The organism is Methylobacterium sp. HJ2 (assembly GCF_056431005.1).
This window is the reverse complement of sequence record NZ_JBWJYM010000001.1, coordinates 341747-452104: the sequence shown is the minus strand read 5'-3', so window position 1 is coordinate 452104 and position 110358 is coordinate 341747. Positions and strand designations below refer to the sequence as shown.

Below are 110358 nucleotides of genomic sequence, written 5' to 3'. Positions count from 1 at the left end.
GCCGCGGCCAGGATCGCCTCGATCTCGTGGTCGTTGAGCGCGGGGATCACCGGCGCCACGATCACCATCACGGGAATCCCGGCCTCGGCGAGGGCGCGGATCGCCGCGAGCCGCTTGGCCGGGTGCGGGGCCCGGGGCTCCATCCGGCGGGCGAGGACCGGATCGAGGGTGGCGAGCGAGATCGCGACCTTGACGAGCCGACGGGCCGCCATCGGCGCCAGAAGGTCGAGATCGCGCGTGACGAGATCGGATTTCGTGACGATCCCGACGGGATGGCCGAAGCGCGCCAGCACCGCGAGCACGTCGCGGGTGATGCGGTGCTGGCGCTCGATCGGCTGGTAGGGATCGGTCGCGGTGCCGAGGGCGATGGTGCTGGGCCGGTAGCCCGGTGCCGAGAGTTCACGCGTCAGGAGATTCGCCGCATCGGGCTTGGCGAACAGGCGCGTCTCGAAATCGAGGCCGGGCGAAAGGCCCACATAGGCATGGTTCGGCCGCGCGAAGCAGTAGACGCAGCCGTGCTCGCAGCCGCGATACGGATTGATCGAGCGGTCGAAGGGGATATCCGGCGAGCTGTTGCGGCTGATGATCCGGGCCGCGCGCTCGGTCGTCACCTCGGTTCGGAGCCGACCGGGCTGCTCCGCCTCCCAACCATCGTCGAAGGCGGCCCGCGCGGCCGGCTCGAACCGGCCCGTGGGGTTGGCCGTGGCGCCGCGTCCGCGCCGCGCCTCGGGCGGCGGCGTCGCGCCCGCGAGCCTTCGCGCGGGCTCGGCCGCCTCATTGCCGGTCGTCATGATCGGATTCTCGGGCCGCTTCCTACGGACCCGGAACATAAAGCGAACAATGGGGATGCCAACGCCTCAATATCGGGCAATCCGTCATCTTTCGGCGGATCGGAACCGGGCTCATACGGGATCGGCCCCCGCGGCAGGTTCCCTGGCTGTCAAAATCGGTTATCGGCGCGCATGCTCTCCGCGCTCACCTTCATCGCGCGCCCGACCGAACCGGACGCGATCGACCAGCTGGCCGACACGCTCAGCGCCCTCGTGGCGGGCGTCGCCGGCGGGCTCGTGGGCGATGCCGTCATCGTCACCGGCACGGCGAACGAGGCGGTGGCGGCCGTGGCCGAGGCGACCGGGGCGGCCCTGCTCGTGCGCCCGCGCGGGGCGAGCGCGTGGGCGGCGGGCGCGCGCCTCGCGCGGCGGGATTGGGTCCTCTGCCTGGAGGCCGGCGACGTGCCGGCGGAGGGCTGGATCCGCACCCTCGACCGCTTCGTCGGCACCGCGCGCCCGGATGTTGCCCTGGCCCGCCTGCGGCGCCCGCATGACGGGCTCCCGGCGCGGATCGCGGCACGGGGCGAGCGGGTGATCGGCGTCGCGCGGCCTCGGGCCGGCGACCTCGTGCGCCGGGACAAGCTGCTCGCGGGCCCGACCTTCTCGCCGCGCCTGAAGGTGCGCCCCCTGATCGCGCGGATCGACCGGGCCTGACGCGGACGCGCGGCTCGGGCGTGCGCGCTAGACGGCGACCGACGCGCCGCGGCGCAGGTGCTCGTCCAGCCGCGGCATGATCTCCACGAAGTTGCAGGGCCGGTGGCGATAGTCGAGCTGCTGGGCCAGGATCCCGTCCCAGGCATCGCGGCACGCGCCGGGGGAGCCCGGCAGCACGAAGATGTAGGTCGCCCGCGCGACGCCCGCGGTCGCGCGCGATTGCAGGGTCGAGGTGCCGATCTTGTCGTAGGAGATCCGGTGGAAGATCGCCGAGAATCCGTCCATGCGCTTCTCGAACAGCGGCTCCAGGGCTTCCGGCGTCACGTCGCGCCCGGTGAAGCCGGTCCCGCCGGTGGTGATCACCACGTCGATGGCCGGGTCGCGCGTCCAGGCCTCGACGCGCTGGCGGATCGCCGCGACCTCGTCGGGCACGATCGCGCGGTCGGCGAGGCGGTGCCCCGCGGCCGTGAGGCGCTCGCTCAGGGTGTCGCCCGATCGGTCGTCCTCCGGGCGGCGGGTATCCGAGACGGTGAGCACCGCGATGCTCAGGGGAATGAAGCGGCGGTCTGCGGCGTCGGCCATGCGTGCGGTTCCGGTCTCACGGGCTCCCGATATGGGCAAGGGCGCGCCCGCCGTCACGCCCCCCCTGCGACCGCGCCGCGGCGGAGCCGGGATCAGCGCGGGCCGAACAGCTCCGGCCGGCGCAGGCGGAGAGCGTAGATCAGCAGCAGGGTCTTCATGTCGGAGATCGTGCCGCGCTCGCTCATCGCCGCCACGGCATCGAGGGGCATCTCGTGCACGGTGATCGCCTCATGCTCGTCGGCGAGACCGCCGCCGGGACCCTCCCGATCGGCCTCGCGATAGGGCGCGAGATAGAGATCCATCCGCTCGGTCGACACGCCCGGCATGCTCCAGGCGCTCGCCACCGGCTCCAGCGCGCCGAGGCGCAGGCCGGTCTCCTCGTAGGCCTCGCGGCGGGCGCCGTCGGCGGGATCGCCCTCGTCGAGGATCCCGGCCGGCACCTCGATCATCTCGGGAGGCCCTTCGGCGAACAGGACGGGCGCGCGGAATTGCGAGATCAGCACGGCGACGCGGCGCTCGGGATCGTAGGGCAGCACCGCCACCGCACGGCCGTGATCCTCGATCTCGCGCTTGACGCGGGTTCCGTCCGCCATCGTCACCTCGGCGACGAGGAAGCGCGCCCAGCCGTCGTGGATGAGGCGGGTCCCGCCGATCAGGGGTGCCATTCGGATGCCTTCCGCCCGTGGATGCCGCGTGGGGGTTCGGCACGCCGGATGGATCAGGAATGCGGCGTCATCGCGAAGGCGGTGCGGCCGGGAGGGGGCCGCGGCGGATCCGGAAGCGGATCGCACTCTCCCGGCGCTCGATCTCCTCGAGCCGGTGGCCGTCCTCGCGGACCATGTTGGGGATGTCGATGGCCGCCATCGGATCGGTGCAGGTGATGGACAGGCAGAGATCGGGCGCCAGCGCGCGCAAAGCCTTGCGGGCACGCAGCACCGGGAGCGGGCATTTGAGGCCGCTCAGGTCGAGCTCGATCGGATCCGCCGATGCCGTCACGCGAGAACCCCGCCGGCGCGGTCGTCGCGCCGACGGGGTGTCTAGGGTCTCGAGAGGCTGCTGTCAGCCTTACCAGCCGTAGCCCGGGTAACCGTAGCCGTAGCCGTAGCCATAGCCCGCCGGGGCGTAGCCGTAGGCCGGGGCGCTGTAGCCGTAGGCCGGGTAGCCGGCGCCGTAATAGCCGCCGTCGTAGTAGCCGTAGCGGGGCGCCGCGCTGGCGGCGATCGCGCCGCCGATCAGGCCGAGCGCCGCGCCGGCCGCCAGGGCGCCGCCGACGCCGCCGCGGCGGTAGCCGTAGCCGCGATAGCCGTAGCCGCGCCCGTAGCCGCCGTAATAGCCGCCGCGCCGCCAACCGACGTGATCGACCGTGGCGTTGGCGCCGCCGACCTGCACGCCGCTGAGGGCGGGGAGCGGCGCGGCCTCGGCCGTCGTCATCGTGCCGGTCGAGAGCCCGAGGGCGGTGGTGCCCGCGAAGGCGAGGGTCATGATGCGCGACATGATCGCAATCTCCCGCATGTGAAAACTGCGTCTGAAACGGTCCTGCCCGGCTTCCGTTCCGCGCAAGCACCCGGCCGGTCCGTCGATACTGCGCGGGAAGGTGCGGCGGCGCACGTGGACGGCATTCCGGGGCGGCACCCGAAGATCTCGCGATCCCCGACGATCAAAACAACTTTCAGTGGGAGGTATTTCCGGTGATCGCCTAGAAGATGCACTCCCGGAACGCCGGCTCGATCGAGCGCTGCCAGGAGCCCTCGTAATCGGCCAAGCGGTCCTCGGCACGGGAGCGGCCGGCCGCCACGATCGCCTCCAGGGGCTGCAAGTAGTGCGTCTCGTCGAGGCCGGCCCCGTCGCGGCGCGCGCGGGCCTGGAGGCCGGAGCGGGCGATGGCCACGGCCTCGGCCGCGACCGCTCCGAGGCTGCGTCCGCCGGCGGGGGTCGCCAGGCCGAGGCGCGGCACCGTGGCGCGGATCGCCTCGCGGGTCGTGGCGCTCCAGCCCTTGGCGAGGTCGAGGGCCGCGTCGAGGGCAGCCTCGTCGTAGAGCAATCCGACCCAGAACGCGGCCTGGGCGGCGATCATGGCGGCGTCGCCGACATCCGAGCCGCGCATCTCCAGGAAGCGCTTCAGGCGCACTTCGGGGAAGGCCGTCGAGGCGTGGTTCGCCCAGTCGGAGACGGTGGCGTACTCGCCCGGCAACTGCGGCAGGCGACCCGCCATCAGGTCGCGGAACGAGGCGCCCGAGACGTCGTGGTAGGTATCCCCGCGCTTGACGAAATACATCGGCATGTCGAGCAGCCAGTCGACGTAGCCCTCGTAGCCGAAGCCCGGGTCGAAGGCGAAGCCCAGCATGCCGGTGCGGGCGGCGTCGGTGTCGCGCCAGATCTCGGAGCGCCGCGACAGGAAGCCGTTCGGCCGGCCGTCGGTGAACGGCGAGTTCGCGAAGAGCGCGGTTGCCACGGGCTGGAGGGCGAGCGAGGCGCGCAGCTTCCGGACCATGTCCGGCTCCGAGGCGAAATCGACGTTCACCTGCACGGTCGCGGTGCGCAGCATCATGTCGAGGCCGAGGCTGCCGACCTTCGGCATGTAGCCGGCCATGATGCGGTAGCGGCTCTTGGGCATCACCGGCGTCTCCTCGCGACGCCATTTCGGGCTCATGCCGAGGTCGAGGAAACCGATTCCGAGGGCATCGGCCACCCGCTTCGTCGCGGACAGATGCGCGTCGAGTTCCCGCGCCGTGGCGTGGACGTCGGGGACCGCGGCGCCCGAGAGCTCGAACTGTCCGCCCGGTTCGATCGAGATCGCCCCGCCCTGGTCGGAGGCGAGGCCGATGATGTTGCCCAGATCGGTGATCGGCTCCCAGCCCGTCTCGCCGGCGAGCCCTTCGAGCAGCGCCCGGATCCCGGTCTCGCCCGCATAGGGCACCGGCTCGTTCGTCTCGCGATAGAACGGGATCTTCTCGTGCTCCGTGCCGATGGCGAAGCTCGCGCGCGGCTTCTCGCCGTCAGCGAACCACGCGATCAGCTCGGCGCGCGTGGTGAGCGGGGTGGTGTCTGAAGAATCGCGCGCCATGCGCCGCCTGCCCGTGAGATCTGATGCGGTGGATGGATGCGCGCCGGCCAAGCCGGCGAGTCCAGGGTCTCGAGTCGAAGGTTGTGCCGCCCCCTAGGACGGGATGTCGTGCGCCGAGTCCAGCCGGCAAGGCTGGGCCCTGCCCCGCGTGGGGCCGCAGGCGGGGCAAATGCCCAATCCCGCTCCCGCGTCACGTGCGTCGGCGCACATCGGGGGTCTCGGGCGGTGGCCCGACGCGCTCAGCGCCCGTCGCCGAGCACCGCCTGGACGAGGGCCAGGACGGCGACGGCAGCGGTGTCGGCCCGGAGGATGCGCGGCCCGAGCGAGAGCGCGACGGTGTTGGGGCGCTCCCCGATCAGGGCGCGCTCGTCCTCGGAGAAGCCGCCCTCCGGGCCGACGAGGACGGCGAGCGGCGGCGGCGCGGCGGGATCGGCCGCGCCGCGGAGCGCCGCCACCGGGTCGGAGACCGGCGCGTCCTCGTCGCAGAACACGAGGAGGCGCCCGGGCGCGAGCGCGGCGAGGGCGTCGGGCAGGCGCGCGGGCTCCGGGAAATCGGGGATCGCCAGGATGCCGCATTGCTCGGCCGCCTCGATGGCGTTGGCGCGCAGGCGCTCGGGCTTGATCCGGTCCCCTTGGGTGTAGCGGGTGAAGACCGGGCGGATCGTGCCCGCGCCCATCTCGACGGCCTTCTGCGCCACGTAGTCGAGCCGCGCGCTCTTCAGGGGCGCGAACAGGTAGTGCAGGTCGGGCCGCGCGCCCTGCGCGCGCGTCCGCTCCATCACCACGAGATCGGCGCTCTTGCGGCCCGACGGGTCGAGGCGCGCGCGCCATTCGCCATCGCGGCCGTTGAACAGCAGCACCGGATCCTCGGGCTTCCGCCGCAGGACGTTGAGCAGGTAATTCGCCTGCGCCCGGTCGAGGGGCAGGCGTGCGCCCGCGCCGAGATCCGCCTCGACATGCAGACGCGGCGCGGTGAAATCGTAGGCCGCCATGCGTGTCTGGTCGCGCGGGCGGGAGCGGCTGTCAACGCCCGCGGCGCCCTGGCTCGACCGGTCGCGACGCGCCGTGTTGCGGATATGTAACGGCGCCGGATTTTCAAGGGATTTCCGCCCTCCCCCGGTCTTGCCGGCGCGTCCCCGGGCGGCGATCCGCCCAGGACCGCTGGATTGACGCCACATTCCTGTGGCGAAGCGGGGGGACGCGAGAGACACAGCCGGCAGCCGCCGCGTATCCGGTCGCAGCGCCCGACGCGCCGCGGAGCCGGCGCGGGGCTCGGGCGACGGAGGCAGGGAGTCGAGACGATGGCATTCAGGATCTGGGCACTGGCCGGCGCGGCGCTTGCCGGCAGCACGCTGACGAGCGTCGCGGCGCTCGCGCAGGCGGCGCCCGAATGCGGCGCGATCCAGCAGACGCTGATGGAGCGCAAGGAGCTCGTCGGCCGGGCCAACGCCGCCTCGACGTCGAAGAAGAAGATGACCCCGCAGGAGGCCTGCGCCCTGTTCGGCAAGCTACAGGCCAATGGCCTCAAGGGCGTGAAGTGGATCGAGGCCAACAAGGAGTGGTGCCAGATCCCCGACTCCTTCGCCGAGGGCTTCAAGGCCGATCACGTCAAGGTCTCGGGTATCCGCACCAAGATCTGCGGCGTCGCCGCCCAGGCCTCGAAGATGGAGGCCCAGGCCAAGGCCCAGGCCGCCAACGGCGGCGGTGGCGGCGGCCTTCTCGGCGGCCCGGGTCTCACCGGCTCGTTCAAGCTGCCCCAGGGCGCGCTCTGATCCCGGCCGGATCCGGCCGCGACCTCTCAGACCGGCGGGCCGTGACCGACGGGCGCGTCGCCGATGCGGTGGCCGGCCACTGGGTCGACCGCTTGGCGCCGCGCCGCGCGCGGCCCTACCTGCGCCTCGCCCGGATCGATCGGCCGATCGGGTGGTGGCTCCTGCTGCTGCCGTGCTGGTGGTCGGCGGCGCTGGCCGCGACCCGGGCCGGTCTGCCCGCTCCGGATCCGCGGCACCTCGCGCTGTTCCTCGTCGGCGCGGTGGCGATGCGGGGCGCCGGCTCGACCTACAACGACATCGCCGACCGCGACCTCGACGCCCAGGTCGAGCGCACCCGCTCGCGTCCCCTCCCCTCGGGCCAGGTGCGCGCGCGCGACGCCGCCCTGTTCCTGGTGGCGCAGGCGCTCGTCGGCCTCCTGGTCCTGCTGCAGTTCAACGGCGCGGCGATCCTGGTCGGCCTGGGCTCGCTCCTGCCGGTGGCGATCTACCCGTTCATGAAGCGCGTGATGTCGATGCCCCAGCTGGTGCTCGGCCTCGCCTTCGCGTGGGGCGGGTTGATGGGCTGGGTCGCGGTGTTCGGCCGGATCGATCCGGCGGCGCTCTTCCTCTACGCCGGCAGCATCGCCTGGGTGATCGGCTACGACACGATCTACGCGGTGCAGGACATCGAGGACGACGAGATCGCCGGGATCCGCTCCTCGGCGCGCCTGTTCGGGCGCCATCTCAAGGCGGCGGTCGGGCTCTGCTACGGGCTGGCCGTGCTGCTGATCGGGCTGGCGGCCTGGAACGCGGGTGCCGGGGCGCCGTCGTATCTCGGGATCGCGGCCTTCGCCGCGCATCTGGGCTGGCAGGTCCTGAACCTGCGGGAGCGCGACGGGCGCGGGGCGCTCGCCCTGTTCCGGGCCAACCGCACGGCCGGCCTGCTCCTGTTCGCCGGGCTCGCGGCGGATAGCGTCCTGCGGGGCGCCCTCGCCTGAGCGGGTCTAGCTGCGGGCGATGATCTCCTTCTCGCCGCGGTGGATCAGGGGGCGCGCCGGCAGGCGGCCGGTCTTGCGGCGGACGAGGAAGCGCGGACGGCGGTCGCAGAGCGAGCCGTGGCGGCGGCGGATCCGAACCCGGCCGAGCGCGAGGCGGCCGATCTGCTGCGAGACGGCGCTGATCACGCCGTCCTCCCGCACGATCATCCGGGGCAGGCCGCTCCTGGCCGCCATGTCGCGCCAGATCGCCACGACATCGTCCTCGCCGAACGGCCCGAACTGCGAGAACGCCGCGCCCGCGCCGTCGACGAGGGCGAGCATGAAGCAATCCTCGCCGCTGGCCTCGCTGGCTTCGTTGGCGTAGGCGAGCGCGATGCCGGCCGGCTTAGCCGCCTGCGCGGTGACGCCCGTGACCCGGCCGAACACCGGGAGGCTCCGAAGGGGGAGCACCGTACCGGCCGGCGCGGCGCCCTCGCGGCGCGGGTGTTCGAGGCTCACATCCATGGTCTGGTAAGTGTTCATCGTCTCGATGCCCTGTCGCAAGTGGCGGTCTCTGTCGGACCGTCCGTTATGCAGAGCAGATTGCCGCGCAGGCGCCCTCAAACGGCTTAAGAGCCAAAGTTAAGCGTTTCTGGACAGCGGGTTTGTCGATGGAATGCTCAATGCTTCCTTGCCCGGATCGTCCGTATGCGCCGCATCGCGCGGGGGGCGCGGCGCGGTTTCGCGGGTCTGCCAGCCGCCCCGTGCGGCTTCGCAATCCTTGTGGCCTGCCGCAGCGCACCTTAGAACGGAGACGGGAACCGGGACCGATCCGGCTCCCGCCCCACTCCGTCCCTCGCGTCTCCGGTCGGGCCCCTCGGGGAACGACCGTACCGCCCTGGGCTGCCACGCACCCGATCCGGAGCACGGATGACAGACCCGATCTCCGCCGATGCCGTCACTGCCCTGATGCCGGCCCTGCGCAACGTGATCCGCGAGGCGGCCGGCCTCGCGCTGCCGTTCTTCAACGCGGGCGGCCACACCTCGGCGCGCGTCTGGTCGAAGGCCGGCGGCTCGCCGGTGACCGAGGCCGACGTCACCGTCGACACCTTCCTGAAGATCCGGCTGAGCGAGATGATGCCGCGCGCCGCCTGGCTCTCGGAGGAGACCGCCGACGATCCCGCACGGATCGGCCGCGATCTGGTCTGGATCGTCGATCCGATCGACGGGACGCGGGCGTTCCTGTCGGGTCATCCCGACTGGTCGATCGCCGTGGCGCTCCTCTCCGGGGGAGAGCCGATTCTCGGCTTCGTCCACGCGCCCGCGGGGGGCAAGGCCTACGAAGCGGTGCGCGGACAGGGGGCGACCTGCAACGGCGTGCCGATCCGCGTGTCGGAGCGCGGCCGCTTGCCGGGCGCGCGCGTGACCGGCCCGAAGCCGATGTTCGAGCGGGTCGAGCGCGGCCTCGCGCAACAGGGAGAGACGGCGGATTTCCTGCGGATCGACCGCATCCCGTCGCTGGCTTTGCGCCTGGTGCGGGTGGCGGACGGGTCCGTCGACCTCGGGCTCGTCACCGCCAATGCCCGCGACTGGGATCTGGCGGCGGCCGATCTCATCCTGCGGGAGGCCGGCGGCGCGGTCTGCGATGTGGAGGGACGAGCGCCGGTCTACAACCGGCCGGATCCCGTCCATGGCGAACTGGTCGCTGTGACGGGAGGCCTTCGGACCGAGGCGCTCGCCGCATGGGCGGGAGGCTGAACCGATCCGGGTTTGAAACGTGCATGAGGCGGCGGGGTCTCCGCCGCCCGTGGGGGGCCTCAGGCGTCGGCGCGCTCGCGCAGCGCGAGCGTGGCGGGCGCGAGACCCAGGCGCTCGGCCAGATGCCAGCGCAGCTCGCGCTGCGAATGATAGCCGTAGCTGCCGTCGATCAGGTGGCTGAGGTCGGCCTTGCGGCCCGTCGATGAAGCCTCGCTGAGGCTCTTGACCTTGAAGGTCGGCGCGTCCGTGACGGGCGACCGGGCGCCGTGACGGCGCGTGAACTCGAACATCATGTTTCTTGTTATCGTTTTCTCAGGTGTCGCGCAGGTGATAAGCGGCCGGTGCATACCAGGCCGGACCCTGCGGCGTTGGTTATGGTTGATTCGTGTTAAGATTTGATGCCGTCCGGCGCCACCGGCCGGAAGGCCGAGGCGTCGGATGGTTTCGGCCATGGCTGTGGCCGCGTGGCGGGTGATCTATGCGAGACCCGCGGGTGGCGCGTCAGGCCGCCTGGAGGTTGCCCGCAGCGTCCTTGCCGCTGCGCTTGTCGGTGAGGATCTCGTAGGAGATCTTCTGGCCCTCGACGAGGTTACGCATCCCAGCGCGTTCGACGGCGGAGATGTGGACGAAGACGTCCTTGCCGCCGTCGTCGGGCTGGATGAAGCCGTAGCCCTTGGTCTCGTTGAACCACTTCACGGTGCCGGTATTCACGTATAGTACCTCGTATCGTCCATTAGACGCAGGCACGCACGAACAGAGGCGCGCGGCTCTCACGTCTTCAGAAAGTCTTGCAGAGCAGGCGGGGCACGAGACGCTTGACCTTCAAAAGCGCCGGTCTCGATGCGTGGCCCCCCGACAACCTATTTAGGATGTCCTTGCGGCTGCAACAAGGCGAATGCGGCCTCCAATTTGCCCGGCGGCCGGTCGTTTCGCCGCGCCGCCCCCCCGAAGGCCCTGTGATTCCCCGACCGCGGGGTGCATATAAGAATACGCGATCAGACAGTTAGGCGACCATGGCAGGAATCTCGGTATCGTTGGAGGGCGCGAACATCCAGCTCTCGTTCCAGAAGGACGATCAGGCCACGGCCGTGGTGATGGACGCGCGCGCCGCGCGGGCTCTCGTAAGGGCGGTCGGCCAGCTGCTCACGGCCATCGACGAGCCGGAGGACGGCGACATGTCCGATGAGATGAACGAGGAGGACATCGCCATGCTCGACGTCACGTCCTCGGCGATCGAGGTCGGCACCGACGAGCAGGGCCAGGCCGTCGTCGCGTTGCAGGCCGGCGCCCTGCCGCCGTTCCAGCTGCGGCTGACGGACGAGGAGGCCCGCCACGTCGCGACGAGCCTGTCCGAGATCCTGAACGCCCCGCGCGACGTGCGCGCCTCGCACGGGGGCCATTGAGGCCCCTGTCGTCCATGAGGATGCCCGCAGCGAGCCGGCGCCCGCCGCGGGCTGTTCTTCCTACATCCGGACGCCGGGATCGGTCGGGCTGCCGGGGAAGACGTCGGGCTCCGAGCCCGGACCGCCGGGCTCGCCGATGCCGGGGTCGTTGACCGGGTAGGGGCTGCGCGGACCCGTCGGACCGATATCCGGCAGATCGTCGGGCTGGGGCGGCAGCGGCAGGTCGCCGGGTGTGGGATCGGGGGTCGGGACGCCGGGATTGGCCATGCGATCTCTCCATGCTGTCGGGGGTCGAGAATCCAACAGACGGCTTCCATGCGGGGTTCCGTTCCCGGCCGCGGACGGCTCCGGCGCGGGCCAGACCGGAGTGCAGGAAAGGCCCTCCCCGCGCAGCCCTGACGTGCTGGTAAGGAGCGGAACGTCCGTTCGGCGATCCCGTTGCCCGTCCACGAAGACGCCCCAACACGGAGACGCCCCATGCCCGACATCGCCCAGGCCAAGGTCCTGATCCTCGCCACCGACGGCTTCGAGGAGACCGAACTCACCGTCCCGCTGACCAAGCTGCGCCAAGCGGGCGCCACCGTGCACGTGGCCGCGCCGCGCAGCCGCGACGCCAAGGAATCGATCCGCGCCTGGGACAAGACCGACTGGGGCAAGAACGTCGCGGTCGATCACGATGTCGAGGCGATCGATCCGGCCGCCTACGACGTGCTCGTCCTGCCGGGCGGCCAGATCAACCCCGACAAGCTCCGGACCGAGGCCCGCGCGCTCGAGACGATCCGCAGCTTTCTGACCGCCGGCAAGGTCGTGGCCGCGATCTGCCATGCGCCGTGGCTGCTGATCGAGGTCGGCGCCGTCAAGGGCCGCAACGTCACCTCGTTCCAGTCGATCCGGACCGACGTGGTCAATGCGGGCGGTCAGTGGCACGACGAGGCGGTCGTGACCGATCAGGGCATCATCACCAGCCGCAATCCCGGCGATCTCGATGCCTTCTGCGCAAAGATCATCGAGGAGGTGAAGGAAGGCCTGCACCAGGGCCGCCAGCTCGCGGCCTGAGCGCCTCACGCGCCGGTCCGCCCAGGCGGACCGGCGTTCCCTTCAGGGGCTTGGCTTCTGCGCGGCGACGAGATCGAGATCGACGCCGACCGCCAGGGCTACCCACTGCCCCGAGGCCCAGGGGCCCTGGCCCACGCCGAACTCCGTCCGCACCAGGTCGAGATGGCCCAAAGCCCGGGCCTGTCCGCCGTCGAGGGTGAGCCGGAAGGGGAGCGTCACGGGGCGCGTGACGCCCCGAATGGTCAGGGTTCCGATCGCCTCGTAGCGATCCCCGCCCTTGGCCACGAAGCGCGTCGCCTCGAAACGGGCCTTCGACTCCGCCTTGACGTCGAACCAGTCCTTCTGCGGCAGCGCCTCGTCGCGCTGGACGTCGCCCGTGCGCGCGCTCGCGAGATCCACGAGGACCGTGGCGCGCCCGGATTCGGGGGCGTTCGGGTCGAAGCTCAGCGCGACCGTGAAGCGCTCGAATCGGCCGGAGAAGGGCGCGCCGACCTGTACCCCCGAGAAGCCCAGGCTGCTCCGGGCCGGATCGACCTGCCACTCGGCCGCTCGGGCCGGAACCACGGCAGGCGTGAGGAGCGCGAGGAGGATCGGCAGGGCGCGGGTCATCGGTTCGGCCTTGGCAGGGGTGACTCGGCCGTTGCGCGGCCAGGCAGCATCCGGCGCAACACATCGTCGCGCAGGATCCAGTGATGGCGCAGGGCCGCCGCGACGTGCAGCGTCAACAGCGCGGCGAGTCCCCAGGCCCCGTAGGCGTGCAGCCGCTTGAGCCAGGCCTCGCCGAGCGCCGGGTCGGGCAGGATCGCCGCCAGCGGCAGGTGCGGCCAGGGGATCGCCCCGTAGAGCACGGTCGGGATGTTGAAGGGCGAGAGCGAGACCACGCCCCAGCCCGCGAGCGGGAGCCCGATCAGCAGGCCGTAGAGGGCGAGGTGGGCGAACGAGGCCGCCCGCCGCTCGCGCGCCGGCATCGCGGCGGGATGGGGCGGCGGCCGGTGGCCGAGCCGCCATCCCAGGCGCAGGATTGTCAGCAGCAGGACCGTGATCCCGACCGACTTGTGCCATTGGTAGAGCTGGAACCGCCCCATCGGCGCGAGATCCGCGTGGACCATCGCGAGGCCCATGCCGATCAGGGCGAGCACGCAGAGCGCGCTCGCCCAGTGCAGCAGGATCGCCACGCGCGTGTAGCGCCGCGCCGCCATCGCCATGGGCGGTCTCCCCGATCGCCGTCGGTCAGTCCTGGCGCTCGAAGGCGCCCGCGATGGTGAGGTGCAGGGCGTCGCCGATCAGCGGCACGTAGGTCTTCACGCCGAACTCCGAGCGCTGCAGCGTGCCCGTCGCCTCGAAGCCGACCGTCACCTTCTTGCTCAGCGGGTTCACGCCCGCGCCGACCAGCGTCACCGCGAGGGTGACGGGCTTGGTCACGCCGTGGAGCGTCAGGTCGCCGGTCACCTTCGCCCGGTCCTTGCCCTCGGGCACGACCTTGGTCGAGACGAACTTCATCTCGGGGAACTTGCCCGCGTCGAGCCACTGGTCGCCCTTGAGCTCGCCCGTGAGCTTGTCGCTCGTGGTGGTGACGGAGGAGACCGGGATCGTCACCGAGAGCTTCGACTGAGCGGGGCTCTTCGGATCGAGCACGAGGCTGCCCGAGACGTTCGAGAACCCGCCCGCGTAGTTCGAGAAGCCCATATGCGAGACGCGCCATCCGACCTGGGTATGGCCCGGATCGACGACGTAGGTCCCGGCCTGGATCTGGGCCGGATCGCGGGTTGCCGGCGACTGGGCCAGGGCCGGGGCCGCCAGGGTGAGGGCGAAGGCGGCGACGAGGATGGGCTTCACGGCTGAACTCCGGTGATGAGCGCGCGGCGGATTCCTGCGGGTGCCCCGTCGGCGCGCGGTGAGGCTTGATAGGCCGATCGGGCGGGCCGGTTAAGCCGGCGATCCGGCACTGCAGAGTTTCCGATCCGGAAACCTCAGCCGGGGCCGTGGGCGGCGCGGAACGCGAAAGGCCCGCTCCCTCGGCGGAGGGGGCGGGCCTTCGTGATCACGACCGGACGGGGCGAGGGTCGGTCAGTTGTTCTCCTCGTCGCCCGGCTCGAAGGTCTGCGGCATCGTCGATTCCGCGCTCGCCACGGGGGTCGGCGCGCTGATCGTCGAGGGCACGTTCACGCCGTCGCGCTTGTAGATGTCGTCGCGGAACTGGACCAAGCCGTCCGGCGTCGCCCAGGCGGTGATGTAGGTCCAGTACACCGGCACGGGCTGGGTCAGCGTCGCGTCGATCCGCTTGCCGCTCTCGATCGCCTCCTCGACCTGCTCGCGGCCCCAGCCGGGCGTGTCCTTGAGGAGCCACGTGATGTACTCGCGCACGTTCTGCACACGCACGCAGCCCGAGGAGATGAAGCGGAAGTCGTCGCCGAACACGCCCTTGGTGTTCGTGTCGTGCATGAACACGCCGTAGGGATTCGGGATGTTGATGCGCACGATGCCCATCGAGTTGAAGTCGGCGCCTGAATCCTGCCGATAGGTGTAGCGCGTCCCCTCGTCGGAGAACCAGTTCACGGCCTTGGGGGAGATCTCGCTGCCGCCCGAGAGGATGCGGATCTTGTTGTCCGTGAGGTAGTTCGGATCCTTCTGCATCTTCGGGATGAGGTCCTTCTTCACGATGGAAGCCGGGACCGTCCAGGTCGGGTTGAAATTGATCTGCGTCGCCTTGGTGTTCATGATCGGCGACTGGCGGTCGATCTTGCCGACACCCGCGGCGTGCAGCGTGACGACCTGGCCGTTCTCCACCGTCTGCACGAGGGCGGCCGGGATGTTGGTGATGACGAAGCGGTTGCCGAGGTTGCCCGAATAGGAGCGCAGGCGCACCGCGTTGATCTCGAGCTGGCGCAGGCGCACGTCGGCGGGCACGTTCATCGCCTGCTGCGTGGCGAGGCTCATGACGCCGGTCTGGCTGAGGCCGTGGCGGGCCTGGAAGCGCTTCACGCCGGCCGAGACGTAGGAATCGTACACGCCGGAGGTGCCCGCCACCGGATCGAGGTCGCCCGTGACGACCAGGCGCTCGCGCACCGCGGCCACCGCCGGGCCGCGCGCGCCGACGCGCAGCCGGTCGGCGCCGGAAACCTGGCGCCAGCCGCCGCGACCGACGATGTCCTTGTAGCGCTCGATCATCTGCTCGGTCGCCGCCACGGTCTGGGGCGAGAGGATCGGCGTCGAGGAGCGCTGCACCTGCATGGCGGCGGGCGAGGCGTAGTCCTGGGCCCATTCGGCCTGGGCGAAGCCGGCCGGCTCGCGGGCGAGCGCGCCGGTGGCGAGGGCGGTGCCGAAGGTCAGGCCGGCGAGCAGCGCGACGCCGGTGGAGACCCGAGTATGTGCCTGTGTGAGCATCGGTCGGTGGCTCTGGTCCTGAAAGGCGAAACGGGATCGGCGGCCCTGTGTCGGACCACCCATCCCCGTGAGCGCCAGGGTGTCTGGGTGCGGTTAAGAACCCATGTGGACCGGGCCAGATTGTGGCGCGGCTGTGCGGCGGCGCACGCGGAGGCGCGGTGCGGCCCCGGCGCTACAGCCGAGGCAGCGTGGCCGTGGCAGATATGGCGCAGTTCCCTGGCGCACCCGCGCGCGATGGGCTAACGGCACCGGCATGACAGCGGGACGCGCCACGGCACGCGGAGATTCGAGAGGGCTGCGCACGCTCGTCGCCGTGCTCGCCCTCTACGCCTTCGTGCTGCAGGGCTTCCTCGGCGGCCTGATGCCGGCGGCGGCGGGCCCTGACGGCATCCACTGCGCCCCGATCTCGGCGACGGACGACGCCCCGGCCAAGGCCCCGCACGCCCATCTCGATTGCTGCATCGCGGCCCACCTCGCCGCCGGGGCGCTGCCCGCGCGCGATCCCGTCGCCGCCACAATCCGGCCGCCGCGCGAGGCCGCGGCCGTCGCCTGGCTCCCGGCTCCGTCCTATCGCCCGCGTGGGCCGCCGGACGTCGCCGCCCATCCGCGAGGTCCGCCCACGCTCTGAGACGATCGCCCATCGGATCCCTCAGACAACGGACCTCGTCCCATGACATCACCGTTCCGCACCCGCACGACCGCCGTCGCGGCGCTCTCGCTCGTGGCTCTCCTGGGCCCGGCCACCCTCACCGCCTCGGCCCACGCCGTCCTCGAGCGCAAGGAGGCGAGCCCCGGCGCCGGCTATCGCGGCGTCCTGCAGATCATGCACGGCTGCGACGGCAAGCCGACCACCCGCGTCAGCGTCACGATCCCCGAGGGGATGATCGGCGCCAAGCCGATGCCGAAGCCCGGCTGGGTGGTGAGCACCGCCCGCGGCGCCTACGAGCGGCCCTATCAGTCCTTCCACGGCACGGTCTCGGAGGGGGTGAAGACGATCACCTGGAGCGGCGGCGAGCTTCCCGACGACGAGTTCGACGAGTTCACCTTCGTGGTGCGCGTCTCGGACGCCTTCGCGCCGGGCGGCACCGCCTACTTCCCGGTGGAGCAGGATTGCCGGGAGGGCAGCTACCGCTGGAGCCAGATCCCGGCGGAGGGCGAGGCCGCGGGCGCGCTGACGGCGCCCGCGCCCGCCGTGCGGATCGTCGCCGCCGCGCAGAAGGGCGCCGCGGCGCCGGCCGCGTCCGGCACGGTCTCAGCCGGCGCACTCCGCATCGAGACGCCGTGGCTGCGCGCGACGCCGGCGGGCGCCAAGGTCGCGGGCGGCTACGTCCGGATCACCAATACGGGCAGCGAACCCGACACGCTGACCGCCGCCTCGATCCCGCTCGCGGGCCGCGGCGACGTCCACGCGATGTCGATGGAGGGCGGCGTGATGAAGATGTCGGCCCTCGAGAACGGCCTCGTCATCAAGCCCGGCGAGACGGTGGAGCTGAAGCCCGGCGGCCTGCACCTGATGTTCGAGGACCTGAGGAGCGGTCCCGTCGTCGGCGATCCGGTTCAGGGGACGCTGACCTTCGCGCGCGCCGGTACGGTCCCGGTGACCTTTTCGGTGGCGCCGATCGGGGCGCAAGCCCCGTCCGCGGCCGGCGCGCATCAGCACCACTGAGGCGCCGCGGCGCGATCGGGACGTGCGATCGGACCCGGCCCGCGCGGGGCGTGAGAGCCCCGCGCGGCGCCCCGACCGGCTCGAGAGCGGCCCCGACGCCGGCGAACGCCTCCCTCATGCGCCCTGTCGGAGCGCCTGCCCGGCCCGACCGCGTCGTCCGAAGACGCGGTCCGGGCCCGCGTGATCACGCGCGCGGAGATCCGCGCCTTTCCCATTCCCGATCGGGACGCGCCGCCCGCCCGCAGGCCGGGGGCCGTCCGGAGTCCGTCCGATGCAGACCCTCCTGGGGCGAAGCGCCCTCGCTCTCGCCCTCCTCCCCTCCCTCGTCCTGACCGTCACGGCCCGCGCCGCGCCCGACGCGGCCGTGGTCGAGCTCTCCGAACTCTCGGTGACCGGCGCCGCGCAGGGCTCGGCCACCGTGCCGAGCGTCGCCGAGCAGCGCGCGGCCGTGAACGCCACGGTCGGCTCCGTCGCCTTCGTGGACGCCGCGGGCATCCAGAACCGCTACGCCAACACCCTGCGCGACGTGCTGAAGGACGTACCGGGCGTCTTCGTGCAGAGCCGCTACGGCCAGGAATTGCGGCTCTCGATCCGCGGCTCCGGCGTCAGCCGCAACTTCCACCTGCGCGGACTCGAGGTTCTTCAGGACGGGATCCCGGTGAATCTCGCCGACGGCAGCGGCGATTTCTACCAGATCGATCCCCTGGCCCTGCGCTCGGCCGAGGTGTTCAAGGGCGGCAACGCCCTCACCTTCGGGGCAACGACGCTCGGCGGCGCCGTCAATTTCGTGACGCCGACGGCCTACACCGCCTTCGCGCCCAACATCCTGCGCATCGACGGCGGCAGCTTCAACACGATCCGGGAGAACTTCCAGGCCTCGCGGATCTCCGGGCCGGTGGACGTGCTGATCAACGGCACGCTGACGAACTCGGACAGCTACCGCAGCCACGAAGCCCAGCGCACGCAGAACTTCAACGCCAATCTCGGCTACAGGCTGGCGCCCGGCGTGGAGACGCGGTTCTACGCGGGCCTCTACCTCACCGACCAGAAGCTGCCCGGCACGCTGAGCCTGTCCGACGCGCTCAACAACCCGACGCGCGCCAACCCCGCCGCGCTCGCCATGAACCAATCGCGCAAGGTCGAGACCGAGCGCATCGCCAACCGCACCTCCTTCGTGCTCGACGTGGGCAAGCTCGACGTCGACACCTGGGCGATCCACAAGTCCCTGTACCATCCGATCTTCCAGGTGATCGACCAGGACGGCTGGACCTACGGGATCAGCCCGCACTGGGCGGGCAGCTTCGACGTCGCGGGCTACCGCAACGACACGATCCTGGGCCTGCGCGCCTCTGCGGGCCAGAACGCCGCGCTGCAGTTCAACAACCTCGCGGGCCAGCGCAACGGGCAGACGCTGAACGCCCTGCAGAGCGCCTCCAATCTCGAGGCCTACGGCGAGAACCGGTTCTGGTTCCTGCCGGACGTGGCGCTGATGACGGGGGCCAAGCTGTTCTCGTCGAACCGCACCTACAGCAACAAGGGCGGCCTGCCCGCGAGCCCGGGCGTGCAATTCGCCGACATCACCTACGAGGGCGTCAACCCGAAGATCGGGCTGCTGTGGCAGCCCCTCCCCGAGGTCCAGGTCTTCGGCGACGTCACCCGCTCGCGCGACGTGCCGGACTTCTCCGACCTCGTGCAGACCAACACGCTGCGCACCACCTTCGTGCCGCTCGAGGCCCAGCGCGCCTGGACCTACGAGGCGGGCGCACGCGGCACGATCGACCGGCTGACCTGGGACGTGACGCTCTACCGGGCCGAGATCCGCAACGAGCTGATCAACTTCAACACGGCGGCCGGCGCCGCCATCGGCGTGCCGGCCGCGACCTTCAACGCCCCCCGCACGGTGCACCAGGGCGTCGAGGCCGCGATCTCCCTCGTGGCGGCGCGCGACCTCACGGGCGTCGGCGACACGCTCACCCTCACCCAGATCTGGACGCACAACGACTTCCGCTTCGTGCGCGACCCGACTTACGGCGGCAACCGCATCGCCGGCATCCCGCAGGACGTCCTGCGCAGCGTGCTCGGCTACGCGCATCCGAGCGGGTTCTACCTGAGCCCCTCCGTCGACTGGGTGCCGCAGGGGGCCTTCGCCGACCACGCCAACACCCTGAAGGTGCCGGGCTACGCGCTCCTCAACCTCCAGACGGGAATCGACTTCGCCAACGGGGTCTCGCTCTTCATCGACGCCCGCAACCTCCTCGACGCCCGCTACGTCTCGGACGTCTCGGTGCTCGCCAACGCCGCGGCCTCCGCGGCGGCGCCGGCAGCCTTCTACCCGGGCGCCGGCCGGTCGGTGTTCGGCGGGGTGCGCGCCGCGTTCTGAGCGATTCTTCGGCGGGCGGCGGCGCCCGCCCTGGAGTCGAAACGGGCCGCCGCCGCGGCGGCGGCCGCGTTGACGCGATCAGTGGGTGATGTCGCCCATGCCGGTAAGCCGCAGGGTGCCCTTCCCGGGAAGCTCGACACGCAGTTCCAGGGTGCCGCCGGCGGCCTCCACGAAGCGGCGCAGGGTGGACAGGTAGAGATCGGCCTGCCGCTCCATCTTCAGGACGGACGGCTGCTTGACGCCGAGCACCCGGGCGATCTCCTCCTGGCTGCGATCGGCCAGCTCGCGCAGGGCCCTCAGGCCCTCCACCTCGCCGGCGAGTTCGGCCGCGCGGGCCTCGATCCTCGCCCGGCGCGCTTCGGGAAGTGCGGCCATGATCTCTTCGCGCGTGCGGCCCATCTCAACCCTCCTTCATCGCCTTCAGGTGCTGCGCGAACCGGCGGTCCGCCTTGGCGACCAGCCTTCGGTAGAAGCGCCCCTGGGCCACGCCCGCCTTGTCGCCGGCGAGGAGGACGATCGCCTGCCGCTCCGGATCGAACGCGAACGCAACCCGCCACACGCCGTCCGATGCCTTGAAGCGCAGCTCCTTCATGTTGGTGTGCCTCGACCCGGCAAGGGTGTCGGCGTGCGGCCGACCGAGGGCCGGGCCGTAGATCTCGAGCAGCGCCATCATCGCCAGGAGCGCGTCCTGCACCTCGACGGCCAGGACGTCGAATTCCGGATCGAAGTCGTCATGGGTGCGAACGATCCATGGCATGGCCCGATATAGCCCCGCCGCTAACGGCGGTCCATAGGCCTTGGGCTATATCGCCTCGTCTTCGGCCGGGCTCCCTCGGGAGACAGGTTTCCGCCATCCCCCTCTCTGCAGAGCTGCCGCGACAGGCCCGGTCCGCCCTGTCGCACGACGCGGAGCGGGATTGTCCCGATCCGGCACAGGCGAGCCCGCGGGACGCAGCGCCGTAGGGACAACGCCGTCCCGGTCTCGCCTGTCCCGCAGCACCTTCGCCTCCTCAGAGGGCCGGGGATGCCGCTCCGGCGCCAGCTCCCATTAAGGTTAAGCAAGAGTTGATGGCCCGGACCGCCCCGTCCGGCGTTAGGATTGCGGCCGTGGCCCCGATATCGGCGCGTTGATCCCGCATCGGGACAGGCCGACCCGATCCGCGCTGCAGGAGGCAACATGACTGGCTTCGACGTGACCTTCCGCGACGAGCAGGACTGGATCGATTTCGGCCGGACCTATGTCGGGTCGGAGGCCTTCCGGGCGCTGTTTCGCGACGGCATGGCCCTGGTCGAGGAGACCGCGGCCTATCTCGACGGCGAGGGGCGCGACGAGTCGCGCCTGATCTCCCGCGACGCGACGCTCGGCTACGCCGCCGAGAGCATGCGCCTGACGACGCTCCTGATGCAGATCGCCTCCTGGCTCCTGGTCCAGCGCGCGGTGGCGGAGGGCGAGTTGACGCCGGACCAGGCGCTGCAGGAGAAGAATCGCGTCCGCCTCGCGGCGTCCGAGCCGCCGAAGGCCGAGAGCTTCGGGCTGCTGCCGGTGCGCCTGCAGAACCTCGTGCTGCGGACCCGCCGCCTGCACGCGCGCATCCTCCATCTCGACACGCTGATCTCGGACGACCGTCCCGCCCCCAAGCCCCTCGACAGCCCGGTCGCCGCTCAGCAGGGCCTGCTGCGCTCGGCCTTCGGCGGCCGCGGCTGACCCGCGCTTCGGACGGGCGCAAACGAAAGGGGCGGCCCTCTGCGAGGACCGCCCCTGTTCGATTCCGCAGAGTTCCGGCGCCGCGGCGCCGGACCGGCTCAGCGGCGGCCGACGAGGTTGCCGAAGCGCGAGTTGAAGCGCGAGACGCGCCCGCCGCGGTCGAGCATCTTCTGCTCGCCGCCGGTCCAGGCCGGGTGGGTGAGCGGGTCGATGTCGAGGTTCAGCTTGTCGCCGTCCTTGCCGTAGGTCGAGCGGGTCTTGTACTCGGTCCCGTCCGTCATCACGACGGTGATGAAGTGGTAATCGGGGTGCTCGGTCCCCTTGGCCTTCGCGGCCGCATCCTTCGCCATGACCTTTTGTCCCTGACAGTGCCGCCCGGGAGCCCCGGCCATGCCGGACTCGCGGGATACGAACGGGTAACTTGGAATTGTTGCAATGAACCCCGGGTTCATGGCAACGGCTCGTGCAACGCCGACCGGCCCGTCTCAGAGGCCCGCGGCCATTCAACACGCGCAATCGGATGAAGGCGCGCGTATACCGCAGGCTCCGTCCGCGAACAAGCGTGCGAAGCGGGATGGGGACGATATCGGACCGCCATGGCTCGTAGACAGAAACGCGGCGGCGCGGAAGCCGCCGCCGGGCGCGGCAAGGCCCCGCTCAGTGCGCTCCGCCCCCTGGTCCCGTTCGCGACGCGCTATCGCGGTCGCATCCTCGCCGCCTTCGTCTCCCTGCTCGGTGCCTCGGCCGCGACGCTGGTGGTGCCGATCGCCATGCGGCGGGTGATCGACCACGGCTTCGCCGCGGAGGGAGCGGGCGTGATCGACGCCTATTTCCTGGCGCTGCTCGGGGTCGTGGCGGTGCTGGCGCTGTCGTCCGCGGCGCGCACCTACACGGTGGTGACGCTGGGCGAGCGCGTGGTGGCGGATCTGCGCGCGGCCGTGTTCCGCCGGCTCACCGTGCTCGACCCGGCCTTCTTCGACCGCACGCAATCGGGCGAGATCGTCTCGCGGCTCACCGCGGACGCCACGCAGGTCAAGGCGGTGTTCGGCGTCTCGATCTCGATCCTGCTGCGCAACCTGTTCCTGTTCGTCGGCGCCATCGTCATGATGGTGATCACCAGCCCGAAGCTCTCGGTGATGGTGCTGGCCGCCATTCCCCTCATCGTCTTCCCGCTGATCGTCTCGGGGCGCGGCGTGCGCCGTCGCTCGCGCGCCGCCCAGGACCGGCTCGCCGACGCCTCGGCCTACGCGGCCGAGGCGGTGGGCGCGGTGCGCACCATGCAGGCCTTCGGGCGGGCCGAAGCCACTGCCGCGCGCTTCGCCGCAGCCTCCGAGGAGGCTTACGGGGCGGCCCGCGCCTCGGTGCAGGGGCGCGCGCTCCTCACGGGCGTCGCGATCTTCCTGATCTCCGCCAGCGTCGTCGGGGTGATGTGGTACGGCGCCCAAGGGGTGCTCGCCCACGCCATGAGCGCGGGCCAGCTCTCGCAGTTCGTGCTCTACGCCGTGTTCGGCGCGGGTGCCCTCGGGCAGCTCTCCGAGGTCTACGGCGAGATGGCGCAATCGGCCGGCGCCGCCGAGCGCCTCGGCGAAATCCTGGCCGCCGAGCCGGCGATCGGCGCACCGGCCGAGCCGCTGGCAATGCCGGAGCCGGCGCAGGGCGCCGTCACCTTCGACGCCGTGACCTTCTCCTACCCGACCCGGGCCGGCCACGCCGCCCTCGACCACCTGAGCTTCGAGGCCGCCTCGGGCGAGCGCATCGCCCTCGTCGGGCCCTCCGGGGCCGGCAAGACCACCGTGCTGCAGCTGCTGCTGCGCTTCTACGATCCGCAGGGCGGCCGCATCCTCGTCGACGGCATCGACATCCGGCGCGTCGATCCGGAGGCTTTGCGCGCCCGCATGGCGCTGGTGCCCCAGGATCCGACGGTGTTCTCGGGCTCGGTCCTGGAGAACATCCGCTACGGCCGCAGCGCGGCGAGCGAGGCCGAGGTGCGGCGCGCGGCCGAGCTCGCCAACGCCGACGGCTTCATCCGCGCCCTGCCCCAGGGCTACGACACCCAGGTCGGCGAGCGCGGCGTCACGCTGTCGGGCGGCCAGCGCCAGCGCGTCGCCATCGCGCGCGCCATCCTCAAGGATGCGCCGATCCTGCTCCTCGACGAGGCCACCTCGGCGCTCGATGCCGAGAGCGAGCGAGCCGTGCAGCAGGCCCTCGACACCCTGATGCGCGGGCGCACCACCCTGGTCATCGCCCACCGGCTGGCCACGATCCGGGCAGCCGACCGCATCCTCGTCCTCGACGACGGCCGTATCGTCGAGGAGGGCACCCACGAGAGCCTGCTCGCCCAGGGCGCGCTCTACGCCCAGCTCGCCGCGCTGCAATTCACCGACGCGCTGGACGAGACCGCGCGGGGCAAGGGCCCGCGGGTGCGGCTCGAGCGTCTCCCCGTCGCCGAATAGGCGGCCCGCCGTTGACAGGCCGGCGCGGAGGCCCCCTCCTTCCGGCATGGCCGACCTCGACCTCGCCTGCTTCCCCCGTCTCGCGCTGCTCGGCCTGCCGACCCCGATCGAGCCGCTCGCCGGCCTGAGCCGCCATCTCGGGGACGCGCTGAAGGGCGTGCGCCTCTACGTGAAGCGCGACGATCTCGCGGGCTTCGGCCTCGGCGGCAACAAGCTGCGCAAACTCGAATTCCTCCTCGGCGCCGCCCGCGCCGAGGGCGCCGACACCGTGATCACGGTCGGGGCCCTGCAATCGAACCACGCCCGGCTCACCGCTGCGGCAGCCGCGCGCTCGGGCCTCGCCTGCGAGCTGTTCCTGACCCGCTCCGTGCCGCGCGAGGATCCCGATTACACCCGCAACGGCAACCGCTTCCTCGACGACCTATTCGGCGCCCGCGTCCACGAGCTGCCGGGCGACGCGGACAATTTCGCGGCGGCGCAAGACCGGGCGGCGGCCCTGCGCGCCGAGGGGCGGCGCGTCTACGTCTTCCCCGCGGGCGGGTCGAGCCCGATCGGCTGTCTCGGCTATGCGGCCTGCGCCGCCGAGATCCTGGCCCAGACCGAGGCCATGGGCCTGCCCCTGGCGCAGATCCTGGTGCCGAACGGCAGCGCGGGGACCCATGCGGGGCTGGCGGCGGGGCTGGCGGCGCTCGGACGCGCGCCCACGCTCGCGAAATCCTACGCCGTTCTGGCTCCCGAGGAGCGGGCCGCGGCCGAGGTGCTGGAGAAGGCCGAGGCCACCCTCGCCCTGCTGGAACCGGGCGGCCGGCTCACGGCGGCCGACATCGTCGTGGACGGGCGCCATCGCGGGCCCGGCTACGGCATCCCCACCGAGGCCATGCGGGAGGCCGTGCGCCTGATGGCCCGCACCGAGGGGATGCTGCTCGATCCGGTCTATAGCGGCAAGGCCTTCGCGGGCCTCCTGCACGACCTGCGCTCCGGCCGCTACGCCCCGGGCGAGGCGGTGCTGTTCGTGATGACCGGCGGCACGCCCGGCCTGTTCGCCTACCCGTCCGCCTTCAGCGCCGAGCCGGAATGAGGGCCGCCAGCGCCGCGACGAGCCAGCCCGCCATCAGCCCGGTGCCGCCGATGGGGGCCGCCATCGGGAACAGGGGTTGAGCCGCGAGGGCGCGGAGCGCGAGATCGCCGCTGAACAGCGCGACGCCCGCGAGGAGGAGCCCGGCGGCGATCCGGGCGAGGCCGCCGTGAACCGGGCCGCCGCGCCCGAGGGCGACGAGCGCCAGGATCGCGGGAGCGTGGAACAGCAGGAACTGCGCGGCTGTCTTCAGCGTCTCGCCGCCGGTCCCGTGCGCGGCGGCGGCGCTCGCCGCGACGCCCAGCCCGCCGGCCAGGGCCGCGAGGGCGAGGAGGAGGCGGTCGCCCAGCATCAGGCGCCGCGCTCGGAGAGCAGCCGGGCGACGGCCGCGCGCAGCTCCGGCACGCCGCGATCGTCGCGGCTCGAGGTCAGCAGGATCTGCGGGAAGGCCGCCGGGCGCCGGGCCAGAGCCGCCTGGATCCCCGACAGCCGCGCCTCGACCTCGGATTTCTTGAGGGCGTCGCCCTTGGTCAGGACGATCTGATAGCTCACCGCCGCCTTGTCGAGACCGTCGAGGATGTCGGTGTCGAGGCTCTTCAGGCCGTGGCGCGCGTCGATCAGCACGAAGACGCGGGCGAGGTTGGCGCGGCCCTTGAGGTAGGCGTGAATCAGGTCCGTCCAGGCCTCGACCTTGGCCTTCTCGACCGCGGCGTAGCCGTAGCCCGGCATGTCGACGAGGCTCAGCCGCTCGCCCACCTTGAAGAAGTTGAGCTGCTGCGTCCGGCCCGGGGTGTGCGAGGTGCGCGCGAGGGTGTTGCGGCCGGTCAGCGCGTTGATCAGGCTCGACTTGCCCACGTTCGAGCGGCCCGCGAAGGCGATCTCGACGCCCTCCATCGGCGGCAGACGGTCCAGCGTCTGGGCGGCGGCGTAGAAATCGGCCGCGCCGGCAAACAGCAGGCGCCCGGCCTCGACGAGGGCGGCGTCCGCGTCGGTGTCGGGTGGTGTGGTCACGCGTCTTCCGATCCTGGCGAAGGGGCTCCGGGACTCACACGTCCCGGAGCCCTACCCGCGGGATCTCCCCTCCCCCGTGGGGCAGGGAAGATCCCGCGGCCCGTTCGACTCTTTTCGTCAGCTGTTGGTCGTCAGCTCTTGGCGGCGGCGCCCCGGGCCGCCCCGCCGCGGCGGAACGTGTTCCGGAGGTTGTCCCACAACTCCACCTTCACGCCGTTGCGGCGCATGATGACGTATTGCTGCGTCACCGAGAGGGTGTTGTTCCAGGCCCAGTAGATCACCAGACCCGCCGGGAACGAGCCCAGCATGAAGGTGAAGATGATCGGCATGAAGGTGAAGATCTGCGCCTGGACCGGGTCCGGCGGCGCGGGGTTCATCTTCATCTGCACGAACATCGTGATGCCCATGATGATCGGCCAGATCCCGAGATGCACGAAATCGGGGGCCGGGAAGGGCAGCAGGCCGAACAGGTTGACGATGCTCGTCGGATCGGGCGCAGCCAGATCCTGGATCCAGCCGAAGAACGGCGCGTGCCGCATCTCGATGGTGATGAACAGCACCTTGTAGAGCGCGAAGAAGACCGGGATCTGGATCAGCACCGGCCAGCAGCCGGCGACCGGGTTGATCTTCTCCTTCTTGTACAGCTCCATCATCGCCTGTTGCTGCTTCATCTTGTCGTCTTTGTACCGCTCGCGGATGGAAGCCATCTCGGGCTGCACGGCCTTCATCTTGGCCATGGAGACGTAGGAGCGGTTGGCGATCGGCAGGAAGAGCAGCTTCAGGCAGAAGGTCACGATCAGGATCGAGACGCCGAAATTGCCGAGCAGGTGGTAGAAGAAGTCCAGCGCCCGGAACATCGGCTTCGTGATGAAGTGGAACCAGCCCCAGTCGATCATCAGATCGAACTGCTTGATGCCGAGCTGCTTCTCGTAGCCGTTGATGGCGTTGACCTCCTTGGCCCCCGCGAACAGGTGCTGGGTGGCCGAGACGGTGGCGCCCGGCTCGACGCTGCGGGCCTCGGCGCGCACGCTGGCTTGGTAGACCTGGACCTTGCCGTCGGTGCGCTCGGTGAAGGCGCCCGTGTAGGGGGCGTCCTGGGCCGGGATCGCGGCGGCAGCCCAGTACTTGTCGGTGATGCCGACGAAGCCGCCGGTCACGTTCGTCCAGGCCTTGCCCTTGGTGTTGGCGCCGCCGTAGGCCGGCTCCTTGGCGAGGTGGTCGTAGGTGTATTCCTGCAGGCCGTCGCCGCCGAGCACGCCGATCATGCCCTCGTGCAGGACGTAGTAGCCCTGGGTGTGCGGCTTCCCCCAGCGCGAGACGAGGCTGTAGGGGAACAGCGTCACCGCGCCCGAGCTCTTATTCTCGACCTCGTCGCGGATGGTGAACATGTACTTGTCGTCGACCGCGAGGATGCGGCGGAAGATCAGGCCCGCGCCGTTGTCCCAGGTCAGCGTCACCGGCATGCTTGGCGCGAGCGTCTGGCCGCTCGCCGTCCAGACCGTGTCGGGGCCGGGCAGCGGGCCCGCATTCTGACCGACCCAGCCGAACTCGGCGTAGTACGGGGTCTCGGTGCCGGCGGGCGAGAGCAGCACGATCTCCGGGCTCTTGTCGCTCACGGTCTCGTGGTAGTTCTTCAGCGACACGTCGTCGATCCGCGCGCCCTTGAGGGCGATCGACCCCGTCAGCGCGGGCGTCTCGATCCGGATGCGCGGCGAGCGCGCGATCACGGCCTGGCGCGGCTCGGGCGCGGCCTGGGTCGCGGTTCCCGGCACGGGCGCGGCGGGGCCGCCCTCCTTCGGGGCGGGCGAGGGCACGCCGTCCGGGGTCACCCCCGGGCTCTGCTGGGCCGCCTGGTTCTGCAGGGCGGCCTGCCGCTGCTGCTCGACGCGCGGCGCGGCGACGAAGTAGTTCCAGCCGAGCAGCACGACGAGCGACAGGGCGATCGCCACGAACATGTTCGTCTTGTCATTGCCCATCGGGGACACCGCCGCACGCGTTCGGGAGAGAGGATGGCGCTGCGGGCGGGCCCGCGTCGCGATGAGAAGGTGTGGGTTGGTCCGGGCGCCCGCCAGGGGTGCCCGGCTCGGACCGGCGGGCGGCCTCGTCCCCGGGACGCGCCGCGACAGGGGGAGCACCGCCCCCGCCAGAATCCTTGCCGCGCCCCTTGCCCGCGTTCCTGCCCCCGCCCGTGCCGCGGCGCGGCCCGGAATCCGGCCCGCGCGGACGCGCCACGGCGCCGGCGGCGCGGCGCAGATCGTCCTTGAGCGTGTCGAAGGAGGCGTCGATGGCCGGACGGCGGGCGATCAGCACGATGTCGGCCGGAAGCACGGGCAGCTCGGCCGAGACGGCCGCGACGGCTGCCCGAAGGCGCCGCCGGATCCGGTTGCGCTCGGTGGCATGGCCGACCCGCTTCGTGATGGTGAAGCCGATGCGCAGGCCCGGTGCCGCGGGCACGGCGCCCGCGTCGCGCAGCCGGCCCTGGCCCGTCAGGCGTTCGGTGTGGAAGCGGCGCCCCTCGGCCGCCGCCAGGAAGTCGGGCCGGCGCCTGAGCCGCTCGATCGTCGACATCGCCGATCCGACTCCGATGGCCTCACGGGCCGGTGGCGCTCCGCGCAGGGCGGGCGCCACGGAAAACACTTACGCCGACAGGCGCTTGCGGCCGTGCGCGCGGCGCCGCGCGATGACCTTGCGACCGCCGGCCGTGGCCATGCGGGCACGGAAGCCGTGACGGCGCTTACGGACGAGCTTGCTCGGCTGATAGGTTCTCTTCATGGCTCCGAAGCCTTCAAAGGTCGAGGCGCGTTCGCGGACGGCTCGTGCCGTGCCCGACCTTCACGCGTCCTGGAGGTGTGTCTGCAAACGCGAAGGGCGCCCGAACGGGGCGCATCGACGCGACTGGCGGGCTTATGGCGGATGGGTCCGCCCAAGTCAACGTTTTCGCGCCGGCCCGCGCGGGCTCAATGGCCCTCGAACTCCATCAGCGTCCGAACCGGAACACCGAGGTCGCGCAGGCGCTGGGCGCCCCCGATCTCCGGCAGGTCGATGACGAAGCAGGCGGCCACGATCTCCGCGCCGCTCTGCCGCAGCAGGTTCACGGCCGCCGTGGCGGTGCCGCCGGTGGCGATCAGGTCGTCCACGAGCAGCACCCGGTCGCCGGGCTTCACCGCGTCCACGTGAATCTCGATCTCGTCGGTGCCGTACTCGAGCGCGTAGGCGATCGAGACGGTCTTGTGCGGGAGCTTGCCCTTCTTGCGGATCGGCACGAAGCCCGAGGAGAGCTGATGCGCCACCGCGCCGCCCAGGATGAAGCCGCGCGCCTCGATCCCCGCGACCTGATCGATCCGTCCGCCCGCGAAGGGATGGACCAGCGAATCGACCGCGCGGCGGAAGGCGCGCGGGTCGCTCAGGAGGGTGGTGATGTCCCGGAACACGATGCCGGGCTTCGGGTAGTCGGGAATCGAGCGGATCGACTCCTTGAGCGCGACGTGGCGGCGAGATTCCATGGGGTCAGCCTCCCGGTGCTGGCCCGAGCGGGCCCCGCGGCGGCTTAGAGCAGATGGATCGACCTTGCCACTGCCAATCGCCGCACCGATCGCGCGGCACTCACATCGAAAGCCGGAGGTCCAGGGTGGACGCTGGGGTCGTGGGCACGCGCCGCACCCGGATTTTCGATGCGCCGAACCCTGTCGCGCTCACCGCATCGGCCAAGGCCTGTGCCGCCCCCCGATCACCGTCCGTACCGGACCTCGTTATAGCCCGCAGCCGATCGGGTCCGCTGCCCGCGTCCGCTCCCGGCTTTCCATCCGCCGGCTTCGAGGCCGGCATTCGGAACTGCGATTCTCAAGGCTCGGATGGACCTTGAATAGCGATTGGAAGACCGCGACCGGCGTCACGCCCCCCCGGTCACGCCGACGAAGCCCATTCGACCGATGCCGATGCGTCCCCTGATCGATGCGTCCGAAGGTTCTGAAGTCCGGGCTGCGCCTCGAAAAGGGGGAGAACCCGCGCGAGAGGCCCGGGCGGCGACATCTGATCGACAGAGGCCACCTGACCGGGATCGACCGCTGCGCCGGCCTCAGCCCTGCGCCTTTCGGAGGATTGCCAGCAAGGCGCGCTGCAACTCCTCGTTGCCGCTGCAGACCGAGCGGGAGGCGAGCGGCTCGGCCGCGCCGTCGGCGGCCGTGACGAAGCCGCCCGCCTCGCGCACCAGGATGACGCCCGCGGCGAAGTCGTAGGTCTGGAGATCGCGCTCCCAGTAGGCGTCGAGGCGCCCGCAGGCGACGTAGGCGAGATCGAGGGCCGCCGAGCCCATGCGGCGGGTGCCGCCCGAGACCGCCATCACGGCCGCGACCTCGCGCAGGAGGCGCGGGTGGTTGCCGCGCCCGAGATAGGGCGTGCCGTAGCCGACCAGCGCGTCGGCCATGTCGCTGCGGCCGGAGACGCGCAGACGCCGGTTGTTCAGGTAGGCGCCCTTGCCGCGCTCGGCCACGAACAGCTCGTCCTTGACCGGGTCGTAGATCACCCCGGCCACGATCTGGCCCTCCCGCTCGAGCCCGACCGAGATCGCGAAATGCGGGATGCCGTGCAGGAAGTTGGCCGTGCCGTCGAGCGGGTCGACGTGCCAGGTGTGGCTCTTGTCCTGGCCCTCGATGACGCCGTTCTCCTCCAGCACGAGGCCGTAGCCGGGCCGGGCCTTCATCAGCGCGTCGCGCAGCACTTCCTCGGCCTTGCGGTCGGCGGCCGAGACGAAATCGCCCGGTCCCTTGCGCGAGACCTGCAGATTCTCGACCTCGCCGAAATCCCGGCGCAGGCCGCGCGAGGCCTTGCGCACGGCATCGACCATCACGGTCATGAGGGGTGAGGAGATCATCGCGACGTTCCGATTGTAGGCGTGTGTTGCCGCCGCGTTAAACGCTCCGCGAGGCGGAAGCGAGCCCTTCCGCCGAATGGGTGCCGCGCGACGGGGCGAGGGGCCGCCGGCGCTTCCGGGCGGGCACAGGGTAAATGCGTCCTTAACCGAACCGCCGGCACAATTCAGGGCGGCAACCGGCCGATCCGGCACAGTCTCGATTGCCGGAGCGCGACCATGCCGTTCGACCGGTTGACCCTACGGACCACCCTCGCCTCCGCCTTCGGCCTGCTGCTCGCCGTCATCGCCGCCGTGTCGGCGGCGGGTTGCCTCGGGGCCGCGCGGATGAACGGCCGGCTCGCCGAGGTGCAGAGCGGCCTGCCGGGGTTGCGCGAAGCGGGCGAACTCGACGCGCTGACCGGGCGCTACACCACGAGCGTGCTGCGCCACATTCTCACCACCGCGCCGAAGCTGTCGGCGGCGATCGACGCGGACCTGATCACGGAGAGGCGCCGGCTCGCGCAGGCCCGCGACGCGTACCAGCCCCTCATCGGCTCGGCCGAGGCGCGCGCGCAGTCCGATGCGTTCGGCCAGGCCTGGGGCGCGTTCTCGACGACGGTCGACGGGATCCTCACCCTGTCGCGCGCCGGCCGGAAGGCCGAAGCGCTGGCGCTCTACGAATCGCGCGGGGCCGGCCTGCGCCGCGCCGCCTTGGTCGCCCTCGAGCGGATCGGGCGCCTCGACCGGGCGGAAGCGGAGCGGGCGAGTGCCGAAGTCTACGCGCAGGTCCGCGCGCAGCTCGTCGGCGCCGGGTTCGCGGCCGGGCTCGTCTGCTTGCTGCTGGCGGGCCTGGTGATCCGGGGCATCGGGCGCGCCATCGCGTCTGTCACGCGGCCGATGACGGCGCTCGCCGCCGGGGACCTCGCCCTGGAGATCCCGGATCGGGGCCGCCGCACCGAGATCGGTACGATCGCCGCGGCCATGCGCGCCGTCCAGGAGAGGCTCGTCCGCCTGACGGCGCTGGAGGCTGAGAGGGCGCGCGCGCCCGCCGAGGCGGAGGCCCGGCGCAAGGCCGGCCTCCGCGAGATGGCCGATGGCCTGGAGCACGCGGTCGGCTCCGGCGCCGTCGCGGTGACCGGGGCGGCAGCCGCGTTGCAGGCCGCGGCCGGCCGCATGACCGGGACCGCGCGGGAGACCATCACCTGCTCGAGCGCCGTCGCGGGCTCGACCGAGGAGGCCGCCCGGACCGTCGGCGCCGTGGCGGCGGCGGTGGAGGGACTCGGCGCGTCCGTCCGCGAGATCGGCCGGCAGGTGGCGGGCTCGGCCGGCCTCGCGCAGGCGGCCGTGAGCGACGCGGACCGCACGATGGGGCTGGTGCAGGATCTCAGCCGGGCGGCCTCGCGCATCGGCGACGTGGTCAGCCTGATCTCCTCGATCGCCCGGCAGACCAACCTGCTGGCGCTGAACGCCACCATCGAGGCCGCGCGCGCGGGCGAGGCCGGCCGCGGCTTCGCCGTGGTGGCCGCGGAGGTGAAGGCCCTCGCGAGCCAGACCGCGAGCGCCACCGAAGCGATCTCGGCCCAGATCGGCGCGATCCAGAGTGTGACCGGGGACGCGGTCACCGCGATCGGCGGGATCTCCGGCCGCATCCGCGAGATCGACGGCGTCGCCGCCTCGATCGCGGCAGCGGTGGAGGAGCAGGGCGCGGCGACCCGGGAGATCGGGCGCGCCGTCGCCGAGGCGACGAGCGGAACGGGCGCGGTCACCGGCACGGTCGCGGGCGTGGCGGCGGCAGCGTCGGAGGCGGACGCCGCCGCCGCGCAGGTGCTCGCCTCGGCCGCCGAACTCTCGCACCGATCCGGCGAACTCAACGCCGCGGTCGGGCGCTTCCTGGCAGGGGCGAGAGCGGCGTAAGGCCCCGGACGGGAAAGGGGCCGGCGGATCGCTCCGCCGGCCCCCTCCAATCGAGTCCTCGTTCCGCGGCTCGGCCGCGATCAGGCGCCCATCGCCGCCTTCAGGTTCTGGTCGACCTTGTCGAGGAAGCCGGTGGTGGAGAGCCACTTCTGGTCCGGCCCGACGAGGAGCGCGAGGTCCTTGGTCATGAAGCCCGACTCGACGGTGTCGACGCAGACCTTCTCCAGGGTGTTGGCGAAGGTGGCGAGCTCGGCGTTGTCGTCGAGCTTGGCCCGGTGGGCGAGGCCGCGCGACCACGCGAAGATCGAGGCGATCGAGTTGGTCGAGGTCTCCTTGCCCTTCTGGTGCTCGCGGTAGTGGCGCGTCACCGTGCCGTGGGCGGCCTCGGCCTCGACGGTGCGGCCATCGGGGGTGAGCAGCACCGAGGTCATCAGCCCGAGCGAGCCGAAGCCCTGCGCCACGGTGTCCGACTGCACGTCGCCGTCGTAGTTCTTGCAGGCCCAGACGTAGCCGCCGGACCACTTCAGGGCCGAGGCCACCATGTCGTCGATCAGGCGGTGCTCGTAGGTGATGCCCGCGGCCTGGAAGCGCGACTTGAACTCGTTCTGGTAGATCTCCTCGAACAGGTCCTTGAAGCGCCCGTCATAGGCCTTGAGGATGGTGTTCTTGGTCGAGAGGTAGACGGGGTACTTGCGGTTGAGGCCGTAATTCATCGAGGCGCGGGCGAAGTCGCGGATCGAGTCGTCGAGGTTGTACATCGCCTGCGCGACGCCCGCGTCGGGGAACTTGAAGACCTCCTTCTCGATGACGGTGCCGTCGTCGCCCTCGAACTTGATGGTCAGCCGGCCCTTGCCCGGCACCTTGAAGTCGGTGGCCTTGTACTGGTCGCCGTAGGCGTGGCGGCCGACGACGATCGGCTGCGTCCAGCCGGGAACGAGGCGGGGCACGTTGCGGCAGATGATCGGCTCGCGGAAGATCACGCCGCCGAGGATGTTGCGGATCGTGCCGTTGGGCGACTTCCACATCTGCTTGAGCTTGAACTCCTCGACGCGGGCCTCGTCGGGGGTGATCGTGGCGCATTTGACGCCGACGCCGTGGCGCTTGATCGCCTCGGCCGCGTCGACCGTGACCTTGTCGTCGGTGGCGTCGCGGTGCTCGACGCCGAGGTCGTAATACTCGAGGTCGACGTCGAGGTAGGGGTGGATCAGCTTGTTCTTGATCTCGGCCCAGATGATCCGGGTCATCTCGTCGCCGTCGAGCTCGACGACGGGGTTCGCTACCTTGATCTTCGCCATGATCCGCGCGCCTTCCTCAAGCCCTTGGGCGTCCGCCGGCCTCCAGGCAAGCCGGATGCCGCAACCGGGGCCGTCCATAGCTTGCGTCGCACAACGGCGAAAGGTCCGGAGCCGCCGGGGCGCGGTGACAGGCCGCCCAGTCTGTCAGAGCCCTCGCGGCGGGCCTTGATCGCGGGCGCCCCGCCTATCGGGGAAGGCGCAGCAGGCGCGGACGCCAGATGCCGAGCACCACGTTGGCCGTCGAGACGGCGAGGAGCAGCCACAGCGTGTTGCGCTCCGGCCCGAGCGTCGCGGCGAGCGTGGCGGGATCGACCCGGCCCGCGAGCGCCCGGGCGCTCTGCTCGGCTTCCTGCCGCATCGGCCCCTGCACGTAGACGAGCACCCCTTCGAACATCAGCACGCCGGTGGCGAGCTTGAGCCAGGCCCAGCCGGCATTCAGGAACGGCCGGGTTATGGCGATCGCCAGCAGGCCGGAGACCAAGGTCAGCGCGAGGCTCGGCAGGACGATCCAGGTGGCGACGGCGCCCATGGCGCCGCGCGACGCGGCATAGCCCACCAATGCGCTCGGCGGCGGCGCGACGGCCAGCATCGCGATCAGCGCCGCCATCGCTCCCATCAGGCCGGTCGCCCCCATCGTGTGGAGGAATTTCATCAGGCGTCGCAGCATGCAGAGCTGATTAAGCCTCCGAAGCGGTCGCCGGACAACCCGACCGATCGCCGCTCCGGAGAGGCCGCACGCCTCACTCCGCCTCGGCCTGGACCCGCCGGTATTCCCGGCCATGGGCGCAGTAGCCCTCGACGATGCGGGCCATCAGGGCGCGCTTCTCCGCGTCGAGGGGCGCCAGGATTCGGGCGGGCCGTCCGCCCCAGAGATGACCGCCCTCCAGGAGCTGGCCCGGATCGGTGGTGGCGCCGGCCGCCAGCATCACCTCGTCGGCGATGACGGTGCCGGGCGCGATCTGGGCGCCGATCCCGATCAGCGCGCGGGCTCCGATGCGGCAATCGCCGATCCGCACGTTGTGGCCGATCGTGGTGTCGCGCCCGATGACGACGCCCTCCCCGCGGGTGCGGATCACGCTGTTGTCCTGGATGTTGGTGTCGGCGCCGACCACGATCGGCCCGACCTCGGCATGGAGGTCGCAGGAGAACAGCACGCTCGATCCGGCCCCGAGGCTGACGCGGCCGCGCAGCCGAGCCGTGCGGGCGACGAAGACGCTGTCCTCGACCTCGGGCGGCTCGGGCGGCGGCAGGGCGGCGGAATCGCCCATGCGCTCGCGCAGACGCTCGGCCCGCTCGGCCACGCCGGCGCGGTCGATCGGCCGACGCGGCTTGGCGGGGCTGCCGCCATAGACGAAGCCCGCCCCGAGCGTGGCGCGCGGGAACACCGTGGCGCCGGCCTCGATCACCACGCCGTCCTCGACGGTCGCCCCGTCGAGGATCACCACGTCGTCCTCGATCACCACGTCCGAGCCCACGGTGCAGGCATGCACCACGCTGTTGCGGCCGACCGTGACGCGGTCGCCGCAGGTTGTGCCGTGGGCGAAGGTGGCGATGTGCACGGTGGAGCGGTGCCCGAGCCAGAAGCGCTCGCCCAGCACCACCGGCTGGCCGTCGGCGCGGATCACCCCGTCGTCGCCGATCCAGGCCTGGGCGCCGATCCGGGCGGCGCCGATCACCGTGCTGCCCCGCCCGCACCAGACGGGGCGGCTCGCGAAATCCGGTCGGACGCCCTCGTGGGGCAGGGTCAGGTCGGGGCTCACCGGCTCGTCCTCGTGCGGTTTCGCGGCGGATCGTCCGGCACGCGGGGCGCGTGGGTCCGGCACGCGGGGCGCGCGTGAGTCCGGCCTGCACCGCCGCACCCGGCGTGCCATATAGACGCCGCCGGGCCGGGTGTCAGTCGCGACGCGTCCCGGCCATTCCCGCCTGCCCACCGATCCGGACCCATCATGCCGTCAGAGCCCGTCAGCATCCAGGCCGAGCCCTTCGACGTCGCCGCGGAGATCGCGCGGGTCTCGGCCGATCTCGCGGGCGGCGCGGGCGCCGTCGTCACCTTCACGGGCCTATGCCGCGACGAGGGCGGGCGCCTGCGCGGGTTGGAGCTGGAGCATTATCCCGGCATGGCCGAGGCCGAGATCGGACGGGTGGTCGAGGCGGCGCGGGCGCGCTGGCCGTTGCTCGCCGTCCGGGTGGTGCACCGCCACGGTCTGGTGGCGCCGGGCGACGGCATCGTGCTGGTCGTGGCGGCGTCGAGCCACCGGATCGCGGCCTTCGAGGCGGCGAGCTTCCTGATGGATTACCTGAAGACGCGCGCGCCGTTCTGGAAGCGTGAGCACCTGGCGGACGGGACGACCGGCGGCTGGGTCGAGGCGACCGAGGCCGACGACGCGGCGGCCGGGCGCTGGGCTTGACCCACCGCCCCCGAACGGGTTCGTGGGCGCGCAATCGAGGGCGGACGGGTAACGGCATGGCGGACGAGACCAGCGCAGCCCTGCGGGGACCGGTCGGGCCCTGGCGGGGGGCGGCCCCGCTCGCGCTCTCGGGCATCGGCGTCGTCTGCTTCGTCGTCGTGCTGACGCTCGCCTGGATGGCGGTCGACACCCTGATGCTGATCTTCGCCGGCATGCTGCTCGGCGTCTTCCTCGACGGGCTGACACGGGCGCTCGGCTACGTGCTGCCCCTGCCCCGCGGCATCCGGCTCCTCATCGTCTGCCTCGTCGTCGCGGCCGGGATGGCCGGGTTCGTCGGGCTGGGCGGCGCCACCGTGGCGCAGCAGGGCCGCGATCTCGGGAAGACGGTCGCCGGGCAGGCCGACACGGTGAAGAACTGGCTCTCCGAGCGCGGCATCACGGTGCCGTTCCCGACCGGGCAGCCGGGCAAGGCCGATGCGGGCCAGAAACCCGGGGCCCAGAAACCCGGGGCCCAGGAACCCGCGGCCCAGGAATCCGGGAGCCAGAAGCCCGGGGCCCCGGAATCCGGCGGTCAGCAATCGGGCGGTCAGGAAGCGGGTCGCAAAGCCTCCGGGGATCAGAAGCCGGCGGGCCTCGAAGGGCTCGCCTCGGGCATGCTGAAGAGCCCCGGCTCCCTCCTGTCGGATGCCGGCAACGTGCTCGGCCCCGCGGCGACCGTGGTGCTCGGGCTGTTTAACGCGCTCGGCAACATCGCGGTGATCCTGTTCCTCGGCGTCGCCTTCGCGGCCGATCCGGGCAGCTACCGGAACGGGGTGCTGCGCTTCGTGCCCCCGCGGCACCGCCCGCGCGGCGCCTCCGTGCTCGACGGCGCGGGGGAGACCCTGCGGCACTGGCTGTTCGGCCAGCTCATCACCATGACGGTCATCTTCCTGTGCACCTGGGGCGGACTCGCCTTCCTGGGCATCGGCGGCGCGCTGATCCTCGGCCTGCAGGCGGGTCTGCTCGCCTTCGTGCCGACGATCGGGCCGCTGGTGGCGGGCGCGGTGATCCTGCTCGCCAGCCTCGCCTCCGGCCTGAAGGGGCTGCTCGGCGCCCTCGGCGTCTATCTCGCCGTGCAGTGCCTGGAGAGCTACGGCCTCACGCCCTTCATCCAGAAGCGGGCGCTCGACATCCCGTCCGCCACGATCTTCGCCGGGCAGCTGCTGCTCGGGGTGATCTTCGGCCTCTGGGGCATCGCGCTGGCCCTGCCCCTGATGGCGGTGATCAAGGTGTTGCTGGAGCAGCTCTACGTGGAGGACACGCTCGGCGAGGCGCCGAGCGCCTGAGGCGCGGACCTTCGCGGCGGAAGGCGCCTGAGGCGCATACCGTCCTTGACAATGTTCCTGTTTTGTGCTCAATGTCTCGCACCTGCTGCCCGGCGGGCCGGCGCGAGCCGGACCGCCTCGGGGGCCGGCCCCGGAGACCGACCGGGGCCGGTCCGGGCGGCGGGGCGGTGCCCGCGTCCCCGGCTTCGGTCGTCGGGGCCCCGGGCGGCGCTGCCGACGCAGGCCCGTCTCGGGCCGGGCGCGCGACCCGCGAGGAAATGCGCGGGGAGCCGAACCCGGATCTGGGTGGTGCCTCAGGGACACTGGCCCGCCCACTAGGAGGCGGGCTTTGCGCCGGGATAGGCGTCCGTCAGCTAATCGGGGGCACAGGCGACCCGAAGTGCGGCGGTGTGGAGTCGGGCAGCGCTGGAGACACCGCGACGCCAAGACGGCAGGCGCTTCGGGGACCACGCCCGAGCCTCTGCCGCGGGACGCCGGGGAGCCGGCTTTGCAGCAACGTTGCGTCAGGGCTTCGCGGCGTCCCGCGTCACCCCGATCGGCGGATTTCGGCCATGCTCCCGGCGGGGCCCCGCGCGGGCGCGCCGCCGCATGTCCGGAGCGCCCGCAGCGTTGACGAAGGCTTTACGGAATCGCGCGCATTCTCCGGGCCATGTGGCGTAGCGTAATGGCGTTCTCAGCCCTGGCCCTCGCGGGTGCAGGGCTCACCGGGTGCGCGATCAACAAGTTCGAGCGGCGCGACCCGTGGCGGGATCAGGCGGAGCAGATCTGCCTGTCCAAGAAGCTCGTCACCGCGACCGAATTCATCACGCCGGTGAAGGAGATCGACGGGCCCGGCCCCTGCGGCATGCAGCAGCCCTTCCGGGTGACGCGCCTCGGCAACGGCAGCGTGGCCCTGAAGCAGCGGATGACGCTGGCCTGCCCGGCGCTCTCGGAGGCCGAGGCCTGGCTCGCCGACACGATCCAGCCCGCCGCCGAGCTGTATTTCGGCCAGCCGGTCGCCGAGATCAACGCCGGCTCCTATTCCTGCCGCGGGCGCAACAACCAGCCGGGCGCCAAGCTCTCGGAGCACGGCTTCGGCAACGCCGTCGACATCATGTCCTTCAAGCTCGCCGACGGCTACGTCATCACCGTGAAGGGCGGCTGGCGCGGCACCGAGGCCGAGCAGGGCTTCCTCCGCGAGGTCTTCATCGGCGCCTGCCAGCGCTTCAGCACGGTGCTGGCGCCGGGCTCGAACGTGTTCCACTACGACCACATCCACGTCGATCTCGCCCGGCACGACCCGCGCGGCCTGCGCCGGATCTGCCAGCCCCTGATCAAGTTCACCCCGCGCCTGGGCAGCGACGCGCCCTCGCGCCCCCTGCCGCCGCCCCGCCAGCCCGCGCCGCCCCAGGCCCCCGTCGATATCGAGGAGGACGATCCCTACGGCGTCGCCCCGATGTCCCAGGCGCATGCGCCGACGCAGGTGGCCCGCACCCCGGCTCGGCCGCAGGCACCCGCCGCCTACGCCTCGGTGCCGCCCAGCCGGCCTCCGGCGCTGCGGATCGCGACGGCCCAGCCGCGCCAGACGATCGACGCGGAGGCGGACGGCGCCGACATGCCGCTCTCGCTGAGCCCCCCGATGCCCGGGCCGGGGCCGCTGTACTGAGGCCGCCCCGGGCGCCGGCCGGGGTGTCACCCCCCTGCCGCACCGGCTCAGGAAAGGCGCCGCCGCGACGGCCGAAGCTTGACTCGGCGCCCCCTCGGGCCATCGTCACCGGATGCGTGTGATCCACCGGACGAGCCGACCCATGTCAGCCCAGACATCGTCTGTCTCCAAGCCCCTCCGCACGGCGCTCGCCGCCGGGCTTACGCTGCTCGCCGCGCTCCAGCCCGCGCTGGCGCGCTCGGCCCGCGAGGATATCGAGCCCGCCGAGGAGCGCATCTTCCCGTTCGACGCGAATATCCCGGGCTGCCAGGACGAGGAGGTCCTCGCGAAGGTCTCGAACCAGTTCGCCGAGAAGGAGGCGAAGTTCTGGAACTCGTCGCTGACGATCGTCGCCTACGACACGATCCAGCGCACGGCGTGGCGGCCCTACGGCCTCGATTTCTATCCCCGGCGCTTCTGCTCGGCCACCGCCACGACCTCGGACGGCGTCCGCCGCAAGGTCGATTACTCGGTGACCGAGAGCACCGGGATCATCGGCTCGACCTGGGGCGTCGATTTCTGCGTCCACGGGCTCGACCGCAACCTCGCCTACGCCTACGCCACGGCCTGCCGGATGGCCCGGCCCTGAATCGGCCGGACCGGTCTTGAACCGGTCCCGTGACGGGTAGCGGCTACGACCTTCGGGGGAACGGTCATGAGGCGCGGCAGGATGGGCGGACGGATGGCGCGCTGCGGGCTGGCGCTCGCGGCTTTCCTTGCGGCGCCGGCGGCGCAGGCGCAGGATTACGGCGGGTTCGGCCGCGGCGACCGGCCCGGCAGCTTCGACTTCTACGTCCTCTCCCTGTCCTGGTCGCCGACCTATTGCGAGACCGCGGGCAACCGCCGCGACGACCGGCAATGCGCGCCGGGCCGCGGCCTCGGCTTCGTGGTCCACGGTCTTTGGCCGCAATACGACCGCGGCTTCCCGCAGAATTGCTCGGCCGTGGAGCGGGCGCCGACCCGGCAGGCGATGGAGATCGCGGGCGAGGTCTATCCGAGCGAGGGCCTCGCACGCTACGAATGGCGCAAGCACGGCACCTGCTCGGGCCTCGATCCGGTCTCGTATTTCCGCGCCGCCAAGGAGGCGCGAGCGGCCGTGACGATCCCGGATTCACTCCAGGGCGGCGGCGCCGGGCAGCGTCTCGCGCCGATCGAGATCGCCCGCGCCTTCGTGGCGGCGAACCGCGGCCTGCGCCCCGACATGATGCAGGTGGCCTGCTCCCGCGGACAGTTGCAGGAAGTCCGCCTCTGCTTCGCGAAGGACCTGCGCGGCTTCACCGCCTGCCCCGAACTGGCGCGCCAGAATTGCCGCGCCCAGGAGATCGCGGTCGGCGCCGGCCCCTAGCTCTGCTAAGGGGCCGGCATGAACTACCGGCACGCCTTCCACGCGGGCAATTTCTGCGACGTCCTCAAGCACCTCGTCCTCGTGCGGGTGCTGGAACACCTGCGCCTCAAGCCGACGGCGTTCCGAGCGATCGACACCCATGCGGGCCTCGGCTTCTACGATCTCGACGCCGACGAGGCCGCGCGGACCGGGGAATGGCGCGACGGCTGGGCCCGGCTCGATGCCCCCTTCCCGGAGGCGGTCGAGGCGCTGCTCGGGCCTTACCGGGCGATGGTCGCCGCCGTGCGCGCGCGCCACGGCGCCACGGTCTATCCGGGCTCGCCGGCTCTGATCCGCGAGGCGCTGCGGCCGGGCGACAAGGGGGTCTTCGTCGAGCTGCATCCGGTGGATGCCGAGACGCTGCGCGAGCGCTACAACCGCGACAGCCGCACCAAGGTGCTCCATCTCGACGGCTGGACCGCGCTGAACGCGATGATCCCGCCACCCGAACGGCGCGGCCTCGTCCTGATCGACCCGCCCTACGAGATCCCCGGGGAGATCGACCGGCTCGGGGCCCATCTGGCCCGGGCCATCGTCAAATGGCCGACCGGGATCTTCCTGGCCTGGTACCCGATCAAGGATGCGGGCGCCGTCGACCGCATGGTGGCGCGCCTCGACGCGGAGCTGAAGCGGCCGGGCCTCCGGCTCGACCTGATGATCGCGGCCCCCGACCCCACGCGCCTGACCGGCACCGGCCTGATCGTGCTGAACCCGCCCTGGCGGCTCGCCGAGGAGGCAGCCCTGTTCCTGCCCGCGTTGGCCGAGCGCCTCGCCCGCAGCGATTACGGCGCGTTCCGCTGCGACGCGCTCGGCCCCTCGGCCTGATCCCTGCCGGACGCGCCTCTGCAATGCCACGGGAGGGCAGGAGGCGGGGGCCACCTTGCGCAGACCGGGCTGCGCCATACCTGCGGTGAGCGGTCCGGGTCCCGATCGAGGTCCCGGATATCGGCCGAAGGCGCGCTCCCATGCTGTCCTCAGATTCCGACATCCTGGCCGCCGCCGAGGCGTGGCGGCGCGACGGTCGCGGCGTGGCCCTCGCCACCGTGATCGAGACCTGGGGCTCGGCCCCGCGCCCGGTGGGCAGCCATCTCGTCATCGACGCCGACGGACACTTTCTCGGTTCGGTCTCGGGCGGCTGCGTCGAAGGCGCGGTGATCACCGAGGGGATCGAGGCCATCGCGGACGGGCGCCCGCGGGTGCTCGAATTCGGCGTCGCCGACGAGACGGCGTGGCGGGTCGGCCTGTCGTGCGGCGGACGCATCCGCGTCTTCGTCGAGCGGGTCGATTGATGCGCGCCGAGATCCTGACCGCCCTGAACGCCGAGCGCGCCGCGCGCCGCCCGACCGTTCTCGTCACCGACATCGCGGACGGCGGCCAGCGCCTCGTGGAGGCGACCGCGATCTCGGCGGACCCGCTGGCGTCCGAGCTCGGCCGGGCCCTCGCCTCGGGCCGCAGCGGCCTGATCGAGGCCGAGGGCCGCCAGCTGTTCCTCACCGTACAGGTGCCGCCGGTCCGGGTCGTGATCGTGGGCGCCGTCCACATCGCACAGGCCCTCGCCCCGATGGCGGCCGCGCTCGATTTCGCCGTGACGGTGATCGATCCCCGCACGGCGTTCGCCAGCCCGGAGCGCTTTCCGGGCATCGCCCTCGTGCCGGAATGGCCCGACGACGCCTTCGCCGGGCCGGTGCAGCCCCTCGACCGCTACTGCGCCCTCGCCGCCCTCACGCACGATCCGAAGATCGACGATCCGGCCCTGCAGGCGGCCCTGCGTGCGGGCTGCTTCTATGTCGGCGCGCTCGGATCGCGGAAGACGCACGGCGCGCGGGTCGTGCGGCTGAGCCAAGCCGGCTTCTCCGAGGGCGAGATCGGTCGGATCCGCGCGCCGATCGGCCTCGATATCGGCGCCGCGAGCCCGGCCGAGATCGCGGTGTCGGTGATGGCCGAAATCGTGCGGGCGCTTCGCCGCCCGGAGACGGAGGCGGGCCGGTGAGATTCGGACCGGTGCCGGTCGCGGAATCCGTCGGGCTGATCACGGCGCACACGCTGCGGACCGGCGATGCGATCTTGCGCAAGGGCCACCGGATCTCACCCGAGATGGTGCGGGCCTTGACCGAGGCCGGGCAGCGCGATCTCGTCGCCGTCCGGCTGGAGCCGGGCGATGTCGGCGAGGACGAGGCCGCCGCCCGTCTGGCTGCCCTGATCGCGGATGGGAGCCTGCGGGTCGAGGCCCCCTTCACCGGGCGCTGCAATCTCTACGCCGCCCATCCGGGCGTCCTCGTCGTCGACCGCGCCGCGATCGATACGCTGAACGGCATCGACGAGGCCGTCACCCTGGCGACCCTGCCGCCCTATAAGCCGGTCGTCGCGGGCGAGATGGTGGCGACCGTGAAGATCGTCCCCTACGCCGTGGCGGGCGAGGTTCTCGAGCGGGCGAGCGCGGCCATCCCAGCCCCGGCGCTTCGGGTGGCACCCTATGCGCGGAGCCGGGTCGGGGTGATCTCGACGCAGCTTCCCAGCCTGAAACCGGCCACGATCGAGAAGACACTCGCCGTTCTCGCCGATCGTCTCGCCCCGACGGGAGCCCGGATCGTCGCCGAGCGGCGTGTCGATCACACGCCGTCGGCCGTCGGCGAGACCTTGCGCGCGATGCGGGACGGAACGGACCTGATCGTCGTCTTCGGCGCCTCCGCGATTGCGGATCGCCGGGACGTGATCCCGGCCGGGATCGAGGCGGCGGGCGGCCGGGTCGAGCATCTGGGCATGCCCGTCGATCCGGGCAACCTGCTGCTCATCGGGTCTTTCGGTCCCGTGCCGGTGATCGGCGCGCCGGGCTGTGCGCGCTCGCCGAAGGAAAACGGCTTCGACTGGGTGCTTCATCGGCTGCTCGCCGGCCTCGCGGTGACGCGCGCCGACATCGTCGGCCTTGGCGTCGGCGGCCTGCTGATGGAGATCGTGTCCCGGCCGCAGCCGCGGGCCGGCGGCGCATCGGAGGACGGCGATGCCTGAGATCGGCATCGTCCTGCTCGCGGCCGGACGCGGCACGCGCTTCGGTCCGCAGCCGAAGCTTCTGGCCGACCTCGACGGTCGGCCGCTGGTGCGGCACGCGGCCGAGACCGCCCGCGCCGCGGCGCTCGGGCCGGTCGTGGCGGTCGTCGGCGCCCATGCGGACCGGATACGCGCGGCCCTGGACGGGCTCGACCTGCACATCGTGGAGAACCCGGGCTTCGCCGCCGGTCTCTCGACATCGCTCCGCGCCGGGCTCGCGGCTCTGGATCCGCGTTGCAGGGGAGCGGTGGTGATGCTGGGCGACATGCCGCGGGTGACGCCAGCCCTGCTCGGACGTCTCGCCGAGGCCTATGCGCGGCACCGGCCGGCGGCCGTGATCCCGGTCTGGGACGGCCGTCGCGGCAATCCCGTGCTCCTCGATCGTCGGCGTCTCGCGGACGACCTTGCCGGCCTGGAAGGCGATTGCGGCGCGGGACGGCTGCTCGCTGGCCGAAGCGACGTTCTGGAGATCCAGGGCGATGCCGGCACGCGCCTCGACATCGACACGCCGCATGCGCTGCACACGCTCTGATCGCAGCCGGGCCGTTGCGCCGGATCCAGCACGGACGCGCTCCAGGTGAGCGCCGTCGGCTTCGCGATGAGCCGCGAAGCCGCGAGACCCGCGTGCTAGACTTGGATCGGGAGACCGGCTGTCCTTCGTTCGAACAGGGAATTCACGACCCCGATTGTTTAGGGTCGCGTCGTCTCTCGTCCCGGCATCGGTCCGAGCAGTAGCGGACCTCGTCCCAGACCCGCTCCCATTTCTTACGCCACGCGAACGGCCGCCCGCATTGCGCACAGATCTTCTCCGGAAGGTCGCCCTTGCGGCGCATCTTCGGCACGGATCAGCGCCCGATCCGGCCGGCGTCGGCGAGGGGAACCGGAGACCATTGGGTGATCTGTACGAAGCCGTCCCGCGCCGCGATCACCAGATGGCGGCGATGGCGGTGCACCACCGTCCCGGGCGCGTAAGGGTGGGCCTCCTGCCAGCCGCTGGCCCGGGCGACGAAGATGCGGCCCTCGTCGATCCGCGCGATCGTCTCGATCGTTCCGAAGGCCCGGATCCGACGCAGCACCGCATCGACGCTGCCGCGGAAATCGAGGGTCCGATCGGCATCGGTCGCCCGCGGCCAGTAGGAGCCGTCGCCCTGCGGCTCGGGCCGGCGCCAGCGCTGCGGCAGATCTCGGGCGATCGGGCCGAGGGCGAGACGCCGGCCCGCCATCTGGCATTTGGCGAGCAGCGTCTCGTGGCTCTCCGCGCCGGACAGAGGGAACAGGTCCTGCGCGAGGATGTCGCCCGTGTCGAAGCCCTCCTCCGCGAGCACATGCGCGGTGACGCCCCAGGATTCGTAGGCCTTCTCGATCGCACCGAAGAGCGGGTACGGCCCGCGCCCGGTCGGTAGGGGCGAGGGATGGATGTTGAGGCCGTAGGCGCAGAAGGGCCGCCAGCCGGTGATGAGCCACGGGTAACCCGCGACGACGAGCGCCCAGTCGCGGCCATGCGCCGCCTTGAGCGCCTCGAGGTCGGGGACGCGGATGCGCGAGAGCTGGATCGGAATCCGGTGCTGGCGCGCGCGCGCCACCACGGCCTCGTTGTGGTCGTAGAGTCCGTCGCAGGGCCGGGTGAACAGCTTGATCGGGGTCCATCCTGCCTCGATCAGGCCCTCGAACACGCCACCGAGGAAATCGATGCCGGCAAAGGCGAATTTCATGGTCTCTCCGGCCGCTGCGACGTCGTGGTCGGGGATGGCTCGGGTCCCTCGCCTCCCCGCATGGACGGCATGCCTTACCTTGAACGGCGTCACAACAGCGGCAAGGGGTGGAAGCGATGGCCCGGGTCCTCATCTACGGCGGCACGGGCGGGATCGGCGGCGCCACCGCCCGCTTCCTGCGAGCGCGCGGTTACCCGCTGCACATCGCCGGGCGCGAGGCCGGGCGGCTGGAAGCGATGGCGGCGGAACTCGGCGAGACGACGATCAGCGCGGGCGACGCTGCGGATCCGGACTTCTTCGCAACCGCCACCCAAGCGGCCGGTCCCGAACTCGCCGGTCTCGTCTACGCTGTCGGCACCATCAATCTCCGACCGCTGGCGCGGCTCACCCGCGCCGATGTCGAGGCCGATTTCCGGCTGAACGCGCTCGGCGCCTTCTCGGCGATTCAGGCGGCTGCGGGCGCGCTCAAAGCCGGGGCCGGCGCGGCAGGAGCGGGTGTCGTGCTGTTCTCCACGGTCGCGGTGGCACAGGGCTTCGCCGCCCATGCGTCCGTGGCGATGGCCAAGGGCGCGGTGGAAGGGCTCGCCCTGTCGCTCGCCGCCGAATTGAGTCCGCAGATCCGCATCAACGTGGTGGCGCCCTCGCTGACCCGCACGCCGCTCTCCGCCGCGATCACCGGCAATGCCACGCTGGCCCAGGGGATCGCCGGAATGCACGCGCTGCAGCGCCTGGGCGAGCCTGACGATGTGGGGCGGCTCGCGGCGTTTCTCGTCTCCGACGAGGCTGCGTGGATCACCGGACAGATCATCGGTGTCGATGGCGGGCGCTCGATGCTGCGCACGAAGGGTTGAGGCGTTGGCGCGAAGAGCTGACCGGCCTCGGACGGCCGAACGCGTCCTGCGCTTCGTCCTCGGCGACCAACTGACCCGCTCGATCGCCGGCCTGAGCGATCTCGATCCGGAGCGCGACGTGGTGCTGATGGTCGAGGTCGCGGCTGAGGCGACCTATGTCCGCCATCACAAGCAGAAGATCGCGTTTCTGTTCTCGGCGATGCGCCATTTCGCGGCCGAACTCGCGGCGGACCAGATCGCGGTCGACTACGTGCGCCTGGACGATCCCGAGAATTCAGGCCACTTCGGCGGCGAGATGGCTCGGGCGATCGCCCGCCACCGGCCCGACCGGGTGGTGCTGACGGAACCCGGCGAGTGGCGGGTGCTCGCCATGATGGAGGCGTGGCGGGACGAATTCGGGCTTCCTGTCGAGATCCGGCCCGACAACCGCTTTCTCTGCCCGCGGGACGATTTCGCGCGCTGGGCCGGAGACCGGCACAGCCTGCGGATGGAAACCTTCTACCGCGGCATGCGCCGGCGCACCGGCTTGCTGATGGAGCGAGGCGAGCCCGTCGGTGGACGCTGGAACTTCGATCACGACAATCGCAGGCGTCTGCCGAAGGGACAGCGCCCGCCCGAACGCCGCGGCTTCGCCCCCGACGCGATCACGCGCAGCGTGCTCGCCCTGGTCGCGGCCTCGTTCCCCGATCATTTCGGCGATCTCGACGCCTTTGCCTGGCCGGTGACGCGCGCGCAGGCGCTCGAGGCCTTCGCGCACTTCCTCGAACACGCCCTGCCGCGATTTGGCGACTACCAGGACGCGATGAAGGCGGGTGAGCCGTTCCTCTACCATGCGATGATCGCCCCGGCCCTCAATGCCGGCCTGCTGCTGCCCGAAGAGGTCTGCCGGGCCGCCGAGCGCGCCTACCGAGAGGGTCGAGTGCCCCTCAATTGCGCCGAGGGCTTCATCCGCCAGATCCTCGGATGGCGCGAATACGTCCGCGGTCTCTACTGGGCGCGGATGCCGGACTACGCGGCGACCAATGCGCTCGGGGCGACGCGCGACTTGCCCTGGTTCTACTGGACAGGCCGGACCACGATGCGCTGCATCGCCGAAGTGGTGGCGCAGACGCGAAGCCATGCCTATGCCCACCACATCCAGCGCCTGATGGTGACGGGCAATTTCGCGCTGCTCGCCGGGATCGCGCCGGCACAGGTGGAGGCGTGGTATCTCGCGGTGTTCGCCGACGCCTTCGAGTGGGTGGAGCTTCCCAACGTCCACGGCATGGTTCTGTGGGCCGACGGCGGCACGATGGGCTCGAAGCCCTACGCTGCATCAGGGGCGTATATCGATCGGATGTCGGATTATTGCAGCGGCTGCCGCTACGCGGTCGCGCGCAAGACCGGCCCCGGAGCCTGCCCGTTCAACTACCTGTACTGGTACTTCCTGATCCGAAACGCGGACAGTCTCCGCGGCAATCCACGCCTCGCCATGCCCTACAGGACGCTGGATGGGATGGATCCGGGCCGCCGTCGCGCCATCGTCGCCGACGCGCGCCGCTTCCTCGACGCGCTCGGTACGGAGGCCGACCCGGAGGCCAGTCTGGAACTCGCGCTCTGATCCAGGAGCGGCCTGCCGTGCAGCCGTCACAACGACGTCCAGAGAACCACGGACAGGTAGGGTCCCGGAGAACGGCCGAGTTCCAGCTGCAGGCCGGCCGAGACGCGGAAGTTGAAGGTCCCGATCGCGAAATCCGTGGCATGCAGGCCGACGTTCCATTTCCGATATCCGGTGCGGTCCGCGTAAAGGCTGAGTTCCGGTCCCAGATACGTGTCCCAGACCTGCCAGCCCCATCCGAGGCGTGCCCACAGGCTATCCCGGGCGAATCCGAGGATCGCCGTACCCTGCAGCAGCGTCGCCGTGGTAGGTCGTGCCCAGATCTCGCCCTGAAGGCGAACACCCCAGCGCCCCGGAAGCAATGCGGTCCCGTCCAGTCCGGACAGCGCCTCGATCGCGCCCTCCGGCCCAGCGAACAAAGCCGTCACACCCCAATCCGAGACCCACTGGTAACCCGCGACGGCTGCGCCCAGCATCGTGGTCCGTGTGCGCGTGACGAGCGCGCGTGTGCAGCCGCACACACTGCGCTCCTCGCGCCGTCCGGAACCGCCGCTGACCATGAAGACGAGGCCGTCTGCGTTGAGACCGGTCGGAGCAGTTTTCGCACCCATCGTCAGGAAGGTCGCGGCGCCGGCATCAAGGCTTCCGAAGAGAACCGTGTCCCAGTCTCCAGCCATAACCGGGCGAATGTTCCCCGCCATCGCCAATGCAATCGCGCTTGGCAACCACAGGTTTTTATGTCTGCACCAATATTCTCGCAAAAGACGAAATCCACACCGGAAATTGTGCTAGGTTTCAGCCGCAACAACTACGGTACAGCCCATGATCGTCATGATAAGCCTAGATCTTATTCTGTAAACAAAGAAGAACCCCGAACGAAAACGGCGCCGCGTTCGTAAACCTGAGATCAACAAATGCGCCGCATGAGACATCCTCAGGTGTGCCTGACGACGTGACGAATCGCTTTGCCGACCGTGCCATGCCGGCGCTCGCAAGGGTGCCGTGATCGCCACGATGCTTGGCTGCCGACCGGAACTCGGCTAGAGCCGCGCCGGGACAGCGAAGAGCGGTCGACCCTTGTATTCCGGTGCACGAACGTCCGAGGTGCTCACGGTCCTGGCCAATCAGGACAGCGAGAGACTGACCGTCGGCGATATCGTCGCGGTGTTGCGCGACCGAGCTTTCGCGCTCCTGGTCGTCCTGCTCGGCTTGCCGAATTGCCTGCCCATGCCGCCGCCCATACCGCTGGTGTGCGGTCTGCTGCTGCTGCTGGTCGCCGCCCAGATCGCAGCCGGCATGTCGGCGCCGTGGCTCCCACGCCGACTCCTGGGACGCTCGATCGCACGGCAGGACGTCCAGAGAGCGGTAAAGCGCGCCGTGCCAGTTCTTCAGCGCCTTGAGCGGTGGTCCCGCCCGCGCGTCGGCGTCTTCGAGAGTGCGCTGGGCATGCGGGGCATGGGACTCGTTCTGCTGACCCTGGCAGTCGCCCTCATCGTTGCGGCGCCGATCATCGGCCAGATCCCGCTCGGGTTGGCCGTCTGCCTCGTCGGGCTCGGCCTGGTCGAGCGTGATGGCATCGTCGTGATGGCTGGCTTGGCGATCGGTACGATCGGCGTCGCCCTGAACGCCGGTTTCGTCTACGCGATCTTCTCCGGGATCCGAAGCCTGCTCAACCTGTAGGGACCGGCCCGCGACTGCGGGCGCGGTACAGCAGGACTGCTACTTGCGCAGGATCTTCGTCACGAGCCGACCAAGCGGTGTGCTCGAGCTGGCGTTGCGGTCGTCGCGGATGACTGTCCGGTCTTCGTTGCCAAGAAGCTTGGTGACGATGCGTCCGATCAGGCTCATGGAACTCTCCTCTCGCGCAGGGGTGGGACTATGGCGCAGCTTGTCCTCATCAACGAGTGAAGCCCAGCGCCGTTCCGACCAAGCCGGCCACAGGCCCTCGCCGTTCGCGCCCAAAATCCCCGATGCGCCTTGCGCCGCGCATGCGCCACGGGTACAGCACCCCGACTTCAGTCCGAACACGTCCGCGCGGCCATTCCCATGTGCTGCGCCGGTCCGGTACCGAGGTCTGGAGGGGTGGCCGAGTGGTTGAAGGCGCACGCCTGGAAAGTGTGTATACCGGAAACGGTATCGCGGGTTCGAATCCCGCTCCCTCCGCCAGAGCATAAATCCAACACGTTAAATCGTTCAGCGTGGCAGCAGCGATCGACGACGGTGTCGCCGAAACGTGTGGTGCAAGTTGGGGGGCCTCCCGAGGGCACGGCGGGCCGCCTAGACCATTGGCCTTGAGTCCGCGGCGACGGCGCAATGGTTCGGCCGGGTGCGACACGGACGATCACGAGGGTCAGCGCGGCGAAAGGCGGGCCAGTTCTGGGACGGAGCGCGCAATCGCACTCGTCATCGCCGACCCGCCAGGCCAGTTGAGGAGGGCGGACAGAACGCTCGTGACCGGCAGCGGGATCGCGCCTTCGCCACCCGCGGATGGGGTCGGTCGAGGCATCTCCGCGCCGGCCGATATCCGCGATGCAGTGGCCGATGTCACACAGGCCGATTTGGACGGCGATCCAAGCGGCATCGGTGGAGCCCCTCGCCGCGGACGCTCGCGAGAATGCGCTCTCACCGGACCGACGCCTCGGTCAACGCCCGGAAGAGCTTCGTGATCTCGCAATCCCTGACTGAAACGTTGTGATCAACACCCTACGTGCGCTCGCAGACACCAATTGCGCGGCGCGATGGACAACATCACGCGCCCACAATTTGGTCGAAGTCGGATCGATCGCTTGGGGAGGCAGCGCCGGTGGTGTCGGATCGGGCCGCCCCGCGCCGACCGCCGCGAGGCTTGGGCGGCTTGCCCCCCCCCGGAGATGAAAGTGCGAGCTTTGCCTTTCGGTCGGCGTCGGGTCCATGTGGTAGGCCATGATCCGATTGATCCTAAGCCTGCCCGCTCTTTATGTCGTCGCGCGGATCGTCTGGCCCCTGCCGTGGCCGCTGGCGCTTAAGCTGAGCCTTGCCGCCGTCCTTCTGAGTGCCTCCCAATACCACCTGTGGAGCCGACTCTCGTCAGGGTCGGTCTTCGCGCCCGAATTTCCCCGTCCATTGGTGATTCTGTTCAACGGGGTGTTCGGCGCAATAGCGCTGGCCGCGGCCATGCTCCTCGTGCTCGACGTGGCATCGCTCGCGATCCTGGTGCTGCCCGGGGCGGGCTGGACCATCCCCATCGGCTGGCGCTACGCGGCAGCAATCGCGGCCACGCTCCTAGCAGCCGTCGCCGTCAAGCAGGCCGTGCGGGTGCCGCCGCTGAAGGACGTCACCATCGCGATCACGGACCTGCCCTCCGGGTTCGACGGCTACACGATCCTGCACCTGACCGATCTGCACATCAGCCGCCTGTTCCCGGCCGCGTGGGCACGAACCGTCGTCTCTCGGGCCAACGCGCTGGGCGCCAGCCTGATCGTCGTGACGGGCGATTTCATCGACGGTTCGCTCGCGGCTCGACGGATCGACGTCGAGCCCCTGGGCGCCTTGCGCGCGCGGGACGGCGTCTGGGCCGTGCCTGGCAACCACGAGTACTTCTTCGACCATGATGCCTGGATGCGCCATCTGGCGGGGCTCGGGTTTCGCGTTCTGGCCAATGCCCATACGATCCTGCGGCGCGACGGCGCTGCCCTGGTGCTGGCGGGGGTGACCGATCGTTCCGCGCCCGCCACCGGCCACCCGGGGCCCGACCTCGACGCCGCCCTGGCGGGTGCGCCGGCGGGCGCACCGGTTGTGCTGCTAGACCATCAGCCGGCGAATGCCGCGCGGGCAGCCGCGCGCGGCGTGAGATTACAGCTCTCGGGGCATACGCATGGCGGCATGATCTGGGGCCTGGACCGGCTGGTGGCGCGCGCCAACACCGGCTTCGTCTCCGGTGCCTACCGGGTCGGGGCCATGCACCTCTATGTCAGCAACGGCACCGCCCTGTGGCCCGGCTTCGCCCTTCGACTCGGGCGCCCGTCCGAGTTGACGCGGCTCACCTTGCGGACCGCGTCATGATCCCGGGCTCCGGATCGGACGGTCGGGACAGAGCGCTGTCGGATCGCATGTGGCTTGTATCGGCATCAACGTCCGCAGAAGCCCCCAGAGACAGGGACGCGAGATCGATGGTCGAACGAGAGCGGGCGGCGGCGATTGTCCGTCCGAGTCCTGCTGAAGCCCAACCGTCGCACGCCTTCGATCGGCGAGATCTCATCACCGTGTGACCGGCGTCCAATTGCAGCGTCGTCCAGTCCTCCAGAGCCGACCCCGAGGACGAGGTCCAGGACCTCTCGGCCCAAGGATGCGGGCTTGGGCCGATCCCAAACGATGCATCCACCCGAGCCACGACCTGCCCGGCGAGAGGCGCCCGTTCGCCACTGCGAGCCGGCACCTCGAATACCAAGCCTCGATGGGCCTGCCTCATCCCGGTCTGCCCGCAAAACAGAGGAGCGGTGGTCTTCCGCCGAACTTCATGAGGCATGACCTATCGGACGCGGTCCACGCTCCCGCTCTCGACGATCCGGCAGCTGGATCCGGCCTCGCGCGATCGCCGGATCGCGGTGGTTGTGAACAGGCCGCCGGTTCCGAAGGCAGGATCGGCCAGACACCTAGGGGTCCTCGAAGCATCAACCCACATTGCCGTCGCAGCGCTCCCCGGCATCGACGCGATGAGGGTGGGTTCGGCGGTCGGTATCAGACGTCAGGCTTTCCCGACCGCCAGGAGGGCGAAGGCGTAGATTAGAGCGACCTCCTCGAGGCGGTCGAAGCGGCCGGCGGCGCCGCCATGTCCAGCCTCCATGTTGATCCGCAGCATCACAGGCCCGCCCCCGGTCATGGTCGCGCGCAGGCGCGCCACCCACTTGGCCGGCTCCCAGTAGGTGACCCGCGGATCTGTGAGACCCCCAAGCGCCAGGATCGCCGGATAGGCCCGCGCGACCACGTTCTCGTAGGGCGAGTAGGCAAGAATGCTCTCGAAGGCTTCCACGCTCTCTGCCGGATTGCCCCATTCGGGCCATTCGGGCGGCGTGAGCGGCAGGTCGCCGTCGAGCATCGTGTTGAGCACGTCGACGAAGGGGACGTCGGCGACGATGCCCGCGAAGAGATCGGGCGCGAGGTTGGCCACCGCCCCCATCAGCATCCCGCCCGCACTGCCACCGTGGGCAACGATGTGGCCCGCGGCGGTGTAGCGGGCCTCGATGAGGGCGTGCGCGCAGGCCACGAAGTCCGTGAAGGTGTTGGGCTTCTTCTCGCGCTTGCCGTCGAGGTACCAGCGCCAGCCCTTCTCGGTCCCGCCACGAACATGCGCGATGGCATAGACGAAGCCACGGTCGACGAGGGAGAGCAGATTGGTGCGGAAGGCGGCCGGCATCAGCGTCCCGTAGGAGCCGTAGCCGTAAAGCAGCAGGGGCGCCGTGCCGTCGAGCGGGAGGTCACGCCGATGGAGGAGCGAGATCGGTACGCTCTCGCCATCGGGCGCGGTCGCGAATAGGCGGCGTGTGACGTAGGCCGCCGGGTCGTGGCCGCTCGGCACGGTCTGGCGTTTGCGCAGGGTCCGCGCGCGGGTACCGCAATCGTAATCCCAAGTCTCCGCTGGCGTCGTCATGGAGGAATATACGAAGCGGATCGTGCGGGTGGCAAAGGCGTGGCCCGATTGCAGGCCCAGCGAGTAGGCCTCCTCGGCGAAGGCAACGGCATGCTCCTCGTCCGAGGCGAGGTCGCGCACGATGATGCGCGGGCGCGCGTTCTCGATCTCCAGGCGGACGAGATGCCCCTCAAGCAGGTGCAGGTGGCGGATCATCACGCCGGCCCGATGGGGCACGAGGTCCCGCCACTGCGCCCGGCCGGGGGCGTCGAGGGAGGCGGTGACGATCTTGAAGTCCTCGGCACCGTCGGCGTTCGTCAGGATGAAGAGCCGGTCGCCACGATGCTCGACCGAGTAGATCAGCAGGGCCTCGCGGGGTTGCACCGTGCGCAGCGCCGTGTCCGGCGCGGTGCGGTCGAGCAGGTGCACCTCCGAGGTCTCGTGGTCGCTCGCGGTGATCGCCAAGTAGGCACCGGATTGAGTCTCGCCGATATGAACGAAGAAGCCGGGATCGCGCTCGGTGTAGACCGTCTGGTCGTCGGATGGGTCCGTGCCGACCCGGTGGCGCATCACCCGCGCAGGCCGGTGGTTGGCGTCGACCGCGACGTACCAGAAGCTGGCGCCGTCGGCCGCCCAGATTGCCTCGCCGGAGGTCGCCTCGACGCGGTCCGCCAAGTCCTCGCCCGTGGCGAGGTCGCGGACGCGGATCGTGTAGAGCTCGGAGCCCTTGGTGTCGGCGCTCCATGCGAGACGGCCGTGATCGTCGGAATGCACCGCCGCGGCGATCTCGAAGAAGGCCAGCCCCTCTCCTTCCCGGTCGCCGTCGATCAGGATTGCTTCTCGCTCCGGGTCACCGAGATCGTCGGGCGCGCCTGCTAGGGGATTAGGGTTGCGTGGCCGTCGGCAAACCAAAGGGTGCTGGCCACCCTCGCGGTGGCGGGTGTAATACGCAAAAGGTCCGTCCGGGTCTGGCACGCCGCTGTCGTCCTCGCGGATGCGCCCACGCATCTCGGTCACGAGGACTTTGCGCAGCTCCGCCACTCCAGCGAGCATCGCTTCCGCATAGGTGTTCTCGGCCCGCAGGTACGCGCCGATTTCGGTGGGCAGGACGGCCGGGTCCTTCAAGACCTCTTGCCAGTTCTCCGCCTTCAACCAGGCGTAGTCGTCGTTGAGGGCACGGCCGTGGACTTTGTAAGCGTGAGGCCGGACGGCAGCGACGGGCGCATCGGAGCGCCGGGGAAATGCGGTTCGTTCTGAGGCCATCGCGCCAAATCCTCGTCCGGGACGAACTGACACCTGCACGTGTCGAGCGTGGGGGACAAGGCCACCGCGACAATCCGAACTGCGTGCTGGCTCTTCGTGGCGCGGGGTAAAGATCGCTCAGGTTTCGTTGAACCGAGCCGGTTCCCGACGTTCACAACCAACCGGCGACCGTCACGCTCCACAGCGATGGATGCGTCAAGTCTTTACAGAGGATTATTGTCCGTTACCTTGAGTGGCAGCGCTTGCCTCCAATCTGGAACAAAACATGAACGTGCGACGCTCCATTGATCGACCCACTCTTCCGGTGAAGCGGCCTGCTCGAGCCTCCCGTGAGGCGGCTGGCAAAGTCGGCAAAACGGCGCATGACAAGGCAGTGGATGGGGGTGTGAACGATAGGGCCAATGATCACCCGGCCGACCGGCAGGTCCAGCGCCTCCTCGCGGCACTCGCTCCCGAGGGCGCCTACGCCTTCCGCGACCCTACCGACGACGACGTCTTAATCGTGCGGATCGGGACGGGCATTTCGCTCGGATCCGGCCGCTATCCCGGTTGGGCGGGTGAGACTCTCGTCCGGGCGGACCTCGCCGAGCGCGCGGCCGGCCCGCAAAGCCGCCTCACCATCAGCGCTGCCGGCCGGGCCCGGTTGTGCCGGCTGGCGGGCAAGCCGGAGCCCTACCTTGCTCAGCATCTCGACTTGGCCCTCACGGCAACGAGCGACGGCGCTCGCCTGCACGACCTGTCCGAAAGCCCGATCGCCTGGATGTCGCGGCGGCGCGACGCGACGGGGCGGCCGTTCCTCGACGCCGCCGCGGTCGAAGCGGGCGAACGCCTGCGCCGCGAAATCGCCACGGCCCGAATGACGCCGCGGATGGGCGTGAGGTGGGGCACGGAGCGCGTGGATGGGTCGGGCCCAAGCGATCCCGCTTCCGCCTCAGATACGGTGCTGGCCGCTCGCCAGCGCGTCGAGGCGGCGCTGGACGCCGTGGGCGGGGACCTTGCGAACCTGCTGATCGACCTCTGCGGCTACGTCAAAGGCCTCGAGCGCATCGAGACGGAGCGGCGCTGGCCGGCGCGCTCGGCTAAGGTGGTGGCGCGCATCGCACTCGATCGTCTAGCCGGGCATTACGGCCTGCAGAGTCAGGTATCCGGTCCGGAGCGGGTTCGGATGCGCCTTTGGCGGGCCCAGGCTTGAGGCCCGCAATACGGCGACCGCGCACCGCGTCGGTTAGGTTGAGAACCTGACGGCATCACGGTGGATCCGATCCGCCATAGCCCGGACACCGTTCGAGCGCTGCGGCGTGAGATGCTCGCCGAGGCCAAGCCGCGTGTAGAGAGCGAAGGCGTCGGTCTCGGCCGCGTCCCGCGGGGTCTTACCGTCGAACAGCGCGATCATCAGGGCGACGAGGCCGCGCACGATATGGGCGTCACTGTCGCCGCGCAGGTGCAGACGCGGCTCCGCGGCGGACCGGTCGAGTTCCATGTCGAACCAGACTTGACTGGCGCAGCCCTGCACCCTGTTGGCCTCAGCGTGGAGCGCGGTGTCCGCCGGCGGCAGCGTGCGCCCGAGCTCGATCAGATAGCGGTAGCGCTCTTCCCAGTCGTCGATGAACTCGAAATTCTCGATGATGGTCTCGATCGGGGGCAGCATGGGGGGCAACGTGGGCTCGAGGGGGTGTCGCGGCCGATATAGGCCGCGCCTGCCCGCGATGCGAACCGGCCTACAGCGTCGCACGCGTCTCAGGGAGGTGGAGCAGGAGCGGGTCCTGCGCTGTCGCGGCACCGGTGACGGCGATCTCGGCCTGAGCAGCGTAAGCAGCGATCAGGCGTGGACCGAGCTTCGGGATGTTGGGGCGTCCGGCCTCTGCCATGTCGCTTGCCCCGGAAACGATGGCAAGGCGCACAGGCGCGCCTGCCGCCGCTTGGATATCGATAGCGATGCCGCAAGCGACAGATTCCGCTGTCGCATCGAGGCACTCGGCCACGATCTCGGCCACGATCATGCCGAGTGCGTTGGCGGTGCGCGGCTCTACCAAGCCGGTGCCGGTGCCCGTAACGCTCACGCCGATCCGGCCCGCTCTCCGCAATTGGCCAAGGCCGGAGGCGAGGCGGTGGAGGTAGTCTCTGAGGTCGATGGAGGCGATGTGGGGCGCCTCGTGCAGGTGCTGCTGCACCAGGGCGATCGCCCGGACGCGCTGGCCCAGCGCCTCGAAGCTGCCGCGGCAGAGCTCGGGCGCGGCCCGGCCGTAGAGCCCGATCAGGCTCACCATCACCTGCAGGTTGTTGCGGACCCGGTGATAGACCTCGGCGAGCAGCGCCTCCTTCTCGGCGAGCGCGTGCTCGATATGCTCCTCGGCGTGCTTGCGGTCGGTGATGTCGAAGCAGGAGCCGAGATAGCCCTGGAAGCGGCCGTCCTCGGTCAGCGGGCGCGCGGTGTCGAGGAGCCAGCGATAGGCCCCGTCGTGGCGGCGCAGGCGGAACTCCACCGTGAAGGGCGCGCGCGCCGCGAAGGCCTCCGACACGATGCGGGCGTGGCGCTCGAAATCGTCCGGGTGCAGGCCGCGCCGCCAGCCGACGGCGAGCTCCTCCTCGAGCGGGCGCCCGGTGAATTCGAGCCAGCACTCGTTGTGGTGGATCGCCCGCCCCTCGGTATCGGAGCGCCACATCATCAGCGGCACCGAATCGGCGAATTGGCGGAAGCTGTCGCTCAGCCCGACGGGGCCGGCGCCGGTCTCCTCCCCATCCGATGGTGTCTCCGCGGTCATGCTGCTCCCGACTCGGACGTCAAGGCCCCGGCTGATGCGCGCAAGAAGGGCGCCGGTCAACGTGCCGGGAACGACCCCCGTTCCGATCCGTCGTCCGATCGCCGGGAAACCTCTGGTCGTCGCCCGCGCCCGCACGCGGGCGCGCGAGGAGCCAGCTTTTTCGCCTAGAACATGAATATGGTCCTTGACAGCGGCGCGCTCCTCGGTTAGGGTACAGGCATTCTCCAGAAGTGTGACGAGGGGCCGGCGATGGTGCGGGAGAGCGCCTACACGCCGGAGCAGCGCGCGGAGGCCGACCGCCTCCTGCGCGAGACGGCGATCCCGATGGTGGAGATCGGCCGGACGCTCGGCATCCCGGCCCAGACGATCCGAAGCTGGAACGCCCGCGCCGGCTGGCGCAAGCCGCGCAACCTGCCGAAGCTCAGCCCGGCCAACTGGCCCCTGTCCCGCCGCGAGGCTGTGGCCCGGCTCTACTACGAACCGCGCAACAGCCCGCAGGACATCGCCGAGGCGATCGGGGTCGCCCGCCTCTCGGCCAGCGCCTTCTTCCGGGCCTGCGGCCTGACCCTGCGGCGCCCCTCCGCCGCGACGCGCGCGGCGGATCCGCTGCCCCTCGATGCGGCGGGCGCGGCGGACGGCCCGGCTCTGCGGGCGGCCCTGCGCGGGCACATCGCCCGGCAGATCGCGGGGTTCGACGCCGCGCTGAAGGGCGACGGCCCGGCCGTGATCGATTCGGCCCGGGTGCTGCGCGACCTCGGCGGCCTGAAGCGGCTTCTCGACGAACTCACGGACGAGCGCGGCCCGGAGCGGGAGGATGCGGATGGCCTGCCCGACCCGTCCGGTGCCGACGCGCCCGGATCCGACGACATCCCCGCCCTGCGCGCGGAGATCGCGCGCCGCCTTGGCGGCGAGCCCCGGCCCGGACCTGCCGGGGGCGCTGGAGCGGCTGCCGCCGCGCCTCATCCGGGCGCTGGCCCGTGACTGGCTGATCCAGGCGCGGCCCGACCAGCTGCCCCCCTGCCCCGGCGGGGCCGCCTGCCCCGATCCCGCCTGCGGGGCGGGCCCCGATCGCTGGACGACCTGGGCGGTGATCGGCGGCCGGGGCAGCGGCAAGACGCGCACGGGGGCGGAATGGGTCGATGCGCTGGCCCGCGGCGACCCGGCCTTCACCGCCGGGGTGGTGGCGCAGATCGCCCTGGTCGGCGAAACCTACGCGGACGTGCGCGACGTGATGATCGAGGGTCCCTCGGGCCTGCTCGGCATCCCGGAGCGGGGGCGCCGGCCCCGATGGCAGCCGAGCCGGCGCCGGTTGACCTGGCCGAACGGCGCGGTGGCGAGCGCCTTCTCGTCGGAGGAGCCCGATTCCCTGCGCGGCCCGCAATTCGGAGCGGCCTGGTGCGACGAGGCGGCGAAGTGGCGCCACCCCGAGGCCGCCTTCGACATGCTGCAATTCGGCCTTCGGCTCGGCGCGCATCCGCGCAATCTCGTCACCACGACGCCGCGGCCGATCCCGCTGATCCGGCGCCTGCTCGCCGATCCCCGCACGGTGGTGAGCCGGGCCCGCACGGCCGACAACGCCGCCTATCTCGCGCCGAGCTTCCTCGACGCGGTGGTCGGGCGCTACGCCGGCACCCGGCTGGGGCGCCAGGAACTCGACGGCGAGCTGATCGAGGACCGGCCGGACGCGCTCTGGACCCGGGCCGGTCTCGAGGCGGCCCGCGTCGCGGCGGCGCCCGCCGATCTCGCCCGGATCGTCGTGGCGGTCGATCCGCCGGCCTCCTCGGGCGCGCGCTCGGATGCCTGCGGCATCGTCGCGGCGGGCGTGCGGGGCGCGGCGGGCTACGTGCTCGCCGATGCGAGCCTCGCCCGCGCCGCGCCGGAGGCCTGGGCGGGGGCGGCCCTCGCGCTCTACCACCGGCTCGCGGCCGACGCCCTCGTGGTCGAGGTCAACCAGGGCGGCGAGATGGCGGCGGCCGTGCTGCGCCAATGCGACCCGGCCGTGCCCGTGACGCCGGTGCGCGCCACCCGGGGCAAGTTCCTGCGCGCGGAGCCGGTCTCCCTGCTCTACGCGCAGGGCCGGATCCATCATGTCGGCGCGTTCCCGGCCCTGGAGGACGAGCTCTGCGATTTCGGCCCCGGTGGCCTGAGCGGCGGCGCCTCGCCGGACCGGCTCGATGCGCTGGTCTGGGCGCTGACCGCGCTGATGCTGGACGGCGAGGGGGAGCCGCGGATCCGGCGGTTGTAGCCCCGGAGCGCGGTCCGCCGGGCCGAGCGCTGGACAGCTTGCGACACGTCTCAGGCTGTCGGAAGATCGGCAGGCGCGCGATGCCGCAACCCGGGAGCGTCCACGCGGATCGGGGAGACGACGGTTGGCCTGCTTCGGCGGGATGGGAGACGCCCTTGGACGGCCGACGGTCGCGAGAGACGCGTCTCAGCGTCGGCCCGCGCCGGCCGACACCTCTCGCGCGGCGACCCGCAGCGCGTGCGCCCCGATGCGCGCGTGGCCGAGGCCATTGACGGTGGACAGAGACGCCCGCACCGATCCGACGGAGACAGGCCATGGAAAGGATACCTGCGTGGTCATTGGCGGCCGCGTGCGCGCTCGCCCTCCTGCCAGCCCCCGCCGGGGGTGCCGATGACGACGGCTCCCCGCTCTTCGGCGTGAGGCTACCGGCCGGGTACCGCGATTGGCGGCTGATCAGCATGGCGCACGAAGCCGGCAGCCTCAACGACATCCGCGCCGTCCTGGGCAACGACATCGCCGTGCGGGCCTACCGGGACGGAACGCGCCCCTTCCCTGATGGCGCGGTGATCGCGCGGCTGGCCTACACGTACGTGCCCTCGGACGAGAACAACGCGATCTTCGGCCAGGAACAATCCTTCGTTCCGGGCGCGCCCACGAACGTGCAGATCAGCGTCAAGGACGCGACGCGATACGCCGAGACCGGCGGCTGGGGCTATGGCCAGTTCGAAGGCGGCAGGGCGAACCGCAGCGACGCCCTGATGCGAACTTGCGCGCCCTGCCACGCCCGGGCGCCGACGGGCGACGATTTCGTCTTCACGCATTACACGCCCTGAGGGCGTGCCTGGGCCTGGAACGCGACGGGCATCGGCCGTCGGGTGACGAGCCGGGGTCGGCATCCCACCCCGCTCGGACAGAGGCACGGCTCGGGAGACGGTGTGTCCGAGCGGGGTGAGGGTCGCGGCCCGCCGAGGTCGCCTCAGGCCCGCCCCGGCCAACGGGCTCCGGCGAGGCCGGCCTTCCAGCGCAGGGCCGGCTGCTCGACGGCGTGCCAGCTCGCCAGGCCGAGCAGGAGGGCGACCGGCAGGGCGATCGCGGTGACGCCCCAGGGTCCGATGCCGGGAATCCAGAGGATCGCGAGGCTCTGCACCGGCCAGGCGTAGAGATAGAGGCCGTAGGACGGGTCGCTGCGGTCGGTCAGGCGGCTGAGGCGCGTGGCCGGGCGGGCGAAGGCGTACCAGAAGATCAGGTAGCCGCCCAGGAGCGCGACGGCGGGCTCGGCGAGGCGCGGGCTGAACATCAGCGCCGCCAGGGCGAGCGCGGCGAGGAGCGCGCCGCGGCCGGTGTAGCGGATACGGTCGCGCCAGACCTCGAAGGCGCCGCCGACGCAGAACACGGCGGTCAGGCGGATCGTCTCGCCCGAGCGGCCGAGCAGGGTGGCGAGGCGGGGCACGTCCGGCACGAGGTCGTGGACGGCGTAGAGCAGCGCGAGGGCGACGAGCAGGGCGGCGTAGCCCGCCCGTCGGCCGCGGGCCGCGAGCGCCCCCGTCAGGATGGCCAGCAGGTAGCAGCGGAACTCGTAGGGGATCGTCCACATCGCCCCGTTCAGGACCGGATAGGGCAGATCCGCGAAGGCGCCCGGGAGCGCCGGCCCGGCGAGTGCGGCGAGGCGCACGAGCGCTTCGGCCCAGGCGACGCGCGCGAGGTCGCCGCCCGCCAGCGGCCCGACGACCAGGAGAGAGACCAGGAAGGCGACGACGAAGCCGGGCCAGATCCGCAGCGCCCGGCGCGCCAGGTAGGCGCCGGTCGAGCGGGTGCTGCGGACGCTGCGGGTGATCAGGTAGCCGCTGATCAGGAAGAACCCGTCGACCGCGACCTCCCCGAACGAGAGGGTGCCGAACAGGCGCGTCAGCGGCTCGCGCGCCCGGTCGCCGTCGATCAGCTCGGGCGAGTGGGCGACGATCACCAGGGCGGCGAACAGCAGCCGCAGGGAGCCGATGTTGTTGTGGCGGCGGATCGCTCCGTCCGAGGGAAGCTGCGCGCTCACGAGGGCATCGGTCTCCGGGTCCCGCTCCGGCCTGTCGCCGACGGCGCGCGGGCCGCCGGCGTCCGCTCCATAGCCTGCCGGGCGCCCGTCCACGAGGGCCGCGCGGCCACGCTGGGCCCCGACACGGGGCCCGCGCAGCGCGGGCTGGGCACCGATGCGGGACAACCCAGCGTAGATTTTCCAAGATCGGCGCAAGAAAACCGAAAGGTCCGTCGGTTATCCAACGGATCGATCCAAGGCTAGGGCCGCTCCCGATCGCGTTGCGAGCGGGCACGTCTCCGGACCCTTGCGACGCTGTGCTGCCTCGCGCCGAACCGGCACCCCTATCGGCGAAGGCGCTCCCGGTCGGCCTGGCAAAGACGCTCATGGGCATGCGGTTTCGCAGACCTCCCACGCCGCGCCCCGACGGGGGCCCGGCCCGCTTCCTGGCGGACCGGCGCGGGGCGACGGCCGTCGAGTTCGGCCTGCTCGGCTTGCCCTTCCTGGCGCTGATCTGCGCCTGCCTGGAGGCCGGCATCGTGTACTGGGAGCAGGAGATCCTTCAGCAGGCCGTCACCGAGGCCGGCCGGCAGATCTACACGGGCAAGTTCCAGGCTGCGAATGCCCGCGTCTCCGACGGGGCGACGCTGATCGATAGCTTCAAGAAGGCGGTCTGCACCACGCCGGCCGGGACGCCCCGCCTGACGATCTTCCCCTGCGACAGCGTGCGCGTCAGCGTCACCCAGGCGGACACCTTCTCGAACGCGGCGCCGGTGGCGCCCACCGCGACGAACGCCCAGGGCGCCAGCGACTGGAACCCGAGCTTCCAGAGCTACAAGTGCGGCGGCGCCTCCGCCATCATGGTGGTGCAGGCGGCCGTCGACGTGCCGGTCTTCTTCCCGCTGCTCGGATCGACGGCGGCGAGCCTGCCGAGCCGGCGCCGCGTCCTGCAGGCCGCGGCCGTGTTCAAGGTCGAGCCCTACACGCAGGCGGTCTGCTCGTGACGCGCCGCCCCATCCGCGCCTTCCGGACCGACCGGCGCGGCATCGCCGCGGTCGAGTTCGCCTTCGTGCTCCCGGTCCTGATGACGCTGTATTTCGGCCTCGTCGAGATGACGCGGGCCGCCGATGTCAGCCGCAAGCTGACGCTGTTCGCCCGGACGCTCGCCGACCTGTCGGGCCGGGCCGACAACCCGAAGCCCTCGGCGACCGAGATGACGGCCATCGCCAACGCGGCGGGGGCGATCCTGCGCCCGCTCGACGTGTCGGGCCTGCAGATCGTGGTCAACGCCATGGGCGTCGAGGCGGTCAACGGCACCCTCGTGGGCGGCGTCTGCTCCAGCTGGCAGCAGAACGGCACCCCGCGTGCGGCCCTCACCCGCAACGGCTCGACCGGCCTGCCGCCGACGCCCGCCACCTATCAGTACGACGGCGCCCGCTACGTCCTGGCCGAGGTGACCCTCGCCTACACGCCGCTGCTGGGCAGCAGCCTGTACCGCTGGATCTTCGGCGCGCGCGGCCTGACCTTCGCCCGCCAGATCCCCTGGGCCCAGCGCGCCTCCACCGAGATCGTCATGCCGGGCGGCAGCGCCTGCCCGGTCTTCAACTGATGCGGCAGCGGGAGCTTCCAGCGTGATCAGACCCACCGGCAGCCGCCTGCTGCGCCGCGCCGCGCGCTTCCGGCGCGCCCGCACGGGCCAGGTCGCGATCACCTTCGGGCTGATGGCGATCCCGATCCTGTTCGCGGCGGGCGCGGCGATCGATTACGGCCGGCGCAACGCCGCCAAGGCGCAGCTCGACGCGGCCCTCGACGGGGCCGTGCTCGCGGTGACGAGCCAGAAGTCGAACACCGTCTCGGCCACGAACATCGCGAACCTCGAGACGCAGTTCCGGGCCGAGGCCGCCAAGGTGCCGGGGGTGACGGTCACGGGCTTCACCGCGAGCCCGGTCGTCACGTCGACCGACCTCACCCTGTCGGCCACCTACACCGCGACGGTGCGGACGACGCTCGGCAGCCTGATGCGGGTCGCCAATCTCGGCATCGCCGGCACGTCCTCAAGCGCGCGCAACGTGACGCAATACGTCAACTACTACCTGCTGCTCGACACGTCGCCCTCGATGGGGCTCGCCGCGACGGATGCCGACGTGACCAACATGCAGCGCGTCACCGGCGGCTGCGCCTTCGCCTGCCACCAGCACACCTTCGACAGCAGCGGCAACGTCACCGGCGACAACCTGAACGACAATTACCACATCGCCAAGGCCAACAACATCAAGCTGCGCATCGAGGTGCTGCGGGAGGCCGTCACGGCGCTGGTCGACAGCGCCACCCAGGCCGCGACCCTGCCGCAGCAATACCAGATGGAGATGTGGACCTTCAACGATTCCACGTCCCAGACCCGCCTGCAGGCGATGACCCCGACGCTGAGCCAGATCAGCGGGGCGGCCGGCGCGATCGACATCGCCTACGCCTACCGGAACGAGGCCGACAACCAGACCGATTTCGAGCGGGCGATCGCCAGGATGAACGCCGTCATCCCACCGAGCGGGAACGGCATCACGGCCAGCGCGCCGATCCGCTTCCTGTTCCTCGTCACCGACGGGGTGCAAGATACGAGCGGCAGCATCACGAGCCCGAATCCCGGGTTCCAGTACCAGTCGAACCGCTTCATCGGGCCGATCAGCCCGGCGACCTGCAGCGCGCTGAAGAGCAACAACGTCCGCATCGGGATCATCTACACCCAGTACCTGCCGCTCTACTCGAACGGGTTCTACAATTCCTGGGTGAAGCCCTACGAGAGCAAGATCGGCCCCTCGCTCCAGGCCTGCGCGAGCGACGGCCTCTATTTCCCGGTCGCCTCGGGCGGCGACATCACGGCGGCGATGCTGAAACTGTTCTCGGCCTCCGTGGCCTCGGTGCGGATCACGAACTGAGCCGGGCCCGCGCCGCGGGAGCCCGCACGCAACCGGCCGCCGACGGGCCCGTCGGCGGCCGTTCCCCGTCCTGGCCGCTCCGGCCCGCCCCTGCGCGGAGCGAACCGACGCCGCAAGTTCAGCGGCTGCCGCCGCCGCCGCCGCCCTGCGGCGCGACCCGCGAGGGCTGACCGGCATTGCCGGCCGCCGCCGAATCCGTGGAGATCACGTCCGCCGGCTGGCCGGTCGGCGAGTAGTTGAGCGCGCCCGGCTCGCCCGTCGAACCGGGCTGCGGCGCGAGCACGCCGCCGGTGGTGGCGGGGCCCGGCGCCACGATGGCCGGTGCGGCCGGCGTGTCGAGGACCTGGGCGAGAGCGGGCGTGGCGAGCGCCGCCGCGACGGCGGCGACAATGAGCGTGCGCATGGGAAGTCCTTCCGTTGTCGGGGGGCAACTTCGGTTGCGCGCAAAGGATCCCTGCCGCAGCGCAAAAAGCCCCTCACGCCCGCCCGAGCGGCTCCGGCGCGCCGCGCCCCGCCCGACCCTTCGCATCTGCACACCGCCATCCCGTGAGGACATCATGCCCACCCTGCTCACCCGGCTGGCCCGGGCCGCCGGCTATCGCCCGGCCGACACGCCCCGGCCGGGCGCCAAGGCGGCGTCCCTGACCGGACCGGGCTTCGCCCTGTACGGAGACGGGCGCGCGGTCTGGACGCCGCGGGAGACCGGCGCCCTGGCGCGGGCCGGCTACGGCCGCAACGCCGTGGTCCACCGCGCCGTGCGGCTCGTCGCGGAAGGCGCCGCGAGCGTGCCGCTGGTGCCGGCGGGCGCGGGCGGCGCGGCGCTCGCCGCGCTGCTTGCCCGGCCGAACCCGCGCGAGGGCGGCACGCGGCTCCTCGAGACGCTCTACGCCAACCTGATGCTCGCCGGGAACGCCTACCTGGAAGCGGTGAGCCTCGACGCGGTGCCCCGCGAGCTGTTCGCCCTGCGGCCCGAGCGGATGCGGCTGGTGCCGGGACCGGACGGATGGGCCGCCGCCTACCTCTACGGCACCGGCAGCCGCGCGCGGCGCTACGATCAGAGCGGCCTCGTGCCGCCGATCCTGCACCTCGCCCTGTTCCACCCGGAGGACGACCGGCTCGGCCTCGCCCCGATCGAGGCGGCGGCGAGCGCGCTCGACATCCACAACGCGGCGGGCGCCTGGAACAAGGCCCTCCTCGACAACGCCGCGCGCCCCTCGGGCGCGCTGATCTTCGGCGGCGGCGCCCATCTCAGCGAGGCGCAGTTCCTGCGCCTGAAGGGCGAGCTGGAGGCGAACTACCAGGGCGCCGGCAATGCCGGCCGGCCGCTCCTCCTCGAGGGCGGGCTCGACTGGCGCCCGCTCGCGCTCTCGCCCCGCGAGATGGATTTCGTCGAGGCCAAGCACGCGGCGGCCCGCGAGATCGCGCTGGCCTTCGGGGTGCCGCCCCTTCTCCTCGGCCTGCCGGGCGACAACACCCACGCCAACTACGCCGAGGCCAACCGCGCCTTCTATCGCCAGACCCTGATCCCGCTGGTGCGGCGCACGGCCGAGAGCCTCGCCCACTGGCTCGGCCCCGCCCTCGGGGCGGCGACGCTGGAGCCCGACCTCGACCGGATCGAGGCGCTGGCCGACGAGCGCGAATCCCTCTGGCGCCGGGTGCAGGCCGCCGATTTCCTCACCCGCGCCGAGAAGCGCGAGGCCGTGGGCTTCGAACCGTGAGGAGGCCGATCCCGTGAGCGCCCGACCCGATGCCGGCACGGCCGGCCATTTCACCGGCTACGCCAGCCTGTTCGGCGAGCCCGATCTCGGCCGCGACGTGGTGCGACCCGGCGCCTTCGCGGCGAGTCTCGCCCGCCGGGGCCCCGCGGGGATCCGGATGCTCTGGCAGCACGATCCGGCCGAGCCGATCGGGAGCTGGCTCGAGATCCGCGAGGATGCCCGCGGCCTGCGCGTGGCGGGCCGGCTCGACCTCGCGGTGCGGCGCGCCCGCGAGCTCGCCGCGCTCCTCGCCTCGGGCGGCGTCGACGGGCTCTCGATCGGCTTCCGGACGCTCGCCGCCACGCCCGACCGGGCCGGCTACCGGCACCTGACGGCGCTCGACCTCTGGGAGATCTCCCTCGTCACCTTCCCGTTGCAGCCGGGCGCGCGCGTCACCGCGCCGCTCGCCGCCCAGATGCGCGACCTCGCCCGGCGGATCGCGCCCGCCACCCCCATCGGAGCACGAGCATGAACGAGCAGATCAGCCAGGGCGGCGCCACCTTCGAGACCAAGGCCTTCGAGACCAAGACTTTCGAGACCAAGGCCTTCGAGGCGCCCTACGACACCAAGGCCGGCCTGCCGGGGCCGGAGACGCGGGCGGCGCTGGACGATCTCGGCCACGCCTTCGAGGCCTTCAAGGCGACGAACGACACCCGCCTCGGCCAGATCGAGCGAAGGATCGAGACCGATCCCCTGACCGAGGAGAAACTCGCCCGCATCGACGCGGCGCTCGACCAGGCCCGCAGCCGCCTCGACCGCCTCACCCTCGACCGGGCGCGCCCGCCGCTGATCGGCCGCGAGCCGGTGGCCGATGCGGGGGCGCAGGAGCACAAGGCCGCCTTCGATCTCTACGTCCGGGCCGGCGAGAGCACCGGCCTGAAGGCGCTTGAGGCCAAGTCGCTGTCGGCCGGATCGGGGCCGGACGGCGGCTACCTCGTGCCGGAGACGGTCGAGCGCGAGGTGCTGCGCCGGCTCTCCGAGCTCTCGCCGATCCGCGCCATCGCGGGGCAGCGCACCATCTCGGGCGGCCAGTACAAGCGGGCGGTCGCCACCGGCGCGCCCGCCGCGGGCTGGGTCGCCGAGACCGCGCCGCGCCCCGAGACCGCGGGCCCGGCGCTCGCCGAGATCGCCTTCCCGGCGATGGAGCTCTACGCCATGCCGGCCGCGACCCAGACGCTGCTGGACGACGCCGTGGTCGACATCGACGCGTGGCTCGCCGACGAGGTGGAGACCGCCTTCAGCGAGCAGGAAGGCGCGGCTTTCGTAACCGGCAACGGGGTGAGCCGCCCGCGGGGCTTCCTCGCCTACGACACCGTGGCGAACGCGGCCTGGACCCCGGACAAGCTCGGCTTCGTCGCCACCGGGGCGGCGGGCGCCTTTCCGGGCGCCAACCCCTCGGACGTGCTCGTCGACCTGATCTACGCCCTCAAGAGCGCCTATCGCCAGAATGCCGGCTTCGTGATGAACCGGCACAGCCAGAGCACGATCCGCAAGTTCAAGGACGGGGAGGGCAACTACCTCTGGCAGCCGCCGGCCTCCGCCGACCGGCCCGCGACCCTGATGGGCTTCCCCGTCACCGAGGCGGAGGCGATGCCCGACATCGCGGCGGGCAGCCTCGCGGTGGCCTTCGGCGATTTCCGGCGCGGCTACCTCGTGGTCGACCGCGCCGGGCTGCGGGTGCTGCGCGATCCCTACTCGGCCAAGCCCTACGTGCTGTTCTACACGACCAAGCGCGTCGGCGGCGGGGTGCAGGACTTCGCGGCGATCAAGCTGCTGAAATTCGCCTGATCCCCGGCCGCGCGGCGATCGGGCCGCGCGGCGCCCCGTCCCGGGAATACCCCGGACGGCACAGATTCATCCCTCCCCCTCTGCGGGGGTGGGACACGCGCGGGCTCCGTCGGCGAATTCGGGACACCCTCGCCCGCACCGGGCGGGACCGACGAAACCTCGGCGAGCTCAGTGCGAGCGGCGGCGCACCAGCATGCGGCCGATCTCGAGCAGCAGCGCGTCGATCAGCAGGCGCAGGAGGGGCTTCCCGCTGCGGTCGATCGCCTCGCGGGCGGCGATGCAATGGTCGGCCGCGATCTCCAGGTAGTCGGGCTTCGCCCAGGACGGCTCGTGCCACGGGGGGGTCACGTGGCGGTGGGTGGTGTCGATATAGGTGCCGTAGCCGTGGCCGCCCGCGCTCGCCAGGGGCAGGCGGCCCTGGTTGAGCACCCAGCGCACCGTGCCGGATTCGGTGCAGACCCGGAACTCCGCCGTGAACGGGCCGCCATCCTCGCGGGCGCGGCGGATCTGCTCGAACACCCAGTCCCGGTCATCGGGGTGGATCCGCCCGAGGGCGACGTCGAGGGTCAGGGGCTTGCCGGCGAGCGCGCGATCCCCCGCCATCAGGGCGGCGGCGCCGCCATCCAGGATCGAGCGGCCGAGCGCGACGTCCGTCTCCCAGGTGCCGATGAAGCCGGCCGCCTCGAGTGCGGGCAGAAGGAAGCGATCCGTCACGCATCCATCTTCGTCGGTGGAGCCGGGCGGGCCCGGCGGTGCCAGATGCGGGTTGTCGGAAGCACGTGCCATGTCGCGGGACAAACGACCATTCGAGTTGTCCGCATCCCCCGAACGGCGCGGAGTGGCCATGATGAGGCCATTGGCAAGTCTTCACAAGGACCCTTCAGTCCAGGATCGGCTTCAGAAGCCTACCGGCCAGCCATATTCGCGCTGAAGAGGCTTAACATGAGTGAGGACAGGACCGGAAAAAACGCTCCGCTTCAGGGGATTGCACCCGCGCGTTACATGTCGGGTGCAATCCGCGCGGGTGCCGCCGGGAAACCGATTCGTGCAGGGCTGCGGCGGGAATCGCGTCAGCGCCGACGGCCGGGGCGGGCCATCCAGTCGGTGCGCCCGCCCGCCTGGGCCGCGGCGACCGGAAACTGGGACAGCTCGGCCGCCCGGGCCGCGATCCAGCCGGCATGCTCGGCCACGGGGGTGACGGCGGTGAAGCCGCCGCAGGCCGTGCGGCGCCGGGTGTTCTGCTGCAGCGCGCCGCTCGACCAGCTCACCACGCCGAGGATGCGGTAGCCGCCGGGGCCGCCGCCGAGGATCGGTCCGCCGGAATCGCCGAGGCAGGCGCCGGCACCCACCGTCTCGGCGAAGCGCCGCCGGTCGGTCACCACGGTCACGCGGTTGGCGACCTGGAGGGAGCCGAGCGCGACGAGGTGGGCCTGCCGCAGGGTGCGCGCCGTCTCGCGCCGGTTCTCGGCGACGACGCCGAACCCGGCGATGTCCACCGCGGCGCCGGTGTCGATTGTGCCGCCGCCGCGCGGATCGAGGGGCGCGAAGTCGGCGCCGAGCGGCTGGGACAGCTTGAGCAGCGCGAGGTCGACGCCCGGCTGGTCCTCGGGCGTGGTGCCGGGCACGAAGTCGGGATGCATGGAGGCGGCGACGACGGGGAGCCGGCGCTGCCGGAAGCCGCGATCCACCGCGATCACGTTGTAGCCGGCCTGATGCATGACGCAGTGCGCCGCGGTCAGCACGAGATCGGGGGCGATCAGGGTGCCCGAGCAGATCTCGCCCTGGGTGCTCTCGATTCGCACCACGAACGCGCGCGCGCCGTTCGGGTCGCGCGCGACCTCACCCTGGATCACCGCCTGGGCCGAGACCGGTGCGAGACCGAGGAGGACGCCGCAGGCGAGCGCGCGCAGTGAGGTGGCAGGCATCAAGCATCCCCTGTGGCAGGCGGCAGCCTATCGCATGGCAATGCCCCGGCCAAGCTACGGTTCCGGCAGGGCGATCGGCCCCGACGACGCGGCCGCGCCTCAGCCGGCCCAGCGGGCGGAGCGCCCCCAGGCCCGGAGCGCGCCGTCGAGCCAGTCGCGCTGGGGGCCGAGCAGCACGCCCTGGGTGAGTCCGCCGCAGGCCCCGCCGATCCAGGCGGCGAGCGCGACCACCCCGTCGGAGCCCGTGACCGGGCCGCCCGAATCGCCGCCGCAGCCGCCCGCCTTGCCCGATGCGGCCTTGAGCCAGACCAGGATGCGGCCCGGCCCGAAGGGCTCGACCACCGGAAGCGCCACGCTGCGGAAGGTGCCGGTGGAGCGCGGATCGCCCGGCCGCGCGGCGCCGTAGCCGCCGAGCTCCAGCGTCTCGCCGAGCCGCGGCGTCGCGGCGCTCAGGGTGGCGGGGGGGAAGCGCGCGGGCAGCGGCGTCGCGGTGCGGACCAGGGCGAGGTCGATCGAGCGGCGGCGGCCCGCGACGGCGCCCGCATCGTAGCCCGGATGGACCGCACGGCCCGCGAGTTCGACGAGGACCGGCTCCCCGGCCGCGTCGCGGTAATGCACCCGCTGCTCGAGGCCGCCGGCCGCGCAATGGCCGGCGGTGAGGACCGCGTCCGGCGCCACCACGATGCCGGTGCACACGCCGCCGTTCGAGGACAGCACCATCACGGCCGCGCCTGCGGGCGCCTCCGCGCCGCCCACCACCGCATCCGCCGGACCGCCCGCGAGGACGAGTGCCAGCGCGGCGAGCGCGGGCAGGCGCCGGGTCGGACGCCGGGTCGGGCGCCGGGTCTTGGCCATCGAGAAAACCCTTGTGGACGAGTGCGACAGGAGCGGATGCGATGGTCCCGATACGCGCGGAGGCCGGCGGCGTCGAGGCGCCGGAGCCGGTGAGCCCGGAGGCGCTGCGCCGCTACCTCCAGATCGACCCGGCCGAGCCCGAGGAGGCGGACCTCGCCGCCGACCTCCTCGCCGCCGCCCGCGCGAGCCTGGAAACCGAGACGCGCCGGATCCTCAAGCCGGCCCGCTTCCGCGTCGTGCTCCCCGCCTGGCCGCGGGACCGGGTGCTGCCGCTTCCCCTGAGCCCCCTCGTCGCCGTGACCCGCGCCGGGCTCGCCGACGCCACCGGAACGCTCACGCCGTTCGACACGGGCCTGCTCCGCATCGGCGCAGACCCGATCGAGGCGCCCTGCCTGATCGTCGATCCGGGCGTGCCGGAGCCCGCCGGGCGCGGCATCCTGATCGAGGTCGCGGCGGGTTTCGGCGGCGACGGCCCGGCGCTGCCGCCGCCGCTGCGCCTCGCGATCCTGCGGCTCGCCGCCGCCCGCTACCGCCACCGCGGCGACGGCGAGCCGGGGCCGGACCCGGCCGCGCTCGCCGCGCCGTTCCGCCGCCTCCGCCTCTGATCCCCCCTCCCCGCCCGATCGCCACCGAAGAGTGTGCCATGCGAAAGCCCTCGCCCGCCGCCGAGCGCCGCTTCGTGCTCGAGATCCCCGTGGAGACGCCGGACGGCTTCGGCGGCCTGCTCCGGCGCCACGTCCCGGGCCCGGTCCTGTCGGGGGCGATCGCGCCGGCCGGCACGCGGACGGATGCGGTCACCCACCGCATCACCTGCCGGCCGCCGCGCAGCCTGACCCCGGCGATGCGGCTCGCGGCGGGCCCGCGCCGCTTCGCCATCCGGGCGGTGCGGCCGGGCGAGCGCGGCACCGTGCGCTGCGACGTCGCGGAGATCGTCGAAGCGCGCGGCGCCGGGCTGTTCCGGTGAGCGGGCCGCTCCTCGCCCTGCGCAGCGCGCTCGCGGGCCTCGCCGCGGGCGACGCGCCCCTCGCCCGCCTGATGGGCGGCAGCGCGCGCATCCATGACGAGCCGCCGCCCGGCGCCCCGCCGGTCCACGCCGTCTTCGGCGAGGCCGCGGCCGACGACGATTCCGTCGACGGCGCGGTGCGCCACCGGCACGCCCTCGCCGTCGTCCTGGTGGCGCGCCCCGGCTCGGCCCGCGCCGGGCTCGGCGCCGCCGACCGCCTGGGCGCCCTGATCGAGGGGCGCCCGCCGGCGCTCGCCGGGCACACCCTGGTAAGCCTGCGCGTCGCGACCCTCTCGGCGGCGCGGGACGCCCGCAGCGGCGAGACCCGCATCGTCCTCACCCTCCGGGCCGTCACCGAGACGCCCTGAGCCGCAGATCCCGGACACATCATACAGGAGCGCGAACATGGCGGCCCAGGCAGGCAAGGATCTCCTCATCCGCGCGGGCGACGGCGCGGGCGGGTTCGCGGCGGTGGCGGGCCTGCGCGCCCGGCAGATCGCCTTCAACGCCGAGACGGTCGACGTGACCAACGCCGATTCCGCCGGGCGCTGGCGGGAATTGCTGGCGGGCGCCGGGATGCGCCGCGCCGCGATCTCGGGGGCGGGCGTGTTTCGCGACCAAGTCTCGGACCTGCGCCTGCGCCAGCTCTTCTTCGAGGGGCTGATCGAGACCTTCCAGGTGGTGATCCCGGCCTTCGGCACGATCGAGGGCCCATTCCAGATCACGGCGCTGGAATATCGCGGCGACCATGCGGGCGAGGTCACCTTCGACATCAGCCTGGATTCGGCGGGCCTCCTCGCCTTCACGGCGCACTGACCGTCATGGCGAACCGACGCCGCGGCGAGGTGCCGCTCGATCTGGGCGGCGAGCGCTTCACCCTCTGCCTCACGCTCGGCGCCCTGGCCGAGCTGGAGGACGCCCTGCAGGCCGGCGATCTCGCCGGGCTCGCCGACCGCTTCGCCTCCGGGCGGCTCGCCGCCCGCGACCTGATCGCCCTTCTCGGTGCGGCGCTGCGCGGCGGCGGGCACGACCTCGACGACCGCGCAGTGGCGCGCCTGCCGCTCGGCGGCGGCTTCGGGGCCGTGACCGCGGCCCTCGGCGCCGCGATGGCCGCGGCCTTCGGCGAGACGGAGCCGGGGGAGGCCGGGCCGGGCCCTTGAGCCCCACGGGCGGGAACGCGCCGGGCCCGGGGCCCGCCTTCCCGTGGGACGCGGCGCTGGCGCTGGGGCTCGGCACCCTGCGCTGGCGCCCGCGCGACTTCTGGGCCGCCACGCCCCGCGAGCTGGCCGGCGCCCTGCGCCGGCCCGCGCCCGCCCTCGACCGCGCCGGCCTCGCCCGGCTGATCGCCGCCCATCCGGACGGCGGCTGATCCGACCCGGGCGGCGCTCGCGCCGAACCCGGATCCGCGATCCCGACGGGATCGTCCTGCCACATCTGGAGGCGCAGCATGGCCGACACCGATCTCGACCGGGCGAACGCCGCCCGCATCAAGCAGCTCGGCACCCTCGACGCCCTCGCCCAGCGCTTCGGCCGCAGCCTGTCGAGCGCCCTCGCCGGCGGCGTCGGCAGCGGGCGGCAGCTCGACGGGGTGCTCGGCGCGATCGGCAGCAAGCTCGCGGGCGCCGCCGTGAAGGCGGCGCTCGGCCCCGTGCGCAGCGGCATCACCGGCCTCGTCAACGGGCTCCTCAGCAGCGGGGGGGCCGAGACCGGCTTCGCCCGCGGCGGCGTGCTCCAGGGTGGGCGGGTCCGGCCCTTCGCGGCGGGCGGGATCGTGGCCGCGCCGACCTATTTCCCGATGCAGGGCGGCACCGGGCTGATGGGCGAGGCCGGCCCGGAGGCGATCCTGCCCCTGCGCCGGGGCCCGGACGGGCGCCTCGGCGTCGCCGGGGGCGCGGGGGCGCGGCCGGTCTCGGTCACCGTCACCATCGCGACGCCCGATCCCGCAGCCTTCCGGCGCTCCGAGGCTCAGGTCGCCGCCCAGCTTGCCCGGGCCGTCGCCCGCGGCCAGCGCGCCCTCTGAGACGGCGCGGGATCCCCCGCGCGACCGCGGGGCGGCGGCCATCCGCCCGAGACCGAACCAGGGAGGGGAAGGCCGCCATGCCCGAGGATTTCCACGAGGTGCGCTTCCCCCTCGACGTGGCCCTGCGCGGCAGCGGCGGGCCGGTGCGGCTCACCGAGATCGTCACGCTGGCCTCGGGGCGCGAGCACCGCAACAGCCGCTGGGCCGATTCGCGGCGGCGCTACGACGCGGGCTTCGGCATCCGCAGCCTCGACGCGCTGCACGCGGTGCTGGGCTTCTTCGAGGCCCGGCGCGGGCGCCTCTACGGCTTCCGCTACCGAGACCGGGTCGATTTCCGGTCCGGGCCGCCGGGGCGCCTTCCCGGGCCCACCGACCAGCCGCTCGGCACCGGCGACGGCAGCACGCGGATCTTCCCCCTGGCCAAGACCTACGGCGACGGGCCCGCGCCCTATCGGCGCGCGATCGCGAAGCCGGTGGCGGGCAGCGTGCGGGTGGCGGTGGCGGGCCGCGAGCTGGCGCCGGCGGCCTTCGCCTGCGACCCCGCGACGGGCCTCGTCACCCTCGCCGCGGCGCCCGCGCCGGGCGCCGCGGTCACGGCCGGGTTCGCCTTCGACGTGCCGGTCCGCTTCGACACCGACGACCTCACGGTCAATCTCGAGGCCTTCGCGGCGGGCGAGATCCCGAAGGTGCCGCTGATCGAGATCGTGCCCTGATCCTCCGACCCGGGAGCCTCCCATGCGCGACCTGCCGCCCGCCTTCGCCGCGCATCTCGCGGGCGGCGTGACCACGCTGTGCCGATGCTGGGCGCTGACGCGGCGCGACGGGGGGCGCCTCGGCTTCACCGACCACGACCGCGATCTCGCCTTCGGAGGCCTCGCCTACGCCGCGCGCAGCGGGCTCGAGGCCGCGGAGGCGAGCGCGGAGCTCGGATTCGCCGTGTCGGGGGGCGACGTGGCCGGCGCGCTCACCGCGCTCGGCCTGACCGAGGCCGACATCGCGGGCGGGCTCTACGATGGGGCCGGGATCGAGACCTGGCTCGTGGACTGGTCCGACCCGGAGACCCGCCTCCTCCTCGACATCGCGACGGTGGGCGAGATCCGGCGCAGCGGCGAGGCCTTCGTGGCGGAGCTGCGCGGGCTCGCCGACCGGCTCGAGGCCGAGCGCGGCCGATGCTTCCGGGCGACCTGCGGCGCCGATCTCGGCGACGCGCGCTGCCGCGTCGACCTCGCGGCCACCCGCACCACCGGCCGCGTCGTCGCGGTTCCCGAACCCGGCACCCTCGCGGTCGACCTCGCTGTGGACTTGGCCGACGCGGCCGGGGAGGACCGCTTCTCGGGCGGGCGCCTCGCCTGGACGACGGGCGCCAATGCGGGCCGGCCGGCCGACATACGGGCGCAGATCGGGGACCTCCTCTCCCTGTGGGAGGCGCCCGCGGCCCCGGTCGCCCCCGGCGACGCCTTCGTGCTGACGGCCGGCTGCGACAAGCGCCTCGCCACCTGCCGCGACCGCTTCGGCAACGCGGTGAACTTCCAGGGCTTCCCGCACATGCCGGGCAACGATTTCGTCCTGCGCGGCGCCGCCGCCGGGACCGCCCTCGACGGCGGGAGCCTGTTCCGGTGAGCGCCCCGCTCGCGGGCGATGCGGTCGTCGCCGAGGCACGGCGCTGGCTCGGCACCCCCTACCGGCACCAGGCCTCGCTGATCGGCGTCGGCTGCGACTGCCTCGGGCTGGTGCGCGGCGTCTGGCGCGGCCTCCTCGGCGACGAGCCGGAGGCGCCCCCGCCCTATTCCGGCACCTGGGCCGAATCGGCGGCGCCCGGGCGCGACCCGCTGGTCGAGGCGGCGGCGCGCCATCTCGTACCGGTCGCCGGACCGGCGCAGGCCGGCGACGTGCTGCTCTTCGCCTTCCGGGCGCACCTGCCCGCGCGCCACTGCGCCATCGCGACGGGGGACGGCACGATGATCCACGCCCACGACCGGGCCGCCGTCACCGAGGTCGCCCTGGCGCCGTGGTGGCTGCGCCACCGCGCCGCGACCTTCCGGTTCCCGGGCGTCGCGGCACAGGGCTGATACGGCATCCGCTCGATCGAAGCGGCTGCCGCATCGGCAAGCCCGCGCGGCGCCTGAGCGATGCCCAAATCCGCCATCCCGAAGGAATCAACCGGGTTTGGGATGAGAGGCGAGGCCGCCTCAGGCCGCCCGCACGGTGGCGAGGAAGCGCGCCACCTCGGAGCCGAGATGCTCGGATTGGCGTGACAGCTCGCCCGCGGCGCCGAGCACCTGGGAGGCGGCCGCTCCCGTTTCCTCGGCCGCCGCCGCCACTCCCGCGATGGTCGCGGTGACCGAGCCCGTGCCGCTGGCGGCGGTGCTCGCGCCGTGGACGATCTCCTGGGTCGCCGCCGCCTGTTGCGCGATCGCCGTCGCCATCGCGGTCGCCATCGCGTCGATCTCGCGGATGCGGGTGCCGATCGAGCCGATCGCCTGCACGGCCTGGCCGGTCGAGCCCTGGATCTGGGCGATCTGCCGGCCGATCTCCTCGGTGGCCTTGGCCGTCTGCGAGGCCAGCTCCTTGACCTCGCTGGCCACCACCGCGAAGCCGCGCCCGGCCTCGCCCGCGCGTGCGGCCTCGATGGTGGCGTTGAGCGCCAGCAGGTTGGTCTGGCCCGCGATCGAGGAGATCAGGCTCACCACGTCGCCGATGCGCGAGGCCGCCTTCGTGAGATCCTCGACCAGCGCCGCGGTCTCGTTGGCCTCGGCGACCGCGGCCTGGGCGAGATCGGCCGAGCCGGCGGCCTGCCGACCGATCTCCTGGACCGAGGCCCCGAGCTCTTCCGCGGCGGCCGCGACGGTGCCCACGCTCGCGGCGGCCTCCCCGGCGGCGGCCGAGACGTTGCTCGACTGCCCGGCGGTCTCCCGCGCGGTCTCTGTCATCACCTGGGCGGTGGCCTGAAGCTCGGTCGCCGCCGAGGAGACCGTGCCGACGATGCCGCCGACCGCGCTCTCGAAGCCGTCGGCGATCTGCATCATCGTGCGGCGGCGCTCCTCCGCCGCCGCGGCCTCGGCGATGCGCCGGATCTCGGCCTCCTCGGCGGCCTTGCGGGCCACCATGGCCCGGATGCCCTCGACGGCGCGCCCGACGGCGCCGACCTCGTCGCCGCGGCCCGCCGCATCGATCCGCGCGTCGGTCTCGCCGCGGGCCATGCGCTCGAGTCCCGAGACGAGCTGCCCGAGCGGGCGGCTGATCCCGGACACGGCGACGGCGGCGGCGGCGAGCATGCCGAGGGCGAGGCCGAGCCCCGTGAAGATCCAGAGGTTGCGGCGCGTCGCCTCGATGCGTGCGGCGAGATCGTGAGCCCCGGCCTCCATTGTCCGCGCCAGGGTGGTGCTGAGAGCGCTCGCCCCACTCACCAGGGCGGCGAAGGTCGGATCGATCTCCCGGTGGATCAGGGCGATCGCCTCGCTGTTCAGGTTGGCCTCGGCGAGGGTGCGCGCCTCGGACACGCTGGAGATGAAGCGCTCGACCTGCGTCCGCACGCCCTCCGCCTGCAGGCGGGTTTCGGGACGCTCGCTCTCGATCTCGGTCAGGATCTGCCGCACGGCCGAGACGGCCTCGTCGAATACGGTGCCGGCCTTGGCGATCTCCGCGGCATCCGTCTCCGCGATGGCGCGATAGACGGCGTAATACATCTCGTAGACGAAGCGGTTGATGCGCCGGGCGCTCGTCGCCGCCTTGGCGTCGTGATCGATGACTTGGCCGTAGCGCTCGCCGATCAGGCTCATCTGGCCGGTGGCGTGCCAGACGCAGCCTCCCACGATAATGCCGATCAGGGCGATTACACCTGCAATTTTGTGCAGGATTTTCATGCGCGAGAGCAGCGACATGGCCGGATTCGGATCCTAGTTCGCAAGTCCCGCCCGATCTATCGGCCGCGCCTTAACATAGGCTTTAGCTTCGAGCGCGGCGCGATTGCTTCACGTGCCTTGGGCTGTGCGCTCGGCCTTCGTCCAATCGACCAAGACGGAGACAATCATGGCCACGCTGATCCTGTCGACGGCCGGCACGGCGCTCGGCACCGCCCTCGGGGGGCCGATCGGCGGCATCGTCGGCCGCGTCGCCGGGGCCGCGGCCGGGGGCGCCCTCGACGGAACGCTCCTCGGGGGCGGCGCGGCCCCGCGCCACGTCGCCGGCCCGCGGCTCGCGGACGTCGCCGGCCTGACCTCGACCGAGGGCGATCCGGTGCCGCGGGTCTACGGCCGCGCGCGAATCGGCGGCACCCTGATCTGGGCGACGCGGCCGATCGAGACCGCCAGCACGACGGTCGAGCGTGCCGGCAGCGGCGCCAAGGGCATGGGGGGCCCGCGCACCGTGCGCACCGCCTACGCCTACGCCGCCAACCTCGCCGTCGGGCTGTGCGAGGGCGAGATCGCCTATCTGCGCCGGATCTGGGCGGACGGGCAGGAGATCGACCTCGCCGCCATCACCTGGCGCCTGCATACCGGGGGGGCCGATCAGGCGCCGGACCCGCTGATCGTCGCCAAGGAGGGCGCCGCGAACGCCCCGGCCTATCGTGGCCTCGCCTACGTGGTGTTCGAGGGGCTGCCCCTCGGCGATTACGGCAACCGCATCCCGCAATTCGCCTTCGAGGTGATCCGGCCCGTCAACGGCCTCGCCCCGCTGATCCGGGCCGTCGACCTGATCCCGGGCGCCACCGAGTTCGGCCTCGATCCGCTCCGCGTCAGCGCGGATCTCGGCCTCGGGCGCAGCCAGCCGGCCAACCGCTTCCAGCTCCAGCGCGACACCGACGTGATCGCCTCCCTCGACGCGCTCCAGGCGCTCTGCCCGCGGCTGCGGCGCGTCGCGGTCGTGGTGGCGTGGTTCGGCGACGACCTGCGCGCCGGATCCTGCCGGCTGCGCCCCGGCGTCGAGGCCGCGGTGAAGCCGACCGCGGGCGACACCTGGCGGGTGGGCGCGCGCGGCCGCGCGGACGCGGCCGCGCCCTCCCGCACCGCCGACGGCGCCCCGGCCTATGGCGGCACGCCCTCCGATGCCGGGCTGACCCGGCTCGTGGCCGAGCTGGCCCGCCGCGGCCTCGCGGTGGTGCTCTACCCCTTCGTGATGATGGACATCGCCCCCGGCAACGCCCGGCCGGACCCGCAGGGCGCGCCCGAGCAGCCGGCCTATCCCTGGCGCGGTCGCATCACCTGCCATCCGGCGCCCGGCCGGCCGGGCAGCCCCGACGGGAGCGCGGAGGCCGCGGCGCAGGTCGCCCGCTTCTTCGACGGGCCCGAGGGCTACCGGGCGATGCTCGCCCACTACGCCGACCTCGCGCGCGGATGGGCGGCGGACGGCGTGCGGCTCGCGGGCCTCGTCCTCGGCAGCGAGTTCGTCGGCCTCACCCGGGTGCGCGGCGCCTCGGGCTATCCCGCGGTGACGGCGCTGCGGACGCTCGCCGCCGAGACCCGGGTGCGGCTCGGGGCGGGCGTGCCCCTGGTCTACGCCGCCGACTGGACCGAGTACGGCGCCCATGTGCGCGCGGGCGGCGCCAGCGTGCGCTTCCCCCTCGACCCGCTCTTCGCCGACCCGAACATTGCCGCGGTCGGGATCGACTACTACCCGCCGCTGACGGATTGGCGCGACGCGCCCGGCCATGCCGACCTCGCCCGCGCCGCCTCGATCTACGACCGGGCCTATCTCGGGGCCTCCTGCGCCGCGGGCGAGGCCTTCGACTGGTTCTATCCCGACGATGCCGCCCGTGCCGCGCAGGACCGCCGGCCGATCACCGACGGGGCCTACGGCAAGCCCTGTATCCACCGGGCGAAGGACCTCGTCGGCTGGTGGTCGAGCCCGCATGTCGAGCGCGAGAACGGCGTCGAGACCGCGGCCACCGCCTGGGTGCCCGCGGGCAAGCCGATCTGGCTCACCGAGATCGGGGTGCCGGCCGTCGACAAGGGCACCAACGGCCCGAACGTATTCCCCGACCCGAAATCCTCCGAGAGCGCCTTCCCGCCGGGTTCGCGCCGGATCCGCGACGAGCTGATCCAGCTGCGCGGGCTGGAGGCGATCCTGGCGCGCTTCGATCCCGATGCGCCCGGCTTCGCGGAGGCGCACAACCCGGTCTCGCCGATCTATGGCGGGCGCATGGTGGAGCCGGAGGCGATCTTCGTCTGGGCCTGGGACGCGCGGCCCTACCCGGCCTTTCCGGACCTCGACGGGGTCTGGGCGGATGCCGGGAACTGGCGGGTCGGGCACTGGATCACCGGGCGGATCGAGGGCTGCGACCTCGACCGGCTTATGGCCGCGATCCTCGCCGATCTTGGGGCCGATCTGCCCGCGGCGCTGATCGAGGCCGACGCCTTCCTCGACGGCTACGTGATCGACCGGCCGCTCTCGGCCCGCGCGGCGCTGGAGCCGCTGGCCCAGGTCTACGGCCTCGACGTCTCGGCGGTGGCCGGGCGCCTGCGCCTGCGCGGTCCCCGCCGCGAGGGCGCGCTGGTCCTCGCCGAGGGCGATCTGGTGCGGACCTCGGAGGAGGAGGCGCCCCTGGCGCAGACGCGGAGCGAGGATAGCGCCCTGCCCCGCAGCCTCGAGCTCGGGATCAGCGATTCCGAGAGCCCGGCCTATCGCCGCGCCACCGCCGCGGCGACGCGGCCCACGGGAACGCGCCGCCGCGAGACCCGGATCGAGGCGGCGATCGTCACCCGGCGCGAGAGCGCGGACGGGCTGGCCGAGGCGATCCTCGACCGGACGCTGGCCGCGCGGGACGGCGCCCGGCTGACGCTGAGCCCGCGCCTCCTGGCCCTGGAGCCGGGCGACCTCCTGGCCCTGCCCGCCGCACGCGCGGGCGGCCCGGCGCTGCAGCGGATCACCCGCATCGACGACGGGCCGGGCGGGCGCCGGATCGAGACCAGCGGCGTGCCGCTGCCCGGCCTCGGCCGCGCCGGGATCCGCCGTGCCGCGAGCGGTGGTGGTACGCGGCCCCCCGCCCTGCCCGGCCGGCCCTTCGCGCGGGTCCTCGACCTGCCGGCCGAGCGCGGCAGCCCGCCGGCGCTGCAATACCTCGCCGCCGCCGCGGAGCCCTGGCCCGGCGCCCTCGACGTCTGGCGCGGCGAGGGCGAGGACGGGGCGCTCGCGCTCCACACCCGGATCGACTACCCGGCCTGCCTCGGCACGACGCTCGGCGACCTGCCGCCCGGCCCGCTCTGGCGCCTCGACCGGGGGACGCGCCTCGACGCGACGCTCCGGCATGCGGGCGCGCTCGCGAGCGTCGACACCGCCGCGATGCTGGCCGGCGCCAATCTCTTCGCGGTGGTGGCGCCCGACGGCACCGTCGAGATCCTGGGGGCGGCCGAGGCCGTGCTGGTCGGATCCGAGCGCTACCGCCTCGGCCGGATGCTGCGCGGGCTTGCCGGCAGCGAGGCCGCGGCGGCGCGCGGCGCGTCGGCCGGCAGCCTGATCGTGCGCCTCGACGGGGGCGCCGTCGTGCCCCTGGTGGAGCGCCTCGACGAGGCGGGCCGGATGTTCCGCTACCGCGTCGGCCCCGCCTGCCGCGACCCGAGCGACCCGGCCTTCGCCGCCTTCGCCGCCGCGCCGGGCCTCGCGGCCCTCCGCCCGCTGCGGCCGGTCCACCTGCGGGCGCGCCGCGAGGCGACGGGCGTGCGCCTGAGCTGGACGCGGCGGGCGCGCCGGGCCGCCGATTCCTGGGATATCGCCGAGATTCCCCTGGACGAGGCGCGCGAGGCCTACGCGGTCGCGCTCTACGGCCCGGACGGGCGGCTCCTGCGCAGCCTCGCCGCGGAGGCGCCCGAGATCCTCTACGCCGCTTCCGACGAGGTGTCCGAGTTCGGCGCCCCGCAGGTCACGCTCGAGGCCGCCGTGGCGCAGATTGGCGCCGCGGCGGGTCCCGGCCCGGCGCTGCGCGCCCGCGTGCCCGTCCGCTCGGCCTGAGCCCCACCCGCCGCGCTCACACGGCGCGGCCCCGGTTTCACGCGCGCCGGGAGACGGCGCGCTTCGCGGAGCCCATCCATGTCCGACCCGGTCCCCGACGCGACGCGCAACCTCGGCCTGCCGCTCCTGGCGGCGGGCCAGGCCCAGAAGCACGTCACTCACAACGCGGCGCTCGAACGCGTCGACGCCCTCGTGCAGCTCGCCTGCCTGGACAAGGATCTCGCCGCGCCGCCCCCCGCCCCGGCGGAGGGCGACCGCTACCTTGTCACGAGCCCCCGGCCGACCGGGGCCTGGGCGGGCCTCGCCGGGCAGGTCGCCTGCTTCGAGGACGGGGCCTGGAGCGGCCTCGTCGCCCGCGCGGGCTGGCTCGCCTACCTCGTCGACGAGCGCGAGTTCTACCTGTTCTCGGGGGAGGCCTGGATCCCGCTGCGCCGGACGCTGGCGGCCCTCGACAGCCTCGGGCGGCTCGGCGTCAACACCGCCGCGGACGCCGTGAACCGCCTCGCGGTCAAGGCCGACGGGGCGCTGTTCAGCTGGGACGACGTGACGCCGGGCTCCGGCCACATGCGCCTGACGCTCAACCGGCGCTCGGCCGACGAGGATGCCGGCGTCGCCTTCCAGACCGGCTTCAGCAGCCGGGCCCTGCTCGGCTGCTTCGGGCAGGCCGGGTTCGGCCTCAAGATCAGCCCGGACGGAGCGCGCTTCGTGCAGGCGCTCGCCGCCCGGCCCGACACCGGCTGGCTCACCCTGAACGGCACGACGCCGGCGATGGCCCCGCTCCACATCGTCTGCAACGCCAACGGCGACCCGACCAACAATTCCCTGTATTTCGAGAACTACGCCAACGACCCCGGCAACCTCGCCGGCCCCGTGGTCGTCATCAAGACGGCGGTCGCGCGGGGCTCGGCCGGCGCGCCGCTGCCGATCCGGAAAGGCGATCGCTTCTTCGGCTTCTTCGGCCAGGGCTGGCACGAGGGCGGCACCTACTCGGCCAATTGCGTGGCCTTCGGCGGGGGCGCCGACGAGGATTTCGCGGCCGGCGCCTGGGGCACCTACCTGGATTTCCAGACGACGCCGCTCGGGGGCACGGGCCGGCGCTCCGTGGTGAAGTTCCGCGCGAACGGCGCCCTCGAACTCCAGCCGATGGCCGCCGTCCCCTCGGCCGGCACCGCGGCGGGCCAGATCGTCTTCGATAGCACGGCCGGGGCCTTCAAGGGCCATGACGGCACGCGCTGGACCCGGCTGACCAATCGGCCCGCCTTCGCGGCGACGACGAACTTCGACAACTACATCCCGGCGGGTGCCTGGACGAAGGTCCAGTTCAACGCCGCCGACAGCAACGATCAGGGCGCGTTCCGCGCCGACCTCGGACGCTTCGTCGCGCCCGAGAGCGGCCTGTACCGGTTCGGGGCCGCGCTCGCGTATCGGCGCAACGGCGCGAGCCCACCCACCGCCTTCGAGATCCAGGCCAGCCGCAACGGCGCCCCGACCGGGCGCGGGCGCGGCGCGGCCACCGGCGCCCTGGTCGACGGCGTCACGACCGTGGCGCTCGACACGGTGCTGCGGCTCGACGCCGGCGACGCCGTGGAGATCCTCGCCCGCTTCACCGGCGCGGACGGCTACGCGGCGCGGACGGATTCGCTGTTTACCGGGTGGCAGGTCTCGGGCTGAGCTACCGCCGGAATCGACACCATGTCGATGGCTCAAAACCCACCGTCTTGCAGTGACTAGACCACGGACGTCGGTCTGCCCGAACCATTTGAGATCCGCGCCGTCAGATCTCTCTGATCATGGCGCGCAGATGGGGTTTGTAAATATCGAAAGGCTCTACAGCACCACCCGGCAGCGAAAAGTCGCTCAATTCGAATTTTTGCGCGAACGTGGGCATCTGCCGAAGCTTGGATTGGTCCGGCAGGCCCGTGGAATGCACAAGAATATGCTCGATCGAGCGCGCAAAGTGAAACGGCCGCGTGTTGAAGCCTTCAAATTCCAGCTCTGACAACCACTCGTAATCTCAGGAATGCTAGCCAGGAAATACACGATCGCATAATAATCGCCGCCCGTGTAAAGGCCATATACTTCGCTGTTCCGCGACACAGAAACCTTCGCGAAATCGGTCGCAAAGCACGTCTTTGACATCTCGCACGCCTCTGAGCAGTTGGGGAGAAAGCCTTTTACGGACGAGAGATAGATCCTGTACCGCGGTTGATCGGGTTCCTGCAGAAAATCGCCCACAGCAGCGAGTCGGTATCGATCTCGGGGACGCATTGCGCGAGCGATACGTCGAGTTGCTGGAACGCACCATCATCGTCGAGCCAGGAGAGCCATTCGCAATCGGCAAGCGCGTCTTCCATGATTTTAAGCCTGCAAAAAAATTCTCCCCGTCGCGGAGTAACATCGAGCCGAGATCATTCACCGTGCAGATCCGCGTAAGCACGGCGACACAGAAGTGTTGAATACCGAATCTGTTACGATCCATTGACGATCATTATTCGACCTCGATCGCCGGACATCTATTTTCGCTCGATTTCGATTCCGCGACGCGGAAAGGCAGCGACGGTTCTAGGCGAGAATTCCGCCGCACTGTCCAGCCCGTCCTGGCAATGGCCCGCCAGCGGGCCTGAAGCGGGACGCCGAACGCCACCGCCATCGATCTCGCTTCACCTCGGAGGAAGCCATGACCCTCACCCCCATCGGCGAGGCCGTCCTCATCGCGCGCGAGGGGCGGCGGCTGACGGCCTACCGCGATTCCGTCGGGATCTGGACGATCGGGATCGGCCACACCGCGGCGGCGGGACCGCCCGCCGTGACGTCGGGGCTGCGCATCACCGCCGCGGAATGCGACGCGCTCTTCGCCCGCGACGTGCAGCGCTACGCCCGCGCGGTGGACGCCGCCGTGACGGTCCCGCTGGCGCCGCACGTCCGCGATGCCTTGATCTCGGTCTGCTACAATATCGGGCCGGCGGCGTTCGCCCGCGCGACCTTCGTGGCGCGCCTCAATGCGGGCGATCCGGACGGAGCCCGCGCCGCGCTGCTGCGCTGGGACAGGCCGGCCGCGATCCGCCCGCGGCGGCGCGCCGAGGCGGAGCAATTCGGCACGCCCTACGCGACGGCGCTGCCGCGCCCGACCGACGCGCAGCCGCGCGTCGCGGCGGCAGCCTCCATCGCCGCGATCCTCGATCCCGCCATTGCCACACCGGTCCTCGCCCCCGTCGCCGCCCGCCCTGCGGGCTGGCGCGCCCGGCTCGCCGCCGGATGGGCCGGCGGGCTCGCCGCGCTGCGGCACGCGGCGGCCTGAGCCCCGGGAGCGAAAACCCGAGCCGGCCGGGACAGCCGCGCAGCGCCCACAGGAGACTCCGATGATCCGCATTCTCACTCTCGCGGCGGCCCTCGCCTGCGCCGCCACCGCCGCCCGCGCCGAGGCTGCGGCCGTGATCCTGCCCTGGGGGGCGTGGCTCGTCGCCCTCGGCCAGGGGCTGCAGGCGGTTCTGACACCCGTTCTGCTCGCCCTGGTCACCGGCCTGATCGCGCGCTTCGTCCCCTGGCTCGGCTATCTCGTCTCGCGCGGCGCGGTCGAGGGCATGGTCGTGCGTGCCACCGACTACGCCCTGAATGCGGTGGCGGGCGCGGCCAAGGGGCAGGTGCTCACCGTGCCGGTGGGCTCCGCGGTGATCGCCGCGGCCGTGCAGCGCGCTGCCGATCAGGTGCCGGGCTTCCTGATCCGGACGGCGGGCGGCCTGCCGGGCATCGCCGAGACGGTCTTCCGACGCCTCGACCTCGAAAAGAGCGCCACCGCCGCCAACACCCTGGCGCCCGCGCTCGCGGCGGTGGGACAGGTGCGCCGGTAACCCCGGGCCCACCCCCTTCCGGACCGGGAGAGCGCCATGACCGCGACGCAAGACCCCGGCGGACCGGAGGGCCGGGCCCGCCGCCGGGCCCTGCTTGAGGCTCTCGGGGAGGAGGTCGGGCGCGCCCTGCCGCTTCCCGCTGAGGCGCTCGGCCAGAGCCTGATCCGGCGCGCCCACGCGGCGGGCGAGCCGGCGCGGTCGGACCCGGAGCCCGAGGCGGAGGAGGAGCGCCGCCTCGTGCGCTTCGGCGCGGAGTGGCGCGCCTTCGTCCGCCGCCAGGGCCCGGACCGGCTCGCGGCGCTCGACGAGCTGATCGACGCGCGCATCGAGCACCGGGCGCTGCTGCGCTACACCCGGCGCGTGCGCAATGCGGCGGTCGCGGTGGCGGTCGCCGGCTTCGCGGCGGCGCAGTTCGGAATCGACCGCCTCCCGGTCGTGCGCCAGATCTGGCGCCTGATCCGGGCCGGCGGATGACCGGATCCCGTGATCGACGAAACTCCGTGACCGACGCAATCCTGCGAACGACGACAGGAGATCCGCGATGGCCCCGCTGCATCGCCTCCGCCGCGGCCTCGGCGCGGCCCTGGTCCTGACACTGTCCGGCTGCGCCGCCTACGCGGCCGGAGCCCTCTACCGCGACGGGACCGGCCCACCGGCCGTCGCCGCCTGCCCGGACCCTCTCCCGCGCGTGGAGCCGCCCCTCGTCTCCCGCTGGAACCGGACGCCGGGCCGGCCGTAGAGGGGTGCGCGTAACCCGAAACCGAACATGATCGCCGCCACGCCCGACGCCGCCCCGCCCGATCGCGGCCCGCCCGCCCCCGCGCCCAGCGCAACCGGCCCCGGGCGCGCAACGCGTTCGGCGCGCGCGCCAAGCGGTGGTATTCAGGGCGCATTCAGTGCCGTCGGTCGACAGTCCCGTCCCATGCGCCACGCCCTCGCCATCGCTGCCCTGAGCCTGACCGCGGCGGCGCTCGCCGTGGGCGGCTTCGGCAGCGCGGCCGAGGAGACGCCGGCCACCGTCGTGCGCCCGGTGCAGTCTCCCGCCAGCCCGCCGGCGCGGGCGGATGCCTGCCTGTCGCCCGCCGACATGCGCGAGGAGGTCTCCGAGGGGCGCGTCATCGAGCCGGTGGCGGCGATCCGGGCGGCCCGCACCGTGATCCCCCGGGCCGAGATCCAGCGCGCCAGCCTGTGCCGCCACGAGAGCGGGCTCGTCTACATGCTCACCGCCTTGCGCCGGGACGGGCATTTCGTGCACGTCATGGTCGATGCCAAGACGGGTCAGGTAGCCGGCCAGTACTGAGCGGCCGGCCGCAATCGAGGATGGAGTGAGCCGTGCGTCTGCTCGTCGTGGAGGATGACAGGGACATCAACCGGCAGGTGGTCGCCGCCCTGGAGGAGGCCGGCTACGTCGCCGACAAGGCCTATGACGGCGAGGAAGGCGGCTATCTCGGCGAGAGCGAGCCCTACGACGCCATCATCCTCGACATGGGCCTGCCCAAGGCCGACGGCGTCAGCGTGCTGCAGAAGTGGCGGCGGGCCGGGGTGAAGACGCCCGTGATCATCCTCACCGCCCGCGACCGCTGGTCGGACAAGGTCGACGGCTTCGACGCCGGCGCCGACGACTACGTCACCAAGCCCTTCCACATGGAGGAGCTGATGGCCCGGGTGCGCGCCCTGCTGCGCCGCGCCGCCGGCCACGCCTCGAGCCAGATCGCCTGCGGGCCCGTCACCCTCGACACGCGCTCGGGCAAGGTCTTCGTGGACGGCAATCAGGTGAAGCTGACGAGCCACGAGTACCGGCTGCTCTCCTACCTGATGCATCATACCGGCCGCGTTGTCTCGCGCGCGGAGCTGACCGAGCATCTCTACGACCAGGATTTCGACCGGGATTCCAACACCATCGAGGTCTTCGTCGGGCGGCTGCGCAAGAAGCTCGCGGTCGACCTGATCCAGACGGTGCGGGGGCTCGGCTACCTCGTCGATCCGAACCAGCCGGCGGCCCGGGTGTGAGGGGTCAGGCGAGGCCCGTGGCCGCATCGGTCCGGGCGCCGTGCGCGCCCCTGGACAGCGCCGGCACCGCTCGGCCCCGCGCCTTGCCGGTTGACGGACGAGCCTGCGCGCGCTCGTGACGGGGCGCGAGGCGATCTCACGAGCCCTTCGTCGCGGGATTCGGTGCGCAGGGCGAGCTTGACCGACGCGGTCAAGCGAAGCCGCGGGCGCTCCGCCAAGGTCCGGGCGAGGCGGCCGGTCGCGTCGTCTCGGATATGGAGAGCCGTCGCGCTCGCTCGGGATCGTGTGTACGGGGAATGATCGAGCCATCCACACGCCTGGTCCGGTCGCAGGAAGACGGTGCGGAGCCCCCGCGCGGCGCGTCGCCCGTGACCGCCCTTCTCCAGTTCGTCTCGCTCCGGCGGCGCTCCATCGCGGTGCGCCTCGCGGTCTCGGCCTTCCTGGCCTCGTCCGCGATCCTGCTGATCGCGGCCTGGATCCTGACGACGCTCTATCGGGAGAACACCGAGCGAGCCTTCGACAGCCGGCTCCTCGTCTTCGCCAACAACCTCGCCACCGATCTCGTCTCGCCGAGCGATCCCGAGAGCCGCTCGTTCTCGCTCGGCGACCCGCGCTTCGACCTGCCGCTCTCCGGCTGGTACTGGCAGGTGGGACGCCCCGACGCGAAGCCGCGGGACCTGCGCACCTCGCGCTCGCTCGTGGGCGTGCCGCTGAAGCCCGCCACCAGCACCGACGGCAAGACCGGCATCGGCCAGATCCGCCAGGGCTACGGCCTCGCGCAGGACGAGCGGTCCCTGCGCGTCATCGAGCGCGACGTCGATCTCGGCGAGGAGGGCCGCTACACCGTGCGGGTCGCGGGGCCCGCCGACGAGATCGTCAACGACGTTGACCGCTTCCGCTTCTCCCTCTACGTCACCTTCGGGCTGCTCGGGCTGTCGCTGGCGCTCACCACCCTGCTGCAGATCCGCTTCGGCCTCGCGCCCCTCAAGAAGATGCGCGCCGCGCTCGGCGCGATCCGCCGGGGCGAGGCCGACCGCATCACCGGCGCCTACCCGCAGGACATCGCCCCGCTCGCGGGAGAGGTGAACCTCCTGATCGAGACCAACCGCGAGATCCTGGAGCGCGCCCGCACCCAGGTCGGCAACCTCGCCCACGCCCTGAAGACGCCGCTCTCGATCATCGTCAACGAGGTCGGCGGCGCGGACGCGCCCGACGATCTCGCCCAGAAGATCCGCGAGCAGGCCGCGGTGATGCGCGACCAGGTGAATTACCATCTCGACCGCGCCCGCGCGGCGGCGCTCGCGGGCACGCTCGGCACCTCGACGGAGGTCGAGCCGGCGCTCGCCGGTCTCGTGCGCACCTTCGGCAAGATCTACCGCGACAAGGACATCGCGTACGAGGTCCACGTGCCGGCCGGCCTGCGCTTCCGCGGCGAGCGCCAGGATTTCGAGGAGATGGTCGGCAACCTCGTCGACAACGCCTCGAAATGGGCGCACGGCCGCGTCGCGATCCGGGCCGAGGCCGTGGCCAAGGACGCCTATCCCCACCTCCTGGTCTCGATCGAGGACGACGGCCCGGGCCTGCCGCCGGAGGCGCGCCAGGCCGTGCTCGGGCGCGGACGCCGTCTCGACGAATCGAAGCCGGGCTCCGGCCTCGGCCTCTCGATCGTGGCCGACCTCGCCACGCTCTACCGCGGGCGCTTCAGCCTGGAGGAGGCGACGCTCGGCGGCCTGCGCGCCGTGCTCGAGGTGCCGGGCGACGCCCCGGCGCGAGCGGTGGGGCATTGACGCCGGAGCGGCGGGCGGCTGCCGGCAAGCGTGGCGGGCTTGTCTCCGGAGGCGACTTGCGTGACACCGTGTCGCCAGCGCGAGGGATCGTGCCGGGACGGCGACGTCCGTACCTACCGGGGGGCCCAGTCCCGGGAACCGGTTTCGGGTTGTCGGACAGGCCGATGCGAGACCACAGAGCAGCGGATCGAGATCGGTCCGGTCGATAGGATCCGATGACGCCGATCTGGTTCATACTGGCGGGCATGACCGCCGCGGCGGTGCTCGCGCTGCTCTGGCCGATCTCGCGCCGGACCGCCCGGGCCGCCGCGGAGCCGGGGGGCGTCGACACGGAGGCGCGCTTCTACGAGGATCAGCTCGCCGAGATCGAGCGCGATCTCGGCCGCGGCCTGATCGCCCCCGGCGAGGCCGAGGCGGCGCGCGCCGAGGCCGCGCGACGGCTGCTCCGGGCGAGCCGGGCCGGGTCGCCCGGGGACGCCAAGGCCTTCGCGGAGCCGCGCCTGCGCCAGCGCCGGGCGGCCTCCGCCTTCGCGCTCTCCACCATCCCGATCGTGGCGCTCGTGGCCTACGGCCTCTACGGCTCGCCGGACCTCCCCGCCCAGACGCCCGCCGACCGCAAGGCCGCCCAGGCCGGCGACCAGGATCTGATGAAGGCGATCGGCCAGATCGAGGCGAAGCTCGCGAGCGATCCGGGCGACGTGCGCGGCTGGTCGGTCCTTGCCCCCGTCTACATGCGGCTCGGCCGCTTCACCGACGCGGCCCACGCCTACGAGGCGGTGGCGCGGCTGAAGGGCGAGACGCCCGAGATCCTCTCCGATTGGGGCGAGGCCCTGGTGGCGGCCGGCAACGGCGTGGTGCCGCCGGAGGCCAAGGGCGTGTTCGAGCGGGCGCTGGCTCAGGACCCGAAGACGCCCAAGCCCCGCTTCTACCTCGCCCGGGCCGCCGAGCAGGCGGGGGACACGAACGAGGCGATCCGCCAGCTCACCGCCCTGGACGATGCGAGCCCCGCCGACGCACCCTGGCTCGGCTTGGTGCGCCAGAACCTCGCCCGGCTCAAGGGCGAGCCGCCCCCCGCCGCCGATCCGGGATCCGCGGAGCCCAAGGCCGCCGGCACGCCGGGCGATCAGGCCGGCGACCGGGCGGCCGACGCGCGGCCCGCCGATCGGCCCGCAATCCCGGCCGACCAGCAGGCCGCGATCCGCACCATGGTCGACGGGCTCGACAGGCGGCTCGCGAGCGAGGGCGGCAGCGCCGAGGAATGGCTGCGCCTCGCCCGCTCCCGCGCCGTGCTGGGCGAGCGCGACCGGGCGCAGGACACCGTGGCGCGTGCCCGGAAGGCCCTCAAGGACAAGCCGGACGATCTGGGCCGGCTGGAGAGCGGCGCGCGCGATCTCGGACTCGGTGAGCCGATGCCGGCGGCGCCGGGCGATTCGGCGCCCGGCCCGGCGGCCCGCGCCGACACGGAGGCCGCCGTCGCCGCCGTCACCGCGATGCCACCGGCGGAGCGCGACGCGGCGATCCGAGGGATGGTGGCGAGCCTCGACCGGCGGCTGGCGGCCAAAGGCGGCAGCGCCGACGAGTGGCTGAGGCTGGTGCGCTCCTACAGCGCGCTGGGCGACCGGGCCCGCGCGATCCAGGTGCTCGACCGCGCCCGCATGGCGCTCGCGGCCGATCCGGCGGCGGCGGGCCGGCTCGACGTGCTGGCGCGGGAGCTCGGCCTGCCGCTGCGGGGCGAGAAGCCCTGAGCCGCACCCCGCCCCGCAATCCCCCTCTACGACAATCGGTCCTGGCCGGCGGCCTTGACCCGCGGCGCGCCGGAGACGACACCGGCTGACAAGAACCGTTCGAGGAGGTCCGGGGCCCGGCGCGGTGCCGGATCCCACTCGACGCCGCGGGGACGGAACCGACGTGACGCGCAAGAGCCGCCGCCTGATCCTGATCTGCCTCTGCGGCGGCGTCCTCGTCCTCGCGGTGGGCCTGATCCTGACCGCGATGCAGGGCGCGATCGTGTTCTTCCGCTCGCCGACCGAGGTGGCGGCCCAGGGCGTCGGGCCGGGGGTGCGCTTCCGCCTCGGCGGCCTCGTCAAGGACGGCTCGGTCAAGCGCGGGGCGGACCAGACCGTCGAATTCGCGGTGACGGACACCAACGCCACCGTGCCGGTGCAGTACCGGGGCCTTCTGCCGGACCTGTTCCGCGAGGGCCAGGGCGTCGTCGCCGAGGGCCGCATGGAGCCCGGCGGCGTGTTCCGCGCCGACAGCGTGCTCGCCAAGCACGACGAATCCTACATGCCGCGCGAGGTCGCCGACGCCCTCAAGGCGCAGGGTCGCTGGCAGGAAGGCGGCAAAGCGACCGCGAAGACCGGCGGCAAAGCCCCGCAGGCGGCCGCCGACGGGGCGCTGGGCCCCCGCACCGAGCGTTGAGACCCGCGTGAACAGACACAAGGACGCCTGAACCGTGCTGGTCGAGACCGGTCATTACGCCCTCGCCCTCGCCCTGGCGCTCTCCCTCGTGCAGGCGGCGATGCCGATCTGGGGCGCGCGCTCCGGCGAGCCCGCCCTGCGCCAAGTCGCGACCCAGGCGGCGCTCGGCAGCTTCGCCTGCGTCCTCTTCGCCTTCGCGGCGCTGACCTACGCGCACGCCACCTCGGACTTCTCGGTCCAGAACGTGGTGGAGAACTCGCACACGGCCAAGCCCTTCATCTACAAGCTCTCCGGCGTCTGGGGGAACCACGAGGGCTCGATGCTCCTCTGGGTGCTGATCCTGACGCTGTTCGGCGCCTGCGTGGCGGTGGCGCGCAACTCGGTGCCGCCGGTGCTGCGGGCCAACACGCTGGGCGTGCAGGGCTTCATCACCTTCGTGTTCGTGCTCTTCATCATCACGACCTCGAACCCCTTCGCGCGGGTCAGCCCGGCGCCGGTCGAGGGCAACGACCTGAACCCGCTGCTGCAGGATCCCGGCCTCGCGGTCCATCCGCCGCTGCTCTACGTCGGCTATGTCGGCTTCTCGATCACCTTCGCGTTCGCGGTGGCGGCGCTGATCGAGGGACGCATCGACGCCGTCTGGGCGCGCGCCGTGCGGCCCTGGACCCTGATCGCCTGGAGCTTTCTCACGCTCGGCATCGCGATGGGCTCCTACTGGGCGTATTACGAGCTCGGCTGGGGCGGCTGGTGGTTCTGGGACCCGGTCGAGAACGCCTCGCTGATGCCCTGGATCGCCGGGACCGCGCTGCTCCACTCCACCGTCGTGATGGAGAAGCGCGACGCCCTGAAGGTCTGGACGGTCCTGCTCGCGATCCTGACCTTCTCGCTCTCGCTCCTCGGCACCTTCATCGTGCGCTCGGGCGTGCTGACCTCGGTGCACTCGTTCGCCACGGACCCGACCCGCGGCATCTTCATCCTGGGCATCCTGATCCTGTTCATCGGCGGCTCGCTGACCCTGTTCGCGTGGCGGGCGCCGCTGCTGCGCCAGGGCGGCCTGTTCGCGCCGATCTCGCGGGAGGGCAGCCTCGTCCTCAACAACCTGTTCCTCGTGGCCGCCTGCGCCACCGTTCTCGTCGGCACGCTCTACCCGCTGCTGCTGGAGATGCTGACGGGCGAGAAGATCTCGGTCGGTCCCCCCTTCTTCAACCTCACCTTCGTGCCGCTCGCGGTGCCGCTGCTGCTGATCGTGCCGTTCGGGCAGGCGCTCGCCTGGAAGCGGGGCGACGCCCTCGCCGCGGCGCAGCGCCTGTTCGCCGCGCTGGCCGCCGCCCTGGTGATCGGCTTCGTCGCGATGGCGCTGACCTGGGGCGGCCCGGTGCTGGCGCCGCTCGGCATTGGGCTCGGGGCCTACCTGATCGTCGGCTCGGCGCTGGAGATCGTCGCCCGCGCCCGCGGCTACGGCGGCAACCGGGCCCGCGACCTCGCCACGATCCGGCGCCGGGCCTTCGGCCTGCCGCGCTCGGCCTGGGGCACCGCGGTGGCGCATGCGGGCGTCGGCGTCGTGGTGATCGGCATCGCGGCGCAGGGCTGGGCGACCGAGGGGCTCGCCACGCTTCAGCCCGGCGGCAGCGTCGCGGCCGGCCCCTACGTCGCCACCCTCGACCGGGTCGCGCCGCGCACCGGCCCGAACTACGAGGAGACCGCGGCCTATCTCACCATCCGCAACCGCGCGGGCGACGAGATCGGCCATGTCGATACCGGCAAGCGCTTCTACCCGAGCCGGCGCATGGGCGTCACCGAATCGGGCCTGCTGACCCTCGGCGTCAGCCAGGTCTATGCCAGCCTCGGCGAGATCAACCCGGACGGCGTCGGCCTGCGGCTCTACTACAAGCCGCTCGTCCTGCTGATCTGGCTCGGCGCGGTGGTGATGGCGCTGGGCGGCGCCCTCTCGCTGACGGACCGGCGCATGCGGGTCGGCGCGCCGGTGCCCGCCCGCGCCAAGCCCCTCCCCCCCGCGGCGGTGCCGGCCGAATGAGGCGGACGCTCCTCCTCTTAGTGGCCGGCCTCGCCCTCGCGGCGGCGCCCGCCCGCGCCGTCCAGCCCGACGAGGTGCTGAAGGACCCGGCCCTGGAGCATCGCGCCCGCGCGATCTCGGCGGGGCTGCGCTGCCTCGTCTGCCAGAACCAGTCGATCGACGATTCGGACGCGCCGCTCGCCAAGGATCTGCGGCTGATCGTGCGCGAGCGCCTGACGGCCGGCGATACCGACCAGGGCGTCGAGGATTACGTGGTGCGCCGCTACGGCGAATTCGTGCTGCTGCGCCCGACCTTCGGCCTGCATACCCTGCTGCTCTGGGGGACCCCGCTGGTGGTGGTCCTGCTCGGCGCGTTCGGCATCTGGCGGCTCGCGCGCCGCCGGCCGCCCGCTCCCGAGCGCGGCCTCTCGCCCGCCGAGGAAGCGGAGGTCGCCGCCCTGCTCGCCCGCGACGGCACGACAGGCGGTGCGGTGCCGACCAAGCGGTAACCGGAGCGGTAGCCAAGGACCGGCGGCGCGGCCATCATCCCGCCGGTGCGCGGGCCGATTCGGCGCGATCGGCCCTGGCGCGGCACGAGTCTTGGATGCGCCGGATCTTCAGGGCAACCAGTCCCGATGGGCCGGAACCGGACCCGGGCAGGACGGACCCCACAGGGGAATGTCATGGCCACGACGACGCTGACGATCTCAAGCCGGAACTACTCATCCTGGTCGCTGCGCGGCTGGCTGATCTGCCGGATGGCGGGGCTCGACTTCGAGACCGAGATCCTGGCCGGCGACGACGCCTCGAGCCGGGCCGAACTGCTCCACCTGTCGCCCTCGTTCCTCGTACCGCGCCTGCGCCACGAGGGCATCGTGGTCTGGGACACGCTGGCCATCGCGCAATATCTCAACGAGACCTTCCCGCAGGCGGGTTTCCTGCCGCAGGACGTGGCGGCGCGCGCCCATTGCCATTCCATCGCGGGCGAGATGCACGGCGGCTTCGTCAACCTGCGCTCGGCGCTGCCGATGAACCTCAAGGCCTTCCATCCGAACTTCAAGATCTTCAACGGCGCCAAGGGCGACATCGAGCGCATCGTCACCATCATCGACGATTGCCTCGCCCGCTACGACGGCCCCTACCTGTTCGGCACGCGTCCGACCCTGGCCGACGCGATGTACGCGCCCGTCTGCACGCGCTTCCGCACCTACGACGTGCCGCTGCCGCCCCGGGCCGCCGCCTATCGCGATACCATCCTGCGCTGGTCGCTGATGACCGAGTGGGCCGAGGCCGCCGCCGAGGAGCCGGACGAGATCGAAGAACTCGACATGGAGTTCTGACGGAGGCTGGGCTCGCGGGCCGTCCCGCCCGCGAGGCCCGGCCGGATGGATCCGCGGACCGGAGGCGACAGGCGGTTGCCGCCTCGCGCGGCGCGATCGGTCGTCTCGTGCCCTTCGGCCGATGCCGTGGCGGCGCGACGGGAATCCGCGCCCGTCGCTCGGTGTCCGGACTCCCAAATCCCTCGTTCGAGGGCGCCAAGAGGCGCCGCCGAAGAGATCCGATCATCGATCGGAGCGGCGTCATGGCTCGGACGATCCGCAGCCATCGCACCCGCTTGGCGGCCGGATGACGCGCCGGTCGCCACCTCGGAGAACCGAGAGACAAATCTCCGGAATTTTAATGCAGGCCACCCCTGTGCGCAGCACAGGGCTACGCGGAGTAGGACACCGGTTTCGACAAAAACTCTTTGCTGATCCATGCCCGATCCGCACTGCGACGCGGAGGCCGCAAAGGCGCACTCACCCCGCTTACTGGGTTACAGGCTAACAGATATTCTTTGTCAGGCGACCGAACCGCTTGATTGAGTGCAATCGGCATTTCTGTTCCACTCCGGCTTAGAAAAGGAACAATGTAGGTAGGAAACCATGCCGCGTTTCGAAGCCTGGAGCGCCCCGCGCGCCGCCGGGATCATCGCCGAGCATACCCATCTCGAAGGGGCGACGCTGCCGATCCTGCACGCCCTGCAGGAGACCTTCGGATACGTCGATGCCGGGGCTGTGCCGCTGATCGCCGATGCGCTGAACCTGTCGCGCGCCGAGGTCCACGGCTGCATCACCTTCTACCACGATTTTCGCAGCGCCCCGGCCGGCCGGCACGCGGTCAAGCTCTGCCGGGCCGAGGCTTGCCAGGCGATGGGCTCGGACAAGCTCCATGCCGAGATCCTGGAGCGTCTCGGCGTCGACTGGCACGGCACCACCCGCGACGGCACCTGCACGGTCGATCCGGTCTATTGCCTCGGGCTCTGCGCCAACGGCCCGGCGGCCCTAGTGGACGACGAGCCGGTCGCCCACCTCACCGCCGATGCGCTCGACGCCGCCCTGAGCGACGCGATGGGAGAGACCCGCCAATGAGCGTCACGATCTACGTCCCCCGCGACGCGGTCGCCCTCGGCCTCGGCGCCAACAAGGTCGCCCGCGCGCTGTTCGCGGGCGCCGAGCGCCGCGGCCTCGACGTCACCATCGTGCGCACCGGATCGCGCGGCCTGTTCTGGCTCGAGCCGATGGTCGAGGTGGGAACGCCCGAGGGCCGCATCGCCTACGGCCCGGTCAAGGTCGCCGACGTCGACGCCCTGCTCGATGCCGGCCTGACCACGGGAGGCGACCACGCCCTGCGCCTCGGCAAACCCGAGGCGCTTCCGTTCCTCGCCCGCCAGCAGCGCCTCACCTTCCACCGCTGCGGCGTGGTCGATCCGGTCTCGGTCGAGGATTACCGGGCGCATGGCGGCTACCGCGGCCTCGAGGCGGCGCTGCGGACCGATGCCGAGGGCATCGTGGCCGCGGTGCGGGAGTCGGGGCTGCGCGGCCGCGGCGGCGCGGGCTTCCCCGCGGGCATCAAGTGGAACACCGTGATGCTGGCGAGGGCGGACCAGAAATACGTGGTCTGCAACGCCGACGAGGGCGATTCTGGCACCTTCGCCGACCGGATGATGATGGAGGGCGACCCCTTCAACCTCATCGAGGGCATGACCATCGCGGGCCTCGCGACCGGGGCCACGCGCGGCTACATCTATCTGCGCTCGGAATACCCCCAGGCCTTCGCCACCCTGAAGGAGGCCATCGCCAACGGGGTGAAGGCCGGCGTCCTCGGCGAGAACGTCCTCGGCTCGGGCAAGGCCTTCCACCTGGAGGTCCGGCTCGGCGCCGGCGCCTATATCTGCGGCGAGGAGACCTCGCTGCTGGAGAGCCTGGAAGGCCGCCGCGGCATCGTGCGGGCCAAGCCCCCGATCCCGGCGCTGAAGGGCTTCCTGGGCAAGCCGACGCTCGTCAACAACGTGATGACCTTCACGGCCGTGCCCTGGATCCTGGAGCACGGCGCCAAGGCCTACGCCGATTACGGCATGGGGCGCTCGCTCGGCACCCTGCCGATCCAGCTCGCCGGCAACGTCCGGCACGGCGGCCTGATCGAGATGGCCTTCGGCATCACCATCCGGCAGGTGATCGAGGAGTTCGGCGGCGGCACGCGCTCGGGCCGTCCGGTCCGCGCGGTGCAGGTCGGCGGGCCGCTCGGGGCCTATTTCCCCGACCACCTGCTCGACACGCCCCTCGACTACGAGGCGATGGCGGCCAAGAAGGGCCTCGTCGGCCACGGCGGCATCGTGGTGTTCGACGACACGGTCGACATGGCGCGCCAGGCCCGCTTCGCCTTCGAGTTCTGCGCCACCGAGTCGTGCGGCAAGTGCACCCCCTGCCGCATCGGCGCCACCCGCGGCGTCGAGACCATGGACAAGGTGATCTCCGGCATCCGCCCGGAGGCGAACCTGAAGCTGGTGGAAGACCTCTGCGAGGTCATGACCGACGGGTCGCTCTGCGCCATGGGCGGGCTCACGCCGATGCCCGTGATGAGCGCGATCACCCATTTCCCCGATGATTTCAGGCGCGCCGGCGATCTGCCGATCGCGGCCGAGTGAGGAGGCGTCGATGGCCCTGATCAAGGAAATCGACTACGGCACGCCGATCCGCGTCGCCGAGCAGACCGTCACGCTGACGATCGACGGCATGTCCGTCACGGTCCCAGCCGGCACCTCGGTGATGGCCGCCGCGATGCACGCCGGCACGCAGATCCCGAAGCTGTGCGCCACGGATTCCCTCGAGCCGTTCGGCTCCTGCCGGCTCTGTCTCGTGGAGATCGAGGGACGGCGCGGCACGCCCGCCTCCTGCACCACGCCGGCCGAGAACGGCATGGTGGTCCGCACCCAGACGGACAAGCTGTCGAAGCTCCGCAAGGGCGTGATGGAGCTCTACATCTCCGATCACCCGCTCGACTGCCTGACCTGCGCGGCCAACGGCGATTGCGAGTTGCAGACCCAGGCCGGCATCGTCGGCCTGCGCGACGTGCGCTACGGCTACGACGGCGACAACCACGTCAAGCCGTCCGCCGAGAAGTACCTGCCGAAGGACGAATCGAACCCCTACTTCACCTACGATCCGTCCAAGTGCATCGTCTGCAACCGCTGCGTCCGCGCCTGCGAGGAGGTGCAGGGCACCTTCGCGCTGACGATCAGTGGCCGCGGCTTCGACTCGCGCGTCGCCGCAGGCCCGACCAACTTCTTCGAATCCGAGTGCGTCTCCTGCGGCGCCTGCGTGCAGGCCTGCCCGACCGCGACGCTGCAGGAGAAGTCGATCCACGAGTTCGGCCAGCCCGAGCACGCCGAGGTCACCACCTGCGCCTATTGCGGCGTCGGCTGCTCGTTCAAGGCCGAGATGCAGGGCACCCGCGTCGTGCGCATGGTTCCCTACAAGGGCGGCAAGGCCAACGAGGGCCATAGCTGCGTCAAGGGCCGCTTCGCCTACGGCTACGCCACCCACAAGGACCGCATCACCAAGCCGATGATCCGCGAGAAGATCACGGATCCGTGGCGCGAGGTGTCGTGGGAAGAGGCGATCGACCGTGCGGCCTCCGAGTTCAAGCGGATCCAGGCCCAGTACGGCAAGGATTCGGTCGGCGGCATCACCTCGTCGCGCTGCACCAACGAGGAGGCCTACCTCGTCCAGAAGCTCGTGCGCGCCGCCTTCGGCAACAACAACGTCGACACCTGCGCCCGCGTCTGCCACTCGCCGACCGGCTACGGCCTGATGTCGACGCTCGGCACCTCGGCCGGCACGCAGGACTTCAAGTCCGTCGAGCATTCCGACGTGATCCTGGTGATCGGCGCCAATCCCACCGACGGCCACCCGGTCTTCGGCTCGCGGATGAAGAAGCGCCTGCGACAGGGCGCCAAGCTCATCGTCGCCGACCCGCGCAGGATCGACCTCGTGAAGTCGCCCCACATCAAGGCCGACTTCCACCTGCCGCTGAAGCCCGGCTCCAACGTCGCCTTCATCAACGCGCTGGCGCACGTCATCGTCACCGAGGGGCTGATCGACGAGGCCTATGTGCGCGAGCGCTGCGACCTCGCCGAGTTCGAGTCCTGGGCTCGCTTCATCGCCGACGAGCGCCACTCGCCGGAGAACCAAGCGCAGTTCACCGGGCTCGACCCCGAGCAGGTGCGGGGTGCCGCCCGACTCTACGCCAAGGGTGGTGCCGCCGGCATCTACTACGGGCTCGGCGTCACGGAGCACAGCCAGGGCTCGACCATGGTGATGGGCATGGCCAACATCGCCATGGCCACCGGCAACATCGGCATGCTGGGCGCGGGCGTGAACCCGCTGCGCGGCCAGAACAACGTGCAGGGCTCCTGCGACATGGGCTCGTTCCCGCACGAGCTGCCGGGCTACCGCCACGTCTCGGACGACGCGACCCGCGAGAGCTTCGAGGCCCTCTGGGGCGCCAAGCTCGACAACGCGCCGGGCCTGCGCATCACCAACATGTTGGACGAGGCCGTCGATGGCTCGTTCAAGGGCCTATACATCCAGGGCGAGGACATCGCGCAGTCGGATCCCGACACGCACCACGTCACCGCCGGCCTGATGGCGATGGAGTGCATCGTCGTGCAGGACCTGTTCCTGAACGAGACCGCCAAGTACGCCCACGTCTTCCTGCCGGGCGCCTCGTTCCTCGAAAAGGACGGCACCTTCACCAACGCCGAGCGCCGCATCTCCCGCGTGCGCAAGGTGATGCCCCCGATGGGCGGCTACGGCGACTGGGAGGGCACGGTGCTGCTCTCGAACGCGCTGGGCTACCCGATGACCTACACGCATCCGTCCGAGATCATGGACGAGATCGCATCCCTGACGCCGAGCTTCACCGGCGTGTCCTACGCCAAGCTCGACGAGCTCGGCTCGGTGCAGTGGCCCTGCAACGAGAAGGCGCCGCTCGGCACCCCGATGATGCACGTCGACCGCTTCGTGCGCGGCAAGGGCCGGTTCATGATCACCGAGTTCGTGGCCACCGAGGAGCGCACGGGGGCGAAGTTCCCCCTCATCCTCACCACGGGCCGGATCCTGTCCCAGTACAATGTCGGCGCGCAGACCCGGCGCACCCACAATTCGCGCTGGCACGAGGAGGACGTGCTGGAGATCCACCCCTTCGACGCGGAGCTGCGCGGCATCGTCGACGGCGATCTCGTCTCGCTGGAGAGCCGCTCGGGCGACATCGCGCTCAAGGCCAAGATCACCGAGCGGATGCAACCGGGCGTGGTCTACACCACGTTCCACCACGCCAAGACCGGCGCCAACGTCATCACCACGGACTTCTCGGACTGGGCGACCAACTGCCCCGAGTACAAGGTAACGGCGGTGCAGGTGCGGCGAACGAACCGGCCCTCGGACTGGCAGGCGAAATTCTACGAGGAGGATTTCTCGCTGACGCGCATCGCCAATTCCCAGGATGCCACCCTCGACGCGGCGGAGTGAGCGGATGAGCGCCCTGACTCAGGAGGACAAGCTCCTCCGCATGGCCAACCAGATCGCCAGCTTCTTCCGGTCCTACCCGGAGGAGGAGGCGGTGGCCGGCATCCAGAAGCACATCACCGCGTTCTGGACCCCCAAGATGGTCCACCGCCTGACGGCGGCTCTCCCGGCGATGGGCGAGCGGGCCGACATGCTGGTCCGGCGGGCCATGCACGGCCCCGAGACCGGCGCCGAAAGCCCGGTCCGCGCCGCGACCCGCGATCCGCAGAAGCTCGGAGAGGGCGCGAGCGACGCCGGCTGAGGCCGGCGTCCCGACAGGCGCTCGCGAAGGCCCCGCTCCGGCCGGGCCTTCGCGAGATCCGGCCGGTTGCGGCCACCGTGGCCGCTCCCGGGTCGAAAGCGGTGCATTTTCCGTGGTTCTCTGGATTAAAAATACGAGGATCGGCGTGCGCCCCGGTTCCCGTCGACATGGAAACCGCTAAATCTCTCCCGTGTGCGCGGCCCGCGAACGAGGCGGCCACGGAGGAGGACGTCATGAGTGTCGGAATGACGGGCACGGTCGCGCCCGGTACGGAGCCGGGCTTCCTGTCCCGGGAGCGGATCGTCGCGCGGGCCGGGTTCAACCGCTGGCTGGTGCCGCCCGCGGCGCTCTGCATTCACCTCTGCATCGGCATGGCCTACGGGCTCTCGGTGTTCTGGCTGCCGCTCTCGCGAGCCCTCTCGGTCGGCCAGCCGGCGCCCGCCGCCTGCCCGGACATGAGCATCGCCACCGCCCTGTTCACCACCACCTGCGACTGGCGCGTCAGCGACCTCGTCATGGTGTTCTCGATCGGCATCGTGGTTCTCGGCCTCTCGGCCGCCCTGTTCGGCGGCTGGCTGGAGCGGGCGGGCCCGCGCAAGGCGGGGCTGGTGGCGGCCCTCTGCTGGGGCGGCGGCTTCCTCGTCGGCGCCCTCGGCGTCTACCTGCACCAGCTCTGGATCGTCTGGCTCGGCATGGGGCTGATCGGCGGCATCGGGCTCGGGCTCGGCTACATCTCTCCCGTCTCGACCCTGATCAAGTGGTTCCCCGACCGACGCGGCATGGCCACCGGCATGGCGATCATGGGCTTCGGCGGCGGCGCCATGATCGGCTCGCCGCTCGCCGACGGGCTGATCAAGAGCTTCCGCACCGCGGATTCGGCCGGCGTCTGGCAGACGCTCGCGGTGATGGGCCTCGGCTACCTCGCCTTCATGCTGGCCGGCGCCTTCGGCTACCGGGTGCCGCCGAACGGCTGGCGCCCCGAGGGCTTCACGCCGAAGGGCGGCAGCAACGCGATGATCGCCTCGGGCCACGTCCATCTCGACGACGCGCACAAGACCCCGCAATTCTGGCTGCTCTGGCTGGTGCTCTGCCTCAACGTCTCGGCCGGCATCGGCGTTCTGGCGCTGGCCTCGCCGATGCTGCAGGAGATCTTCGGCGGCGCGCTGATCGGTCAGCCCGGCACCGGCTTCTCGGCCCTCGACGGCGCGCAGAAGGCCCAGATCGCGGCGATCGCCGCGGGCTTCGTCGGGCTCCTGTCGCTGTTCAACATCCTGGGCCGGTTCTTCTGGGCCTCGATGTCGGACAAGCTCGGTCGCAAGGTCACCTACGCGATCTTCTTCGCGCTGGGCTGTGCCCTCTACGCCGCCGCCCCCTGGTCCGCCGGGATCGGCTCGCAGGCGCTGTTCGTGGCGATCTTCTGCGTGATCCTGTCGATGTATGGCGGGGGCTTCGCCACCATCCCCGCCTATCTCGCCGACGTCTTCGGCACGCAGTTCGTGGGCGCCATCCACGGGCGCTTGCTGACCGCGTGGTCGACGGCCGGCATCGTCGGGCCCTTCGTGGTCACGAAGATCCGCGAGCTTCAGGCGGCGGCGGGCGTGCAGGGCGCCGATCTCTACGGGCGCACCATGTACATCCTGGCCGGCTTCCTGGCGGTGGGCTTCCTCTGCAACCTCGGTGTCCGGCCCCTGGCCAAGCACTGGTTCATGGACGAGACGCGCGTCGCCAAGGCCGATCCCCGCTCCGGCGCGGCGGCCGGGCCCTCGGGCTCGTTCGGCATCGGCCGCGGCGGGTTCTCGGTCACGGCGCTGATCGCCTGGGCGGTGGTCGGCCTGCCCATCCTCTGGGGCATCGGCATCACCCTGTCGAAGGCGCTGATCCTGTTCCGCTGAGGCCCGAACCGGCGATTGTGACCGGGCGGCGCGGGGCCTACCTACGGGCATGCCACGCGCCGCCCGCGCGGCGGCCGGCCCGGATGCGCCCGTGATCGACAAGCTCGACTTCCTGCTCGCGCTCGCCCGCGAGCAGCATTTCGGTCACGCCGCCGAGACCTGCGGCGTGACCCAGCAGACCCTCTCGGCCGGAGTGAAGCAGCTCGAGAACCGCTTCGGCGTCCAGCTCGTCCTGCGCGGATCGCGCTTCCACGGCTTCACGCCCGAGGGCGAGCGCGTGCTCGACTGGGCACGCCGGATCGTGGCCGATGCCCGCGCCATGCACGAGGACGTGGCCGCGCTGCGCCGCGGCCTCACCGGCCACCTGCGCATCGCCGCGATCCCCACGGCCCTGCCGATGGTGGCGAGTCTCACCACCCCCTACCGCGCCCGCCACCCGAACGTGCGGCTCACGGTCGAATCGACCACCTCCGCCGACATCTTCTCGCTGATCGAGAACCTGGAGGCCGATGCGGGCCTGACCTACCTCGACAACGAGCCGCTCGGCCGCGTCATCGCGGTGCCGCTCTACCGCGAGCGCTACCGCCTGCTCACCGCGGCGGGCGGCCCCTACGACGACCGCGCCTCGGTGACCTGGGCCGAGGTCGGGCGCATCCCGCTCTGCCTGCTGACGCCCAACATGCAGAACCGGCGCATCATCGACCAGCAGATCCGCGCCGCGGGGGCCGAGCCGTCCGCGACCCTCGAATCGAACTCGATGATCGTGCTGATGACCCACGTGCGCACCCTGCAATGGGCGAGCGTGATGCCGGCGATCCTCGCCGACGCGCTCGGCCCGATGAAGGGCGTGCGGGCGATCCCCATCACGGCGCCCAATCTCGAGCACACGATCGGCCTCGTCGCGGCCCGGCGCGAGCCCTCGACCCCGATGGTGACGGCGCTGGTCGCCATCGCCCGCGGCCTCGCCCGCACCCTCGATGCGGCGCTCGACATCGCCGATCTCGACCTGCCGGCCGACGCGCCCTGAGCCGGACGGCCGGTCCCACGGGGTGGGCCGCCCGCGCGGCGGCCCTACAACGGGTCGGAGCCGGAACGGGGATCGGGATGCAGGAACGGGACATGCGGTCCGGCGCGAAGCCGGGGCTGGAGCGCAAGGCGGTCGCGGCCGTGGTGCTGGGCAACGCCCTCGAATTCTACGATTTCACCATCTACGCCTTCTTCGCCAAGGCGATCGGCGAGGCCTTCTTCCCGGCCCAGGACGCCACCCACAGCCTGCTCGCCTCGCTGGCCCTCTTCGGCGTCGGCTACGTCATGCGCCCGATCGGCGGCATCCTGATCGGCGCCTTCGCCGACCGGGCCGGGCGCAAGCCCGCCATGCTGATCACCATAGGGCTGATGGCGGTCGGCATGGTCATGCTCGCCGCCTGCCCGAGCTACGCCGTGCTCGGCGGCTGGGCGCAGGTGATCGTCATCGTGGGCCGCCTGATCCAGGGGCTGGCGCTCGGCGGCGAGGTCGGCCCCTCGACCGCCTACCTGCTGGAGGCCGCCCCCGAGCGGCACCGCGCCTTCGTGGCGAGCTGGCAGATCGCGAGCCAGGGCTGCGCCGCGCTGGTCGCCGGCATCCTGGCCTCGGTCCTGACCCTGGGCGTGGGCGAAGCCGCCATGGCGAGTTGGGGCTGGCGCCTGATGTTCGCGCTGGGCCTCGTCGTCGTGCCGGTCGGCTTGATCATCCGCAGCCACCTGCCCGAGACGGCGGGCGAGACGGCGGATCCCGGAGCTGCCGGCAGCACCCGCGCGGTGCTCGTTCGGCTTCTGCGCGATCACGGCCGGCTCCTCGCCCTCACCTTCCTGGTCATCGCCGCCTCGACCGTCTCGAACGCGGTCGGCACCAACATGCCGGTCTATGCGGGGGCGACGCTCGGGCTCACCGAGACCGTCGCGACCGCCGTGCCGATCGCGCTCGGCCTCGCCTCCGTGGCGTTCCCGCTCCTGGGCGGGTGGCTCGCCGACCGGATCGGGCGGCGCCCCGTGATGATCTGGCCCCGCGCCCTCATCCTCATCCTCGCCGTGCCGGCCTTCGCCTGGATGGTGCACGAGCCGACCGCGTTCCGGGTCTATGCCGTGACCTTCCTGCTCTCGGCGCTCTCCTCGATCAACGCGGCGGCGATCATCGTCGGGATCCCCGAAGCCCTGCCGCGCGCGGTGCGCAGCGCGGGGCTGTCCATCGTCTACGCCTTCTCGGTCTCGATCTTCGGGGGCAGCACCAACTACGTGATCAACTGGCTGATCTCCGCGACCGGCGACCGCCTCGCCCCGGCCTATTACCTCGCGGCCTTCAGCGTGATCGGCACGCTCGCCGCGCTCGCCCTGCCCGAGACCCGCGGCCGGACGATCGGGCCGCGGGATGTCGGCGCGGCGGATCCGGTCGGCGCGCGCGCCTAGGCCGCCTTTCCGGCCGGGGCGCGGCCCGCTATGGCAGGCGGTTCCCACGGCCGCCCGATCATCCCATGACCGCACCCGCACCGAGCCCGTCCATGCCCCTGCCGAGCCGCGAGGCGGTCGCCGCGGTGGTCGCGGGGCTCGGCGCGCGCTTCGGCAACCGGCTCTCCACCGGAGAGGCGATCCGGGCGCAGCATGCGAGCACCCTGACCTGGGCGCCGAGCCAGCCGCCGGACGCGGTGGTGTTCCCGCAGGGGACGGAGGAGGTGCAGGCGATCGTGCGGCTCTGCGCCGAGCACCGCGTGCCGGTGATCCCCTTCGGCACCGGCTCGTCGCTGGAGGGCCACGTCAACGCGCCGCTCGGCGGCGTCAGCGTCGATCTGTCGGGCATGAACCGGATCCTCGCCGTCCATGCCGAGGATCTCGACTGCGTCGTCGAGGCCGGCGTCACCCGCAAGGCCCTCAACCTGGCGCTGCGCGACCAGGGGCTGTTCTTCCCGATCGACCCGGGCGCGGACGCCTCCTTCGGCGGCATGGCCGCGACCCGCGCCTCCGGCACCAACGCCGTCCGCTACGGCACCATGCGCGACGCCGTGATGGCGCTCACCGCTGTGCTGCCGGACGGCCAGGTGGTGCGGACGGGGAGCCGGGCGCGCAAATCCGCGGCGGGCTACGATCTCACGCGCCTCCTCGTCGGCTCGGAGGGCACGCTCGGCATCATCACCGAGCTGACCCTGCGCCTCAGCGGCATCCCGGAGGCGATCTCGGCGGGCGTGTGCTCCTTCCCGAGCGTCGCTGCGGCCTGCGACGCGACCATCCTGGCGATCCAGTCCGGTCTGCCGCTCGCCCGGATCGAGCTCCTCGACGAAGTCCAGGTCCGCGCCAGCAACGCCTATTCGAAGCTGCGCCTGCCCGAGACGCCGCTGCTGCTGCTCGAATTCCACGGCACCGAGGCCGGCGTTTGCGAGCAGGCCGAGCGCTTCGGCGCGATCGCAGCCGACCTGGAGGCCGGGCCCTTCGAATGGGCGACCGAGGCCGAGGCGCGCAACCGGCTCTGGCAGGCCCGGCACGACGCCTACTGGGCGGCCTTGGCGCTGCGGGCCGGCGCGAGAGCCGTCGCCACCGATGTCTGCGTGCCGATCTCGCGGCTGGCCGAATGCGTCGCCGAGACGAAGCGCGACATCCTGGACAGCGGCCTCGTCGCGCCGATCGTCGGGCATGTCGGCGACGGGAATTTTCACGTCCAGCTGGTGCTCGATACCGGCGACGGCGACGAGGTCGCCCGGGCGGCCGCCTTCATCGACCGTCTGGTCGGCCGGGCGCTCAGCATGGACGGCACCTGCACCGGCGAGCACGGGATCGGGCAGAAGAAGATCGGCTACCTGGAAGCCGAGCACGGGCTCGCGGCGGTCGAGACCATGCGCAGCCTCAAGCGCGCCATCGACCCGCTCGGGATCATGAACCCCGGCAAGGTGCTGCGGCGTTGAAGGCCGCTCGCGCCGCATCCGGCCTCATCGCATCGGGCCGACGTCCCAGGCTCCTCGTTTCGACGCGCCGTCGCTCGGCGAACCGGCGACCGCTTCCCCGGGCGGCGCGCTAGCCGTTCGGATCGGCGGCTCGGTCCGCCCCGTTGGCGAGATCCCGCAGCCGGCTCGTGTCGAGCGCCGGCCGTTCGATGCCGTCGGTGCCGAGCACGGTCGCGGCCGTCAGGCCCGACTCCGGGCCGGCTCCCGGTGTCGCCGGGCCGGCGAGGTAGGCGCCCGCACCGAGCAGGACGGTGCAGAGGGCGGTCGCGGCGAGCAGCGTGGTGAGAAGCTTCATCGCCGATCAACAGGCACCGACCGGCCCGCGTTCCGCCACCCGCGGCCGGACCGGCCCGCGCCTCAGCTGAACAACAGGGCGCTGCGCGATCCATCCGACGCGGCGGCGCGCAGAGCCCGGAGATAGCTGGCGCGCTCCATCAGACGCTCGGCCGCCCGGCTGCCGGGCCGAGAAACACAGAGGCGGCGCGCGAGATCCTCCAGATCCTCAGGCTCGATGCCGTTCCAGTCCAGGCCGGCCGCCGGAGCCGCAGCAGCCGGCACTGATAGGACTCCTGCTGACGAAAGGCGGCCCTGCATGACCGAACACCCGGGTGCGACGCTGTCCATCGATGATGGCCGGGCCATCGTGCCGCCGGACCGATGAGCATTGCCTGAACGGCCACGCTTGTGGCGACCGACCGCCGTCACGGTTTCGTGACGCGCCGGGGCGCCGGAAACCCGGACGCGCCGACGCCGCGACACCAGCGGGAAACCGGCTCGCCACAGGGTTGCCCATGAGTGAGGCGATACATGTCGCCCGGACGTCCAGACGAGGGGTTTCTCCTGCCACACGCGTTACTGCGGCGCTCGCTCATCGCCGCCTGCCTCTACATCGGCATCGCTTGCGCCATCATGGCCGTCGCCTGCGTGCTCGACTGGATCGACGCACCGGATGCCGAGGGGCAGATGGTGGAGGTCGAGGATGGCGGTGGCAATCCGGCCGGCGAGACCGCGGCCTCGGCCTCCCTCTGGACCGATGCGCGGTGAGGCGGCCATGCATCGGGCGTGGAGCGCGTCGCCGATCCGTGGGTTAGGATCGTCCCATGGACAACGTCATCCGCCCCACCTTCGGCAAGCCCGCCCGGACCGCTGAACCGGAGCCCGCGTCGCCCGGCGCGGAGGAGGCCCTGGCCCTGCGCGTGCTCGGAATGGCGAGCGGCTGGTGCGTCGGCGTGATCGAGGACGCGTCGGGTCCCGAAGGCCCGACGCTCAAGGTCGTGGTCGGTGCCGACGCCCGCCAGACGGTCGAGGCCGTGGCCGTCATGCCGCGGACCCCCGAGGGCGCGGCCGATGCCGAGATGGTGGGCCTCGCGATCCTGCGCACCCTCGAGATCGTCGGCGAGCGGCCGGACCCGGCGATCGCCTGAGCCGCGCCATCCCGCATTCCGCGCTCCGGCACGATTTCGCCCGGCTGGGGTTGTGCCGAGCGGAGTCCCGCCCTCGCAACACGGAGCCCGCATGCCGCGTCCGACGATCGCCCTACTCCTCCGCCTCACCTGTCCTCTCCTGGCTTCTCCCGCCCTGGCGGCGGGGCCGCTCAGCGACCATCCGGTGGTGATCGACGGCGACACGGTCGAACTGGCGGGGCAGCGGATCGACCTGTACGGGATCGACGCGCCGGAGGCGGCCCAGACCTGCGAGACGGCGGCGGGCACCGTCTATCGCTGCGGTCAGGCCGCGCGCGAGGCCCTGCGTCGCCAGATCGGAACGGCCACGCTCTCCTGTATCCCGCACGGTTCCGGGACCGGCGGCCATCTCGTCGCGACCTGCCGCGTCGACGGCGTCGATCTCTCGGCCTGGATGGCCGCGCACGGCCAAGCGCTGGCCAACCGGGCCGTCTCGGCGGCCTATCTGCACGCGGAGCGCCGGGCCTGGGCGACGCGTCGGGGCCTCTGGGCAGGCGTCTTCGAGGAGCCGGCCGACTGGCGCAAGGCCCGGCAACGGGCGCAGGCAAGTGGCGTGGCGGATTAACCCGCGCTCAATCCCGGGCGGCCCCGTCGAAGCGGCCACGCGCCGCCTGGATCTCGGGGAGATGGGCGAAGGCCCAGTCCCCGAGGGCCTGGACCGGCCCCTGCAGGGAGCGGCCGAGATCCGTCAGCGCGTAATCCACCCGCGGCGGAACGGTCGGGAAGACGGTTCTGGTCACCAAGCCGTCGCGCTCCAGCCCGCGCAGGGTGAAGGTGAGCATGCGCTGGGAGATGCCGGAGATCATCCGCTTCAGTTCGTTGAAGCGCCGCGGCCCGTCCTTCAGCATCATCACGACGAGCACGCTCCACTTGTCGCCGACGCGCGCGAGCACCGTTCCGACGAGCCGGCAATCCTGCCCGCCATGCACGCGCAGCGCCGCCGCGGTTCCCTCGCTGTGCCCCGGTTCCAAGATTGTGCCTCCTTGCGCGACGCCCGAAGTGGTCATCTATAGCGCCTCGGTTCATTTCTGATACCGAGGATCAAACATGAAGCTCCTTCACGTCGACGGCAGCATCCTGGGGTCGCATTCCGTCAGCCGCGCGGTCTCGGCAGCCATCGTGGAGCGGCTGCGGGCCGAGATCCCCGGGCTCAAGGTCACGTACCGGGATCTCGCGGCAGCGCCGCTGCCGCACCTGTCGGGTGCGGTGCTCGCCGGGCAGCAGCCGAACGCCACCAACACGCCGGACGTGCAGCACGACATCGAGCAGGGCCGGCAGGCCCTGGAGGAGTTCCTGGCGGCCGACATCGTGGTGATCGGCGCGCCGCTCTACAACTTCACCGTCTCCAGCCAGATCAAGGCCTGGATCGATCGGATCCTCGTGGCCGGGCGGACCTTCCGCTACACCGCGTCCGGCCCCGAGGGCCTCGCCGGCGGCAAGCGCGTGATCGCCGCGGTGGCACGGGGCGGGCTCTACGGACCCGGCACACCGGCGGCGGCCCACGAGCATGCCGAGACCTACCTGCGCACGGTGCTGGGCTTCATCGGCATCACGGCGCCGGACATCATCGTCGCCGAAGGCATCGCGATCGGCCCGGAGGTCCGCGAGAAGGCCCTCGCAGGCGCCCTGGCGCAGGCCTCCGCCCTCGCCGCCTGAGGCGGCCTCGGCTTCCGCGGCGCGCGGAAGCCGTTCAGAACGGCCAGCGCGCCTCGTCCGCCTCGGCCGGCTCCTCGAGCCGCTCGCCCGGGGCGACGAGGCCGACGATCGCGTCGAGGGATTGGGGCACCCGGATCGTGCGCCCCGCCGCGGTGATGAAGGTCTCGTTGCGCAGCGGATCGGTGTCGCTCAGCGCCTGGACGCTCGTCACCCGCAG

120 protein-coding genes and 1 tRNA gene (2 of these 121 only partly in view) are annotated in these 110358 nt (G+C 71.9%); 74 read left to right on the top strand and 47 right to left on the bottom strand.

Annotated features, from left to right (window positions below; translation table 11 throughout):
- Positions 1-791 carry the 5' portion of a PA0069 family radical SAM protein gene (locus tag ACS5RC_RS02125; protein ID WP_478342167.1) on the bottom strand. Its footprint begins 316 nt before the window's first position, so only the first 791 of its 1107 coding nucleotides appear in the window; its start codon is at positions 789-791; the stop codon falls past the left edge of the window.
- A gap of 171 nt (positions 792-962) precedes the next feature.
- Between ACS5RC_RS02125 and ACS5RC_RS02120 the strand changes: the two genes are divergently transcribed.
- Positions 963-1484, top strand: a complete 522-nt coding sequence (locus ACS5RC_RS02120; protein ID WP_478342166.1) for a hypothetical protein — start codon at positions 963-965, stop codon at positions 1482-1484.
- Between the two features lie 27 nt (positions 1485-1511).
- Here ACS5RC_RS02120 and moaB read toward each other — a convergent pair whose 3' ends face one another.
- The 6 genes from moaB to ACS5RC_RS02090 all read right to left on the bottom strand — a co-directional run bounded on the left by moaB (position 1512) and on the right by ACS5RC_RS02090 (position 6122).
- The gene (gene moaB / locus ACS5RC_RS02115; RefSeq protein WP_478342165.1) at positions 1512-2066 is read right to left on the bottom strand and encodes a molybdenum cofactor biosynthesis protein B; all 555 of its coding nucleotides are present in this window, start codon (positions 2064-2066) and stop codon (positions 1512-1514) included.
- 92 nt (positions 2067-2158) lie between these two features.
- Positions 2159-2731: an NUDIX domain-containing protein gene (locus tag ACS5RC_RS02110; RefSeq protein ID WP_478342164.1), complete on the bottom strand. Its 573-nt coding sequence runs from the start codon at positions 2729-2731 to the stop codon at positions 2159-2161.
- 67 nt (positions 2732-2798) lie between these two features.
- A complete protein-coding gene (locus tag ACS5RC_RS02105; protein ID WP_478342163.1) occupies positions 2799-3062 on the bottom strand; it encodes a sulfurtransferase TusA family protein in 264 nt (87 codons plus the stop codon).
- Between the two features lie 69 nt (positions 3063-3131).
- Positions 3132-3560, bottom strand: coding sequence for a hypothetical protein (locus ACS5RC_RS02100; RefSeq protein ID WP_478342162.1), 429 nt, complete (start codon positions 3558-3560; stop codon positions 3132-3134).
- Between the two features lie 202 nt (positions 3561-3762).
- The gene (locus ACS5RC_RS02095) at positions 3763-5130 is read right to left on the bottom strand and encodes a glutamate--cysteine ligase (RefSeq protein WP_478342161.1); all 1368 of its coding nucleotides are present in this window, start codon (positions 5128-5130) and stop codon (positions 3763-3765) included.
- 239 nt (positions 5131-5369) lie between these two features.
- Entirely contained in the window at positions 5370-6122 is a 753-nt protein-coding gene (locus ACS5RC_RS02090; protein ID WP_478342160.1) for a 16S rRNA (uracil(1498)-N(3))-methyltransferase, read from the bottom strand.
- A gap of 309 nt (positions 6123-6431) precedes the next feature.
- On the opposite strand from ACS5RC_RS02090, the gene ACS5RC_RS02085 reads away from it, so the two are divergent.
- The gene (locus tag ACS5RC_RS02085; protein WP_478342159.1) at positions 6432-6902 is read left to right on the top strand and encodes a hypothetical protein; all 471 of its coding nucleotides are present in this window, start codon (positions 6432-6434) and stop codon (positions 6900-6902) included.
- Between the two features lie 41 nt (positions 6903-6943).
- Positions 6944-7879 carry a 4-hydroxybenzoate octaprenyltransferase gene (gene ubiA / locus ACS5RC_RS02080; protein WP_478342158.1) on the top strand — a complete coding sequence of 312 codons (936 nt, stop codon included), beginning with the start codon at positions 6944-6946 and terminating at the stop codon, positions 7877-7879.
- 6 nt (positions 7880-7885) lie between these two features.
- Here ubiA and ACS5RC_RS02075 read toward each other — a convergent pair whose 3' ends face one another.
- A complete protein-coding gene (locus tag ACS5RC_RS02075) occupies positions 7886-8401 on the bottom strand; it encodes a DUF6101 family protein (RefSeq protein ID WP_478342157.1) in 516 nt (171 codons plus the stop codon).
- A 387-nt stretch (positions 8402-8788) separates the two neighbouring features.
- Between ACS5RC_RS02075 and ACS5RC_RS02070 the strand changes: the two genes are divergently transcribed.
- Positions 8789-9616, top strand: coding sequence for an inositol monophosphatase family protein (locus ACS5RC_RS02070; protein WP_478342156.1), 828 nt, complete (start codon positions 8789-8791; stop codon positions 9614-9616).
- A 59-nt stretch (positions 9617-9675) separates the two neighbouring features.
- On the opposite strand, the gene ACS5RC_RS02065 is transcribed toward ACS5RC_RS02070, so the two are convergent.
- On the bottom strand, positions 9676-9909 hold the full coding sequence (locus ACS5RC_RS02065; protein WP_478342155.1) for an AsnC family transcriptional regulator: 234 nt from the start codon (positions 9907-9909) through the stop codon (positions 9676-9678).
- Positions 9910-10117: 208 nt separating this feature from the next.
- A complete protein-coding gene (locus tag ACS5RC_RS02060; protein ID WP_109896418.1) occupies positions 10118-10327 on the bottom strand; it encodes a cold-shock protein in 210 nt (69 codons plus the stop codon).
- Positions 10328-10629: 302 nt separating this feature from the next.
- On the opposite strand from ACS5RC_RS02060, the gene ACS5RC_RS02055 reads away from it, so the two are divergent.
- A complete protein-coding gene (locus ACS5RC_RS02055; protein ID WP_478342154.1) occupies positions 10630-11019 on the top strand; it encodes a hypothetical protein in 390 nt (129 codons plus the stop codon).
- Between the two features lie 60 nt (positions 11020-11079).
- Here ACS5RC_RS02055 and ACS5RC_RS02050 read toward each other — a convergent pair whose 3' ends face one another.
- On the bottom strand, positions 11080-11286 hold the full coding sequence (locus ACS5RC_RS02050) for a hypothetical protein (RefSeq protein WP_478342153.1): 207 nt from the start codon (positions 11284-11286) through the stop codon (positions 11080-11082).
- 210 nt (positions 11287-11496) lie between these two features.
- On the opposite strand from ACS5RC_RS02050, the gene ACS5RC_RS02045 reads away from it, so the two are divergent.
- A complete protein-coding gene (locus ACS5RC_RS02045; RefSeq protein ID WP_478342152.1) occupies positions 11497-12075 on the top strand; it encodes a type 1 glutamine amidotransferase domain-containing protein in 579 nt (192 codons plus the stop codon).
- A 42-nt stretch (positions 12076-12117) separates the two neighbouring features.
- Here the strand turns inward: ACS5RC_RS02045 and ACS5RC_RS02040 are convergent, their stop codons facing one another.
- The 4 genes from ACS5RC_RS02040 to ACS5RC_RS02025 form a co-directional block, all read right to left on the bottom strand.
- Positions 12118-12684, bottom strand: coding sequence for a YceI family protein (locus ACS5RC_RS02040; protein WP_478342151.1), 567 nt, complete (start codon positions 12682-12684; stop codon positions 12118-12120).
- On the bottom strand, positions 12681-13280 hold the full coding sequence (locus tag ACS5RC_RS02035; protein ID WP_478342150.1) for a cytochrome b: 600 nt from the start codon (positions 13278-13280) through the stop codon (positions 12681-12683). Before ACS5RC_RS02035 ends, ACS5RC_RS02040 begins: the two co-directional genes overlap by 4 nt.
- Before the next feature lie 25 nt (positions 13281-13305).
- Positions 13306-13911 carry a YceI family protein gene (locus ACS5RC_RS02030; RefSeq protein WP_478342149.1) on the bottom strand — a complete coding sequence of 202 codons (606 nt, stop codon included), beginning with the start codon at positions 13909-13911 and terminating at the stop codon, positions 13306-13308.
- Positions 13912-14142: 231 nt separating this feature from the next.
- The gene (locus tag ACS5RC_RS02025; protein WP_478342148.1) at positions 14143-15459 is read right to left on the bottom strand and encodes a L,D-transpeptidase family protein; all 1317 of its coding nucleotides are present in this window, start codon (positions 15457-15459) and stop codon (positions 14143-14145) included.
- Positions 15460-15712: 253 nt separating this feature from the next.
- Here ACS5RC_RS02025 and ACS5RC_RS02020 point away from each other — a divergent pair, with 253 nt between their 5' ends.
- From ACS5RC_RS02020 to ACS5RC_RS02010, 3 genes are all read left to right on the top strand, one after another.
- A complete protein-coding gene (locus tag ACS5RC_RS02020) occupies positions 15713-16087 on the top strand; it encodes a hypothetical protein (protein ID WP_478342147.1) in 375 nt (124 codons plus the stop codon).
- 42 nt (positions 16088-16129) lie between these two features.
- Positions 16130-17125: a DUF1775 domain-containing protein gene (locus ACS5RC_RS02015; RefSeq protein ID WP_478342146.1), complete on the top strand. Its 996-nt coding sequence runs from the start codon at positions 16130-16132 to the stop codon at positions 17123-17125.
- A gap of 271 nt (positions 17126-17396) precedes the next feature.
- Positions 17397-19505: a TonB-dependent receptor family protein gene (locus ACS5RC_RS02010; RefSeq protein WP_478342145.1), complete on the top strand. Its 2109-nt coding sequence runs from the start codon at positions 17397-17399 to the stop codon at positions 19503-19505.
- Positions 19506-19583: 78 nt separating this feature from the next.
- Here ACS5RC_RS02010 and ACS5RC_RS02005 read toward each other — a convergent pair whose 3' ends face one another.
- The gene (locus ACS5RC_RS02005; protein ID WP_478342144.1) at positions 19584-19904 is read right to left on the bottom strand and encodes an XRE family transcriptional regulator; all 321 of its coding nucleotides are present in this window, start codon (positions 19902-19904) and stop codon (positions 19584-19586) included.
- 1 nt (position 19905) lies between these two features.
- Complete coding sequence (locus tag ACS5RC_RS02000; protein ID WP_478342143.1) at positions 19906-20262, bottom strand: type II toxin-antitoxin system RelE/ParE family toxin; 357 nt, start codon at positions 20260-20262, stop codon at positions 19906-19908.
- Positions 20263-20682: 420 nt separating this feature from the next.
- Here ACS5RC_RS02000 and rcdA point away from each other — a divergent pair, with 420 nt between their 5' ends.
- Entirely contained in the window at positions 20683-21210 is a 528-nt protein-coding gene (gene rcdA / locus ACS5RC_RS01995) for a protease adaptor protein RcdA (RefSeq protein WP_478342142.1), read from the top strand.
- A 98-nt stretch (positions 21211-21308) separates the two neighbouring features.
- Here the strand turns inward: rcdA and rpmE are convergent, their stop codons facing one another.
- Complete coding sequence (gene rpmE, locus ACS5RC_RS01990) at positions 21309-21560, bottom strand: 50S ribosomal protein L31 (RefSeq protein WP_478342141.1); 252 nt, start codon at positions 21558-21560, stop codon at positions 21309-21311.
- Between the two features lie 246 nt (positions 21561-21806).
- Between rpmE and ACS5RC_RS01985 the strand changes: the two genes are divergently transcribed.
- Positions 21807-23663: an ABC transporter transmembrane domain-containing protein gene (locus ACS5RC_RS01985; RefSeq protein ID WP_478342140.1), complete on the top strand. Its 1857-nt coding sequence runs from the start codon at positions 21807-21809 to the stop codon at positions 23661-23663.
- Between the two features lie 46 nt (positions 23664-23709).
- Positions 23710-24741 (top strand): D-cysteine desulfhydrase family protein, encoded by a 1032-nt coding sequence (locus tag ACS5RC_RS01980; RefSeq protein WP_478342139.1) that lies wholly within the window; start codon positions 23710-23712, stop codon positions 24739-24741.
- Here ACS5RC_RS01980 and ACS5RC_RS01975 read toward each other — a convergent pair.
- The 7 genes from ACS5RC_RS01975 to ACS5RC_RS01945 form a co-directional block, all read right to left on the bottom strand.
- On the bottom strand, positions 24722-25090 hold the full coding sequence (locus ACS5RC_RS01975; protein WP_478342138.1) for a DUF423 domain-containing protein: 369 nt from the start codon (positions 25088-25090) through the stop codon (positions 24722-24724). The genes ACS5RC_RS01980 and ACS5RC_RS01975 overlap by 20 nt on opposite strands.
- Positions 25090-25749, bottom strand: a complete 660-nt coding sequence (gene yihA / locus ACS5RC_RS01970; protein ID WP_478342137.1) for a ribosome biogenesis GTP-binding protein YihA/YsxC — start codon at positions 25747-25749, stop codon at positions 25090-25092. Before yihA ends, ACS5RC_RS01975 begins: the two co-directional genes overlap by 1 nt.
- A 131-nt stretch (positions 25750-25880) precedes the next feature.
- Positions 25881-27725, bottom strand: coding sequence for a membrane protein insertase YidC (gene yidC, locus ACS5RC_RS01965; protein ID WP_478342136.1), 1845 nt, complete (start codon positions 27723-27725; stop codon positions 25881-25883).
- Complete coding sequence (gene rnpA, locus ACS5RC_RS01960; protein WP_478342135.1) at positions 27715-28317, bottom strand: ribonuclease P protein component; 603 nt, start codon at positions 28315-28317, stop codon at positions 27715-27717. Before rnpA ends, yidC begins: the two co-directional genes overlap by 11 nt.
- A gap of 69 nt (positions 28318-28386) precedes the next feature.
- Positions 28387-28521 carry a 50S ribosomal protein L34 gene (rpmH, locus tag ACS5RC_RS01955; protein ID WP_007558110.1) on the bottom strand — a complete coding sequence of 45 codons (135 nt, stop codon included), beginning with the start codon at positions 28519-28521 and terminating at the stop codon, positions 28387-28389.
- A 185-nt stretch (positions 28522-28706) separates the two neighbouring features.
- Complete coding sequence (locus ACS5RC_RS01950) at positions 28707-29252, bottom strand: adenine phosphoribosyltransferase (protein WP_478342134.1); 546 nt, start codon at positions 29250-29252, stop codon at positions 28707-28709.
- A gap of 572 nt (positions 29253-29824) precedes the next feature.
- Positions 29825-30619: an inositol monophosphatase family protein gene (locus tag ACS5RC_RS01945; protein WP_478342133.1), complete on the bottom strand. Its 795-nt coding sequence runs from the start codon at positions 30617-30619 to the stop codon at positions 29825-29827.
- A 216-nt stretch (positions 30620-30835) separates the two neighbouring features.
- On the opposite strand from ACS5RC_RS01945, the gene ACS5RC_RS01940 reads away from it, so the two are divergent.
- On the top strand, positions 30836-32512 hold the full coding sequence (locus tag ACS5RC_RS01940; protein WP_478342132.1) for a methyl-accepting chemotaxis protein: 1677 nt from the start codon (positions 30836-30838) through the stop codon (positions 32510-32512).
- A gap of 80 nt (positions 32513-32592) precedes the next feature.
- Here the strand turns inward: ACS5RC_RS01940 and ACS5RC_RS01935 are convergent, their stop codons facing one another.
- The 3 genes from ACS5RC_RS01935 to ACS5RC_RS01925 all read right to left on the bottom strand — a co-directional run bounded on the left by ACS5RC_RS01935 (position 32593) and on the right by ACS5RC_RS01925 (position 35567).
- A complete protein-coding gene (locus ACS5RC_RS01935) occupies positions 32593-33807 on the bottom strand; it encodes an NADP-dependent isocitrate dehydrogenase (protein WP_478342131.1) in 1215 nt (404 codons plus the stop codon).
- A 184-nt stretch (positions 33808-33991) separates the two neighbouring features.
- The gene (locus tag ACS5RC_RS01930) at positions 33992-34471 is read right to left on the bottom strand and encodes a hypothetical protein (RefSeq protein ID WP_478342645.1); all 480 of its coding nucleotides are present in this window, start codon (positions 34469-34471) and stop codon (positions 33992-33994) included.
- Between the two features lie 76 nt (positions 34472-34547).
- Positions 34548-35567, bottom strand: coding sequence for a gamma carbonic anhydrase family protein (locus ACS5RC_RS01925; RefSeq protein ID WP_478342130.1), 1020 nt, complete (start codon positions 35565-35567; stop codon positions 34548-34550).
- Between the two features lie 186 nt (positions 35568-35753).
- Here ACS5RC_RS01925 and ACS5RC_RS01920 point away from each other — a divergent pair, with 186 nt between their 5' ends.
- The 10 genes from ACS5RC_RS01920 (at position 35754) to ACS5RC_RS01875 (ending at position 44185) form a co-directional block, all read left to right on the top strand.
- On the top strand, positions 35754-36215 hold the full coding sequence (locus ACS5RC_RS01920) for a molybdenum cofactor biosynthesis protein MoaE (RefSeq protein ID WP_478342129.1): 462 nt from the start codon (positions 35754-35756) through the stop codon (positions 36213-36215).
- A gap of 56 nt (positions 36216-36271) precedes the next feature.
- Positions 36272-37540 (top strand): AI-2E family transporter, encoded by a 1269-nt coding sequence (locus ACS5RC_RS01915; RefSeq protein ID WP_478342128.1) that lies wholly within the window; start codon positions 36272-36274, stop codon positions 37538-37540.
- A gap of 649 nt (positions 37541-38189) precedes the next feature.
- Positions 38190-39185 (top strand): extensin-like domain-containing protein, encoded by a 996-nt coding sequence (locus tag ACS5RC_RS01910; protein WP_478342127.1) that lies wholly within the window; start codon positions 38190-38192, stop codon positions 39183-39185.
- A 142-nt stretch (positions 39186-39327) separates the two neighbouring features.
- Positions 39328-39813, top strand: coding sequence for a hypothetical protein (locus ACS5RC_RS01905; RefSeq protein WP_478342126.1), 486 nt, complete (start codon positions 39328-39330; stop codon positions 39811-39813).
- 66 nt (positions 39814-39879) lie between these two features.
- Positions 39880-40569 carry a ribonuclease T2 family protein gene (locus ACS5RC_RS01900; RefSeq protein ID WP_478342125.1) on the top strand — a complete coding sequence of 230 codons (690 nt, stop codon included), beginning with the start codon at positions 39880-39882 and terminating at the stop codon, positions 40567-40569.
- A gap of 18 nt (positions 40570-40587) precedes the next feature.
- Positions 40588-41433: a 23S rRNA (adenine(2030)-N(6))-methyltransferase RlmJ gene (locus ACS5RC_RS01895; protein ID WP_478342124.1), complete on the top strand. Its 846-nt coding sequence runs from the start codon at positions 40588-40590 to the stop codon at positions 41431-41433.
- A 140-nt stretch (positions 41434-41573) separates the two neighbouring features.
- On the top strand, positions 41574-41897 hold the full coding sequence (locus tag ACS5RC_RS01890; RefSeq protein WP_478342123.1) for an XdhC family protein: 324 nt from the start codon (positions 41574-41576) through the stop codon (positions 41895-41897).
- The gene (locus ACS5RC_RS01885) at positions 41897-42598 is read left to right on the top strand and encodes an XdhC family protein (RefSeq protein ID WP_478342122.1); all 702 of its coding nucleotides are present in this window, start codon (positions 41897-41899) and stop codon (positions 42596-42598) included. Before ACS5RC_RS01890 ends, ACS5RC_RS01885 begins: the two co-directional genes overlap by 1 nt.
- Positions 42595-43614, top strand: coding sequence for a molybdopterin-binding protein (locus tag ACS5RC_RS01880; RefSeq protein ID WP_478342121.1), 1020 nt, complete (start codon positions 42595-42597; stop codon positions 43612-43614). Before ACS5RC_RS01885 ends, ACS5RC_RS01880 begins: the two co-directional genes overlap by 4 nt.
- Positions 43607-44185, top strand: a complete 579-nt coding sequence (locus tag ACS5RC_RS01875; protein ID WP_478342120.1) for a nucleotidyltransferase family protein — start codon at positions 43607-43609, stop codon at positions 44183-44185. The genes ACS5RC_RS01880 and ACS5RC_RS01875 overlap by 8 nt, the downstream gene beginning before the upstream one ends.
- Before the next feature lie 142 nt (positions 44186-44327).
- On the opposite strand, the gene ACS5RC_RS01870 is transcribed toward ACS5RC_RS01875, so the two are convergent.
- Positions 44328-44495 (bottom strand): DUF2256 domain-containing protein, encoded by a 168-nt coding sequence (locus tag ACS5RC_RS01870; protein ID WP_478342119.1) that lies wholly within the window; start codon positions 44493-44495, stop codon positions 44328-44330.
- Between the two features lie 3 nt (positions 44496-44498).
- Complete coding sequence (locus ACS5RC_RS01865) at positions 44499-45365, bottom strand: formyltransferase family protein (RefSeq protein WP_478342118.1); 867 nt, start codon at positions 45363-45365, stop codon at positions 44499-44501.
- Positions 45366-45481: 116 nt separating this feature from the next.
- Here ACS5RC_RS01865 and ACS5RC_RS01860 point away from each other — a divergent pair, with 116 nt between their 5' ends.
- Positions 45482-46216 carry an SDR family NAD(P)-dependent oxidoreductase gene (locus ACS5RC_RS01860; RefSeq protein ID WP_478342117.1) on the top strand — a complete coding sequence of 245 codons (735 nt, stop codon included), beginning with the start codon at positions 45482-45484 and terminating at the stop codon, positions 46214-46216.
- Between the two features lie 4 nt (positions 46217-46220).
- A complete protein-coding gene (locus tag ACS5RC_RS01855) occupies positions 46221-47816 on the top strand; it encodes a cryptochrome/photolyase family protein (RefSeq protein ID WP_478342116.1) in 1596 nt (531 codons plus the stop codon).
- Positions 47817-47842: 26 nt separating this feature from the next.
- On the opposite strand, the gene bcsS is transcribed toward ACS5RC_RS01855, so the two are convergent.
- Positions 47843-48514: a cellulose biosynthesis protein BcsS gene (bcsS, locus tag ACS5RC_RS01850; RefSeq protein WP_478342115.1), complete on the bottom strand. Its 672-nt coding sequence runs from the start codon at positions 48512-48514 to the stop codon at positions 47843-47845.
- A 376-nt stretch (positions 48515-48890) separates the two neighbouring features.
- Between bcsS and ACS5RC_RS01845 the strand changes: the two genes are divergently transcribed.
- On the top strand, positions 48891-49493 hold the full coding sequence (locus tag ACS5RC_RS01845) for an exopolysaccharide biosynthesis protein (RefSeq protein WP_478342114.1): 603 nt from the start codon (positions 48891-48893) through the stop codon (positions 49491-49493).
- Between the two features lie 39 nt (positions 49494-49532).
- Here the strand turns inward: ACS5RC_RS01845 and ACS5RC_RS01840 are convergent, their stop codons facing one another.
- Positions 49533-49661, bottom strand: coding sequence for a TFIIS helical bundle-like domain containing protein (locus ACS5RC_RS01840; protein WP_478342113.1), 129 nt, complete (start codon positions 49659-49661; stop codon positions 49533-49535).
- Positions 49662-49889: 228 nt separating this feature from the next.
- On the opposite strand from ACS5RC_RS01840, the gene ACS5RC_RS01835 reads away from it, so the two are divergent.
- Positions 49890-49979 (top strand) — tRNA-Ser (locus ACS5RC_RS01835).
- A gap of 756 nt (positions 49980-50735) precedes the next feature.
- On the top strand, positions 50736-51854 hold the full coding sequence (locus tag ACS5RC_RS01830) for a metallophosphoesterase (protein WP_478342112.1): 1119 nt from the start codon (positions 50736-50738) through the stop codon (positions 51852-51854).
- 682 nt (positions 51855-52536) lie between these two features.
- Here the strand turns inward: ACS5RC_RS01830 and ACS5RC_RS01825 are convergent.
- A complete protein-coding gene (locus tag ACS5RC_RS01825; RefSeq protein WP_478342111.1) occupies positions 52537-54681 on the bottom strand; it encodes a S9 family peptidase in 2145 nt (714 codons plus the stop codon).
- Between the two features lie 265 nt (positions 54682-54946).
- Here ACS5RC_RS01825 and ACS5RC_RS01820 point away from each other — a divergent pair, with 265 nt between their 5' ends.
- Positions 54947-55873, top strand: coding sequence for a DUF6456 domain-containing protein (locus ACS5RC_RS01820; protein WP_478342110.1), 927 nt, complete (start codon positions 54947-54949; stop codon positions 55871-55873).
- A gap of 33 nt (positions 55874-55906) precedes the next feature.
- On the opposite strand, the gene ACS5RC_RS01815 is transcribed toward ACS5RC_RS01820, so the two are convergent.
- Positions 55907-56329 (bottom strand): SufE family protein, encoded by a 423-nt coding sequence (locus ACS5RC_RS01815; RefSeq protein WP_478342109.1) that lies wholly within the window; start codon positions 56327-56329, stop codon positions 55907-55909.
- A 70-nt stretch (positions 56330-56399) separates the two neighbouring features.
- Complete coding sequence (locus tag ACS5RC_RS01810) at positions 56400-57443, bottom strand: PAS domain-containing protein (protein ID WP_478342108.1); 1044 nt, start codon at positions 57441-57443, stop codon at positions 56400-56402.
- Positions 57444-57692: 249 nt separating this feature from the next.
- Between ACS5RC_RS01810 and ACS5RC_RS01805 the strand changes: the two genes are divergently transcribed.
- From ACS5RC_RS01805 to ACS5RC_RS01795, 3 genes are all read left to right on the top strand, one after another.
- The gene (locus ACS5RC_RS01805; RefSeq protein WP_478342107.1) at positions 57693-58424 is read left to right on the top strand and encodes a hypothetical protein; all 732 of its coding nucleotides are present in this window, start codon (positions 57693-57695) and stop codon (positions 58422-58424) included.
- On the top strand, positions 58381-59688 hold the full coding sequence (locus ACS5RC_RS01800; RefSeq protein WP_478342644.1) for a DNA-packaging protein: 1308 nt from the start codon (positions 58381-58383) through the stop codon (positions 59686-59688). Before ACS5RC_RS01805 ends, ACS5RC_RS01800 begins: the two co-directional genes overlap by 44 nt.
- A 416-nt stretch (positions 59689-60104) precedes the next feature.
- The gene (locus ACS5RC_RS01795; RefSeq protein WP_478342643.1) at positions 60105-60521 is read left to right on the top strand and encodes a cytochrome P460 family protein; all 417 of its coding nucleotides are present in this window, start codon (positions 60105-60107) and stop codon (positions 60519-60521) included.
- A gap of 143 nt (positions 60522-60664) precedes the next feature.
- On the opposite strand, the gene ACS5RC_RS01790 is transcribed toward ACS5RC_RS01795, so the two are convergent.
- Positions 60665-61897 (bottom strand): acyltransferase family protein, encoded by a 1233-nt coding sequence (locus tag ACS5RC_RS01790; protein WP_478342106.1) that lies wholly within the window; start codon positions 61895-61897, stop codon positions 60665-60667.
- A 206-nt stretch (positions 61898-62103) separates the two neighbouring features.
- Between ACS5RC_RS01790 and ACS5RC_RS01785 the strand changes: the two genes are divergently transcribed.
- Genes ACS5RC_RS01785 through ACS5RC_RS01775 form a run of 3 tightly spaced genes read left to right on the top strand, consistent with a single transcriptional unit; the run spans position 62104 to position 64644 of the window.
- Complete coding sequence (locus tag ACS5RC_RS01785; protein ID WP_478342105.1) at positions 62104-62715, top strand: TadE/TadG family type IV pilus assembly protein; 612 nt, start codon at positions 62104-62106, stop codon at positions 62713-62715.
- A complete protein-coding gene (locus tag ACS5RC_RS01780; RefSeq protein WP_478342104.1) occupies positions 62712-63320 on the top strand; it encodes a TadE/TadG family type IV pilus assembly protein in 609 nt (202 codons plus the stop codon). The genes ACS5RC_RS01785 and ACS5RC_RS01780 overlap by 4 nt, the downstream gene beginning before the upstream one ends.
- Before the next feature lie 22 nt (positions 63321-63342).
- Complete coding sequence (locus tag ACS5RC_RS01775; RefSeq protein ID WP_478342103.1) at positions 63343-64644, top strand: TadE/TadG family type IV pilus assembly protein; 1302 nt, start codon at positions 63343-63345, stop codon at positions 64642-64644.
- 118 nt (positions 64645-64762) lie between these two features.
- On the opposite strand, the gene ACS5RC_RS01770 is transcribed toward ACS5RC_RS01775, so the two are convergent.
- Positions 64763-65047, bottom strand: coding sequence for a hypothetical protein (locus tag ACS5RC_RS01770; RefSeq protein ID WP_478342102.1), 285 nt, complete (start codon positions 65045-65047; stop codon positions 64763-64765).
- A gap of 154 nt (positions 65048-65201) precedes the next feature.
- Here ACS5RC_RS01770 and ACS5RC_RS01765 point away from each other — a divergent pair, with 154 nt between their 5' ends.
- The 3 genes from ACS5RC_RS01765 to ACS5RC_RS01755 are packed head-to-tail and all read left to right on the top strand — an operon-like array spanning position 65202 to position 68189.
- The gene (locus ACS5RC_RS01765) at positions 65202-66362 is read left to right on the top strand and encodes a phage portal protein (protein ID WP_478342101.1); all 1161 of its coding nucleotides are present in this window, start codon (positions 65202-65204) and stop codon (positions 66360-66362) included.
- A 13-nt stretch (positions 66363-66375) separates the two neighbouring features.
- Entirely contained in the window at positions 66376-66873 is a 498-nt protein-coding gene (locus ACS5RC_RS01760) for an HK97 family phage prohead protease (protein WP_478342100.1), read from the top strand.
- Complete coding sequence (locus ACS5RC_RS01755) at positions 66870-68189, top strand: phage major capsid protein (RefSeq protein ID WP_478342099.1); 1320 nt, start codon at positions 66870-66872, stop codon at positions 68187-68189. Before ACS5RC_RS01760 ends, ACS5RC_RS01755 begins: the two co-directional genes overlap by 4 nt.
- A gap of 168 nt (positions 68190-68357) precedes the next feature.
- Here ACS5RC_RS01755 and ACS5RC_RS01750 read toward each other — a convergent pair whose 3' ends face one another.
- From ACS5RC_RS01750 to ACS5RC_RS01740, 3 genes are all read right to left on the bottom strand, one after another.
- A complete protein-coding gene (locus ACS5RC_RS01750) occupies positions 68358-68903 on the bottom strand; it encodes a PAS domain-containing protein (protein ID WP_478342098.1) in 546 nt (181 codons plus the stop codon).
- Between the two features lie 356 nt (positions 68904-69259).
- A complete protein-coding gene (locus ACS5RC_RS01745; protein ID WP_478342097.1) occupies positions 69260-70114 on the bottom strand; it encodes a S1 family peptidase in 855 nt (284 codons plus the stop codon).
- Between the two features lie 99 nt (positions 70115-70213).
- Entirely contained in the window at positions 70214-70969 is a 756-nt protein-coding gene (locus tag ACS5RC_RS01740) for a trypsin-like serine protease (protein WP_478342096.1), read from the bottom strand.
- A 41-nt stretch (positions 70970-71010) separates the two neighbouring features.
- On the opposite strand from ACS5RC_RS01740, the gene ACS5RC_RS01735 reads away from it, so the two are divergent.
- The 10 genes from ACS5RC_RS01735 (at position 71011) to ACS5RC_RS01690 (ending at position 76061) form a co-directional block, all read left to right on the top strand.
- Positions 71011-71574, top strand: coding sequence for a head-tail connector protein (locus ACS5RC_RS01735; RefSeq protein WP_478342095.1), 564 nt, complete (start codon positions 71011-71013; stop codon positions 71572-71574).
- A gap of 38 nt (positions 71575-71612) precedes the next feature.
- Positions 71613-71933 carry a head-tail adaptor protein gene (locus ACS5RC_RS01730; RefSeq protein WP_478342094.1) on the top strand — a complete coding sequence of 107 codons (321 nt, stop codon included), beginning with the start codon at positions 71613-71615 and terminating at the stop codon, positions 71931-71933.
- Positions 71930-72340 (top strand): tail completion protein gp17, encoded by a 411-nt coding sequence (gene gp17 / locus ACS5RC_RS01725; RefSeq protein WP_478342093.1) that lies wholly within the window; start codon positions 71930-71932, stop codon positions 72338-72340. The genes ACS5RC_RS01730 and gp17 overlap by 4 nt, the downstream gene beginning before the upstream one ends.
- 37 nt (positions 72341-72377) lie before the next feature.
- Positions 72378-72788: a phage major tail protein, TP901-1 family gene (locus ACS5RC_RS01720; protein WP_478342092.1), complete on the top strand. Its 411-nt coding sequence runs from the start codon at positions 72378-72380 to the stop codon at positions 72786-72788.
- 5 nt (positions 72789-72793) lie between these two features.
- On the top strand, positions 72794-73132 hold the full coding sequence (locus ACS5RC_RS01715; RefSeq protein ID WP_478342091.1) for a gene transfer agent family protein: 339 nt from the start codon (positions 72794-72796) through the stop codon (positions 73130-73132).
- A complete protein-coding gene (locus tag ACS5RC_RS01710; protein WP_478342090.1) occupies positions 73129-73341 on the top strand; it encodes a phage tail assembly chaperone in 213 nt (70 codons plus the stop codon). Before ACS5RC_RS01715 ends, ACS5RC_RS01710 begins: the two co-directional genes overlap by 4 nt.
- A gap of 78 nt (positions 73342-73419) precedes the next feature.
- A complete protein-coding gene (locus ACS5RC_RS01705; protein ID WP_478342089.1) occupies positions 73420-73992 on the top strand; it encodes a phage tail tape measure protein in 573 nt (190 codons plus the stop codon).
- Between the two features lie 77 nt (positions 73993-74069).
- On the top strand, positions 74070-74705 hold the full coding sequence (locus ACS5RC_RS01700) for a phage distal tail protein, Rcc01695 family (RefSeq protein WP_478342088.1): 636 nt from the start codon (positions 74070-74072) through the stop codon (positions 74703-74705).
- A gap of 22 nt (positions 74706-74727) precedes the next feature.
- Positions 74728-75612, top strand: a complete 885-nt coding sequence (locus ACS5RC_RS01695) for a DUF2163 domain-containing protein (RefSeq protein ID WP_478342087.1) — start codon at positions 74728-74730, stop codon at positions 75610-75612.
- On the top strand, positions 75609-76061 hold the full coding sequence (locus ACS5RC_RS01690; RefSeq protein ID WP_478342086.1) for an NlpC/P60 family protein: 453 nt from the start codon (positions 75609-75611) through the stop codon (positions 76059-76061). Before ACS5RC_RS01695 ends, ACS5RC_RS01690 begins: the two co-directional genes overlap by 4 nt.
- Before the next feature lie 120 nt (positions 76062-76181).
- On the opposite strand, the gene ACS5RC_RS01685 is transcribed toward ACS5RC_RS01690, so the two are convergent.
- Entirely contained in the window at positions 76182-77873 is a 1692-nt protein-coding gene (locus tag ACS5RC_RS01685) for a methyl-accepting chemotaxis protein (RefSeq protein WP_478342085.1), read from the bottom strand.
- 148 nt (positions 77874-78021) lie between these two features.
- Between ACS5RC_RS01685 and ACS5RC_RS01680 the strand changes: the two genes are divergently transcribed.
- Positions 78022-81936: a baseplate multidomain protein megatron gene (locus tag ACS5RC_RS01680; RefSeq protein WP_478342084.1), complete on the top strand. Its 3915-nt coding sequence runs from the start codon at positions 78022-78024 to the stop codon at positions 81934-81936.
- 78 nt (positions 81937-82014) lie between these two features.
- Positions 82015-83607 (top strand): DUF2793 domain-containing protein, encoded by a 1593-nt coding sequence (locus ACS5RC_RS01675; RefSeq protein WP_478342083.1) that lies wholly within the window; start codon positions 82015-82017, stop codon positions 83605-83607.
- A gap of 103 nt (positions 83608-83710) precedes the next feature.
- Here ACS5RC_RS01675 and ACS5RC_RS01670 read toward each other — a convergent pair whose 3' ends face one another.
- Positions 83711-83938, bottom strand: a complete 228-nt coding sequence (locus ACS5RC_RS01670; protein ID WP_478342082.1) for a hypothetical protein — start codon at positions 83936-83938, stop codon at positions 83711-83713.
- 172 nt (positions 83939-84110) lie between these two features.
- The gene (locus ACS5RC_RS01665) at positions 84111-84290 is read right to left on the bottom strand and encodes a hypothetical protein (RefSeq protein WP_478342081.1); all 180 of its coding nucleotides are present in this window, start codon (positions 84288-84290) and stop codon (positions 84111-84113) included.
- A 323-nt stretch (positions 84291-84613) separates the two neighbouring features.
- On the opposite strand from ACS5RC_RS01665, the gene ACS5RC_RS01660 reads away from it, so the two are divergent.
- The 20 genes from ACS5RC_RS01660 to ACS5RC_RS01565 all read left to right on the top strand — a co-directional run bounded on the left by ACS5RC_RS01660 (position 84614) and on the right by ACS5RC_RS01565 (position 106983).
- Positions 84614-85234, top strand: coding sequence for a lysozyme (locus tag ACS5RC_RS01660; RefSeq protein WP_478342080.1), 621 nt, complete (start codon positions 84614-84616; stop codon positions 85232-85234).
- A gap of 61 nt (positions 85235-85295) precedes the next feature.
- Positions 85296-85784, top strand: a complete 489-nt coding sequence (locus tag ACS5RC_RS01655; RefSeq protein WP_478342079.1) for a hypothetical protein — start codon at positions 85296-85298, stop codon at positions 85782-85784.
- Between the two features lie 36 nt (positions 85785-85820).
- Entirely contained in the window at positions 85821-86258 is a 438-nt protein-coding gene (locus ACS5RC_RS01650; RefSeq protein ID WP_478342078.1) for a hypothetical protein, read from the top strand.
- Between the two features lie 67 nt (positions 86259-86325).
- Entirely contained in the window at positions 86326-86523 is a 198-nt protein-coding gene (locus tag ACS5RC_RS01645; RefSeq protein ID WP_478342077.1) for a hypothetical protein, read from the top strand.
- A gap of 183 nt (positions 86524-86706) precedes the next feature.
- The gene (locus ACS5RC_RS01640) at positions 86707-87084 is read left to right on the top strand and encodes a PepSY domain-containing protein (protein ID WP_478342076.1); all 378 of its coding nucleotides are present in this window, start codon (positions 86707-86709) and stop codon (positions 87082-87084) included.
- Between the two features lie 32 nt (positions 87085-87116).
- On the top strand, positions 87117-87794 hold the full coding sequence (locus tag ACS5RC_RS01635) for a response regulator transcription factor (RefSeq protein WP_478342075.1): 678 nt from the start codon (positions 87117-87119) through the stop codon (positions 87792-87794).
- Positions 87795-88162: 368 nt separating this feature from the next.
- Positions 88163-89581, top strand: a complete 1419-nt coding sequence (locus ACS5RC_RS01630) for a sensor histidine kinase (protein ID WP_478342074.1) — start codon at positions 88163-88165, stop codon at positions 89579-89581.
- 215 nt (positions 89582-89796) lie between these two features.
- The gene (gene ccmI, locus ACS5RC_RS01625; RefSeq protein WP_478342073.1) at positions 89797-91326 is read left to right on the top strand and encodes a c-type cytochrome biogenesis protein CcmI; all 1530 of its coding nucleotides are present in this window, start codon (positions 89797-89799) and stop codon (positions 91324-91326) included.
- Positions 91327-91489: 163 nt separating this feature from the next.
- Positions 91490-92002 carry a cytochrome c maturation protein CcmE gene (gene ccmE, locus ACS5RC_RS01620; protein WP_478342072.1) on the top strand — a complete coding sequence of 171 codons (513 nt, stop codon included), beginning with the start codon at positions 91490-91492 and terminating at the stop codon, positions 92000-92002.
- Between the two features lie 34 nt (positions 92003-92036).
- Positions 92037-94037 carry a heme lyase CcmF/NrfE family subunit gene (locus ACS5RC_RS01615; RefSeq protein WP_478342071.1) on the top strand — a complete coding sequence of 667 codons (2001 nt, stop codon included), beginning with the start codon at positions 92037-92039 and terminating at the stop codon, positions 94035-94037.
- Complete coding sequence (locus tag ACS5RC_RS01610) at positions 94034-94525, top strand: cytochrome c-type biogenesis protein (RefSeq protein ID WP_478342070.1); 492 nt, start codon at positions 94034-94036, stop codon at positions 94523-94525. Before ACS5RC_RS01615 ends, ACS5RC_RS01610 begins: the two co-directional genes overlap by 4 nt.
- Positions 94526-94699: 174 nt before the next feature.
- Entirely contained in the window at positions 94700-95356 is a 657-nt protein-coding gene (locus tag ACS5RC_RS01605; protein WP_478342069.1) for a glutathione S-transferase family protein, read from the top strand.
- Between the two features lie 585 nt (positions 95357-95941).
- Positions 95942-96427 (top strand): formate dehydrogenase subunit gamma, encoded by a 486-nt coding sequence (locus tag ACS5RC_RS01600; RefSeq protein WP_478342068.1) that lies wholly within the window; start codon positions 95942-95944, stop codon positions 96425-96427.
- The gene (locus tag ACS5RC_RS01595) at positions 96424-97983 is read left to right on the top strand and encodes a formate dehydrogenase beta subunit (RefSeq protein ID WP_478342067.1); all 1560 of its coding nucleotides are present in this window, start codon (positions 96424-96426) and stop codon (positions 97981-97983) included. Before ACS5RC_RS01600 ends, ACS5RC_RS01595 begins: the two co-directional genes overlap by 4 nt.
- Before the next feature lie 10 nt (positions 97984-97993).
- Positions 97994-100867, top strand: a complete 2874-nt coding sequence (fdhF, locus tag ACS5RC_RS01590; RefSeq protein WP_478342066.1) for a formate dehydrogenase subunit alpha — start codon at positions 97994-97996, stop codon at positions 100865-100867.
- A 4-nt stretch (positions 100868-100871) separates the two neighbouring features.
- Positions 100872-101165 carry a formate dehydrogenase subunit delta gene (locus tag ACS5RC_RS01585; protein ID WP_478342065.1) on the top strand — a complete coding sequence of 98 codons (294 nt, stop codon included), beginning with the start codon at positions 100872-100874 and terminating at the stop codon, positions 101163-101165.
- 233 nt (positions 101166-101398) lie between these two features.
- Positions 101399-103057, top strand: a complete 1659-nt coding sequence (locus tag ACS5RC_RS01580) for an OFA family MFS transporter (protein ID WP_478342064.1) — start codon at positions 101399-101401, stop codon at positions 103055-103057.
- Positions 103058-103148: 91 nt separating this feature from the next.
- Positions 103149-104084: a LysR family transcriptional regulator gene (locus tag ACS5RC_RS01575; RefSeq protein ID WP_478342063.1), complete on the top strand. Its 936-nt coding sequence runs from the start codon at positions 103149-103151 to the stop codon at positions 104082-104084.
- A gap of 92 nt (positions 104085-104176) precedes the next feature.
- On the top strand, positions 104177-105499 hold the full coding sequence (locus tag ACS5RC_RS01570) for an MFS transporter (protein ID WP_478342062.1): 1323 nt from the start codon (positions 104177-104179) through the stop codon (positions 105497-105499).
- Positions 105500-105564: 65 nt separating this feature from the next.
- Positions 105565-106983, top strand: coding sequence for an FAD-binding oxidoreductase (locus tag ACS5RC_RS01565; RefSeq protein ID WP_478342061.1), 1419 nt, complete (start codon positions 105565-105567; stop codon positions 106981-106983).
- A gap of 109 nt (positions 106984-107092) precedes the next feature.
- On the opposite strand, the gene ACS5RC_RS01560 is transcribed toward ACS5RC_RS01565, so the two are convergent.
- Both ACS5RC_RS01560 and ACS5RC_RS01555 read right to left on the bottom strand, forming a co-directional pair.
- Complete coding sequence (locus ACS5RC_RS01560; RefSeq protein ID WP_478342060.1) at positions 107093-107317, bottom strand: hypothetical protein; 225 nt, start codon at positions 107315-107317, stop codon at positions 107093-107095.
- Positions 107318-107379: 62 nt separating this feature from the next.
- A complete protein-coding gene (locus ACS5RC_RS01555) occupies positions 107380-107580 on the bottom strand; it encodes a hypothetical protein (protein ID WP_478342059.1) in 201 nt (66 codons plus the stop codon).
- Positions 107581-107829: 249 nt separating this feature from the next.
- On the opposite strand from ACS5RC_RS01555, the gene ACS5RC_RS01550 reads away from it, so the two are divergent.
- The 3 genes from ACS5RC_RS01550 to ACS5RC_RS01540 all read left to right on the top strand — a co-directional run bounded on the left by ACS5RC_RS01550 (position 107830) and on the right by ACS5RC_RS01540 (position 109050).
- Complete coding sequence (locus ACS5RC_RS01550; protein WP_478342058.1) at positions 107830-108066, top strand: hypothetical protein; 237 nt, start codon at positions 107830-107832, stop codon at positions 108064-108066.
- Positions 108067-108122: 56 nt separating this feature from the next.
- Positions 108123-108446 carry a hypothetical protein gene (locus ACS5RC_RS01545; protein WP_478342057.1) on the top strand — a complete coding sequence of 108 codons (324 nt, stop codon included), beginning with the start codon at positions 108123-108125 and terminating at the stop codon, positions 108444-108446.
- 91 nt (positions 108447-108537) lie between these two features.
- A complete protein-coding gene (locus ACS5RC_RS01540; protein ID WP_478342056.1) occupies positions 108538-109050 on the top strand; it encodes a thermonuclease family protein in 513 nt (170 codons plus the stop codon).
- Between the two features lie 7 nt (positions 109051-109057).
- Here ACS5RC_RS01540 and ACS5RC_RS01535 read toward each other — a convergent pair whose 3' ends face one another.
- Positions 109058-109456, bottom strand: coding sequence for a winged helix-turn-helix transcriptional regulator (locus tag ACS5RC_RS01535; protein ID WP_478342055.1), 399 nt, complete (start codon positions 109454-109456; stop codon positions 109058-109060).
- Positions 109457-109532: 76 nt separating this feature from the next.
- Between ACS5RC_RS01535 and ACS5RC_RS01530 the strand changes: the two genes are divergently transcribed.
- The gene (locus ACS5RC_RS01530) at positions 109533-110141 is read left to right on the top strand and encodes an FMN-dependent NADH-azoreductase (protein ID WP_478342054.1); all 609 of its coding nucleotides are present in this window, start codon (positions 109533-109535) and stop codon (positions 110139-110141) included.
- 34 nt (positions 110142-110175) lie between these two features.
- Here ACS5RC_RS01530 and ACS5RC_RS01525 read toward each other — a convergent pair whose 3' ends face one another.
- Positions 110176-110358 carry the 3' portion of a hypothetical protein gene (locus ACS5RC_RS01525; protein ID WP_478342053.1) on the bottom strand. Its footprint extends 66 nt past the window's final position, so 183 of the gene's 249 nt are visible here — the last part of the coding sequence; its start codon lies beyond the right edge, outside the window — the gene reads right to left on this strand; its stop codon occupies positions 110176-110178.

Coding starts and splice junctions, on each gene's coding strand:
- ACS5RC_RS02120 (WP_478342166.1), top strand. CDS start 963: ATGCTCTCCGCGCTCACCTTCATCGCGCGCCCGACCGAACCGGACGCG.
- ACS5RC_RS01915 (WP_478342128.1), top strand. CDS start 36,272: ATGGCGGACGAGACCAGCGCAGCCCTGCGGGGACCGGTCGGGCCCTGG.
- ACS5RC_RS02055 (WP_478342154.1), top strand. CDS start 10,630: ATGGCAGGAATCTCGGTATCGTTGGAGGGCGCGAACATCCAGCTCTCG.
- ACS5RC_RS01560 (WP_478342060.1), bottom strand. CDS start 107,317: ATGAAGCTTCTCACCACGCTGCTCGCCGCGACCGCCCTCTGCACCGTC.
- ACS5RC_RS01700 (WP_478342088.1), top strand. CDS start 74,070: ATGCCCGAGGATTTCCACGAGGTGCGCTTCCCCCTCGACGTGGCCCTG.
- ACS5RC_RS01905 (WP_478342126.1), top strand. CDS start 39,328: ATGTCAGCCCAGACATCGTCTGTCTCCAAGCCCCTCCGCACGGCGCTC.
- ACS5RC_RS01950 (WP_478342134.1), bottom strand. CDS start 29,252: ATGGAATCTCGCCGCCACGTCGCGCTCAAGGAGTCGATCCGCTCGATT.
- ACS5RC_RS02065 (WP_478342155.1), bottom strand. CDS start 9,909: ATGATGTTCGAGTTCACGCGCCGTCACGGCGCCCGGTCGCCCGTCACG.
- ACS5RC_RS01920 (WP_478342129.1), top strand. CDS start 35,754: ATGCCGTCAGAGCCCGTCAGCATCCAGGCCGAGCCCTTCGACGTCGCC.
- ACS5RC_RS01825 (WP_478342111.1), bottom strand. CDS start 54,681: ATGGCCTCAGAACGAACCGCATTTCCCCGGCGCTCCGATGCGCCCGTC.
- ACS5RC_RS01685 (WP_478342085.1), bottom strand. CDS start 77,873: ATGTCGCTGCTCTCGCGCATGAAAATCCTGCACAAAATTGCAGGTGTA.
- rpmE (WP_478342141.1), bottom strand. CDS start 21,560: ATGGCGAAGGATGCGGCCGCGAAGGCCAAGGGGACCGAGCACCCCGAT.
- ACS5RC_RS01745 (WP_478342097.1), bottom strand. CDS start 70,114: ATGCCTGCCACCTCACTGCGCGCGCTCGCCTGCGGCGTCCTCCTCGGT.
- ACS5RC_RS02015 (WP_478342146.1), top strand. CDS start 16,130: ATGACATCACCGTTCCGCACCCGCACGACCGCCGTCGCGGCGCTCTCG.
- ACS5RC_RS01810 (WP_478342108.1), bottom strand. CDS start 57,443: ATGACCGCGGAGACACCATCGGATGGGGAGGAGACCGGCGCCGGCCCC.
- fdhF (WP_478342066.1), top strand. CDS start 97,994: ATGGCCCTGATCAAGGAAATCGACTACGGCACGCCGATCCGCGTCGCC.
- ACS5RC_RS01660 (WP_478342080.1), top strand. CDS start 84,614: ATGACCCTCACCCCCATCGGCGAGGCCGTCCTCATCGCGCGCGAGGGG.
- ACS5RC_RS01530 (WP_478342054.1), top strand. CDS start 109,533: ATGAAGCTCCTTCACGTCGACGGCAGCATCCTGGGGTCGCATTCCGTC.
- ACS5RC_RS01895 (WP_478342124.1), top strand. CDS start 40,588: ATGAACTACCGGCACGCCTTCCACGCGGGCAATTTCTGCGACGTCCTC.
- ACS5RC_RS01595 (WP_478342067.1), top strand. CDS start 96,424: ATGAGCGTCACGATCTACGTCCCCCGCGACGCGGTCGCCCTCGGCCTC.
- ACS5RC_RS01570 (WP_478342062.1), top strand. CDS start 104,177: ATGCGGTCCGGCGCGAAGCCGGGGCTGGAGCGCAAGGCGGTCGCGGCC.
- ACS5RC_RS01600 (WP_478342068.1), top strand. CDS start 95,942: ATGCCGCGTTTCGAAGCCTGGAGCGCCCCGCGCGCCGCCGGGATCATC.
- ACS5RC_RS01550 (WP_478342058.1), top strand. CDS start 107,830: ATGTCGCCCGGACGTCCAGACGAGGGGTTTCTCCTGCCACACGCGTTA.
- ACS5RC_RS01580 (WP_478342064.1), top strand. CDS start 101,399: ATGAGTGTCGGAATGACGGGCACGGTCGCGCCCGGTACGGAGCCGGGC.
- ACS5RC_RS01740 (WP_478342096.1), bottom strand. CDS start 70,969: ATGGCCAAGACCCGGCGCCCGACCCGGCGTCCGACCCGGCGCCTGCCC.
- ACS5RC_RS01875 (WP_478342120.1), top strand. CDS start 43,607: ATGCCTGAGATCGGCATCGTCCTGCTCGCGGCCGGACGCGGCACGCGC.
- ACS5RC_RS01785 (WP_478342105.1), top strand. CDS start 62,104: ATGCGGTTTCGCAGACCTCCCACGCCGCGCCCCGACGGGGGCCCGGCC.
- ACS5RC_RS01675 (WP_478342083.1), top strand. CDS start 82,015: ATGTCCGACCCGGTCCCCGACGCGACGCGCAACCTCGGCCTGCCGCTC.
- ACS5RC_RS02095 (WP_478342161.1), bottom strand. CDS start 5,130: ATGGCGCGCGATTCTTCAGACACCACCCCGCTCACCACGCGCGCCGAG.
- ACS5RC_RS01765 (WP_478342101.1), top strand. CDS start 65,202: ATGCCCACCCTGCTCACCCGGCTGGCCCGGGCCGCCGGCTATCGCCCG.
- ACS5RC_RS01715 (WP_478342091.1), top strand. CDS start 72,794: ATGGCGAACCGACGCCGCGGCGAGGTGCCGCTCGATCTGGGCGGCGAG.
- ACS5RC_RS01770 (WP_478342102.1), bottom strand. CDS start 65,047: ATGCGCACGCTCATTGTCGCCGCCGTCGCGGCGGCGCTCGCCACGCCC.
- ACS5RC_RS01545 (WP_478342057.1), top strand. CDS start 108,123: ATGGACAACGTCATCCGCCCCACCTTCGGCAAGCCCGCCCGGACCGCT.
- ACS5RC_RS01805 (WP_478342107.1), top strand. CDS start 57,693: ATGGTGCGGGAGAGCGCCTACACGCCGGAGCAGCGCGCGGAGGCCGAC.
- ACS5RC_RS01645 (WP_478342077.1), top strand. CDS start 86,326: ATGGCCCCGCTGCATCGCCTCCGCCGCGGCCTCGGCGCGGCCCTGGTC.
- bcsS (WP_478342115.1), bottom strand. CDS start 48,514: ATGGCGGGGAACATTCGCCCGGTTATGGCTGGAGACTGGGACACGGTT.
- ACS5RC_RS01840 (WP_478342113.1), bottom strand. CDS start 49,661: ATGAGCCTGATCGGACGCATCGTCACCAAGCTTCTTGGCAACGAAGAC.
- ACS5RC_RS02050 (WP_478342153.1), bottom strand. CDS start 11,286: ATGGCCAATCCCGGCGTCCCGACCCCCGATCCCACACCCGGCGACCTG.
- ACS5RC_RS01910 (WP_478342127.1), top strand. CDS start 38,190: ATGTGGCGTAGCGTAATGGCGTTCTCAGCCCTGGCCCTCGCGGGTGCA.
- ACS5RC_RS01945 (WP_478342133.1), bottom strand. CDS start 30,619: ATGATCTCCTCACCCCTCATGACCGTGATGGTCGATGCCGTGCGCAAG.
- rpmH (WP_007558110.1), bottom strand. CDS start 28,521: ATGAAGAGAACCTATCAGCCGAGCAAGCTCGTCCGTAAGCGCCGTCAC.
- ACS5RC_RS01665 (WP_478342081.1), bottom strand. CDS start 84,290: ATGGAAGACGCGCTTGCCGATTGCGAATGGCTCTCCTGGCTCGACGAT.
- ACS5RC_RS01900 (WP_478342125.1), top strand. CDS start 39,880: ATGAGGCGCGGCAGGATGGGCGGACGGATGGCGCGCTGCGGGCTGGCG.
- ACS5RC_RS01650 (WP_478342078.1), top strand. CDS start 85,821: ATGACCGCGACGCAAGACCCCGGCGGACCGGAGGGCCGGGCCCGCCGC.
- ACS5RC_RS01940 (WP_478342132.1), top strand. CDS start 30,836: ATGCCGTTCGACCGGTTGACCCTACGGACCACCCTCGCCTCCGCCTTC.
- ACS5RC_RS01610 (WP_478342070.1), top strand. CDS start 94,034: ATGAGGCGGACGCTCCTCCTCTTAGTGGCCGGCCTCGCCCTCGCGGCG.
- ACS5RC_RS01680 (WP_478342084.1), top strand. CDS start 78,022: ATGGCCACGCTGATCCTGTCGACGGCCGGCACGGCGCTCGGCACCGCC.
- ACS5RC_RS02020 (WP_478342147.1), top strand. CDS start 15,713: ATGACAGCGGGACGCGCCACGGCACGCGGAGATTCGAGAGGGCTGCGC.
- ACS5RC_RS01935 (WP_478342131.1), bottom strand. CDS start 33,807: ATGGCGAAGATCAAGGTAGCGAACCCCGTCGTCGAGCTCGACGGCGAC.
- ACS5RC_RS01985 (WP_478342140.1), top strand. CDS start 21,807: ATGGCTCGTAGACAGAAACGCGGCGGCGCGGAAGCCGCCGCCGGGCGC.
- ACS5RC_RS01585 (WP_478342065.1), top strand. CDS start 100,872: ATGAGCGCCCTGACTCAGGAGGACAAGCTCCTCCGCATGGCCAACCAG.
- ACS5RC_RS02000 (WP_478342143.1), bottom strand. CDS start 20,262: ATGCCATGGATCGTTCGCACCCATGACGACTTCGATCCGGAATTCGAC.
- ACS5RC_RS01640 (WP_478342076.1), top strand. CDS start 86,707: ATGCGCCACGCCCTCGCCATCGCTGCCCTGAGCCTGACCGCGGCGGCG.
- ACS5RC_RS01655 (WP_478342079.1), top strand. CDS start 85,296: ATGATCCGCATTCTCACTCTCGCGGCGGCCCTCGCCTGCGCCGCCACC.
- ACS5RC_RS02005 (WP_478342144.1), bottom strand. CDS start 19,904: ATGGGCCGCACGCGCGAAGAGATCATGGCCGCACTTCCCGAAGCGCGC.
- ACS5RC_RS01885 (WP_478342122.1), top strand. CDS start 41,897: ATGCGCGCCGAGATCCTGACCGCCCTGAACGCCGAGCGCGCCGCGCGC.
- rcdA (WP_478342142.1), top strand. CDS start 20,683: ATGACTGGCTTCGACGTGACCTTCCGCGACGAGCAGGACTGGATCGAT.
- ACS5RC_RS01705 (WP_478342089.1), top strand. CDS start 73,420: ATGGCCGACACCGATCTCGACCGGGCGAACGCCGCCCGCATCAAGCAG.
- ACS5RC_RS01565 (WP_478342061.1), top strand. CDS start 105,565: ATGACCGCACCCGCACCGAGCCCGTCCATGCCCCTGCCGAGCCGCGAG.
- rnpA (WP_478342135.1), bottom strand. CDS start 28,317: ATGTCGACGATCGAGCGGCTCAGGCGCCGGCCCGACTTCCTGGCGGCG.
- ACS5RC_RS01830 (WP_478342112.1), top strand. CDS start 50,736: ATGATCCGATTGATCCTAAGCCTGCCCGCTCTTTATGTCGTCGCGCGG.
- moaB (WP_478342165.1), bottom strand. CDS start 2,066: ATGGCCGACGCCGCAGACCGCCGCTTCATTCCCCTGAGCATCGCGGTG.
- ACS5RC_RS01980 (WP_478342139.1), top strand. CDS start 23,710: ATGGCCGACCTCGACCTCGCCTGCTTCCCCCGTCTCGCGCTGCTCGGC.
- ACS5RC_RS02035 (WP_478342150.1), bottom strand. CDS start 13,280: ATGGCGATGGCGGCGCGGCGCTACACGCGCGTGGCGATCCTGCTGCAC.
- ACS5RC_RS02075 (WP_478342157.1), bottom strand. CDS start 8,401: ATGAACACTTACCAGACCATGGATGTGAGCCTCGAACACCCGCGCCGC.
- ACS5RC_RS01540 (WP_478342056.1), top strand. CDS start 108,538: ATGCCGCGTCCGACGATCGCCCTACTCCTCCGCCTCACCTGTCCTCTC.
- ACS5RC_RS01865 (WP_478342118.1), bottom strand. CDS start 45,365: ATGAAATTCGCCTTTGCCGGCATCGATTTCCTCGGTGGCGTGTTCGAG.
- ACS5RC_RS02045 (WP_478342152.1), top strand. CDS start 11,497: ATGCCCGACATCGCCCAGGCCAAGGTCCTGATCCTCGCCACCGACGGC.
- yidC (WP_478342136.1), bottom strand. CDS start 27,725: ATGGGCAATGACAAGACGAACATGTTCGTGGCGATCGCCCTGTCGCTC.
- ACS5RC_RS01695 (WP_478342087.1), top strand. CDS start 74,728: ATGCGCGACCTGCCGCCCGCCTTCGCCGCGCATCTCGCGGGCGGCGTG.
- ACS5RC_RS02025 (WP_478342148.1), bottom strand. CDS start 15,459: ATGCTCACACAGGCACATACTCGGGTCTCCACCGGCGTCGCGCTGCTC.
- ACS5RC_RS01605 (WP_478342069.1), top strand. CDS start 94,700: ATGGCCACGACGACGCTGACGATCTCAAGCCGGAACTACTCATCCTGG.
- ACS5RC_RS02040 (WP_478342151.1), bottom strand. CDS start 12,684: ATGACCCGCGCCCTGCCGATCCTCCTCGCGCTCCTCACGCCTGCCGTG.
- ACS5RC_RS01730 (WP_478342094.1), top strand. CDS start 71,613: ATGCGAAAGCCCTCGCCCGCCGCCGAGCGCCGCTTCGTGCTCGAGATC.
- ACS5RC_RS02070 (WP_478342156.1), top strand. CDS start 8,789: ATGACAGACCCGATCTCCGCCGATGCCGTCACTGCCCTGATGCCGGCC.
- ACS5RC_RS01890 (WP_478342123.1), top strand. CDS start 41,574: ATGCTGTCCTCAGATTCCGACATCCTGGCCGCCGCCGAGGCGTGGCGG.
- ACS5RC_RS01860 (WP_478342117.1), top strand. CDS start 45,482: ATGGCCCGGGTCCTCATCTACGGCGGCACGGGCGGGATCGGCGGCGCC.
- ACS5RC_RS02010 (WP_478342145.1), top strand. CDS start 17,397: ATGCAGACCCTCCTGGGGCGAAGCGCCCTCGCTCTCGCCCTCCTCCCC.
- ACS5RC_RS02090 (WP_478342160.1), bottom strand. CDS start 6,122: ATGGCGGCCTACGATTTCACCGCGCCGCGTCTGCATGTCGAGGCGGAT.
- ACS5RC_RS01735 (WP_478342095.1), top strand. CDS start 71,011: ATGGTCCCGATACGCGCGGAGGCCGGCGGCGTCGAGGCGCCGGAGCCG.
- ACS5RC_RS01815 (WP_478342109.1), bottom strand. CDS start 56,329: ATGCTGCCCCCGATCGAGACCATCATCGAGAATTTCGAGTTCATCGAC.
- ACS5RC_RS01975 (WP_478342138.1), bottom strand. CDS start 25,090: ATGCTGGGCGACCGCCTCCTCCTCGCCCTCGCGGCCCTGGCCGGCGGG.
- ACS5RC_RS01820 (WP_478342110.1), top strand. CDS start 54,947: ATGAACGTGCGACGCTCCATTGATCGACCCACTCTTCCGGTGAAGCGG.
- ACS5RC_RS01755 (WP_478342099.1), top strand. CDS start 66,870: ATGAACGAGCAGATCAGCCAGGGCGGCGCCACCTTCGAGACCAAGGCC.
- ACS5RC_RS02100 (WP_478342162.1), bottom strand. CDS start 3,560: ATGTCGCGCATCATGACCCTCGCCTTCGCGGGCACCACCGCCCTCGGG.
- ACS5RC_RS02085 (WP_478342159.1), top strand. CDS start 6,432: ATGGCATTCAGGATCTGGGCACTGGCCGGCGCGGCGCTTGCCGGCAGC.
- ACS5RC_RS02110 (WP_478342164.1), bottom strand. CDS start 2,731: ATGGCACCCCTGATCGGCGGGACCCGCCTCATCCACGACGGCTGGGCG.
- ccmI (WP_478342073.1), top strand. CDS start 89,797: ATGACGCCGATCTGGTTCATACTGGCGGGCATGACCGCCGCGGCGGTG.
- ACS5RC_RS01720 (WP_478342092.1), top strand. CDS start 72,378: ATGGCGGCCCAGGCAGGCAAGGATCTCCTCATCCGCGCGGGCGACGGC.